We start from the raw sequence: 112,525 nt of genomic DNA on the forward strand, positions 1-112,525 counted from the left end.
TGTCGGAGCCACCGCTGCGGCGCCGCCGGCGGCGCCGTGGCTTCGGCGCCGCGGCGTCAACCGGCGAGTCTGCGGTGGTTCCTTCGCCGGTCTCGCCGGTTGACGCCGCGGGCTCGCCGGCGGTGACCACCTCGCCGCCGCGGCGGCGTCGCCGCCGGCGGGGGGTGCGCTCCGCGGTGTCGCCCCCGTCGCCCTGCTCGCTGGTGGCGCTGGCGCCAGAACCGGTGTCGCCGCCGCGCCCCCGGCGGCGGTCCCGGCCCGTGCCACGGCGGGGCCCGCGGCCATCGCCGCGGCGGGACCGTCCGCCGAGGTCCTCCTCGACCTCGGCGGAGAGCCCGGCCCGGGTTCGCGCGCCGGTGGGCAGCGTGCCGGTGACCTCCGGGGAGATGTCCAGCTCGGCGTAGAGGTGCGGGGAGGTGTGGTACGTCTCCGGCGGCTCGGGCATCTCCAGGCCGAGGGTCTTGTCGATGATTCGCCAGCGGGGCATGTCATCCCAGTCGACGAAGGTCACCGCGACGCCGCTCGCCCCCGCCCGGCCGGTCCGGCCGATCCGGTGGGTGTATGTGTCCTGGTCCTCCGGGCAGTCGTAGTTGAGGACGTGGGTGACGCCGCTGACATCAATGCCCCGGGCGGCCACGTCGGTAGCGACCAGAGTGTCGATCTTGCCGGTGCGGAAGGCCCGCAGCGCCCGCTCCCGGGCGCCCTGGCCGAGGTCGCCGTGGACGGCGGCTACGGCGAAGCCGCGGAAGTCCAGATCCGCTGCGACCCGGTCGGCCGCTCGCTTGGTGCGGGTGAAAATCATGGTCAGCCCGCGCCCCTTGGCCTGGAGGATCCGCGCCACAATCTCGATCTTGTTGAGTGAGTGGGTGCGGTAGGCGAGCTGCTGGGTCTGTGGCGACGGGCCGGTCTCGGCGGTGTGCCCGGCGTGGATCGTCATCGGCCGGCGCAGGAAGCGCCGGGACAGCGCGACGATCGGGTCCGGCATCGTGGCCGAGAAGAGCATCGTCTGCCGTTCTTCCGGCAGCATCGCCAGGATCTTCTCGACATCGTCGAGGAAGCCCAGGTCGAGCATCCGGTCGGCCTCGTCCAGGACGAGCGCCCGGACCCGATCCAGCTGCAGCTGCTTCTGCTTGGCCAGGTCGAGCAGTCGGCCGGGGGTGCCGACGAGGATCTCCACACCCGTGCGGAGCGCCTCGATCTGCGGCTCATAGGCCACTCCGCCGTAGATCGGCAGTACCCGGACACCGCGGGTGCTACCCGCGGCGTGGAGGTCCTTGGCGACCTGGATGCCCAGCTCGCGGGTGGGTACGACGACCAGCGCCTGTGGGGTGCCGTCGCCGCCCTCGGCGGGAGCGAAGACCCGCTCCAGCAGCGGCACGCCGAAGCCGAGCGTCTTGCCGGTGCCGGTCGGGGCCTGGCCGATCAGGTCAACGCCGCGCAGCGCGATCGGCAGCGCGTACTCCTGGATGGCGAAGGCCCGGGTGATTCCGGCGGCGCTCAGCGCGTCAACGGTCTCTTTACGGGCGCCCAACTCGGCGAAGGTGGGCGCTTCCGGGCTTACTGATGCGGTGGCGGCGAGTTCGGTGCCATCCATGAGGTTGTGGGTGAGTTCGCTCATTTCGATTGGGGGTGCCCTCTCGTGGGTGCGCCCCGTTGAGTCCTCGAGGCGCGGACGGTGTGGCGCGGGCCACACGGTCGGGTGGCGAATCGCCGAGCCGGACCGGGCCGCACGCGCGCCGCGGGCCGGCTGCGACCAGATCGAAACGGGAACTAATCGATCGTTGGACGAGATCGATTGTTGGACCAGATCGAGATCGAACGTCGGTCGGTGCCCACGGCAACTGTTCTATTCTACCTGAACCTTCCCGGCGCCGCGCAGATTCCGGCAGGTAGTGCCGGGGGAGCCGGCGTCTCGCGCCTGCTCGAGGCGGTGCAACCGCAGGCTACCGGGGCAGGGGTGACACAGGTGGTTCCGCTCACCGGCTGAGCTTTTGGGTGGGAGTGGCCCGTCAGGGGGTGGACACGACTCGGCGAGGCGGCACCAACCGCCTACCTCACCCCGCGGGCGGACCGAGGGACCTTCCCCGGGGTTGACTCGCCGCTGTCCCGCGCACGGAGCGCGGAGGCATCGGCGTCGCTCGCGGCCGGCCGGGGCGCACGCCACGGCAAGTGCCGCAGCACCTGCCGTGGCGGAACGCTGGTCAGCGGACGGTGAATCCGACCGCCCGGGAGGACGCCTCGGCGATTTCGACGTAGGCGACCTTGTCGACCGGGACGATGACCCGCCGCCCCTTCTCGTCGGTGAGGGAGAGGGTGCCGCCGTCGCCGGCGATGGCGTCGGTCACGATCCGCTCGATCTCGGCCGGCGACTGTGCGCTCTCCAGAACCAGCTCGCGCGGCGCGTACTGCACGCCGATCTTGACCTCCACTGTGCCTCCTCCGCTGGGGGCGAGAATGCCGCCTTGCGAAGGCTATCCGATCACCGGGGCGGCGGTCAGGCTGACTCACCCTGCAGCGGGAAGCTCGCGATGCCTCGCCAGGAGAGCGCGGCGACCAACGCCTCCGCCTCCTCCTTCGCCACCTGCCGCCCTCTGGCCAGCCAGAACTGTGCCGCCGTCTCGGCCGCCCCAACCAGGCCGGACGCGAGCAACTCCGCGTGTGCCCGGCTCACGCCCGTGTCGGAGATGATCGTGTCGGTGATCGCCGCGATGCAGCCCTGCTCCACCCGCTCGACCCGCTGCCGTACCGCGGGGTCGTTGCGCAGGTCGGACTCGAAGACCAGACGGAACGCCTCACTCTCATGGTCAACGAAGTCGAAGTACGCGCGGACGGAGGCGCTTACCCGCTCCTTGTTGTCGAGGGTGCCGCGCATCGCTTCCTGCACCTTCGCCACGAGCGTGTCGCAGTGGGTGTCAAGTAGCGCCAGGTAGAGCTCCATCTTGCCGGGGAAGTGCTGGTACAGCACTGGCTTGGACACCCCTGCGCGTTCGGCGATGTCATCCATCGCGGCCGCGTGGTAGCCCTGTGCGACGAACACCTCCTGCGCCGCGGCGAGTAGCTGTCTGCGGCGGGCGGACCGGGGCAGGCGGGTGGGCCGGCCGGCGGTCTGGGTGCCGTTCCCCACAGCGTTCATGGGAGCCTCCGAGTTCTTCATACGAGCTGGCATATCACCCGAACCGGTCAAGGATCACCGCCTGTCCCGGAATTGGCCCGCCGCCGTAACTTATCGCCACTGTCACCACACGGTAGCCTCAGCGGGGGCGACCAAGGAGCGCGCGGTGAGTGATGCAGGGCAACCCGGTGCCGCCACCCCGGGAGAGCACGGTGACGAGACCGGCCCAGAGCCGGCTCACTCCCGATCCGATCGTCAATGGATGCCCCCCACCGGAGGCTGGGCGCCGGAATCAACCACACCGTGGCGCCGAGCTGACTCGTCCGCTGGTTGGGCCGACTCCTCTCCACGTCACGGCGACTTACCCGCTCCACCGCCCGGCGTGACCGAGAACGGTCTTCGGCCCCACCTCAATGGATACCGGACAAATGGTCATGCATTTCCCGCGCCGGGGGTACCGGCGCGGCGGCCAGGTCCGGTGAGTGCCCCGCCGAGCCGTTCGGGCCCGCCGGCCCAGGAGGCCGACGGAGACCGGCCGACCGCCTCCGTGCCCGCCGTTGAGCAACCGCCGGGGGCGTCCAAGGCCGTCCGGGACGACCAGCCGGAACCGCCGGCCGAGCCTGGCCCTCGGCCGGTGGTTGACCAGCCCACGCCGGCACCAGAGGAGTGGTCTGGCCCGAGCTGGGGGGCCGAGTGGGCGCCCGGGCAGGCCGGCGCCGAATCGCTGCCAGCCAGTCGCCGGGCTCGGGTGGAGCCGGATGGCTGGGACGGATCGGAGCCGTCTGGTCACCGGGCTCGGGCCGAGCCGGATGGCTGGGACGAACCGGAGCCGCCTGGTCGCCGGGCTCGGGTGGAGCCGGATGGCGGAGACGGACCGGAGCCGCCGGGTCACCGGGCCCGGGTGGAGCCGGACGGCTGGGACGAACCGGAGCCGGCCGGCCGGCGGTTCCGGGGCGGGACTCCACGGGATGCAGCGGGGGAGCGGCGGGAGACCTCCGGCCGCCGGTTCCGTCCAGACCCCGACGAGACCGAGGCGGGCGAGGGGGGCCAGCCGAGCGTCGAGCGTCCCGCCTGGGCGGTCGAGCCGCAGCGGGCCTACGAGCCGGTCCGGGCCGAGCCGGCCTCGACGTTTCCCACCGAGCCGGGCCGTCGCTCGGGCATCCGGCCGGAGCGCCAGCCCGCCAGCGAGTCGGACCACCAGCCGCCGGACGCACCCGCGGCCTGGGCGCCGGCGCAGCCGGCCGCTTCGGCGGAGGCGGGCCCGCCGTTGACCGCGTCCGCTCGCGGTGGCCTTGGCGATTGGGACCGCACCCCGGCCGAGCCCATTCCGACGAGTACACCCCCCTACTCGGCCCGTCGGTCTGTCCCCGAACCGGCAGTGCCAGCGCCCTTGGCCGACGCCGACCGACAGCCGGAGTCGATGTCCGCGATGTTGCCCCAGCGTGTCCCCGCCGAACCGGATGTGCCCGTGGTGCCAGAGCCGTCAGCTGCGGAGGTACGCGCCAAGACCCCGGAACTTGCCCGTATCGCCACCCACCTCCGCCAGGCCGACGAGTCCGCTCCGCCGCGCGAGCGTCCGGAGGGCTTCGACGTGGACGCGATTCTCGGTGCGGTTCGTGGGGTGACGGGTGTCCGCGACGCGGCGTTGCGCCGTACCCAGTCCGGCGCACACAGCCTCCGGCTGGACCTCGCCGACGGTGCCGACCCGGCCGAGGTGAGTCGGCACGTCGCCCGGCTCCTCCAGGAACGGTTGGGGCTCGCCGCGGCCCCGCAGCACATTTCCGAGGGGCTCGCCGATGTGATGTCGCCCGCCCACCGGCAGTCGGCTGGGCCGGTGGCACCGGCCGGACGGCCTCCAACTGGCCTACCGTCGCGTACCGAGCGCCAGGACGCGGCCCGGTCGGAGCCGCCGCGTCGCCGGCGGCACTCCGGCGGACCGCATCGGGTCCGATCCGCCACCGTGGACGGGCCGGCCGCGGCGGTTGGCGGGGCCGCCGATGGCCCGGCGACAGCCGAGACGTCGTACGGCGGGGGGCAGGTCGGCATGACCGAGCTGGCCCCGTCCCGCCCGCTTGACACCGGGGGCCGGCCCGGACCTCGGGTGGTGCTCGACCACGTGCAGGTGAGCACCTTCGGGCTCGACGCGACCGTCGAGGTCCGCCTGCTCGCCGCCGGGTCACCCGCTGCCGGCTATGCGACCGGGCCGGCGGTGGACGGCTACATGCTGCGGCTCAGCGCAGCGGCCGCCGCCGCCGCGGTGGATCAGCTGTTGCGTGCGCCGGGGCCGCAGCCGGACCGAGGGCGCTGCTTCGTCGAGCACGCCACGCTTGTGCCACTGGGCACCTGCGAGGTCGCGACGGTCGTGGTGTTGCTGGTCTGCGACGGTTGGGTCGAGCAGCTTGCCGGCTCCGCGCTGGTCGCCGGCGACCCCCGCCAAGCAGTCGTCCGGGCCACTCTGGCTGCGGTGAATCGCCGTCTCGAGGCGTTGCTCGCCGACACCGGGGACGCCGGATAGCGCATTCGCTCCGGGGGCCGGTCCCGGCCGGCGGGCTATTCCCGTTCCCGCAGTTCGGGCGACGTGTCCCCGCTCATGGTCGTCGGTCGGCCCGACGAGCGACAATGGCGCGGTTCGCCACTGCCGACCCACGGGGAGTTCACCGTGTCGCTGCCCCCGCTCGTCGAGCCCGCCGCCGAGCTGACCGTTGACGAGATCCGTCGCTACTCCCGCCACCTGATCATCCCGGACATCGGGGTTGAGGGGCAGAAGCGATTGAAAAACGCCCGGGTGCTCTGCGTCGGTGCCGGTGGCCTCGGTTCTCCGGCGTTGATGTACCTCGCCGCCGCCGGGGTGGGTACGCTCGGCATCGTCGACTTCGACACCGTTGACGAGTCCAACCTCCAACGTCAGATCATCCACGGCGTCTCCGATGTCGGCCGGGCCAAGGCCGAGTCCGCCTCCGCCAGCATCCGTGAGATCAACCCGCTGGTCGAGGTGAAGATCCACAACACCGCGTTGGACCGGGACAACGTTCGGGAAATCTTCGGCCAGTACGACCTGATCGTGGACGGGACCGACAACTTCGCCACCCGGTACCTGGTCAACGACGCGGCGGTGCTGCTCGGCAAGCCGTACGTGTGGGGGTCTATCTACCGGTTCGACGGGCAGGCGTCGGTGTTCTGGGCCGAGCACGGCCCCTGCTACCGCTGCCTCTACCCGGAGCCGCCCCCGCCCGGGATGGTGCCCTCCTGCGCGGAGGGCGGCGTGCTCGGTGTGCTCTGCGCGTCGATCGGCTCGATTCAGGTGAACGAGGCGATCAAGCTCCTCGCGGGTGTCGGTGAGCCGCTGGTCGGCCGACTCATGGTCTACGACGCCCTGGAGATGAGCTACCGCAAGATCAAGGTGCGGAAGGACCCGAACTGCGCGCTCTGCGGCGAGAACCCGACGGTCACCGACCTGCTGGCCGACTACGAGGACTTCTGCGGTGCGGTGTCGGCCGAGGCCCAGGAGGCCGCGGCGGACGCGACGATCACCGCGGGCGAGCTGAAGGCGTGGCAGGACGCCGGCAAGGAGATCTTCCTGGTTGACGTGCGGGAGCCGGCCGAGTTCGAGATCGTCCGGATTCCGGGCTCCACGCTGATCCCCAAGGGGGAGCTCATCTCCGGGCAGGCGCTGGCCAAGCTCCCGCAGGACCGACAGATCGTGCTGCACTGCAAGTCCGGCGTCCGGTCCGCGGAGGCGCTCGCCGCGCTGAAGTCCGCTGGTTTCCGGGACGCGGTGCACCTCCAGGGGGGTGTCCTCTCCTGGATCAAGCAGGTCGATCCGTCGCTGCCCGCGTACTGATCGGACCGAAGGTGGCCTCCGTCGGAACGCCCGGTGCTCGACGTTGCGGCGAGCGCCGGGCGGCGGAGGGTGGGGCGGCCGGTGGCTGATTCCCTGGAGCGGCCTCATATCTGCCCAGGTAGCGTGACCGCCGTGGTGGATATCGAGGCCGCGATCGGCTACGTGGTAGCGCGGGGAGACGTGGTGGAGCGTGCCCGGCTTGCCCGAATACGCACCGGTGCGCCGCCGGCCGAGGAGGTGTTTGAAGTCGCCGAGGCCGGGCAGCTGCCGGCGGGCGGCTGGCCGGCCTACGTCGAGGGGGAGACCGCCTCCGTTGACGCGACCTGTTTCCGCCTCGGCGAGCTCGACGACCTCGGTGCCCTCGGCCGGCCGGCGGCCCGGCGGGCGTTGGACTGGCTCGCCGCGCGCCAGCTACCGGAGGGGGGCTGGGAAGAGGACGCCGCGCTGGCCGACACCGCCCCCGAGTGGGCCCGACCGGGGGACCCGGAGGCGGGTTTCTACCTGACGGCGAGCGCGGCGTTCTGGCTCAGCGTCGCCGGCCTGGACGCTCGGGCGGCCGGACCGTTGGACGCCCGGGTCGGCGGGGCATACGCGGGCGTCGTGCACGGCGCCGCGCTCTCCCTCGCGGCCCGCCTGAACCCGGACGGGACCTGGCCGTCGTTCCTCGCCGCCGGGTGGCTGAGTGCGGCGGTGCTGTTCCGGCAGGAGATGTACCAGGAGTCCGCCCGGATCCAGGTGGCGCTCGCCGAGCGGATCGGCGACATGGCCCCGACCAACGTCGCCTGGCTGGCCGCGACGTTGCGCCGGGTCGGCGTGGACCCGCAGGACTGGGTCCTGGTGCGCGCCCGCCGTCGGCTCGCTGAGACCCAGCGCAGCGATGGCGGCTGGGAGAGTGCGGACGGGCACCAGTTCGACGTCCACGCGACGCTGACCGCGATCCGCGCCTGCCGTTGACCGCCCAGCTCGGGCGCCGCCGGTGCTGCCCCGCCCAGCTCGGGCGCCGCCGGTGCTGCCCGGCCCGGATGTCGCCCCCGGGACACCGGCCTCGGGCCGGCGACGGTCAGCGCAGCTGACCGTCGCCGGTGACCACGTACTTCGTGCTGGTCAGCTCCGGCAACCCCATCGGCCCCCGGGCGTGCAGCTTCTGGGTGGAGATGCCGATCTCGGCACCGAAGCCGAACTCCCCGCCGTCGGTGAACCGGGTGGAGGCGTTCACCATCACCGCCGCCGCGTCAACCCGGGCCACGAACTCGCGGGCGGCCGACTGGGAGTCGGTCACGATCGCCTCGGTGTGGCCGGTCCCGTACCGCTGGATGTGGGCGACCGCCCCGTCCAGCGAGTCGACGACGGCGACCGAGATCTCCGCCGCCAGGTACTCGGTGGCGTAGTCCTCGTCGGTGGCCGGCAGTACGGCGGTGGAGTGCCGAGCGACCCGCGGGCAGCCGTGTACGGTCACCCCGGCCGCGGCGAACGCGGCCAGCGCCGGGGGCAGAAAGGCGTCCGCGACCGCCGTGTGCACCAGCAGCGACTCGGCCGTGTTGCAGGTGGAGAGGCGCTGGGTCTTCGCGTTCAGGGTGATCGCTACGGCCTTTGCCACGTCCGCGGCAGCATCAACGTAGACGTGACAGTTGCCCACCCCGGTCTCGATCACCGGGACGGTTGACTCCTCGACAACCGTGCGGATCAGCTCCGCACCGCCGCGCGGGATCAGGACGTCAACCAGACCGCGGGCGCGCATCAGCTCCTTGACCGAGTCGCGGGTCGTGGCGTCAAGGAGCTGTACCGAGTCCGCTGGCAGGCCGGTGTCGGCGACCGCGTCCCGCAGTACCGAGACCAGCGCGGCGTTCGACCGGGCGGCGGAGGAGGAGCCCCGCAGCAGCACCGCGTTGCCGGACTTCAGGCAGATGCCGGCCGCGTCAACGGTGACGTTCGGCCGCGCCTCGTAAACGATCCCCACCACCCCGAACGGCACCCGAAGCTGCCGCAGCTGCAGGCCATTGGGGAGGGTCGAACCTCGGACCACCTCGCCGACCGGGTCGGGGAGCGCGGCCATCTGGCGGAGCGCGTCGGCGATGCCGGCCACCCGCGCCGGGTCGAGGGCGAGCCGGTCCAAGCTGGCCGTGCTCAGCCCACCGGCCTCGCCGGCGGTGAGGTCCGCGCTGTTGGCGGCCAGGATCTCGGTGGTCCGCGCCACCAGCGCGTCAGCCATCGCGTGCAGCGCGGCATCCTTGCCAGCCCGCGTGGCGACGGCCAACTCGGCCGCCGCTGTCCGGGCTCGTCGTGCCTGCTCGCCGACGCTCATCTGCACTCCTTGGGATCTGGGGGGTAGGACTCGTGCCGGGCCGGCGTCGGCCGGAGCCCGGCCTCACAACAGCACCAGGTCGTCGCAGTGGACGACCTCCCGTTCGTAGCCGGGACCGAGGGCCGTGGCGAGCTCAGTGGTGGAGCGTCCGAGTAGGCCGGGCAACTCCACCGCGTCGTAGTTGACCAGCCCGCGGGCCACCGGCACCCCATCACCGTCAACCAGGTCAACCGGATCGCCGGCGGTGAAGGCGCCCCGCACCGCGGTGATCCCCGCGGGTAGCAGCGACTTGCGTCGGTTGACGACGGCCGCGACCGCGCCCGGGTCCAGCTGCAGCCGACCACGCGGTGTGGTGGCGTGCGCCAGCCAGAACAGCCGGGCAGCCGGCCGGCGTTGACTGGGGTGGAAGAGCGTGCCGACCGGCTTGCCGTCCAGCGCCGTGGCCGCCTGGGCGGCGGAGGTCAGAACTACCGGGATGCCGAAGCCGGTGGCGATCCGGGCTGCCTCCACCTTGGTCACCATGCCTCCGGTGCCGACCCCGGCCCGGCCGGCACCGCCGATCGACACCCCGGACAGGTCCCGCTCGTCCTGGACCTCGGCGATCCGGGTCGATCCGGGGCGGGCCGGATCCCCGGTCCAGAGCGCGTCCACATCCGAGAGCAGCAGCAGCAGATCGGCGTCGACCAGGGCAGCCACGAGGGCAGCGAGCCGATCGTTGTCGCCGAACCGGATCTCCTCGGTGGCGACTGTGTCGTTCTCGTTGACGATCGGCACCGCGCCCAGGTCGAGGAGCTTGCGCAGGGTCCGGTACGCGTTGCGGTAGTGCGCTCGCCGGGTCAGGTCATCCACGGTGAGCAGGACCTGACCGACGGTGCGCCGGTGCCGGGCGAAGGCGGCGGCGTACCGCCGGATCAGCAGCCCCTGGCCGACGCTGGCGGCGGCCTGCTGGGTGGCCAGGTCCCGGGGGCGGCGGGTTAGCCCCAACGGAGCCAGCCCCGCGGCGATCGCGCCGGAGGAGACCAGCACGACCTCCCGGCCGTCGGCGGCGAGCGCGCCGAGGGTGTCCACGAGCGCGTCCACCCGCCCGTCGTCCAGGCCGCCGGCGGCCGTGGTCAACGAGGAAGAACCGATCTTGACGACCACCCGCCGGGCCGCCGTCACCTTGTCGCGCACCCGCCCATTCTGCGATGTCGGTCCGTCAACGCCCGGCCCGGTTCCCATATCGTGGCGCGTCGTGGAACCCGAGGAGTACGTCGAGGCGGTGCTGGAACTGGTCGAGCGCATCCCGCCCGGCCGGGCGATGTCGTACGGGGCGGTGGCCGACGCGCTCGCCGAACGTTCCGGGCGGGCGTCGCCCCGGCTGGTCGGGTCGATTCTGGCGCGCCACGGTGGCGGTGTGCCCTGGCATCGCGTGGTGAACTCGGCCGGACGGCTTCCGCCCGGGCATGAGCTCTCGGCCCGGGCCCGGCTGCTCGCCGAGGGGACACCGCTGCGCGGCGACCGGGTTGACCTGCGGTCGGCGGGCTGGTCGCCGGAGTGGGGGATGTGACCGTCGCCATACTTGTGAGTAATATTCGGCGCCATGGACGCGCCGCCGGTTGGAACCGGTCCACCTGCTGCTGGCTCCACCGCCCGCCCGGCGTCGGCCGGCGACCCCGCCGGTCTGCCCGGAGGTGCGGCGCTGCCCCGCCGGGTGCACCTCGGCTACGCCACCGGTTCGCTGGCCACCGGGGCCTTCGGCACCGTGCCCGGGCTGCTGCTACTGCCCTACCTGACCGACACGCTGGGTGTGACGGCGGGAATCGCCGCCCTGCTCGTACTGCTGCCGAAGGCGTGGGACGTGCTGGTCAACCCGGTCGCCGGCCGGATCTCTGACCGCACCCGCTCCCGGTGGGGAGCCCGCCGCCCGTACCTCCTCGGCGCCGGGATCGCGCTCGCCGTCTGCTTCGCCGCGATCTTCGCAGCGCCGTTCGGCGCCGGGGCGGCGGCCGGCGGCTACGTGGCGTTGGCCTTCCTGGCCACCGCGACCGCGTTCGCCTTCTTCCAGGTTCCGTACGTGGCGATGCCGGCCGAGCTGACCACCGGCTACACCGAGCGCACCCGGTTGATGACCTGGCGGATCGCGGTGCTGGCGCTGGCCATCCTGGTCTCCGGCGCGGTGGCCCCACTGGTGCGGGACGCGGGCGGCGGCGGTATCACCGGGCACCGCTGGATGGGGCTCTTCGTCGCCGCCCTGATCCTGCTGGGCGCGGTCGGGGCGTTCGTCGGCACCCGGTCCGCGCCGGTCGGCATCGTGCACGAGAGCGAGCCGTCGCTGCGGGTCCAACTCCGGACCGCCGTCCGTAACCGGCCGTTCCGGGTGCTCCTGGCCTGCTTCGTGATCCAGTCCGCCGGGGTGGCGACGATCCTGGCCGGGGTTAACTACTTCGCCACCCAGATCCTGCGCAACCCGGAGAGCGGGCCCACCGTCCTGTTCGCCTGCTTCGTCGGGCCGGCGCTGTTGGTCATGCCGCTGTGGAGCCGGGTCGGGCAGCGGTTCGGCAAGCGCACCGGTCTGGTCACGGCCGCGCTCCTCTTCGCCGCCGGCGCGCTGGCTCTGGTCGGCGCCGAGGTGCTCCCCGCCGTCGGCATCTACCTGCTGGTCGCGCTGGTCGGCGTCGGGTACGCCGGCCAGCAGGTCTTCGCCCTCGCCATGTTGCCCGACTGCATCGCCTACGACGAGGCCCGCACCGGCCGGCGCCAGGCGGGCGTCTTCACCGGGGTGTGGACGGCCGGCGAGACCTTCGGGTTGGCGCTGGGGCCGGGCATCTTCGGGCTGGTGCTCCAGCTCTCCGGCTACCTCTCGTCGGACACCGGGGCCGCCGCGACCCAGCCGGATTCTGCCCGGCTCGGCATCCTCCTCGGCTTCACCGTCCTCCCCGCCATCCTGGTCGGTGCCGCCACTTTGCTGCTGCGCCCCTACTCCCTCACCCCCGCTGATCTCGACGCCGTCGCGGAGGAGCTACCTTCTCGCGAATCCGGACCTTCGGTGGCGACCACGGTCGCCGACCCCCACGGAAAGGGCACCACTGAATGATCGACGAAGCGGGGCTGCCCGCCCACGGACTGCCGGCGGAGCACGTTCTGGCCGGAATCCGGGCACTGCGCAGCGGGGACCGGCCCACCCACGGCGGGCGGCTGTTCGCGTACGTCTACGACCCGGCGGTTCCCGGGCTGGATGAGCTGACCGCGGCCGCGCACGCGGAGAGCGCCCACGTCAACGGGCTCGACCCGACCGCCTTCCCGTCCCTGCTCGCGATGGAGAACGCTCTGGTCGGTGCCGCCGCCCAGCTACTCGGGGGCGGGCCCGGCACCGCTGCGCCGGACGTCGTGGGCTCGGTCACCGGCGGGGGCACCGAATCGCTGATCCTGGCGGTGAAGGCGGCCCGGGACGCCCACCCCGAGATCACCGAACCGCGGATCGTGATGCCGGTGACCGCCCACGCCGCGTTCGCCAAAGCCGGCCACTACCTGCGGGTGGCCGTGGACATGGTGCCGGTGTCGGCAGAGACCCTGCGCCCCGACCCGGCCGCCATCGCCGCCGCGATCCGCCCCGAAACCGTACTGGTCGTCGCCTCCGCCCCGGGATACGCGCACGGGGTCATCGACCCGGTCACCGAGATCGCGGCGGTCGCCGCCGACGCCGGGGTGCGCTGCCACGTGGACGCCTGCTTCGGTGGCTGGGCCCTGCCCTGGCTCCGCCGCCTCGGCGAGTCGGTACCGGCGTTCGACTTCGCCGTACCCGGGGTCACCTCGATCTCGGTCGACCTGCACAAGTACGCGTACGCCCCGAAGGGTGTGTCGATCCTGCTGCACCGGGACCCGGAGCTGCGCAAGCCGCAGTACTTCGTGCACGCCGACTGGCCCGGCTACACGATGATCAACCCGGTGATCGCCTCCACCCGCTCCGGAGGGCCGATCGCCGCCGCCTACGCGACCCTGCGTCACCTGGGTGAGGACGGCTACCTACGGCTGGCGGCGGCGACCCGGGACGCGGTGCGGGAGCTGGCTGATGTCGTCCGAGCCACGGGCGGGCTGCGGCTCGTGGCCGAGCCCGAGTCGACCGTGATCTGCTTCACCGCGACAGATCCGGAGCTGGACCTCTTCGTGCTGGTGGACGAGCTGGCCGCGCGGGGTTGGCACACCCAACCGCAGCTCGCCTACGCCGGCCTGCCGCGCACCGTGCACCTGACGGTGACCGCGTCGGTAGCGCCGGCGGTGGCGAAGTTCGGCGTTGACCTGGCTGACGCCATCGTGGCCACCCAGTCGGCCGGGCCGGTCACGCTCCCCGCGGAACTGCTCGCCCTCGCCCGCTCACTGACCCCGGAAGGGCTGACCTCGGACCTGGTCGCCGGCCTGGCCGCCGGGCTCGGTCTCGGCCTGGGCGATACGGCGGGCGCCGAGTCGGCCGAGCCGGTGCCGGACCGGATGGCCGTGGTGAACACCCTGCTCGAAGCGGTGCCGGCGGCGCTACAGGAGCGCCTGCTCATGGAGTTCGTCGGCCTGCTGCAACGACCCACCTGGTCCCACGACTGACGGCGGGGACGCCCCGAGCGCCGGCACCCGGCGGCTGCCGGCGCAACCGGGTCCGGTTGCGCCGGGCGCCGCCGCGGGCGCTGTGGTTGACTGTCGTACCGGGAACGGATGAGGGAGGCTGCGAGGTGCAGGTGCCGGCTGTGCTGGGCGAGCCGATCCGATTCGTGCTGAACTGGGGCCGGCGCTACTCGCTCTGGGTCTTCAACTTCGGCCTCGCCTGCTGCGCCATCGAGTTCATCGCCACCAGCATGAGCCGGCACGACTTCATGCGCCTCGGGGTGATCCCGTTCGCGCACGGCCCCCGGCAGGCCGATCTCATGGTGGTGTCGGGCACGGTCACCGACAAGATGGCCCCCGCCATCAAGCGGCTCTACGACCAGATGCCCGAGCCGAAGTACGTGATCTCCTTCGGCGCCTGCTCGAACTGCGGCGGGCCGTACTGGGACTCGTACTCGGTGACCAAGGGCGTCGACCAGCTCATCCCGGTCGACGTGTACGTTCCGGGCTGCCCGCCCCGGCCGGAGGCGCTGCTGCACGGCATCCTGCGGCTGCAGGAGAAGATCGCCGCCGAGGAGGCCGGCGTCGGCGGGGTCTCCCGCCCGGACGCCCTGGCCGCACCGGCCGACGCCCCCGCCCCCCGCTCCGCCGAGTCGCTGACCGCCCCGCCGGTCCGCCCGCCCGACCCGTCCTGACCCCGTCCCGACCCGTCCTGACCCGTCCTGGCCCGTTCCCTGCTGAGCCCGTTCGCTGCCTGGGGCGTCCCCAGCTCAGGCGGTGAGGTCCAGGACCACCTTGATTTTCCCTTCGCTGACCTCGTACGCGGCCCTGAAGTCGGACATCGGTATCCGGTGGGTGATCAGGGAGTCCAGCCACGAGCGGTCGGCCTGGGCCAGCGCCGCCGCGGCCTGTTTCCAGTGCCGGCGGTTGGCGTTGACCGACCCGATGACCACGGTGTTCTCCAACACGAGCGTCCGGTTCAGCGCCCCGGCGTCGAAGTCGATGGTCCGACCACCGCTGGACACGCCGGTCAGGCAGACGATGCCGGTCGGACCGACCTTGCACATCGAGTCCAGCACCACCGTCGGGTTGCCGGTGCACTCGACCAGCACATCCGGCTGGAGGTCCACCTCGTTGACCGACGCGGTGTGGTAGTTGGCACCGATCGCTCGGACCAGGTCTGGCTTCGGCCCCGTCGTGTTTCGATCCAGTACGTGCACGGTCAGTCCACGTTGGGTGGCGAACAGCGCGGCGAGCAGGCCGATCGGCCCGGCTCCGGTGACCAGGACGTTCCGTGGGTCCCAGCGGGCGCGGTGGCCGACCCGCTCGATCTGCTCCCACGCCTTGGCGACCACGCTGGCTGGTTCCAGCAGCACCCCCACCCGGGCGAGGGCGGCATCGAGCGGCACGGCGAACCGCGGCTGCACCCGCCACCGGTCCCGCGCGAAGCCGGGCAGCCCTTTGATGCCGTGCTCGGTGTACAGCCCATTGCGGCACATGTCCCACTCGTCCACGGCGCAGTTCCGGCAGGGCACCGGGTCGGGATGCCGTACGACCGCGGCCACCAGGTCGCCGCGGCGCAGGGTGCCGGTCGGGTCCGCCAGCACCCGGCCCAGCGACTCGTGCCCGATAACCAGCCGCTCCTGGTCGGGGGGCGCCTCGCCGTACTGGCCGGCGATGATCTCCTGATCGGTGCCGCAGATCCCCACCGCCAGCGCCTCGACCAGGATCGCGCCCTCCGCGGCGGCCGGCTCGGGCCACTCCTCGACCAGGCGGAGCGAGCCGGGGACCTGGGGAGAGACCGTCACCGCGCGCATGATCCTCATCTTCGCCGAGGGCGGCGGGCGCTGGCGCCGAATGCCACCGCGGACCCCCGGTCGAGCCCCACCGGCCGGCGGCGCCCCGGTCGAGCCCATCGGCCGCCCGCCCGCGGTCGAGATTGGCCCCCGCTGGGCAACGCACACCGACCCCAGCGGGTCATAGGATCGGCGGCATGACTCTGGACGAGGTAGGCCAGCGGATGGCCGCGTTGCTCGCCCCGGTCGAGGTCACCACCTCGGTCTCCGGTGGTCAGGCCTACGCCCGCGCCACCGTTGACGTACCCGCGGAGAGCTGGACCGACGCGCTGCGCGCGGCCCGGGATGACGCTGAGCTGGCGTGTGACTTCTTCGACTGGCTCTCCGCGGTGGACGAGTTGGCCGCCGGGTTCGACGTGGTGGTGCACCTCTGGTCCAGTACGCGTCGGCACGGGCTGCTGCTGCGCACCCGGGTGCCCCGCGCGGCGCCACGGGTCGCCTCGGTGGTCGACATCTTTCCGGGTGCGGCCTGGCACGAGCGCGAGACACACGAGATGTTCGGCATCGACTTCGTCAACCACGTCGGCCTCAAGCCACTGCTGCTGCCCCCGGAGTTCGAGGGGCATCCGCTGCGTAAGGAGTTCGTCCTCGCCTCCCGGGTGGCCAAGCCCTGGCCGGGGGCGAAGGAGCCGGGCGAGGCCAAGGCCGGTGGTGGCCGCCGGCCGATGCGCCCACCGGGCGTGCCGGCGCCGGGGGAGTGGGGCCCGGCGCCGACTTCCCCCGAGGGTGGGGGGACGGCCTGATGCCGCTCTGGGTGGAGCTGCTGCTCCGGGTCGGCGCGGTGCTGGTCGCCTTCCTCACCCTGCCGCTGCTGGTCGGCCAGGCCGAGCACAAGATCATGGCGCACATGCAGGGCCGGCTGGGCCCGATGTACGCCGGCGCCTTCCACGGCTGGGCGCAGCTGATCGCGGACGGCGTGAAGTTCGTCCAGAAGGAAGAGATCACCCCGGACGGGGCGGACCGCCCGGTGTTCCGGCTCGCCCCGGTGGTGGCCCTGGTGCCCTACCTGCTGGTGCTGCTGGTGATCCCACTCGGGCCCGGTGACCTGGTCGGGCAACCGCTGGACATTGGGCTCTTCTTCGTGCTCGCCGTGGTCGGGGTCGGCGTGGTCGCCGTGCTGATGTCGGCGTGGGCCTCCGCCAACAAGTACAGCCTCCTCGGCGGTCTGCGGGCCGCGGCCCAGCTGCTCGGCTACGAGTTGCCGTTCGTGCTCGCCGCCGCGTCGGTGGCGATGGCGGCCGGCACGCTGAGCCTGCCAGGCATCGTCGAGGCGTGGCAGCCCTGGTGGCTGATCTGGCAGGCCCCCGCGATGATTGTCTTCTTCGTGGCGGGGCTCGCCGAGATCCGGCGACCGCCGTTCGACATGCCGATCGCCGACTCGGAGCTGGTGTTCGGCTACCTGACCGAGTACACCGGCCTGCGCTTCGCGTTCTTCCTGCTCGCCGAGTACGTGGGGGTCGTGGTGATCGCCGCGCTCACCACCGTGCTGTTCCTCGGCGGTTGGCAGGGGCCGTTCGCCGACGCGCAGCTCGGCTGGCTCTGGACGCTGCTCAAGGTCGCCGCGGTCAGCTTCGTGATCATCTGGTTCCGGGTCAGCTACCCACGTCTGCGTGCCGATCAGCTCCAGCGACTCTGTTGGCTGGTGCTGGTCCCCGTCTCGCTGGCCCAGCTCGTCCTGACCGTCTCCGTCCGCATCGCCCTGTAGCGCATGCTGTCCCTTAGCGTTGCGGAGTGATGCCTCGCAAGCTCGGCTACCTGTACGGCATCGGCGCGTACGTGCTCTGGGGCTTCTCCCCGCTCTACATGAGACTGCTACGGCCGGCGGGCCCCCTGGAAGTCCTGGCCCACCGGATCGTCTGGTCCGTGGTCTTCGTCGCGCTGGTGCTGGCGGTGATGCGCAACCACCGTTTCCTGCGCGCGCTGCTGCGCAGACCGCGGGCCCTGGCCGCGCTCGGCATCGCCGCCACGCTGGTCGCCCTCAACTGGGGCACCTACATCTACGGGGTCAACTCCGAGCGGGTGGTAGAGACCTCCCTCGGATACTTCGTCAACCCGCTGGTGGTGGTGCTGCTCGGAGTGTTCGTACTGCGGGAGCGGCTGCGCCCCGCGCAGTGGGCGGCACTGGGCGTGGGTGGGGCGGCGGTCGTGGTGCTGACCGTCGACTACGGCCGCCCGCCGTACCTGGCGCTGGTCCTCTCGTTCACTTTCGCCGGGTACGGGCTGGTCAAGAAGCGCCTCGGCCTACCCGCCGCCGAGGGGCTCTTCGTGGAGTCGGCGGTCCTCGCCCTACCCGCGCTCGTATACCTGGCGTGGCTGGGTGGCACCGGCGGGGCCGCGTTCGGGGCGGTGTCGGCGGGACACACCGCCCTGTTGGTCTCGGCCGGAGCGGCAACCGCGATTCCCCTGCTGATGTTTGCTGGTGCGGCCAACCGGCTGCCGTTCACCAGTCTCGGGATGCTTCAGTACCTCGCCCCGATTCTCCAACTCGGCTGCGGCGTCATCATCTTCCGCGAGCCCATGCCCCCCGCTCGCCTGGCGGGCTTCGCCCTGGTCTGGCTCGCGCTCGCCGTCTTCACCGTCGATGCCGTCCGCGCCGCCCGCCGCCTCCCCCCGCACCCTGCGGAAGGAGTTTTGCCCGCGGTTCAATCCGGGACGGGTACTTCACCGTCCCTGCGTCGCTAGCCCTATCGACGGTCACCATTGGAGCGGCTCCCGTCGGTAGAACAACTGCCCGGTGGGACCGCTGTCTGGCAGCGTCGCCAGCCAAGCGAAGGTGTCGGCAGCCTCGTCCGGAGTCTGCTCTGCCTTCCCGTAGGCCATTCGGGTGGCGACCTTTCCTGGTGAGGCGGCGTTCACCAGGATGTTCGCCGCATGGAGCTCCGCGGCCAGGATGCAGGTCAAGGCGTTCAGTGCGGTTTTGGAGATTCGGTAGGCCACGCTGCCAGAACTCATCTGCCCGAAGGTGCTCATATGGGTAGTGACGTTTACGATGCGGCCATACCCGAGTTTGCGCATTTCGGGTATGGCGGCTGTGCAGCAACGCCAGGCTCCCATCAGGTTGGCATCAATGGTTGCGCGAACCTTCTCCATGTCTGCCGCACTTGCTTGCTGGCCTCGGTCAATGGCTACCGCGGCATTGTTTACCAGCACGTCCAGCCGACCATAAGTGATTCCAGTATCTGCCATCACGCGGACGACGCTCGCCGGGTCGGTCACGTCGAGTTGGTGCGACGAAACCGACAGCCCTTCCTCGCGAAGCTTCGCCGCAGCCTGTTCGGCAGCCTGTTCACTTCGGGCCGTCAGCACCGCATGTAGGCCTTGCGCGGCCAGTCGCCGCGCGATCGCGTAGCCGAGTCCTCGGTTGGCTCCCGTAACGACCGCTACGCGCTTCCCAACGTTGTTCATCCGACTATGTGATCAAACCGTGGAGCTGATCGTCCAGAACGGTGTGCTCGGGAATGGAGGCGGGCGTCGTGCTTCACAGTGTGCTGGGGTGCGGCTACGGTCGGAAGGGTTTGGTGGTGTTGTGCGAGGGCCTTTGGGTGGGGCTGGGGTTGCGGGTGGCGCGGTATTGGAGTCGATCAACCGGTTCGTGGAGGGCGGTTGGAGATGGCGACTGGAGAGATGACCGCTGCGGCGTTTTTGGTGGCGGAGTTGCGGCGGGCGCGGGTTCGGCGGGGCTGGAGTCAGGAGGAGTTGGCCAAGGCCATCAACTATTCGCCGTCGATGGTCAGTGCGGTGGAGTTGGGGCAGGCGCCGCCGACCAGCAAGTATCTCGAGCAGTTCGACAAGGCGCTGGACACCGGCGGCCTTTACTCGCATGTTGGCGAATCTGGTCAGTCTGGATCGTGCCCAACCCTGGCTAGGCGGCGGCGAGATCGTTTCGCAGGCGAGGGTGCTGCGGTGGTTCGAACCGCTCTACGTTCCCGGTCTGCTCCAGACCGAGGCGTACGCGCGTGCCGTGTTCGAGGCGGGCGGTCTGCTTGAGGCGGCGGAGGTGGAGGCGCGGCTCAACGAGTGGATGGAAGGCCAGCGCATCCTCTACGACGAGGAGCACAGGAAGTCGATCAAGCGTCGGATCTCGGGCGGCTGCAACGGGTCTGGGAAGCTAGCCTTGGCGAGGCGTTGCCTCCGCAGAAGTCGATCGAACTGGTGAGGGAAGTGACGGAGTCATGGACTTGACGGGTGCTACCTGGCGGAAGAGCAGTCGGAGTGCTCAGACCAACGACTGTGTTGAGGTGGCGACGAACCTGGCCGGTGTGGTGGGGGTGCGGGACAGTAAGGATCCGGCGGGGCCGGCGCTGGCGGTTGATCCGGGTTCCTGGCGGTCCTTCCTGGCGTCGCTGCAACGCTAGGGCCCCCGACCGGATCCGCGGGTGAACCGATTCTGGGCGGATCAAGGATCGCTGCTGGGAGGTTTACCCAATGACCACGCGCGCGACCGTGCCGGACGGTAGGGCCTACGAGGCTCTGATATTTGACTGGGATGGCACCCTTGTGGATTCCAGTAAGGTCTGTTTTGCGGCCCTGGTGCGTGCGATGGCAGATGTGGGAGTGAAGCTAGATCCGGATTGGTATTGGCCGCGGCAGGCGATTGCGTCGCCGGACCTGCTGCTCGTGTGGGAGCAGGAGTTTGGTCATCTGCCGGAACCGATTGACGAAATTATCGGCAGGTGCCGCAGGTACGTGCGGGCTGCCGCCCCTAACCTCAAGGTGATCGACGAAGTGGCCCTGGTCGCGCGCGCCGCACGGCAGCGCGGCCAGCGGCTCGGCATCGGCTCGAACTCGTCCGGAAACGTCGTGGCTGCCGGGCTCGCAGCGACAGGCCTTGCAGCCCTGTTTGATGTCGTCGTCACCTGGAGTGATGTGCCGCGGGGCAGGGGCAAACCCGAGCCAGATATCTTCTTGCTGGCTGCCCAGCGGCTCGATGCTGAGCCGGCCGACTGCTTAGTCTATGAGGACACGCAGGCGGGTGTCGCGGCGGCCAAATCGGCAGGCATGACGGCGTTCAACGTGCAGACCGGCGTCCTGAGTGGGCCTACCGGAATGACGCCCCTGTCACGATAAGCCGCAGCGCGATCGTCTCGGGATCACCGCCACCACTGGTGGCGTCCAGTACCCGTGGCTCGATCACCCGGCTCGGCACCAGGGCGGAGGTGGCCGTGGCGGTGTCTTCCGCTGGCCATTGCCCGGCCTGAGCTGGCGAGCCCGGTTCGCTCTCGCCACCGGCCTCATCTGCTGCGTCCAAACGCCCTGGCATGCCCGTGGTCCGTCAGCGCAGGGGGGTGTGTGCGGGGTCGACCCGTTCGGCCGGAGGGGGCGGCGGTGGGGCGGTGCCGTCGCCGAAGGGGCGACCACCCAGCTCCCCCCGACCGTGCGGTGTCAGCCAGTTCGCCAGATCCGGGCCGAGCGGGACGATCGCGGTCGGGTTGAGGTCCCCGTGCACCGCGTAGTAGTGCCGTTTGATGTGATCGAAGTCGATGGTGTCGCCGAACCCGGGGGTCTGGAACAGGTCCCGGGCATACGCCCAGAGCACCGGCATCTCGGTCAACTTGCTGCGGTTGCACTTGAAGTGGCCGTGGTAGACCGGGTCGAAGCGGACCAGCGTGGTGAACAGCCGTACGTCCGCCTCGGTGATCGTCTCCCCGACCAGGTAGCGGCGTTCGGCGAGCCGGTCGCTCAGCCAGTCCAGCCGGTCGAACAGCCGCTGGTACGCCCGGTCGTACGCCGACTGGCTGCCGGCAAAGCCACACCGGTAGACCCCGTTGTTGACATCGGCGAAGACCACCGCGTTCACCTCGTCGATCTCGTCCCGGAGCCGCTGCGGATAGAGCTCCGGTGCCCCGTCGCGGTGGTACGCGGTCCACTCGGTTGACAGGTCGAGACTCATCTGCGCGAAGTCGTTGGTCACCACCTGCCCGGTCGGTACGTCGACGATCGCCGGTACCGTGATCCCGCGGTCGTAGCCGGGGAAGCGCGCGAAGTAGGCGTCCGCCAGCCGTTCGATGTCGAGCACCGGATCCCGGCCACCGGGGTCGAGGTCGAAGCTCCAGCTTCGCCGGTCGTGGGTCGGGCCGGCGATCGCCATCGAGAGGACGTCCTCCAGCCCGAGTAGCCGTCGGACGATGACCAGCCGGTTCGCCCACGGGCAGGCGCGACTCACCGCCAGCCGGTACCGCCCCGGCTCCACCGGCCAGCCGTCCCCGCCGTCGGCGGTGATCCGGGTGGCGATGTAGCGCTGATCCCGGGTGAACTCGCCGCCCGGCTCGACGTACCGTCCGCCGGTGCGGCGCAGCGCCGCCTCGCCGCTGCCCGCCGTCGCGCCCTCGGTCACGCCGCCCCCTCTGGTCGTCGCGATGCGCCCACCACCCATCCGCGATGCGCCCACCACCCATCATCGCCGGATCAGTCGGCGCGCGAAGCGTCGCGCCGTAACCCGGCCGCGCCTCGCCCGACCGATGGGTCACCCGCCGGCGGAGGCCGACAGCCGCAGCTGGCCCGGCCGACGGTCGCCGCCCGCACCGGCCGCCCGCCGTAGCCCGCACCCGGGTGGTGGTCGCGCCCGCCGGGGGGCACAGGGCAGGATGGTCGGCATGACCGACCCCAGCGAGCGCAGCGACCCGGCCGACGGTGAGCGCGGCCTGCCCGGCGTGGGCCTGGTCAAGGGGCTCGCGGTCACGCTGAAGACGATGACCCGCCGCTCGGCCACCCAGCAGTACCCGGATGTCGCCCCGGCGTTGCCGCCGCGATCGCGCGGCGTGATCGCGCTGGTCGAGGAGAACTGCACGGTCTGCATGCTCTGCGCCCGCGAGTGTCCGGACTGGTGCATCTACATCGACTCGCACAAGGAGGAGGTGGTGGTACCCGGGGCGGCTCGTGCCCGGCAGCGCAACGTGCTGGACCGGTTCGACATCGACTTCTCGCTCTGCATGTACTGCGGGATCTGCATCGAGGTCTGCCCGTTCGACGCGCTCTACTGGTCCCCGGAGTTCGAGTACGCCGAGTACGACATCAAGGACCTCCTGCACGACAAGGACCACCTCGGCGAGTGGATGGGCACCGTCCCGCCGCCGCCCGCGCACGACCCGAACGGCGAGCCGGCCAAGGAGGAGACCGCCGCCGCGCGGAAAGCCGCGGTCCCGGCCAACCCCGCCGAGCGTCCGACGGCCGCCGCGCCCCGCTCCACCGAACGCCCGACGGCCGCCGCGCCCCGCTCCACCGAACGCCCGGCGGCCGCCCCGCCCCGTGCCGCGGATCGCCCCCCGCCCCGACCCGGGGCCCGACCAGCCGGGGACACCGCAACCGGGGAAGGCCCGACCCCGTGACCGGCACCGACGCGCTGCTGCTCGCCCTGGGCGCGCTGGCGGTCGGCTCCGGCGCCCTGGCGGTGGCCACCCGACACCTGGTCCGGGCCGGCCTCTACCTGGTGCTCTGCCTCGCCGCCGTGGCTGGGATGTACCTGGTCCTCACCGCCGAGCTGGTCGCCTGGGTGCAGGTGCTGATCTATGTGGGGGCGGTGGTGGTGCTGCTGCTCTTCGCGGTGATGCTCACCCGTGCCCCGATCGGCGCCTCCACCGACCTGGACCGACCGGGTTGGCCGGCCGCCCTGATCGGCGGCGGCACCGGGCTCGGGCTGGCCGCGCTGCTGGTGGACGCGTACCGGTGGTCGTCGGTGCCGCTACCCACGGCCGGTAGCGCCGAACGGATCGGGGAGCAGATCTTCGGCAGTTGGGTGCTGCCCTTCGAGGTGCTCTCGGTGCTGCTGCTCGCTGCCCTGGTGGGGGCGATCATCCTGTCCCGACCGGACATCGGACGGTCACCGGTGGACCCGGCCGGCGGCAGCGGGGCGGACGAGGTCGCCACCGAAACCGCCACCGAGGGCAGGCGGTCCCGGTGAGGCCGGTCATCCCCTACGTCACCGCCGCCCTGCTGTTCGGGCTCGGCACCTACGGGGTGCTGCGCCGGCGCAACGCCATTTTGGTGCTGATCGCGGTCGAGCTGATGCTGAACGCGGTGAACCTGATCCTGGTCACCGCCGACACCACGGTTCGATCCCAGCTGCCGCACGGCGGCCAGGTCTTCGCGCTGTTCGTGATCGTGCTGGCCGCCGCCGAGGTGGGTGTCGGGCTGGCCATCGTGCTGCAGCTCTACCGGATGCGCGCCAGCGTGGCCGTGGACGAGGTGCCGCTGGCCGAGCCCCCGTCGCCGAACGCCCCGGCCGAGGCCCCGTCGCCGAATGCTCTGGCCGGGCCGTCGGCGTCCCCGCCCAACAAGGCCGCCCCGCCCACCACGGCGGCCACCCCTGGGGAGGCAGACCGGTGAGCACGCCCGTCCTGCTCGGCACGCTGCTGCCGGCCGTACCCCTGGTGGCCGGCCTGCTCGGGCTCCTGCTGCCGCCGGCGTCCCCGGAAGCCGGTGCGGCCCGGCGGCGGGCCCGCCGGGCGGCGATCACCCTCGGGACGACCGGCGCGGCCCTGTCGCTACTCCTCGCCGTCGCCCTGCTGGCCACCCTCGACGCGCCGGCCGAGGCCACCCGGACCTGGGTCGACTTCGGCGGGCTGACGGTCACCCTCGGCGTCCGGCTGGACTCGACGGTGGCGCTGGTGGCGGTCGCCGTCGCCGCGGTGGCCCTCGCCGTGCAGGTCTACTCGATCGGCTACCTCCGGAACGGCCCGCACGACGAGGTCGACGTCGACCACCGCTACCCGCCGTACGCGGCCCAGATCAGCCTCTTCACCGCCGCGATGCTGCTGGTGGTGGTCGCCGGCGACCTCATTCTGCTGCTGGTCGGCTGGGAGGTGATGGGCCTCTGCTCGTACCTTCTGATCGCCCATGAGCGACGGCTGCCCGCGGCGCCCGGCGCCGCGATGAAGGCCTTCCTGGTCACCCGGGTGGGCGACGTCGGCTTCCTGCTCGGGATCGCGCTGCTCGGCGTCTCCGCGGGCAGCTTCCGGATCGCCGACGTGCTCAGCCACGACCACGCCACCGGCCTGCTCACCGCCGCCTGCCTGCTGTTGCTCGCCGGGGTGGCCGGCAAGAGCGCCCAGTTCCCGCTGCACACCTGGCTGCCCGACGCGATGGCCGGCCCCACCCCGATCTCCGCGCTGATCCACGCGGCGACCATGGTGGCCGCCGGGGTCTACGTCGTCGCCCGGCTCTTCCCCCTCTTCGGGCAGGTGCCGGTCGCCCTGGCGGTGCTCGGCGTGCTGGCCTCGATCACCCTGCTGCTCGGCGCGTTCGCCGCCCTCGCCCAGGACGACCTCAAGCGGGTCCTCGCCTGGTCAACGGTCTCCCAGCTGGGCTACCTGACCGGTGCGCTGGCCGTGGGTGCACCCGCGGCGGCCCTGTTCCACCTACTCACCCACGCCGCCTTCAAGGCGCTGCTCTTCCTCGCCGCGGGGGCGGTGATCCACGCCGCGGGTACCGCGCTGATGTCCCAGCTCGGTGGCCTGCGCCGGACGATGCCGGTGACCTTCTGGTCCATGCTGGTCGGCCTCGGCGCGCTGGCCGGGCTGCCGCCGCTTTCCGGCTTCTTCAGCAAGGACTCCGTGCTGTACGCCGCCGAGGAAGCCGCCCGGCACGGCGGCCCCGCGCCGGCCTGGGTGGGCTGGTCGGTGTGGCTGGCCGGGCTGGTCGGGGTCGCCCTCACCGCCGGGTACGCCACCCGGCTGCTGCTACGTACCTTCTTCGGCGCACCCCGCAGCCCGCTGCCTCAGCCGCACGACCCGCCCGCGGTGCTGCGCTGGCCGGTGCTGCTGCTGACCGTCCCGGCGGCGCTGCTCGGTCTGGCCGGATTCTCCGGAACCTTCGCCCGGTGGCTCGAACCGTACGGGTCGGCCACCCGGGAGCGCACCGCGGAGTTGCTGCCCGCCGATCCGCTGGTGCACGTCGGCCCGACCGTGCTGCTGCCGCTCGTCCTGCTGGCGCTCGGGGCGGGGCTCGCCTGGGCCCGCTGGCGGCGAGATCCGGGCGGTGACCCGGCCGTGCTGCTGGGTCCGCTGCGACCGCTGTCGGCCCGCGCGTTCTGGCTCGACGACCTCCAGCACACCCTGGTGGTACGCCCGATCGCGCGGCTCGCCGCTGGCGCACGTACCGCCGACGAGGTGGTGGTGGATGGCGCGGTCACCGGCAGCGGTCGGGTGGCCTGGTGGCTTGGGGGCGGGCTGGCGGCGTGGCACCGCGCCACGCTGCCCCGGGCCGCCGCCGGTGTGTTGGCCGGCGCGCTGCTGATCGGGCTGGCGGCCGTGTTGATCGGAGGCGACGCATGAGCGGGGTCGTGGGGCAGGTCCTGCTGGTGGCGGTGCTGGCGGTGCCGGCGGCCGGCGCGGCGGTCGTCGCCGCGCTCCGGCACGACCGGGCCGCCCGCCTGGTCGGTACGGTGGCCGCCGGGCTGACCCTGCTCGCCGCGCTACCGCTGGTCGCGGGCGGCGACGACGCCGGCGGGGCGGGTACCGACCCGAGCCCCGCGGTCCGCCCCTGGCATCAGGTGGACCTGCCCTGGGTGCCCGGCCTGGATCTCCGCTTCCACCTCGGGGTGGATGGCATCTCCTGGCCGCTGGTCGTGCTGACCGCGCTGCTGACCCTGCTCTGCTGCGGCTACACCCTGTGGAAGGTCCCCTGCGGGGGGAGCGGGCGGGCCCTGGTGGCGTTGCTGCTGGTGGTCGAGGTGGGCATCCTCGGCACCTTCCTCGCCCTCGACCTGGTGCTCTTCTTCGTCTTCTTCGAGGTCGTCCTCCTGCCGATGTACGCGATCATCGTTGGCTGGGGTGGGCCCGACCGGCGCCGGGCGGCCCGCAAGTTCGCCCTCTACACCCTCTTCGGCTCAGTGCTGCTGCTGGTGGGCGTCCTGGTGGTGGTAACCGCCGCCGGCACCGCGGACATTGTGGCGCTGACCGGCGGCACCGGGCTCTCCCGCGGGCCGCAGCTCGCCGCGTTCACCCTGCTGGCGCTCGCCTTCGCGGTGAAGAGCCCGCTGTGGCCACTGCACTCCTGGCTGCCCGACGCGCACACCCAGGCGCCCACCGTCGGCAGTGTGATCCTCGCCGGGGTGCTGCTCAAGATGGGCACCTACGGGCTGATCCGGGTCGCGGTCGGCGTCGCCCCGGAAGGCGCCGAATGGGCCGCGCCGGTACTCGGCGTGCTCGCGGTCGCGGCGATCCTGGTCGGCTCCCTGGTCTGCCTGGCACAGACCGAGCTGAAACGGCTGATCGCGTACTCCAGCGTGGGGCACATGGGCTTCGTGCTCCTCGGTGTCGCCACGCTCACCGGTACCGGCCTGCGGGCGGCCCTGATCGGCAACATCGCGCACGGGATCATCACCGGCCTGCTGTTCTTCCTCGCCGGCGCCATCAAGGACCGGGCGCACACCGGCGACCTGGCTGATCTCTCCGGGTTGCGGGATACCGCACCCCGGCTGGCCGGGCTCCTCGGCTTCGCCGCCGTCGCCTCGCTGGGCCTGCCCGGCCTGGCCGGCTTCTGGGGAGAGGCCTTCGCCGTGGTCGCCGCGGTCCGCGTCGGTGGTCCCCTCTGGCTGACCCTCGCCGTCCTCGCGGCGCTCGGCGGTGCGCTCACCGCCGCGTACCTCCTGCGGCTGCTCCGCCAGGTCACCCACGGCCAGGCCAGCCCGGTGGTGGCGCAGGTCGGGCCGGGTGTGGCGAGGGCGGAACTGTTGACCTGGGCGCCGCTGGTGTTGCTCACGCTCGCCGTGGGGTTGGCCCCGATCCTGGTCCTGGGCGTGGCCCAGGCGCCGGTGGACGCCCTGCTGTCGGGGCGCCCGTGAGCTGGCTGGAGGTACGGGCATGAGCATGGTGCAGACCGTCGACAACATCGCGCTGCTGCCGGCGTACCTGGCCGCCGGGACGGCGGTGCTGGTGCTCCTCGCCGACCTGCTGGTGGCCCGGGCGCGGGTCACCGTCTCCGCCGCCGCGCTCGGTGCGCTCGCCACCGCCGCCAGCGCGATCTTCGTCGGCGGAGGCGGCGAACGCCGTACCTTCTGCGTCGGCGCCGACTGCTCATATGTCTTCGGTGGCCGGGCCGCCCTGGTCGCCGTACTCGTCGCGCTGCTCACCCTGGGGGTGCTGGGGCTCTCCGGGCCGCTGCTGCGGGCCGGGGCGACACCGGTGGGCGAGTACTGCTTCCTGCTCGCCGCGTCAATGACCGGTGGGGTGGCGCTCGGTGCGGCCGGTGACCTGATCACCCTGATCGTGGCGCTGGAGACCCTAACCCTGCCGCTGTACGTCCTGGTGGGCCTGCGCCGGGGCAGCCTGGCCAGCATCGAGGCGGCGGTGACCTTCTTCGTGGTCAGCGTGGTCGCCACGACGCTGAGCCTGCTCGGGGCGGCCCTGCTCTACGCGTCCACCGGCGCGCTGCACCTCGGCCGGCTCGGGGTGCTCTTCGCCGAGCAGCCGGAGCTGCTCGACATCCCGCTGACCACCGTCGCCGTGGCGCTGGTCGTGGTGGGGCTGACAGTCAAGGTGGCGGCGGTGCCCTTCCACGCCTGGGCGCCCACCACCTACGACGGCGCGCCGCTGCCGGTGGCCGCGTACCTCTCCACAGTCTCGAAGCTCGGCGGGGTGGTCGCCCTGCTCGCGGTGGTGCAGTACGCCCTGCCGGCCCGGACCACCGGCCCGGTGCTCGCGCTGCTCGCGGTGTTGACCATGACCGTCGGTAACTTGGTGGCGCTGCGCCAGCGCCGCACCGTACGGCTGCTCGCCTGGTCCTCGGTGGCCCAGGCGGGCTACATTCTCGCGCCGCTCGGCGCGCTGGCCCTCGCCGCTGGCCGCACCGCCGACGCCCGCGCCGCCGCGTACGCGGCAGCGGTGGCGTACACGGTCTTCTTCGTGGTCCTGGAGCTGGCGGCGTTCGCGGCCGTGGTCGCGCTGCGGCCGGCGGGAGCGGACGGCGGCACCCTCGACGAGTTGCGGGGCGCGGCCCGGCGCCGGCCGTGGGCGGCGGTGGGGCTGGCGCTGGCACTGGTCGGGCTCGCCGGTCTGCCGCCCGGTCTCGCCGGGCTCTTCGCGAAGGTCACCGTGGTCCGGTCACTGCTTGACGGAGGTGCCGGCTGGCTGGCCCTGGTGGTGGCGGTTAACGCGGTGCTCGGCCTGGCCTACTACCTGCGGGTCGTCGCCGTGCTCTGGTCCACCGACCGGCCGGCAGCGGTGCCGACCGACCCGGCGGCGGTGTTGGTCCGGGCCAAGCCGGTCGCGGCGGTCCTGGCGGCGGCGACGGTCGTGGCGCTGGTGGTCGGCTTCGCCCCGCAACTCGTGCTCGACCTCGCCGCCCGCTGACCCAGCGGTCCTACACCCCTCGTTACCAGGCATTTCACAGCCATATGACGGATGGTTGACGGGTACCGGTGGTGTTGAACCGGTCAGCGGACCAACGCGGTCCGCGCACCGAAGGAGTGACCGTGCACCATAACCGTCTGAAGACCGCCGCGCTGCTCGGCCTGCTCACCGCCCTGATTCTGGCGGTGGGCTACTGGTTCGGCGGCAGTGGCGGACTGGTCATCGCCGTCCTCATCTCGCTGGGGATGAACGGCGTCAGCTACTTCTACTCCGACAAGCTCGCGCTGCGCGCGATGAAGGCGCAACCGGTCAGTGAGGCGCAATTCCCCGAGCTCTACCAGATGGTGCGGGAACTGGCCAGCGAGGCCCGGCAACCGATGCCCCGGCTCTACGTGAGCCCGACCAGACAGCCCAACGCGTTCGCAACCGGTCGAAACCCGCAGAACGCGGCCGTCTGTGTCACCCAGGGCATCGTCGAGATCCTCGACTACCGCGAGCTGCGTGGAGTCATCGGGCACGAGCTGTCGCACGTCTACAACCGGGACATTCTCATCTCCAGCGTGGCCGCCGGCCTGGCCGGCATCATCACCGCCCTGGCCAACCTGGCGTTCTTCATCCGACTCGGGGGTGACGACGAGGAGGGGCGCAACCCGCTGGTGCTGCTGTTGACCATCATCCTGGGGCCGATCGCGGCCACGCTGATCCAGCTTGCGATCGGCCGGAGCCGCGAATTCCAGGCGGACGCCTCTGGCGCCCAGCTCACCCGAGACCCGTTGGCGCTGGCCAGCGCCCTTCGGAAGATCCACAAGGGCACCCAGGCGCGACCGCTGCCGCCGCAGGGGCAGCTCACCAGTGCCGCCCACCTGATGATCGACAACCCGTTCAAGGGCGGCGGCATGGCAGCGCTCTTCTCCACCCACCCCCGGATGGAGGAGCGAGTCGCCCGGCTGGAGCAGATGGCCGGTAGCGCCGGCCCGATCCAGTACCGCTGACCGTTGGGTTCAGGCACCCTCCTCCCGGGTCGGTGCCTGAACCCCGTCATCGGTGGGTACCACGACCTCCGTGTTCGTCTTCTTCTCCAACCGACTCGGCTGCCTCGGCTCGGTGCTAATCAGCGCGATCCTCACGGTGATCCTGCTGCTCATCTTCGCCCGGTGAGCGCGACGGCAGCCGGCGGCGGGACCGGCTGATGGCGGTCGCGGTGGCCAGGACCGAGGCCACCAGCGCCGCGGCCAGCGTCGGCGCCCAGAGCGGCGCGACCCGCAGTACCGCCGCGCCGAGCACCGCGCCGCCGAGAAGCCCCAGTAACCGGGACATGCCGGCCGCACCCGCTGCGAACCGGTGCGGGTCGAAGACCACCCCGCGCACGATGGAGGTGAGCGATCCGGTGAGGTAGGTCGTGGTGGCGTGTGGTATCCCGGAGCTGATCGTCACCACGCTCTGTATCCCGCTGGCCGTCGCGGCGGCGAAGAGCAGGGTCAGAGAAGCGGCGAGTCCGGGGCGCCCCCCGGTAGCCCACCAGCCCCCCGCCACGCCCACCAGCAGCAGCACCTGAACCACCATGACCAGATGCGTACGGGAACGCCAGCCCAGCTTGGCGTGGCGTAGCGGCAGGGTGCCGCCGGCCACGCCGATCGCGTATCCGCCGACCGCTGCCAACCCGCCGCTGAGCAGGCGGGAGTCCGCGGCGACAATATGGTGGCCGAGCTGGACCAGGTTGCCGGTGATCACGCTGGCGAAGAACCCGCCGAGCTGGGTCACACAGAAAACGTCGAGGCAGCCGGAGGCGGTGGCGAGCACGACGAGCAGCCGGGCAACCGCCCGGTGGGACAGGTCCGGGCGGACGAACTCCGCATCCTGCGCCCCCACCCCCCGCATCCGGCTGCCTTTCCGGCCCATCGCTCCTCGCCGGCCGTCGTCCTGTCCGGCCGTCGTCCTGTCCGGCCGTCGTCCTGTCCGGCCGTCGTCCTGCCCGGCTGTCGCCCGGTCCGGCCCTCGCCGGGATCGCTTCTTCCCGCACCGCCGACTTTCATGCTCCAGGCCGGCACCGAAGACCCGACGTGGTGCTGCCGGCGACCCACTTTGACCTCACGTCAGCTTCAACTGTTCTGATCTTGCAATGAATCTGGACGGACTGCGGGTTGCTATTACCGGTGCCGGACGCGACTCCGGACGCCTCCTGGCGACCGCCTTCGCGGCGCATGGTGCGCAGGTGTTTGTCTCCGCCCGCGACGCGGCGGCAGCGCGGCGCACCACGGAAATGATCCGGCAGCGTGGGCGGGGGAGCGGCGAGGCCTTCAGCTGCGACCTGACCAGCCCCGACTCGGTACGCGGGTTCGCGGCGGCGCTGGCCGACCGAACCGACTACCTCGACATCCTGGTCAACAACGGTGCAGGCTACCTGCCCGGTGCGGACCTCGGCGACGCTGAGGACGATCACATCATCGCCACGATCGGCGGCGCCGCGACCGGCACGGTCCTGCTCACCAAACACCTGCTGGCGCTGCTGCGAGGCTCAACGCGGCCGGACATCGTCAACATGGTCTCCGCCTGCGGCGAGGTCGGCCACCACCGTTCGGAGGCCCATCCCGCCTTCTACGCCGCCAAGCACGCCCAGGCCGGCTTCGCCGAGATCATGTCCCATCGGCTGCGGGCCGAAGGAATTCGCGTCATCTCCCTCTTCCCGCCGGACTTCGTGCAACACGGTCCACGAGCGGCATCCGACAACCTGACCGCACGATCTGTTGTGGACTGCGTGCTCTTCGCGGTCAGCCAGCCGCGGGACTGCTTCATCCGCGAGTTCCGCTTCGAGCAGGTCGTAGGCCCGGAGCACTGACGGTAGCGGGCCTAACAGGCGGTCGGGCCGTCATCAGGCCCGTCCGACGGTGACCCGAGCACCTGGCCCACCTCTCGACGAAGTCGCCAAGAACGCCGGGGAGGCGGTAACCCCGGCGCATGACATGGAAACAGAAGAGGTATGGAAGACGACCGGGCAAGATTCGTGGAGTTGTTCCAGCGGCATTACGGCGCGGTCATGCGGTACGCGGCACGCCGCGTGGGACAGGACCGGGCGTCCGACGTTGTCAACGAAGCGTTTCTCGTCGCCTGGCGGCGGTTGGCCGATGTCCCGGCCCCGGACCCACTGCCGTGGCTCTACGCGACGACGCGTCACGTGATCGGCAACGAGATCCGAGGTCGAAGCCGGCAGGCGAGGTTGGTTGCCCGGATCGGCGACGGCGACGAGCTGGTGGTGGCCGATCACGCCGACATGGTGGTCGACCAGGTGCGAGTGCGCCGGGCGCTCGCCGAACTCTCCGAGCAGGACCAGGAGGCACTGCGGTTGGCCGCCTGGGAGGGCCTCGACGCCGGCGCGGCCGCCACGGTCATGGGGTGTAGCCGCGCTGCGTACAAGGTGCGTTTGTATCGCGCCCGGAGGCGACTGGCGGCCGCTTTGACCCCGGTGAACAGCAGAAACGCGGCGGACGCCGCGTTAACCCCGTTGGCAAACGAAGGATGATCACAATGATGCGCGATCGATCGTTGCGCGCCGCAGATCCCGCCGCCGATTGGCGCGCTGATCCAGCGTCAACCCAGGCCCAGACGATGCTGGCCGGCATCCTCGCTACACCGCGCGACGTTCCCAACGAGCTGTCCGGCCGATCGCCGGCGGGGCAGCGCCGCACCAGCGGGCAGGCGTGGCGTCGGCGGATGGCGTTCGGCGGCGCGGCCGTGGCGGTAGCCCTTGCCATGTCAACCCTGTGGAACGGCGAACAAAACGGTCCCGCTCCGGCGTACGCGGTCACCACAAACCTCGACGGGTCCGTGGAACTCCTCGTGCAGTGGGAAGAACTAGACGACGTGGCCGGGCTCGCGGCCACACTCCGCGAGGCTGGCGTACCCACGGAGGTCACTTCCAGCAAGCCTGAGCGCTACTGTGCCACTCCCGCCGACCGAGACCGGGCGAGCGAGGCTCTGAACAAGATGAACTCGAAAGGGGAGCCAGCCTCCCTTGACGGGTACGTCATGGCGCCGAGGCTGTTCCCCGAAGACAGCACCCTGGCCATCTCGACCTTCTTCGACAAATCGAACCACATGGTCTGGACGATGTTTTACCTCGCCCCAACTGGTTCGACCTCCTGCGCGTTAAGCGGCCTGCTGGGTAAGGGGGAGTACACGGGACCCGAGCCCAGACCCACCCGTATCACGGCTCCCGACCTTTCCGAGTAAGCGCCTGGACCTGGCAAAGCCCCGGAGGCTGACGAGGCCAAGGGCTTGGGCGGGCGGGGGGGCAAAAGGTCCCAGGGATATCGCGTGTCGGCGCGCTATCTCAGGCGACCAACCAGGCGGTCGGTAACGTGATCAACGGGCGCCGGCCTGGCGGCCAGGCCGGCGCACCTCCTCACCGGTAGTTGGTGAACTGGAGTGCCACGCCGAAATCCTCGCCCTTCAGCATGGCGATGATGGCCTGCAGGTCGTCCTTCTTCTTGCCGGTCACGCGGAGTTGGTCACCCTGGATCTGCGCCTGGACACCCTTCGGGCCCTCGTCGCGGATCTTCTTACTGATGGCCTTGGCCTTCTCCGTCTCGATGCCCTGGATCACCTTGCAGTCGACCTTGAATTCCTTACCCGACCCGCGCGGATCCCCGGCGTCCAGCGACTTCAGCGAGATGTTCCGCTTGACCAGCTTCTCCTTGAAGACATCGAGCGCGGCTCGGACCCGCTCCTCGGTCTCCGCCCGAAGGCTGATCGCCTCCTCGCCGGACCAGGAGATTTCGGCGCCGGTGCCCCGGAAGTCGAACCGCGTCGAGAGCTCTCGCTCCGTCTGGCGGAGGGCGTTGTCAACCTCCTGACGGTCGACCTTGCTCACGATGTCGAACGACGGGTTGGCTGCCATGCTGATACTCCTGGTGTCCTGGCGGTCTGTCCTGTTACGTGCACTACGGGCCAGCCGTGCGCCCCCTGACGGTACCCGGTTGCGGTCACGTCGGGGCGAGCCGCTATCCTTGCTCTCGCCGCCGCGTCGCGACGCGGCGGGTGCCCTGGCGGGTTGCCCGAGCGGCCAATGGGAGCGGACTGTAAATCCGTCGCGAAAGCTTCGAAGGTTCGAATCCTTCACCCGCCACCAGGTGCAGAAATGGGCCCCTGACCAGCTCAAACGCCGGTCAGGGGCCTTCTTCGTGAGTCTCATTCAGTCCCACTCTTGCCCGCTCAATCTCGCTGGCTGTGTCGTATACGTGTCGCGGAGATCATCGGTGACGGGAGCTGCCAGGCGGGTTCCGTCAAGCGGCTTCGTCGACCGATGGTGCGGTGGGTTCGTCCGCGGCCGGCGGGGTTGCGTCAGCAGCCGGCGGCAGGCCGAGTGCCGCCTCTATGCGACGGCGGGCGGCTTCCTCCTGGCCGTAGACGCACTTTGCGTAGACCCGCATGAGGACGTGCACGCTGTGCCCGGCCCACTCGGCGACCTGGGTAGCCGGCACCCCCCCCGCATTGAGCCAGAGCGACACGGCTGCCGGGGTCGCGGTGATCGGCTACGCGAACCGGCCGTCAAAGGTCGACGCGTTCCGGCTTGCCGGTGCGGTAGTCACCAGCATGGGTGAGGTGGCCAGTGTGCTGGTCGATCTAACCGATCAATGATGTTGAGTCGCGTATGCGCCTACGCCTTGCGCCAGATCCGATACCGGCGCACGAGGTGCCACGGTGAGTCGAGCCAGTCGTACACATCACCGCGAATCTGGTCGAGATCTTCCGCTATCCGTCGGTCGATTAGCACGTGTCCGACCTCCGGGTCACCTGAATCTTCTACGGCTGCCCAGTACGCTTCAGCTGCCAACTCCAGACGTCTCACCAAACGCCTCGGGACTCCTGCCATCCGAAGCTCAACCCAGAGACGGCCCAGATACTCCTGAAGCTCAAGCCAACCGTCCGGCCGGCGTCGATTCCAAACGTGGCGTTTCATGCTGGCTAGCAGATGTGCCGCGTCGCGCCGCCGTACTGGTCGCTGACCAAGTCTCGACAACGCCGCGCCGGCAACCAGAGTGACCACGGGCAGCAGTCGGTCCCAGACGTCGATGCTAGTCACGCTCAGACCGTAGCGGGCTGTGGCGACATCAGTCCTGTGGCGCATTTGTGTCGCCGTGCCCCGCCTATCAGCGTTCGTACTGGTCAAAGGCTTGGGCGTGGCGCAATGTAAATCCGTCGCGAAAGCTTCGAAGGTTCGAATCCTTCACCCGCCACCAGGTGCAGAAACGGGCCCCTGGCCAGCGTAAACGTCGGTCAGGGGCCTTCGTGAATCTCATTCAGTCTCACTCGGCGCCACTAGATCTCGCTATCTGTCCCCCATACGTCCCCCTCCTCGATCCGCTTCATCGCTGCCGCCTCCTCGCCGAAGATCCAACTCGCGTAGATCTCCAGCAGAACCTGATGCTGTGCCCCGCACACCGGGGCTACCAGCGCCGGGGAGATCCCACGGGAGAGCCAGCCGGACCTGCACGCGGCCCAGAGGTCGTCCGGTCAACGGCCCAGGGTGAGGAGGCCCCGTACCGGTGTCGAGCAGCCTGGCCCCCGAACCGTGTGGAACTAGACCAACCGTCGTTCGTTGACGGCCGCAGCGCGGACGTGGCCCGTACCAGTACAGCCGGCGTGGAACTGCTCGAGCGTTGCCACGATCAACGGCTGGACGAGCTATGGCTTGATCATGACCTCGGCGAGGATGACGCAGTGACCAGCGACCGGCCCCGCCCAAGGCTTCGGAAGCCGTCCGCCCCGCGGCAAGGTGCGGATGGGTCACCTGGTGGCTGTCATCGCGGCTTGCAGGTACGTGCGGGTGTCGTCGTCGAACGCGACGAGTCGTACCCGTTGGACGGTCGTTGGCGTTGATCTGATCGTTGCTACCGCGATTCGGGCGGCCTGCTCGGGAGGGAAGCCGTAGACGCCGGTCGCGATCGCTGGGAAGGCAACTGTCCGGGCGCCGAGTTCGTCAGCGACCCGCAGACTTCTGCGGTAGCAGGAGGCTAGGACGTCGGCCTCGTCGCAGCCACCGCCTTCCCAGATCGGCCCGACAGTGTGGATGACGTGCCGAACCGGCGGGTCGAGGTCAAACGCCGGAGTCGCCATCGCGTCACCCGGCTTACAGGGGCCGACCGCGCCCCCGGCCCGTGCCAGCCGGGGTCCGGCCGCGCGGTGGATGGCGCCATCGACACCACCACCGCCGAGTAGCGACTCGTTTGCGGCGGTGACGATGGCGTCAACCCGTTCCCGCGTGATGTCACCTACAACGATCTCAATCACTGTCACACCAGAATCCTGGCACAGCTGGCGACAGTAGGTCGGCCCGCCGGCTCCATTGTCGTGGGCGCCGCCGAGCTCTGAGTTTCGTGGAGATAGCCATATCGATGGTGGCGAGTTGGCATCACCTCCACGTACGGTAGCAAGAGGCGCAGTGGCCGCATGCGACTGTGTCGATTTCGTCATGGACCGGAAGGGTGCCAATCATGGGGAAGACGCATGAGAGAATTTCTGGTCGACTCCGGGAGTTTATCGAGGCGCAGCCGATTTTCTTCACCGCGACGGCACCGCTGTCCGGGACCGGAACTGTCAACCTGTCGCCGAAGGGACTTACTGGATCGTTCGCCGTCCTTGACGACTTGACGGTGGCCTACCTGGACTTCGCGGGAAGTAACGCGGAGACGATCGCGCATCTGCGCGAGAACGGGCGTATTACCCTGATGTGGTGTGCGTTTCAGGGGCCGCCCAACATTGTGCGTATCCATGGGCGTGGTGAACCCGTCTTCCGGGATGACCCGCGTTGGCGTGATGTTGTTTCCAATTTTCCCCACATCGATACCTCGCTGCACGGCCTACGCGCGATCATTGTCGTGCACGCCGACCTAATCCGCGATACCTGCGGCTATGCTGTGCCTTTAATGAGCTACGAAGTTGATCGGGATCTGCACGCCAAGCGCTTCTCCAGGGAGGATGATGCGTCGCTTGGGCAGTATTTCGAAAAGAAGGAGTTCGTCGAGACCAGCATTGACGGGCTTCCCGGTCTGCCGTTGCCGTTGCCGCCCATGCCAGCAGAGAATTCGCGTTCGGGTGAGGTGTAGTCGTGGTGGCCCGGGTAATGATTCGACTGGTTGGCATTTTTTTGCGATAAAGAGTGTTGATGTGGTTGGTTTTGCCCAATTTGTGTATGCCGGTTTCGGGGTGCGGTCCGAGGGTGGGTTGTCTGTGCCTGCTGTCGAGCTGCCCCGTCGATGAGCCCACAGGAAAGGTCGGGTTTCAGCGGGTTCGGGGAGTGCGTCGCAGGGCTGTGCGGCGGTGGACGCGCGTTTGCGGCCCGGGTGGCAGGTGGGCCTTTGGTCGCCTGCGGCGCCGTACATCTGTGGATTGTCGCCGACGCTGGTCTCGCTGTTGGGGCAGCTCGACAGCTTCGGGAGGTCCTGTTGCCCCGGTGTCCACGCTCTCCCCCCATGGCGTTTGTCCACAGCCTTATCCACAAGCTTTCACGGGTCGGTTGAAGCCTGCGCCCGCGCTCGGGAGCATCGTTTCGTGTCTTTCCATCCCGAGGCTCGCCCCGACCTCAGCCCCGCGGCTCGCCCCGACCTCAGCCCTGCGGCGCGGCTCGACCTCGGCGCCACGCTGCGTGCCCTGCGCCATTGGGCCGATCTGAGTCAACGCGAGCTGGCGGAGCGTTCGGGCGTACCAAAGAGCACAGTGGCGCGAATGGAGTCGCAGTCCGGGGCGGACCCCCGGATGCGGACGGTCGAGCGGCTGTTCCGCGCCGTCGGCGTGGAGCTCGTCGCCCGCCTACCTGGAAGCTCTGAGCGCCTCGGCGATGACCCGGGCGGAGCGGCGCGCGACGAGAGCGGACGTCGCTTCCCTGCCCACCTGGACGTGCGTCCGGTCCGCACCCTTGCGGACTGGCCGGGGGCGTGGTGGGCGTACTGGTACTCACTGCCGCCGGAGCGCTGGCCACTCCGGGTGCCGGAGTACACCTACGACCTGGACCGCCGGCGCCGGGATGATCGGCGGCTGCGTCAGTGGCTTTCCCGATGCCCTGCGGGTGCATCGGCTACGAGACGGGCTACCGGAGAGTTCGTGGCTGCTGGTCGCCGAGTTGCCGGACGGGCGTCGAGTGGGCGAGTTGCGGGCGCACGAGCAGAGCGACGACCTCCTCCTCGGGTACGACCTGGGTGATCGGCGATCGATCGTCCTGGACGGTGTCGTCGTCGCGCCAGGGCTACGCCGGATGGGGGTCGGCCGCCGGTTGATCGCATTACTCCGCGCCGAGATGAGCCGAGCCGGCCTGCGGAGCGTGCACGCGGTCGCGCGCGGCGACGGCGTCGGATTCCTCCTCGCGTGCGGCTATCAACAGCAGCGCGACGGATTGCTGCTGGCGCTGCGGTTCGACCTCCCCGACCGGCAATCGCCGGCCCCGCCAGCTTCGACCGCGCCCTCAGCCGGGCAAGGCCATGGCGGCCTCGGTGAGGGCGGCGAGAGCCTCGCGGAGGCGCCAGGCGTCGCGGTCGCGCGGCCCGACCGGATTGGAGATGGTTCGTAACTCGACGAAGGGTAGGCCGGCTTGCGCGGCGGCGACGGCCACCCCGTACCCCTCCATGGCCTCGGCCACCGCGTCGGGGTGCCGGCCGAGGAGCGCCTCGGTACCGGCGACCGTTCCGGTGACCGTGCTGACCGTCAGTACCGGACCGACCGCGGCGGCTGGAAGCGCGGCCCGGAGGGTGGCGACCAGGTTCGGGTCCGCGGTGATGGTGGGGCCGGCGCCCAGCAACTCGGCCGGCATCCCGAGCTGGTCCACGGGGATGAAGCCCGTCGGGGAGTCGGCGCCCAGGTCGGCCGCGACCGCACTGGTGCCGACGACCGTGCCGCCGACCTCGATCCGGTCCGGGAAGCCACCTGCCACGCCCGCGCTGACGACCAGGCGGTACGGGTGGCCAGCGGCCTCCGCCAGGGCCAGCAGCCGGGCGGTGCCGGCCCCGGCCACCGCCGGACCGACTCCGACCGGCGCTACCGTGACCGCCGGTCCCCGCCCCGCGCGGACCGCCTCGGCCTCGGCGGGAACCGCGGTGACGACCAGGACACCGGTCACGGGATCGACCCGGGGCGGGTCTCATCATCGGCGCCGCCCGGCCCGCCCACCGCCGACGACGGGCGGTAGAGGTGGAAACCCGGTGGTGCCGGGTCAACGCCGCCCCCGGTGCCCGGTCTCGGGGCGGGCGAGGTGGGGGTCGGGTCGTCGGTGGCGGGCTCGACCAGGGTCGGCTCGTCCTCGGCGACTTCGTCGTCCGCCAACGGCCGACCAGCCAGCCGCTCCGCCCGCAGCCGGCCCGCAACCAGGATGCCGCGGGCCGTGGCGAGCGTCGCGACCCCGGCGGAGACGGCGATGCCGAGCCGGCCGTCGAAGGGGACGAGACCCAGCCCGCCGCCGGCGACGAAGGCGAGCATGAGTGCCGTCTCCGAGTGGGCGAACGAGCTGGCACGCAGCCGTTCGGGGATGCGCTCCTGGATCGAGGCGTCCACCGCGAGCTTGGCGATGCCGCTGGTCAATGCGGTGACCAGGCAGAGTAGGGCGACCATCAGCAGCGAGAACTTGAGCGTGGCGAGGACGGCCACCCCAGCGATGATCACCATGCCGCTGGATTGCAGCGCCGCCGGGCGATGGATCCGCAGCCGGGTGCCGATCGCGGTGGCCAGGAAGCTGCCGATCGCCAGCGCCCCGCCGACCAGCCCGAGGGCGGCCTCGTCGCCCAGGTCGCGGCCGAAGACAACGGTGGTCAGGTCGCCGGCCTTGATCGCGAAGGCCAGGAAGAGCAGCAGGAAGCCGTAGACCGCGCGCAGCGTGGCGGCGCCGATCAGGGTGGCGATCACCAGCCGGCCATGTGGGCCTCCCCGGCCGAGGGGACGGTCGCCGGAGCTTCGGCGGAGCGCCCGCAGCGGGCGCGGTACCCGCTCGGGCGGCTCCGAGTCCGCCTTCGGTGGTAGTCGCAGGGCGATGACCATCCCGACCAGGAAGATCACCGAGGCGACCCGCAGCGGCCACTGCGGACCGAACCAGAAGGCGGCCAGACCGATCGGTGCGAGTAGGGCACCAGCTATCGTGCCGTACACGCTGGCTCTGGCCCCGACCTGGGAGAGCCCGAGCCCCTCCGGGAGGAGCCGGGGTACGGCGGCGGAGCGGGCCACCCCGTACGCGCGGGAGAGCGCCAACACTCCGAAGGCCGCCGGGTACAGGCCGAAGCCGTGGATGTAGTCAGAGATCAGCCAGGCCAGGAACGCCCGCCCGAGCATGCTGGTGGCCAGTGCGTAGCGCCGGCCGTGCCGAAAGTGATCAAGCAGCGGACCGACCACCGGGGCGAGTAGGGCGAACGGGATCATGGTTACCAGCAGGTAGAGCGCGACCTTGCTGCGCGCCTCCCCGAGCGGCACGTTGAAGAAGATCGTCCCAGCCAGGCCGATCGCGATCAGGGTGTCCCCGGCGCAGGAGAGTGCGTGCAGGTCGAAGAGGCGGACCATGCCGGTCTCCCGGCCGGCGCCCCGGGCGCGGGCCCGCCCCACCGACTGGGTCATCCAGCGGCCGCCGCTGACCGAACCGCGCAGCAGCAGGCGGACGGCCTTGACGGCGGTGCCGACAGTCCACCCGAGGAAGGAGCGCTCGGAGCGGAGGGAGGACGGCATGTGCACCAGTCTCACCCATCGGCCCGGGGTGCGCGCCACCACTGCCACGTTTGGTTCGGGGAGTCCCTGTCAGGTGGTCCCACGCATGGGGAACAATGGTCGGGTGACCAGGTCCGCCTCCGCTCGTGCCCCCCGTCTCGACCAGGTCTGTGCTGCCGCCGTCGAGGTGGCTCGCGACGCCATCACCGAGGTTGACCCGGCGGATGTCGGCGATCATCTCCAAACTCTTGCCGAAGGTGATCGTCTCGTCACGCACTACTTCGAGTGCCGGCTCGCCGGTTATCGCGGCTGGCGGTGGGCGGTCACCGTCACCCGGGTGCCTCGCAGTCGTACGGTCACCGTGTGTGAGACCGTGTTGCTGCCCGGCCCGGATGCGTTGCTCGCCCCGGGCTGGCTGCCCTGGCAGGAGCGACTGCAGCCCGGTGACCTCGGCCCGGGTGACCTGCTGCCCAGCCCGCCCGACGACGACCGGCTCCAGCCCGGCTACCTGCTCTCCGACGACCCGGCGGTCGAGGAGGTCGCCTGGGAGCTGGGTCTCGGCCGGGTGCGGGTGATGTCCCGGGAGGGGCGTGGCGAAGCCGCCCAACGGTGGTACGACGGCGACCACGGGCCAACCGCGCCGATCGCCACCGCCGCTCCGGTGGCTGCCCGCTGCGGGACCTGTGGCTTCTATCTGCCGCTCGCCGGCGCGCTGTGTCAGTCCTTCGGCGCCTGCGGCAACCTCTTCGCTCCGGATGACGGCCGCGTGGTCAGCGCCGACCACGGCTGCGGTGCGCACTCGGAGATTCTGGCCGAGACCCCGGAGACCCCGGTCGAGGCGTTACCGACTGTCTACGACGACAGCGCGGTGGAGGCCGTATCGGTGCGCGAGGCCGACGCGTCTGCCGGAGCCGCCGAGGTGGCGGAGTCGAATGGCCAGCCGTGAGGTGATCGCCGGCGTGGGTCAGTGACCGGCGCGGCGGCGACGTCGGTGCGAGTCGTGCCGCATCATCACGGCGAGACCGGGCAGACCCCACAGGAACCCAGCCAGGCAGGTCCAGAGCCAGCCTTCACGGCCGGTTTCCACCAGCTGGTCGCGAAAGAACAGCAGCACGATTCCGGCGATCGCCCAGCCGACCATCCCGGCGAGGGCGAACGGCGCCATCGGCGGGTCGAGCGGTTCCGGCCGCGGTGGCGGCTGCTTCAGCACGGAGTAAGCGTACGGGATCAGTTCCCCCGGCAGGCCGACCGTCTGCGACGATGCGGCCGACGAGACAAGAGAGCACCTGCGAGGACCCGATGGCAGTAGCCCCGCCCGACGATGCCACGCCGCCCGCGACACCGCGGAACGGTTTCGACCGTTACTTCGAGATCTCCGCCCGCGGTTCGACGCTGGGCCGGGAGGTGCGTGGTGGGTTCGCGACCTTCTTCACGATGGCCTACATCGTGGTGCTCAACCCGCTGATCCTCGGCTCCGCCGTTGACGGCGCCGGGGAGCGGCTGCCGATCCCGGCGCTCGCCGCGGCGACCGCGTTGGTCGCCGGCCTGGCGACGATCCTGATGGGCGTGGTGGGCCGGTTCCCGCTGGCGGTCGCCGCCGGTCTCGGCGTCAACGCGCTGGTCGCGTACGAGATCGCCCCGGAGATGACCTGGGCGGACGCGATGGGTCTGGTGGTGATCGAGGGTGTGATCATCGCGGTGCTGGTGTTGACCGGTTTGCGTACCGCGGTGTTCCGCTCGGTGCCCACCCAGATGAAGGCGGCGATCGGGGTCGGCATCGGGCTGTTCCTGACCATCATCGGTCTGGTTGACGCGGGCTTCGTCCGGCGGCTCCCGGACGCGGCGAACACCACCGTCCCGGTCGGCCTGGGCATCGGCGGCAAGCTGGTCAGCTGGCCGATGTTGGTCTTCGTGGTGGGTCTGCTGCTGACTCTGGTGCTGGTGGTACGCCGGGTCAAGGGCGCGATCCTGATCGGCATCCTCGCCTCGACCGGGTTGGCGCTCGTCATCGAGGCGCTGGGCAACATCGGCCCGTCGGTGGTCAACGGGGTGTCGAATCCCCAGGGCTGGTCGCTGACCGTGCCCGAGTTGCCGAGCCGAATCCTGGATGTGCCGGATCTGTCGCTGCTTGGCCAGTTCAACGTGCTCGATTCGTGGAGCCGGGCCGGCTGGCTGGTCGTGCTGATGTTCATCTTCACGCTGATCATCACTGACTTCTTCGACACGATGGGCACGATGGTGGCGGTCGGCCAGGAGGGTGGGATGCTCGACGAGCAGGGCACCCCGCCCCGGGCGAAGGAGATCCTGCTGGTCGACTCGATCGCCGCGGCCGGCGGCGGTGTCGCGAGCGTGTCCAGTAACACGGCGTACATCGAGAGCGCGGCCGGTGTCGCGGAGGGTGCCCGGACGGGCGCGGCCAACCTGGTCACCGGGGCGCTCTTCCTGCTGGCGATGTTCCTCACGCCGCTGGTGCTGGTGGTGCCCTTCGAGGCCGCGTCAACCGCGCTCGTGGTGGTCGGGTTCCTGATGATGACCGCGGTGCGGACCATCGACTGGACCGACTTCGAGATCGCGATCCCGGCGTTCCTCACGATCGTGTTGATGCCGTTCACGTACTCGATCTCCAACGGCATCGGCGCCGGTGTGATCGTGTACGTGTTGATGAAGGTCGCTCGGGGTAAGACGCGCGAGGTCCACCCGCTGCTGTACGGCGTGGCGGCGCTCTTCGTGCTGTACTTCCTGCGCGGACCGATCGAGTCGGTACTGCTGTGACGCGGGGCGCGGGGTCGGGCAGCGGACCGGCCCCGCGCCCTCGCGTGGTACTCCGCGTGAGCCTGGTCATATCGCATGTCGTTAGCTAGGCTTATTAGTTAGGCTAACTACAGTGACGGAGCAGACGGTGACGGCGAAGAGCGTGCCACCGGTGCAGCTGGCGGTCCAGCTGCGGGATGCGATTACCCGACTCAACCGGCGGGTCCGCCAGGCCAGACCGGTTGGTGACCTGACGGTCACCCAGCTCTCCGCGCTCACCAGCCTCCGGCTGGCGGGCGCGCTGACGCCCCGGGAACTCGCCGACGTCGAACGGGTTCAGCCGCCGACGATGACCAAGATCGTCGCGAAGCTGGAGGAGCGCGGCCTCGTGCAGCGCACCCCCCACCCGACCGACGGCCGGCAGGTGATCCTCGCCGCGACGGAGGGGGGCGGAGCGGTGCTGGACCAGTTCGAGCGCGTTCGGGACCAATGGCTGGCCCACCGGTTGGCCGAACTGAGTGCGGAGGAACGGGAGACGCTGCGCCAGGCAGCAGAGATTCTGCAACAGCTCACCCGTAACTGAACCTCTCGCCTCGCCTCGCCTGCGCCGTCACGGCGAAGACGCGTACGCGAGGGAGGCGCACCAAGAGTGCAGAAGAAGCTGAGCACGATATTCCAGTCCCTACAGGTCCGCAATTACCGGCTATTCGCCTCCGGGCAGCTGATCAAGCTGATCGGCGTCTGGATGATGTTCATCGCCCAGGACTGGCTCGTCCTTGAGCTCAGCGACAACTCCGCCACCGCGCTCGGTATCGTCACCGCCCTCCAGTTCGCTCCCGTTCTGCTGCTCACGCTGATCTCCGGGCGCCTCGCCGACCGGTACGACAAGCGCGTCCTGCTCTTTGCCGCCAACCTGTTCTGGACGGTCCTCGCCCTGGCCATGAGCTTGTTGGTGATCACCGGCCGGGTGCAGCTCTGGCACGTCTTCACCTTCGCCGCCCTCCTCGGCGTCGCCAACGCGGTGGAAACCCCGGTCCGGCAGGCCTTCGTCTCCGAACTGGTCGGCACCCCGCTGTTGCCGAACGCTCTCTCCCTCAACGCGGCCACCTTCAACTCCGCGCGAATCGTCGGACCCGCCCTCGCCGGCCTGGCCATCGCCGCCGTTGACGTGGGGCCGGTCTTCCTGGTCACCGCGCTCAGCTCAATCGCGCCGCTGGTGAACGTGATCCGGATTCGCCCGGCCGAGCTGCATCGCGAGGCGCTACCGCCGCGCGAGGAGCGGGCCTCGGCCCGGGTGGTGGACGGGCTGCGCTACGTCTGGGGCCGGCCGGACCTGCTGCTGCCGATGGTCCTGATCTCGGTCATCGCCACCTCACTCTTCAACTTCCAGCTGACCCTCGCCGCGTTGGCCAAGACCGTCTTCGACACCGGAGCCGCCTCGTTCGGTCTGTTCAGCAGCGCCCTTGCGGTGGGCGCACTGGCTGGGGCCCTGGCCGGCACCGGGCGCCGCAGTCGCCCCTCGGTGTGGCTGGTGCTCTCCGCGGCTATCGTCTGCGCCACCTTCGGCACCCTGGTCGGGCTGGCGCCCACGTACTGGCTGGTGGTGGCGCTGCTCCTGCCGACCGGTTTCTCCACGGTCTTCTTCGCCCAGGCCTGCAACCAGCGCATCCAACTGGGCACCGACGCCGCCTTCCGAGGCCGGGTCATGGCGCTGTGGGTGCTGGTTTTCCTGGGTACCAACCCGGTGGGCGCGCCGGTTATCGGTTGGCTCGCCGAGACGTACGGCGCCGGGGCCAGCATTTGGATGGGCGGGCTGGTCTCCCTCACCGCTGCTCTGCTCGCCCTGGCCTGGCAGCTGCGTCGCTCGGGAGCCCGACTGCGGTTCCGGGTGCTGCCGATGCCCCGCTTCTACCTCACCGAACGGGTGTGAGACCCCGAACCCCGATACGGACAAAACGGCTTATTGTGGCAAATCGGTGGCAGGGTGATCACAGCCGGCCTAGCGTCGGGGCGTGGAGGCGGGACGTGCGCTACTGGTGACCCTGATGGTCGCTGCCGTGGTGTGCCTACCCATGGTGATCGCCCTGTTCATCTGCGCCGACGAACTCGTTGACCGATTCGCCTGTCGATGGGCGCGGTGGCGGAGCCGACGGCGGGAACGGCGGATAGTCGCCCGCCTGGACCGCGCGGTCGAGGCGGACGCGCTCACCCGGAACTTTGACCTGAGCCGGTTGGACCGGCCGGATCGGCAGCCGCTGGAGCAGCTCGCCACGGAGCTACACCAGCTTCGGGGTCATCGGGTCGGCGGCTCCGGGCGGGCCACGGTCTGGGACGAAGCGGCACTCGCCAGCTACGACAGTCGGCTTCGGCTGGCCTGTGCGGCCCTCGGAATCCCGCAGCACCTGGACGAGCTGACCGGGGCGGACCGGGAAATTGAACGGGTACGGGTCGAGGGGTTGCTGCACCGGGCCGGTCTCATCCTGCCCGGTGCCCGGCCAGAGCACCGTCAGCGCCGCCGTTGAGTGGTAGCTGGGGAAGCGACCGGCAGCCGGGTTGAGACTCTTCGTCGCCGTATACCCACCACCGGTGGCGGTGGCGCATCTCCGCGCGCGGATCACGGAGCTGCGGGTCGGCAGGGCCGCCGCCGCCGGCCTCCGGGTCCGCCTCGCCGACCCGGCCCAGACGCACGTCACGCTCGCCTTCCTGGCCACGGTGGCAGCGGACCGGCTGGAGGCCGTGGAGCACTCGCTCGACCAGGCGGCGCGGTGGTCCCGCGACTCGTGGCCGGCCCCGCCGCGGCTTCGCCTGGCCGGCGGTGGGAGGTTCGGGCAGGGCCGCTCCACGGTCATGTGGGTGGACCTGCGGGGTGAGGTGGCGGAGCTGCACCTGCTGGGCCGACTCGTCCGGTCCCGGCTGCGGGCCAACGACCTGCGCCACGACGAGAAGCCGTTGCGCCCGCACCTGACCGTGGCCCGGCCCGGCGACCGACTGACACCGGCCGAGGTTGCGGCCGATATCGCCGCGTTACAGGACTACGAGGGCCCCCAGTGGCCGGCGCGGGAACTGGTGCTGACGCGAAGCCAACCGGGGACGCCCCGCAGCTATGACCGCCTGGCCGTCTGGCAGCTGTGAGTCAGGAGGACTCGCGGGCTGCCGGGGCACTGCCGAAGAGCACGTCGTCCCAGCTCGGTAGCCGCTTGCGCGGTTTGCTGCTGCTCTCGTTCGACTCGGTGCTGTTCGCCGTCGTGGCACCCGTGCGGCGCGGCCGGAGCACGGCCAGCGAGGGAACGGCCGGCACCTCCTTCGGTGCGTCCGAGTCGTCGTCGAAGGCCGACCCCGGGCCGCCGCCAAGCAGCGCCGCGGCGCCGCCAGCGACAGTCCGTGGCCGCGGTGTCTCCGGGCTGGCCGGGTTTCGGGGCTCGAGGCCACGGCCGGACGCGCCGCCGAGTGGGCGGTCCAGGGAGGCGAGCAGGGCGTCCCGACCGGCGCGGATCGGATCGCGGCTGGGCCGGGTGGGCTCGACCGGACCCGGCAGGCCGTGCCCACCGCGGCCGGGCTCGGCCCGCGCCGGGCCGGGCAGCCCGTGGCCACCGCGTTCGGACGTCGGTTCCTGCCCGAGGATCGGCATGGGACGCTCGGCGCAGAGGTACTGCGCCATGTCGTCGTGCGGTGTCACCGACTGCCGGGACTTCTCCAGCTCCCACACCGCCTGGGCGGTGGCCTTGCCGGAGGGCCAGGTGGCGACGATCCGCCACGCTCCGTCGTCGCGACGCCACGCATCCCACGAGATCTTCTCAGTGTCGATGCCGTGCTGGGACAGTCGACCGTTGACCACCTCGGCGAGCGGGGTCGGTTTCTCGGCCCCCCGCAGGCGGGTGCGGCGGGCATGCTGGGCGAGCATGGCCCGTTCCTGGAGGACCGGGCCGGCGTAGCGCAGCACCCGGTCCACGGGGACGCCAGCGATTCGGGCGACATCCTCGGCGGACTCGCCGGCCCGGATCCGGGCCTGGATGTCCCGTGGGGCGAGGGACGGGGTCGGGTCGGTGCCCGGTGTCGAGGCCACCGCCAGGGGCGCGGCCCCGGGCTCGGTGTGCAGGGCGGTGGAGACGCGCTCGTCAATGGGGAGCGCGAGAAGTCGTCCGACCTCGTCGGTGAGGACCAGTGCCTGGCCGTCCTCGGAGAGGGCGACAAAGCGTACTGGGCGCATGGTCTGCCTCCGTCCCGCTTCGCTGGCCCCACGCCACAGGCGAGCCACCCGGGCGTTCGCACCACCGTACGCCCATCTGCCCGCAGGTGGGGGAACCGACACCCCGTGATTCCCGAGTGAGCTGCGACAATGATCACGGTGGGTGGCTGCCGCGGCGCGGAAGGCCACCCACCGTGACGGGAGGTCAGAGCTGTTCGACCACGTGGTCGATGGATGCCGTCAAAGCCTCCACATCGGCTGGTTCAATCGCCGGGAAGAGGGCGATTCGCAGCTGGTTGCGGCCGAGCTTACGGTACGGCTCGGTGTCCACGATTCCGTTCGCGCGCAGCGCCTTCGCGACGGCGGTGGCGTCCACCTCGTCCACGAAGTCGACGGTGGCGACCACGTTGGAGCGCAGCGCCGGATCGGTGACGAACGGCGTGGCGAACGGGGAGCGCTCCGCCCAGCCGTAGATGATGCCGGCGCTCTCCGCGGTGCGCTTGGCTGCCCAGGTCAGGCCCCCCTGCGCGTTCATCCAGTCGGTCTGCTCCGCGGCGAGGAGGATGGTGGCCAGGGCTGGAGTGTTGTACGTCTGCTCCAGCCGCGAGTTGTCGATCGCCGTGCCCAGGTCGAGGAAGGCCGGGATGTAGCGGCCGGCGGCCTTGATCTCGGCCGCGCGCGCCAACGCCGCCGGGGACATCAGGGCGAGCCACAGGCCGCCGTCGGAACCGAAGCACTTCTGCGGGGCGAAGTAGTAGACGTCGGTCTCGCCGACGTTGATCTCCAAACCGCCGGCGCCGGAGGTGCCGTCAACCAGCATCAGCGCGCCCTCGTCCGTGCCGGGCACCCGGCGGATCGGGACCGCGACACCGGTGGAGGTCTCGTTGTGCGGGGTGGCGTAGGCGTCCACGCCGGCCTCCGCCACCAGGCTCGGGGCGCTACCGGCCGGCGACTGGCGAATGGTCGGCTCACCGAGGAACGGTGCGTCCCGCACCGACTTGGCGAACTTAGCGCCGAACTCGCCGAAGCTGGCGAACTGAGCCCGGTCCCGGATCAGCCCGAACGCGGCGACCTCCCAGAAGGCGGTGGTGCCGCCGTTGCCGATGATGACCTCGTACCCCTCGGGCAGGGTGAAGAACTCGGCGATCCCCCGGCGAAGTCGGGCGACCTGGTCGCGGACCGTGCTCTTGCGGTGCGAGGTGCCGAGGTAGCCGCTCGCCGCCGCCGCGAGTGCGGAGACCGCCGCCGGACGAACCTTGGACGGGCCGCAGCCGAACCGCCCGTCCGCGGGTTTGATGTCGTCGGGAATTCGGATGGTCGATGTGTCAGCCACGGTCTTGGAATCCTTCCGCGTGGGCGAGGGAGGGGCCGGGGAGGTGCCGGGCGACCGACGGCGCGCGATGTGCGGCGCGCACGGCCGATCCTCCGACCGGCGGCGCTGCCAGTCCTCATCCTTGCACCCATCGCCGCCTGAATGACCGCCGGTCTCACCGGTGGGGCTGAGGCGTACGCCACAGCCCCACCGGTGAGACCGGCTCGGCCCGGGCGACGGTCAGACGCCGTGCGGGACCTGGTCCCAGCCCTCGACCTCGTGCGGCCGGCGGGGGCCGGGCCCGACGTAGCGGGCGGAGGGGCGGACGAGTCGCTGGAGCTTCTTCTGCTCCAGAATGTGGGCGCTCCAGCCGCCCATCCGGGCGCAGGTGAACATCGAGGTGAACATGTGGGCGGGCACCTCGGCGAAGTCCAGTACGACCGCGGACCAGAACTCGACGTTGGTGGCGAGAACCCGGTCCGGCTTGCGACTGTGCAGCTCTGCCAGGGCGGCCTTCTCCAGGGCCTCGGCGACCTCGAAGCGGGGGGCTCCCAACTCCTTGGCGGTGCGGCGGAGCACCCGGGCGCGCGGATCCTCGGCCCGGTAGACCCGATGACCGAAGCCCATCAGCCGTTCACCGCGGTCGAGCACGCCCCGGACGTACCCCTCGGCGTCACCACTGCGCTCCACCGCCTCGAGCATGTTCAGCACCCGGGAGGGCGCACCGCCGTGCAGCGGCCCGGAGAGCGCACCGATGCCGGAGGAGATGCAGGCCGCCGCGTCGGCGCCGGTGGAGGCGACGATGCGGGCGGTGAAGGTGGAGGCGTTCAGACCGTGCTCGGCGGCCGAGATGAAGTACGCGTCCACCGCCTTGACGTGCCGCGGGTCCGGCTCGCCCCGCCAGCGTTTCATGAAGCGTTCGACGATGGTGGAGGCCTTGTCGATCTCCTTCTGCGGTACGGCCGGCAGGCCCAGGCCCCGCGCGGATTGGGCGACGAAGGAGAGCGCGGTCACCGATACCCGGGCCAGATCCTCGCGGGCCTGCTCGTCGGAGATGTCGAGCAGCTGGTGTAGACCCCAGTACGGGGCGAGCATCGCCACTGCGGACTGCACGTCCACCCGGATGTCACCGGAGTGCACCGGGACCGGGAACGGTTCGGCGGGCGGTAGACCCGGGCCGAACCGTCCGTCCACCAAGAGGGCCCAGACGTTGCCGAACGAGACCTGACCGATGAGATTCTCGATGTCCACGCCGCGATAGCGCAGCGAGCCACCCTCCCGGTCGGGTTCGGCGATCTCGGTCTCGAAGGCTATGACGCCCTCGAGTCCCGGTTTGAAGTCGGCCATGTCGTCTCCTGGATCTGGCTCGGTGCGCCCCGGGACGGGCCCTCGTTGGGCCCAGCACCTTAGGCGACCCTCAGGTATGTGTTCGTGACATCTTGCCTGCTGACTACGGGACTTTCGACCCGTGACGGCTGTGCCTCACGCGACATCCCCGGCCGGAGCGGCCGTCGGGGGATCGGTGACACTGGGGTGTACGGGCAGGCTGCCAGCGCCACGATGGGTCTGCCCGCCATCTGGGAGGGGAGTGGATGTGACGGGCGACACAGTCCCGCCGGCGAGCCTGCGTAACGAGTACGCCGGGGACCTGGGCCTGACCGAGACGAACCTGGCCAGTGACTGGTACACCCAGTTCGACCGCTGGTTCACCGAGGCGGTGGCCGCCGGTCTGCCCGAGCCGAACGCGATGGTGCTCGGCACCGCCGACGCGGCTGGTCGGCCGAGCGCCCGTACGGTGCTGCTGAAGGGGTATGGGCCGGACGGCTTCGTCCTGTTCACCAACTACGGGTCGCGCAAGGGCACCGAGCTGGCCGCCAGCCCGTACGCGAGCCTGCTCTTCCCCTGGTTTGTGCTGGAGCGCCAGGTGGTGGTGACCGGTCGGGTGGAGCGGCTCGACCGGGCCGAGACCGAGGCGTACTTCGCCAGCCGGCCGCGTGGCTCCCAGCTCGGGGCGTGGGCGAGTGAGCAGTCGCGGGTGCTCCCGGACCGGGCCGCGCTGGACGCCGCCTACCGGGCCGCGGCGGAGCGCTTTGTCGATGGCGTGCCGATCCCGGCGCCGCCGCACTGGGGCGGCTTTCGGGTCCGCCCCGACCAGGTGGAGTTCTGGCAGGGCCAGGCGAGTCGGCTGCACGACCGGCTGCGGTTCCGTGCCACCGACGGGGACGGCTGGGTCGTCGAGCGGCTGGCGCCGTGACCGCGGTGCGGGCGGCCCGGCGGCGAACTAGCCGGTGGGCGATCGACCTGCGTCCGCTGGCGGTGCCGGCGTTCCGCCGGATGTGGCTCGGCAACGCGATGGCGATGTTCGGCTTCCAACTCACCTCGGTCGCCGTCCCGGTGGAGATGTACGCCCTGACCGGGCAGTCCTACTGGGTCGGCCTGCTCGGCCTCGCCGGCTTTGTGCCCCTGCTGCTCTTCGGGCTCTGGGGCGGCGCGGTGGCCGACGCCCGGGACCGGCGCCGGGTGCTGCTCGCCGGTTCGGCGTTGCTTTGGGTCACGATGCTCGGTCTGCTGGCACAGGCCTCGCTCGGCGTGGGCAGTCCGGTGCTGCTGCTGGGGCTGGTTGCCGTCCACTCGGCCGGCTTCGCGATCAGCGCACCGGCGCGAACCGCGGCCCTGCCCCGGCTGCTGCCACCGGGGCTGGTCCCGGCGGCGGCCACCCTGAACTACACCACCTTCACCGCGGCCTCGGTGGTCGGCCCGCTCGCGGCTGGTCTGATCTTCGCGGTCGCGGGCACCGAGGGTGGACTGCCGATCGCGTACGCGGCGGACGCGCTCCTGTTCACCGGGTTGGTGGTGGCCGCGCTGCGGCTGCCGGCGATGCCGCCGGAGCCGCTCGGCGACGGCGAGGTGCGGCGCGGTGGGCTGGCGGGGATCAGGGACGGACTCCGGTACCTGACCACCACACCGGTGCTGCTGCTGTCGTTCGCCATCGACCTGGTAGCGATGGTGCTGGCGCTGCCGCGGGCGTTGTTTCCGGAGATCGCCGAGGAGCGGTTCGGTGGTGGGGCGGCGGTCGGCTGGCTCTTCAGCGCCATCGCGATCGGCGCCATGCTGGCCGGCCTCACCTCCGGCTGGATCAGCCGGCTGCACCGGCAGGGGCTTGGGCTGGTCGTGGTGGTGGTCGGCTGGGGTCTGGCGGTTGCGGCGGCGGGGTTGGCCCAGCAGCTCTGGCTGATGGTCCTGCTGCTCGCGGTGGCCGGTGCGGCCGACCTGGTGAGCGCGGTGCTGCGCCAGTCGATGCTGCTGGTCTACGCGCCGGACCGGATGCGGGGCCGGCTTCAGGGGGTGAACACGGTGGTCGTCGCCGGCGGGCCGCGCCTCGGTGACCTGCGGGCCGGCGCGATGGCGGGCGGTTTCGGCAGCGGTGTCGCCTGGGTCGGCGGTGGGCTGCTCTCGGCCGTACTCGCGCTCGGGCTGGCGGTGGCCTTCCCGGCCCTGATCCGCTACCGGGCCGCGGCTTTGGCCAGCGAGCAGCGGGTCTGACCGGTGCTGTCGGCAGCGAGCAGCGGTTCTACCGGCTAGGGTCCGGGGATGGACTTCCCCGGGCAGTGGGCCCCCTCGGGGGCACAGTGGAGCATCGCGGCTGCCGGCCACGAGGCGGTGATCGTCGAGGTTGGTGGCGGAATCCGGACCTACCGCTCCGACGGGGTCGAGCACCTGGACGGGTACACCGCAGCCGAGCTGTGCCCGGACTCCGCCGGCCAGGTGCTCGCCCCCTGGCCGAATCGGCTCCGGGACGGTAGCTACCACTTCGAGGGCCGCGATCTCCAGCTGGCGATCAGCGATCCGGAACACGAGGCGGCCTTCCACGGGCTGGTCAACTGGGTGCCCTGGCAGTTGCTGGAGCGGTCGGCCGATGCGGTGACGCTCGGCTATGAGTTGGCCGCCACCCCCGGCTACCCCTGGTCGCTGCGGCTGCGGAGTCGGTGGGCTGTCGGCCCGGACGGGCTGCGTGCTGAGCATGCGGTGACCAACAGCGGTAACGAACCGGCGCCCTTCGGCTTCGCGGCGCACCCGTACCTGCGGGTGCCGGGCGACTCGGTGGACGATGTGGTGCTGCGAGTGCCGGCGCGGAGCCGGTTGCAGGTGGACGGGCGGCTGCTACCGATTGCCCAGTCCTCGGTCGTCGGCACCGAGTACGACTGGACCGTGCCGCGTCGGATCGGCCGGGCGGTGCTGGACGACACCTTCGGTGACCTGGTCCGGGACGACGACGGTGGTTCGGCGGTCGAGCTGGCCGCCCCGGATGGCGGGTCCCGGATCCGGGTCTGGGCGGACCGGCGGTTTGGCTGGTGGCAGGTCTTCACCGGGGACACCCGCTCCGGGTCGCGGCGTCGCCGTTCGGTGGCGCTGGAGCCGATGACCTGCCCACCGGATGCGTTCCGCTCCGGCCGGGATCTGATTACGTTGCGGCCGGGCGACACCTGGCAGGGCGCCTGGGGCATCCGGCCGGCGTAGTCGAGGAGGTGCGATGGAGTTCGTTGAGGTGGTCCGGCGTCGTCGGATGGTCCGGAACTACGATCCGGATCGGCCGGTTCCACCGGAGGTGGTGGACCGCCTGTTGGCGCACGCGATCCGGGCGCCGTCGGCGGGCTTTTCCCAGGGGTGGGGGTTCCTGGTGCTGGAGGCCGCCGAGGATCGGGATCGGTTCTGGGCGGCGACGACGCCGGGCACGGGCGGCCGGGAACGCTGGCTGGCCGGAATGCGCCGGGCCCCATTGATCATCGTGCCGCACGCCAACCGTTCGGCGTACCTGGACCGGTACGCCGAGCCGGACAAGGGGTGGGCGGATCGGTCAACGGAGCGCTGGTCGATGCCCTACTGGTACATCGATACCGGCTTCGCCGCGTTGTTGATGCTGCTTACCGCCGTTGACGAGGGGCTGGGCGGTTGCTTCTTCGGTATTCCGCCGCAGCGGCTGGCGGACTATCGGGCGGCTTTTGGAGTGCCGCCGGAGTATGAGCCGGTTGGCGCGGTCACCATCGGCTACCGTGCGGTGGATCAACGATCGCCATCGCTTCGCCGCGGGCGCCGCCCGGTGGATGAGGTGGTCCGACGTGGTAGGTGGAGTTAGTCCTGAAAGAAGCGGTTTGTCTGTTTGATAAAGCGATCTGTCAGGGCGAAACTGGCATAAAGCAGTAGAACATGGCGTGACTTGGCCGGTTACGCTGACACGGTCATTGGCGCCGCCGCTGGCGGCGTCGCACGCAGCGGTGCCGGGTCGGGCGCGGCCGGTCGCGGGGAGGGGAGCTTACCGTCGTGATCTTCAGAGCGGTCCGGGATGGGCGTCCATACCCCGAGCACAGCCTGACGCTCAAGCAGTGGGCCGAGATCCCGCCGCGTCCGCTGCGACTGGATCAGTTGATCACCACGAAGCGCGAGTTGGCGCTGGACAAACTCCTCGCCGAGGATTCGACCTTCTACGGCGACCTGTTTCCGCACGTGGTGCAGTGGAACGGCGGGCTCTACCTGGAGGACGGGCTACATCGGGCGCTGCGCGCCGCGCTGCAGCAGCGCAACCAGATCCATGCCCGGGTATTCGCCTTTCCCGCGGCGGTCGACTGAGTAGCACGGGGTGAATCTTCGTTAAGGTGTCCCCATGAGCCCTCTCGATCTGCTGGATGTCGATTCGTCGCTGAGCGCCGAGGAGCGGCAGATTCGCACCGTCGTCCGCCGGTTGGTGGACGAGCAGGTGCGGCCCCATGTCGCCGGCTGGTATGAGGAGGGCCGCGTGCCCGCCCGGGAGCTGGCCCGGGAGTTCGGCAAGCTGGGCCTGCTCGGCATGCACCTGACCGGGTACGGCTGTGCCGGCTCCTCGGCCGTCGCCTACGGCCTGGCGTGCCTGGAGCTGGAGGCGGGTGACTCGGGTATCCGCTCCCTGGTCTCGGTGCAGGGGGCGCTGGCGATGTACGCCATCTGGCGCTACGGCAGCGCGGAGCAGAAGCAGCGTTGGCTGCCCGCGATGGCTGCCGGGGAGACGATCGGCTGTTTCGCGCTGACCGAGCCGGACCACGGTTCCGACCCGGCGTCCATGACCACTCGGGCCCGCCGCGACGGCGACGACTGGGTGCTACACGGCACCAAGATGTGGATCACCAATGCGGTGATCGCGGACGTCGCGGTGATCTGGGCCCGTACCGACGAGGGGATCCGCGGCTTCGCCGTACCGACCAGGACGCCCGGAGTGACGGTGCGCGAGATACGGCGCAAAATGTCGCTGCGGGCGTCGGTGACCGGGGAGATCTCCCTTGATGAGGTGCGGCTGCCGGCAACGGCCCGACTGCCCGAGGCCGCCGGGCTGAAGGCGCCGCTGGGCTGCCTCACCGAGGCGCGGCTGGGGATCGTCTGGGGAGCGCTCGGCGCGGCCCGGGACTGCCTGGAGACAGCGCTGGCGTACGCGAGCAGCCGCACCCAGTTTGGTCGCCCCCTCGCCGCGTTCCAGCTAACCCAGGCGAAGCTCGCCGACATGGCGGTGGAGTGGAGCAAGGGCTACCTGCTGGCGTTGCAGCTCGGTCGGCTCGCGGACGCCGACCGGCTCCGCCCCGACCAGGTCAGCGTGGGCAAGCTCAACAACGTTCGGGAGGCGCTGGCGATCGCCCGGCAGTGCCGCACGATTCTGGGGGCCAACGGCGTCTCCGGTGAGTACCCGGTGCTGCGGCACGCCAACAACCTGGAGAGCGTGCTCACCTACGAGGGCACCTCGGAGATTCACCAGCTCGTCATCGGGCAGCGGCTGACAGGCATGTCCGCTTTCGCCTGACCGCTCCCGATGTGTGCTGTCCGCTTTCGCCTGACCGCTCCCGGTGCGTGCTGCGGCATCGGGTGGGTTTCAGGGTCGGGGCGGGTAGGCTGGCCGGCTGGCCCGACAGTTTCCGGGCACCCGGGAAGGCCTGCCGTGATGGCGGTCACCTCGGGCCGGTGACCCGCGTGGTGGGTAGGACGGCGAGGAAGTGCAGTCATGATCAGCATTTTCGATCTCTTCAGTGTCGGTATCGGGCCGTCCAGCTCGCACACCGTCGGGCCGATGCGGGCCGCCCGGACGTTCGTCGCTGGACTCAAGGCAGATGGGCTGCTCAGCGAGACGGTACGGGTTCGCGCCGAGCTGTTCGGCTCGTTGGGAGCGACCGGTCGCGGCCACGGCAGTGATCGGGCGGTCCTGCTCGGGCTCGCCGGTGCGGAGCCGGAGACGGTCGACACCGACGCCGTCGAGGGTTGGATCGACCGGATCCGTGCCGAGCAGCGGATCTCGCTGCTCGCCGCACACGAGATTGACTTCGACTCGGCTCGGGACCTCGTGCTGCACCGCCGCCGGTCGTTGCCGTACCACCCGAACGGGATGACCTTCGCCGCCTACGACTCGGCTGGTGCCGAGCTTCGGGCCCGTACCTATTACTCGGTCGGGGGTGGTTTTGTCTTGGACGAGGCGGCGGCGGGGGCGGACCGGATCAGCTCGGACACCACCCCGGTGCGCTACCCCTTCTCGACCGGTGCGCAGCTGCTGACCGTGACCCGGGAGACCGGGCTGTCGATCAGCGAGGTGATGCTCGCCAACGAGCTGTCCTGGCGCAGCGAGCGGGAGGTGCGCACCGGCCTGCTGGAGATCTGGCGGGTGATGCGGGAGTGCGTGGCGCGGGGCTGTGAACGCGACGGTGTTCTCCCCGGCCGGTTGCGGGTCCGGCGACGGGCCGCCGAGCTGTACCGCGGCCTGATGCTGGACGCGGACCCGATGCGGTCGACGGCGGGCCGGGGGGCGGTGGATCCGCTGCGCGCGATGGACTGGGTGACCCTCTTCGCCCTCGCGGTCAACGAGGAGAACGCCGGCGGTGGCCGGGTGGTGACCGCACCGACCAACGGTGCGGCCGGCATCATTCCGGCGGTCCTGCACTACTACGACCGGTTCGGGCCGGGCGCCACCGCGGATGGTGTGGTGCGGTTTCTGCTCGCGGCCGGCGCCATCGGTGTGCTCTTCAAGGAGAACGCCTCCATCTCCGGCGCCGAGGTGGGTTGCCAGGGCGAGGTGGGTTCGGCCTGCTCGATGGCGGCGGCCGGGCTGGCCGAGGCGCTGGGGGGCAGCCCGGAGCAGGTGGAGAACGCCGCCGAGATCGGCATGGAACACAACCTGGGGCTGACCTGTGATCCGGTCGGCGGCCTCGTGCAGATCCCCTGCATCGAACGGAACGCGGTGGCTAGCATCAAGGCGATCACGGCTGCCCGGCTCGCGTTGCGGGGCGACGGCGTGCACCACGTCTCGCTCGACAAGGTCATCAAGACGATGCGGGAGACCGGAGCGGACATGAAGGTCAAATACAAGGAAACGGCACGGGGCGGCCTCGCCGTCAACGTGATCGAGTGCTAAGTGCCACCGGCCCGCCGGCGGGGGGTGTGGCGCGGACCGGGCAGGAGGCGACGCGGTGGCCGCTGGCGTCGGGACGCTCTGGTCGAATCGCGGCGCGCTGCGCATCCTCGTCCGGCGGGACCTCGCGGTCAAGTACCAGCAGTCCGTGTTGGGCTATCTCTGGTCCCTGATCGAACCGTTGGGCTTCGGCGCCATCTACTGGTTCGTCTTCGGTGTGCTGTACGAGCGGGACACCGATCGGTATCTGGGTGAGGCGGCAGACTCGTACCCGCTGTTCCTGTTCACCGGAATCTTCGCCTGGATGTGGGCCAGCTCCGCGCTGGGCGAGGCGACCAACGCGCTGACCGGCCAGGCCAGGTTGATCACCACGATGAACCTTCCCCGCCAGTTCTTCCCGATCGGGCGGGTCGCCGGGCGGGTCGCCGAGTACCTGGCCGGCCTGCCCCTCCTGGTGGCGGCCGCGGCGGCGTACGCGGTGGCGGGGCGGATCCACCCGGGCTGGTCGGTGCTCGCCCTCCCGCTGGCCATCAGCCTCCAGGGCGTTCTGCTGGTCGGCCTGGCGCTGCTGCTCTCCGCGGCCAACGTGCTGATGCGCGATGTCGAGCGGGTCATGCGGTTGGTCGTCCGGGTGCTCTTCTACGCCACGCCGATCATCTACCCCTTCGGCCTGGTTCGGGACTCGCGCCTGCCCGACTGGCTCAAGGCCGGGTACGAGCTGAACCCCCTGGTCGGGATCTTTCAACTACACCATGCGGTCTGGTACCCCGACGAGTTCCCCGACGCCCGGCTACTCGGCACCACGATCGCCGGCTGTCTGCTGGTACTCGTTGTCGGTTGGTGGACGTTCCACCGCCTCGAACCGGCGGTCCTCAAGGAGCTGTGAGATGGCCGATCCGATCATTGAAGCGGCGGGGCTCGGCATCCGGTTCGTCCGGAACCGCCGCCGGCAACTGCGGCTGCGGGACCTCGCCCTGCACCGGGGGCGTCGCGGCGGTCGCGCCGACGGGCGGTTCTGGCCGCTACGGGATCTCTCCTTCTCGATCGCGGCCGGCGAGACGGTCGGCGTGATCGGCCGCAACGGCACCGGCAAGAGCACCCTGCTGCGGCTCGTCGCCGGCGTGCTGATCCCCGACGAGGGTTGGATCACCGTGCGCGGCGCGGTCGCCCCGCTGCTGGAGCTCTCCGCCGGCTTCTCCGCCGACCTGACCGGCCGGGAGAACCTTTACCTGGTGGGCGGCCTACACGGTCTCTCGCCGAGCTACCTGCGTCGCCGAGTGGACGAGATCGTGTCGTTCGCGGGCAGGCAGGTGGAGCAGGCCCTCGACACGTCGGTGCGGCACTATTCGTCCGGCATGAAGGTCCGGCTCGGATTTGCGATCATCTCGCACCTGCCGCACCCCGTCCTGCTGATGGACGAGGTTACGGCGGTTGGGGACGCCGAATTCCGCCAGCGGTGCTATGCGACGATCGATCGTCTGCTCGGAGAGGGGCGCACTCTGGTGCTGGTATCACATAACGAACAGGACCTGACCCGGTTCTGCCGGCGCGGCTTCTACCTCGACGCCGGTCGAATGATGGTGGACGGGACGATGGCCGAGGCGCTGGCCGCGTACCACGGGGCGGTGGCCCGGTGACGCTCGCGCTCGTGTTGACCGCCGACGGATCAGCGGACCTCGCCGACCGCCTGGCTGGACAGTGTCGCCACGCGGGGATCGACGAGGTGCGGCTGGTCAGTGACCTCGCCGCCTTGGCTGACCTGGCGGAGTCGGCCACCGGTCCGGTCCTCGTCACCGGCGCTGATCTGGTCGCGCACACGGCCGTCCTGCGGCACCTGGTCACCAGCCCGGCTGAGCCGACGGTGGCGCTGGTACTCGCGGGTCCGCCGGTGCCCGGTCGGACGGTGGTTCGCGAGGATCGGGGACAGGTGGTCGCCGCTGGCCCCCCGGCGGCACTGGACGGCGAGGCCACCGGTGTCTTCGGCGGTGCGCTACGGGTCGATCCGGCCAACCTGCCGGTCCTGGTCGCCGCCGCGCGTGCGCTCGCCGCTGAGGTCGTACCGGTGGGAGCCGCCGCGGCCCATGGTGTCGTGGACGACGAGCCCGCCGTGGACCGGCTCTTCGCTGACCTGGTGGCCCGCGACGCGGTGACCTTCGCCCACCGGGTACGGCTACTCGTCGCGCGTCGGATCGCGGCCGCCGACGACCGGGCCGCGGCCGAGGCGGCCGTCGCCGCCGTTGACCCGGACCGGGCCGAGTTGCGGCTGTCGGTGAAGGAGCGAGATGACTTCTTCACCACTTTCTTCGTCAGTACCTGGTCGCCGTACGTGACGAAGGCGGCGGCCCAGCTCCGGCTCAGCCCCACCACGGTCACGATGATCTCGGTGGCGTTCGCGGTGGTGGCCGCGCTGCTGTTCGGCGCCGGGGGGCGGCCCGCCTTGGTCGCTGGCGCGGTGCTGCTCTACCTGGGTTTCGTGCTGGACTGCGTGGATGGGCAGCTCGCCCGCTACACCCGTACGTTCAGCGCCTGGGGCGGGTGGCTCGACACCATGGCCGACCGGGCCAAGGAGTTCATCGTCTACGCCGGGCTTGGCTACGGCGCCACCCAGGCCGGATTCCGCCACGGGTGGGCCCTGGCGATCGCCGCGATGGCCGTGCAGACCGTCCGCCACATGAGTGACACCTGGTATGGCGCGATGCACGACGAGGCAGCCCGCCGGCCGCGGGTGACCCCGGGGGGTGGGTTCGGTGACCGGCTCAGTGCCGCCTCGAACCGGGTGCAGGCCGATGTCGGTTCGGTGACCTACTGGCTGAAGCGGACGGTGGTCTTCCCAATCGGTGAGCGTTGGGCGTTGATCGCCCTGGCGGCAGCCTTGTTCGACCAGCGGGTCGCCCTGTTCGCGGTGCTGACCGGGATGGTGCTGGCGCTCGGTTACACCGCGGCACTGCGGCTGCTGCGGGCCCGCTCGATGCGGGTCGGAGTGTTGAACACGGTGGACACCTCCCTGCATCGGGACGACGGCCCATTGGCCCGCGCCCTGCCGACGCCGCGCTGGCCGGGCCCGCTGGGGCTGGCGGTGTCGGCGGTGCTGGTGCCGGCGGTGCTGCTCGGGCTCGCACTCCTCGGCTCGGATTCCCTCCCGCGGTGGACGGCGTTGGTCGGGCTCGGTGGGCTGCTGCTGGCTGCCGCGGGGGCGCGGGCCGGTCACGGCGGGGCGCTGGACTGGCTGGTGCCGGCGGCGCTACGCGCGGCGGAATATCTCTTCGCGATCGCGGTCGGCGTGCTCGGGGGTGTCCCCGCCTGGTTGGTCTTTGGGTACGTCTTCGTGCTGACCCTGCACCACTACGACCTGACCGCGCGGCTGGAGAAGCGGAAGCTGGCCCCGCCGCTGCACGAAGCCACGCTGGGCTGGGAAGGGCGGTCAGCGGTGCTGACGCTCTCCGCGATTACCGGAATTGCTGCTATTGGCATGGCTACACTCGGTATATACCTTTTAGTGGTCTTCGTGGGGAGCGTGGCCCTCGCCTGGGTGATTCGGCCTGCCCGCGCCGTAGGGGCGGCGGGATCGACAGGTGCTGTTGGCGGTCGCCCACCGGGTTAGGGGGGCCGGGTGACACTGATCAGCTTCGTGATCCCGGCCTACCGGGTGCAGGGCTATCTGCGCGAATGCCTGGACTCGATCCTCGGGCAGCCGGTGGCCGGGATCGAGGTGATCGGTGTCGATGACTGCTCGCCGGACAGCAGCGGCGAGATCCTGGCCGAGTACGCGGCCCGTGACCAACGGGTACGGACGATCACGCTGCCGGCGAATCGGGGACTCGGCCCAGCCCGCAACGTCGGCCTGGATCAGGCCGGCGGGGAGTACGTGTGGTTCGTTGACGGCGACGACTGGTTGGCGCCGGAGTGCCTCGTTGAGGTCGTCGAGCGGCTGCGCGCCACCACACCGGATGTCCTCGTCGTTGACCACGTCCGGGCCTGGTGGCACGGGGGCGCCACCCAGAGCGGGATGCGCGAGGTCTTTCCGTCTTCGCCCGGGGCGGCGACGTTCCGGCTACGTGAGCGACCGGAGACGATCCGCCTGCTGCACACCGCGTGGAACAAGGTGCTGCGCCGCGCGTTCCTGCTCGAGCACGGGCTGCGCTTCGCCCCCGGCTGGTACGAAGATGTCTCGTTCACCTACCCGGTGCTCCTCCGCGCCCAGCGGATCGGGGTGCTAGATCGGGTCTGCGTGAACTATCGGCAGCGCCGGGCCGGCGCCATCACCCGGACCCGGGGGGACCGGCACTTCGAGGTCTTCGCGCAGTGGCACCGGGTGTTCGCGCTCCTGGACGAGGTGGGAGCGGACGAGGACGACCTCCGCCCGGCCCTCTTCGAGCGGATGATCTGGCACTACCTGACCGTGCTCGGCACCGGGGAGCGGATCCCGGCGGACCTGCGGCCCGCCTTCTTCGTTCGGATCGCCGCCGACCATGCCCGCTGGCTTCCGGCGCAGGGCGAGCCGGCCCAGCCCGGGGTCGAAGGGCTGAAGCACCGCCTGGTCGCCAACGGCCGGTGGCGGACGTACAACGTACTGCGCGGTGCCGCTCGGGTACGGGGTATCGCTGCCCACGCGACCCGACGGGCCCGGCGTGGGGCGGTGCCGCTCCTCCGGCGGGTTCGCGATGTCGGATTGCGCGAGTACTACCGGGCCGAGTTACTGCGGCCGGTCGACCCGCGGCTGGCGGTGTACGCCGCCTACTGGTACCGCGGCTACGCCTGCAATCCGGCGGCGATCTACGAGGCGGCCCGGCGACTCGCCCCGCACGTGCGGGGGGTGTGGATCGTGCGGCGGGACCGGGTGGATTCGCTGCCGGCCGGCGTGGACTACGTGGTCGCCGGCACCCCCGCAGGCTACCGGGCGTTGGCGCAGGCCCGCTGGCTGGTCAACAACGTCAATTTTCCCAACTTCGTCCGGAAGCGACCCGGCACCGTGCATGTGCAGACCCATCACGGCACGCCGATCAAGGTGATGGGCCTGGACCAGCAGTGCTACCCGGTCGGGGCCCTGATGGACTTCGCGGGGCTGCTGCACCGGGTGGACCGGTGGGACTACAGCATCACCTCGAACAGCTTCTCCACCCAGATGTGGGAGCGGGCCTACCCGGCCGCGTACACCACGCTAGAGGTGGGGTATCCGCGCAACGATCGGCTGGCCACCGCCACCACCGAGGAGGTGCTGCGGATCCGGGCCGAGCTGGGCCTGGGGGTCGGCGAGCAGGTGGTTCTCTACCTACCGACGCACCGGGAGCACCTGCCGGGGTACCGGCCGCCGTTCGACCCGGGCCGGTTCCTCGCCGCGTTGGGGCCCGCTGGTCGGTTGCTGATGCGCAGTCACTACTTCGACGACCGCGCCTCCCCGACTCCGGACGCGGCCTACCCGGACCGATTGCGCGACGTGAGCGGCTATCCCCGGGTGGAGGACCTCTATCTCGCCGCCGACGTGCTGGTCACCGACTACTCGTCGGCAATGTTCGACTACGCCGTCCTAGACCGGCCGATCGTCGTGTACGCACCGGACTGGGCGGCGTACCGGTTGACCCGTGGCGTCTACCTGGATGTAATCGCCGAGCCGCCGGGGGCGGTGGCGACGGACTTCGCCGGTCTGCTTGACCTCTTCCGCTCCGGTGCGCTGCGTGATCCGTCGGCGGAGGCGGCGCGGCGTCGGTTCCGGGACCGGTTCTGCCGGCTCGATGACGGCCACGCCGCCGACCGGGTGGTCCGGCGGATCTTCGGTGTGGCTGACGCCGAAGCCGATCCGGCCAGCTAGCGCTCCGCCACAAGGCGGTGCGGTGCGGCGGCGAAGATTGAACGTTCATCCGATGTGCAGGTCGGGTGGGGCTCGTCACAGTCGTTCAGGTCCGAGTTGGTCAGGTGGGGAGGAACGGGTGGCCACCGTCGCGCTCAAGGATGTGACCAAGGTCTTCCGGACCGGTGCCCGCGCCGTTGATCGCGTGAACCTTGACGTCAACGACGGTGAGTTCATGGTGCTGCTCGGTCCCTCCGGCTGTGGCAAGTCGACCGTGCTGCGCATGGTCGCCGGCCTGGAGGAGCCGACCTCCGGTGCGGTCTTCCTCAACGGCGAGTTCGCCAACGATCTGCCGCCCCGCGATCGGTCGGTGGCGATGGTCTTTCAGGACTTCGCCCTCTATCCGCACCTGAGCGTCGGCGACAACATCGCCTTTCCGTTGCGTCTGGCTGGCCTGGCGGCGGAGCGGCGCGGCGAACGGGTCGCCGGTGTCGCGGCTGCGTTGGGGATCGCCGATATTCTCGACCGCCGGCCCGACCGGCTCTCCGGTGGCCAGCGGCAGCGGGTCGCCATGGGGCGGGCGATCGTGCGTCGGCCGGAGCTTTTCCTGATGGACGAGCCCTTATCCAATCTCGACAGCGGGCTCCGCTCCGAGCTGCGTGCGGAGATTTCTGGACTTACCCGGGAGCTGGGGGTCACCACCCTCTATGTGACCCACGACCAGACCGAGGCGCTGACCATGGCCGACCGGGTGGCGATCATGCGCAAAGGGGTCCTGCAGGACGTCGGCACCCCGACTCAGGTCTACGGCCGCCCGGCCACCCTCTACGTCGCCACGTTTCTCGGCGCCCCGCGGATGAACCTGCTGGAGGCCGCGGTCCACGTGCACCTGGACCAATACGTAGCGCTCAACCTCGGAGAACAGGCGCTGCACCTCCCGTGGGACGACATGCGCACCCGGGCGGTGGGTCACTATCACGGCGAGCGGATCGTGGTCGGCGTCCGGGCCGAGGCGCTGACCCCGACCGCCCCGAACACGCCGGGCCCGGTGTTGCACGGGCAGCTCCGTCACCTGGAGCATCACGGGCACGAATCGCTCGCCTTTCTCGACATCGGCGCTACCGCCGTCGTCGTGGACGAGGCGACGGTGCCGGCGGACGGGGGCGTGGTCGGGCAACGAGGCCTGCGTCAGTTCGGCCGGGTGATGCGGCGGATCACCGGGCGGTTCGGTACGGCGGACGAGGAGCAGCAGGCCGGGACGAGCCGTACGCCAGCCAGCGTTCTTTCCGATCCGGGTCGGCACCACCGCCGGCCGGCGGAGTTGGCGGTGCGGCTGGCACCCTATCCCGCGGTATCCCCGGGGCAGAAGCTGGCGATCCAGGTCCGGATGGACGCGCTGCACTTTTTCGACGAGCACGGTGACCGGATCGATGTCGGCTGGCGCTGATGCGGGAGTCCCGCGTGTGGTCGGGCGCTGAGCGTCGCCTTGTCGCCCTGGTTACCGATCGGTAACATGTCCGGGTATGAGCATCGATGCGAGCCAGGTGGCCGCCAGCATGCTGGCGGCCGTGCCCTTCGCCCGTACGCTGGGCTTCGAATTCGTCGAGGTGGCCCCCGAGGCCGACGGCGGGATCCGGGCGGTGGTCCGGCTGCCCGATACGCCGGCTACCCACAACCATGTCGGTGGGCCGCACGCCGGCGCCATGTTCACCCTCGGCGAGACGGCCTCCGGTGCGGTCGTGGTCGCCGCGTTCGCGCCGGTGCTCGACCGGGCGACGCCGCTCGCCGTCAGCGCGGAGATCGCTTACCGGAAGCTCGCCATGGGGCCGGTGCGGGCGACCGCGCGGCTTGATCGGCCGGTCGCCGACGTGGTCGCGGAGCTGGAGGCCGGAGAGCGACCCGAGTTTCGGGTTGGCGTGGAGATCGCCACCGAGGAGGGCAAACCCACCGGGGAGATGGCCATCGTCTGGACGCTTCGCCCGCACTGATCGGCGCGTTGACCGCCGAAACGGTTTGCGCCACGACCAGGCTGGATAGATTCGAACGATGCTGGGTCTGCCTGCGCACGTGACCGCCTGCCTGTTCGACCTGGACGGGGTTCTCACCCAGACCGCTCGCGTCCACAACGCCGCGTGGCGGGTGACGTTCGACGAGTTCCTGCGTCGTCGCGCCGCAGCCAACAACGAGCCCTTCACCCCCTTCGACCCAGATGAGGACTACCGGCGATACGTTGACGGCCGGCCCCGCTATGACGGGGTCCGCCGCTTTCTCTCCTCACGCGACATCGTGCTTCCCGAGGGAACACCGGACGACCCGCCCGAGGCCGAGACGGTCCACGGCCTCGGCAACTGCAAGAACGTCCGGCTGCTCCAGGAGTTGCGCACGCACGGGGTGGACGCCTACCCCGGCTCGGTGCGGTACCTCCGGGCGGTGACCGACGCCGGGCTGCGCCGAGCGGTGGTCACCGCCAGCGCCAACGGCTGCGAGGTGGTCGCCGCCGCCGGGCTGGAGGAGTTGCTGGAGGTGCGGGTTGACGGTCTCGTCGCCCGCGCCGAGAAGTTACGCGGCAAACCAGAACCGGACACCTTCCTGGCCGGGGCCGAGCGGCTCGGGGTAGCTCCGGGCAACGCGGCCGTCTTCGAGGACGCCCTCGCCGGAGTCGCCGCCGGTCGAGCGGGGGACTTCGGGTACGTGGTGGGCGTGGACCGGGTCGGGCAGGCCGATGCCCTCTTGGCGCACGGCGCGGACATCGTTGTGCGGGACCTCGCGGAGCTGATCGAGAATCGGGAGCCGGGGGCATGATCCGAGAACGTGCATACCCGGTCGAGCCGTGGCATGTCCGAGAAACCAGGCTGGACATGGACGTGTTGGCTCAGTCCGAGTCGGTGTTCGCCCTCTCCAACGGGCACATCGGTCTGCGCGGCAACCTTGACGAAGGCGAGCCGTACGGCTTGCCGGGAACGTACCTGAACTCCTTTTACGAGCTACGCCCCCTGCCGCACGCGGAGGCCGGCTTCGGCTTCCCCGAGTCCGGACAGACCCTCGTCAACGTGACCAACGGGAAGATTATCCGGCTGCTGGTTGACGATGAGCCGCTCGACGTGCGCTATGGCGAACTCCTCGCCCACGAGCGGGTGCTCGACCTGCGCGACGGCACGCTGCACCGGACCGTGCACTGGCGCTCCCCGGCCGGGCGGGAGGTCTGCGTCCGCAGCACCCGGCTGGTCTCGTTCCGTCAGCGCTCCGCCGCCGCGATCAACTACGAGGTCGAGGTCGTGGATGGTAAACCGCTGCGGCTGATCGTCCAGTCGGAGTTGGTGGCCAACGAAACCCTCCCGGCCCAGAGCAAGGATCCCCGGGTGGCGGCGGTGCTGGAGTCGCCACTGTATGCCGAGGAGGAGCTGACCACCCATGACGGTGGCCTGCTGATCCACCGCACGAAGGTCTCCGGCCTGCGCCTCGCCGCCGCGATGGAGCACGAGGTGCAGACCACCGCGCGGACCAACATCGAGTCCGAGGGGTACGAGGACTGGGTGCGGACCACCATCGCCTGCGTGCTCAAGCCCGGCGAGACGCTGCGGGTCGTGAAACACCTGTCGTACGGGTGGTCCAGCCGGCGGTCGCTGCCGGCACTGCGGGACCAGGTCGGCGCCGCGCTGGCCGCCGCCCAACTGGACGGGTGGGACGGGTTGCTGCGGGAACAGCGGGAGTACCTAAAGGAGTTCTGGGACTCCGCCGACGTGCTGGTGGAGGGCGACCCCGAGGTGCAGCAGGCGGTACGCTTCGGGCTCTTTCACGTGCTCCAGGCGGGCACCCGGGCCGAGCGCCGGCCGATCTCGGCGAAGGGTCTCACCGGCCCGGGGTACGACGGCCACGCATTCTGGGACACCGAGATGTTTGTGCTGCCGGTGCTCACCTACACCCATCCCACCGCGGTGCGCGATGCCCTGCACTGGCGGCATCACACCATGCCGATCGCGCGGGAACGGGCCCGTGTGCTCAACCTGAAGGGCGCGGCCTTTCCCTGGCGCACCATTGAGGGACCAGAATCCTCCGGCTACTGGCCCGCCGGTACCGCCGGCTTTCACATCGCCGCCGGCATCGCCGACGCGGTACGTCGCTACGTGCAGGCCACCCAGGACACCGACCTGGAGCGGGAGATCGGCCTGGAGTTGCTGGTGGAGACCGCGCGGCTGTGGCGGTCGCTGGGCCACCACGACCGGCACGGGCAGTTCCACATCGACGGGGTGACCGGCCCGGACGAGTACACCGCCATCAAGAACGACAACGTCTACACCAATCTGATGGCGCAACGGAACCTGACCACCGCCGCGGAGACGGCGATGCGGTACCGGGAGGAAGCCGGGCATCTGGGTGTAACCGACGAGGAGACGGCGGCGTGGCGGGACGCCGCCGCCTCCATGCATATCCCCTATGACCAGGAGATCGACGTACACGAGCAGGTTGAGGGCTTCACCCGGTTCCAGGAGTGGGACTTCGTCCACACCCCACCGGAGAAGTATCCGTTGCTGCTGCACTATCCGTACTTCGATCTGTACCGCAGGCAGGTGATCAAGCAGGCCGATCTGGTGCTGGCGATGCACTGGCGGGGGGATGCGTTCACCCCGGAGGAGAAGCTGCGCAACTTCCTCTACTACGAGCGCCGCACCGTCCGCGACTCGTCGTTGTCGGCCTGTACCCAGTCCGTCCTCGCAGCTGAGGTGGGGTATCCGGAGCTAGCCCACACCTACCTGCGGGAGGCCGCGTTGATGGACCTGCACGACCTGAACGAGAACACCCGCGACGGCGTCCACATCGCCTCCCTGGCTGGTGCGTGGATCGCCCTGGTCGCCGGGTTCGGTGGGTTACGTGAGCACGACGGAACGCTCTGCTTCACGCCCCGGCTCTCCAGCCGACTGGGCCGGCTGGAATTTTCCCTGCACTGGCGCCAAGTCCAACTTCGGGTGGACATCCAGCCGCACCAGACCACCTACGCGTTGCAGCACAGCGACCCGAAGGAGACGCTGGAGTTACTGCACCACGGCGAGCGAGTTGAGGTCACCGGCGCCGAACCGGCGACCCGGCCGACCCCACCGGTGAGTGAGCCGAGCCAGACCCCGGAGCAGCCGCCCGGCCGCGACCCGCTGATCCGACTCCCGGAGCGGGAGCCGTAGGGTCGGGGCCCGCCCCGGCCGGGCCGGACCGGGCCTCGACCGAGGTCAACACCTCACAGCTGTCTGCCCTGGGAGGGGCGGCCGGCGGCGTCCCGCGGCGCCATCGCTCGGGGATCATCGGCGGTACGCGCCTGCGCCGCCTCGTCCGCCCAGTCCCGGTTACGGTTCGCGTCGCGCTTTCGTCGTTCCCGCTCAGCGGCCTGCTGCCGGGACTCCTGCTGCTGTGCCATGGCGACCCTCACGATCCATCGGGGCGCTGCCTGCGCCGGTACGGTCTGCCTCACCTGGCCGGGTACCCGAAGCCCACCCGGGCGAAACGGGACCGGACAGGCCCCGAGGAGTAGGCATGGCGGGCGAGCGGGCGGGAAGGACCGGGGCGTGGACGCACGGAGTGAGGTGCCGGTTCCGGCGGGCGACGTCCAGCTCACGGCTGATCTTCGGGTGCCGCCGGAGCCGGCCGGAGTGGTGCTTTTCGCGCACGGCAGCGGCAGCTCGCGGCGGAGTCCCCGCAATGTCGCGGTGGCGCAGGTCCTCAACCGCAGCGCGCTCGGCACCGTCCTGGTGGACCTGCTCACCCCGGATGAGGAAGTGGCCGACGCGCGCACCGCGCAGCTGCGGTTCGATATCGGCCGGTTGGCCGGCAGGCTGTCCGCGATCGTCGACTGGCTGGCCACCGGAGAGCCGGTGGGCGCGGTGCCGATCGGGCTCTTCGGGGCCAGCACCGGGGCCGCCGCCGCCCTGGTGGCCGCCGCCGACCGCCCGGACGAGGTCGGCGCGGTGGTCTCCCGAGGCGGCCGGCCGGACCTTGCCGGCCCGGCGCTGGGCCGGGTGCGAACGCCGACCCTACTGGTGGTGGGCGGCCTCGACGACCAGGTGCTCACCCTGAATGAGCAGGCTCGGGCGGCGTTGCCGGAGCCAGTGGAGCTGACGGTGGTCCCCGGCGCCGGGCACCTGTTCGAGGAACCCGGTGCGCTGGAACAGGTGGCTCGAGCGGCGGCGACCTGGTTCACCGATCACCTTGGGTGATCCGCCGGTGCACGCTGTCCCGGCGCGGTCGGTGTTTGTGCCCCGGGCGCTGGGGAATGCCCTGGGTGCAACACCCGACCCTAGGAGGGATCACATGAAGAAATTCATGGACCAGGCCAGGGAGTATGTCGAGAAGCAGGACGAGCAGGTCGACCAGGGCATAGAGAAGGCCGGTGACATGGTCAACGAGCGCACCGGCGGCCGGTACAAGGAGCACGTCGATCGTGGCGTGGAGATGATGCGGTCCCGGACCGGTGAGGGCGACCAGAACCGCTGACGCATCCGAGCTTCGGCGCGGGATGCGCCGAACGGGCCGGTCTCCCCTGCAGGGGAGACCGGCCCGACGGCGGTCAGGACGAGTAGCCGCGTTCGGCGATCCAGTTGGCGACCTTCGGCACGGTCATCCAGTATTCGCGCTTCGGTGCGGCCGGATCGGCGACCCGGAGGAGGTCGTCCTCGGCGCGGTAACCGACCAGCGTCAGGTAGTGGCCCCCCTCGTACGAGTGCGGGGTGCCGTCGGTGTCGACCGTGGTCCCCCGGACGTTGGCCACCACCGCGCGTCCCTGCGCCAGAGCGCGCCGGGTGTCTTCGCGTAGCTGGTGGACCTCATCCGGTTTGGCTGTCGTGTCCGGTATCTCGGTGGTTCGGTATGCGTCACCGGTCAGCTCGTTGAGGACGCGGGTGATGTCCCGGGCCGAGTCCGTGCCGGCCTGGGTGGTGCCGAGCCGTTGGGCGACCTCAGTCTGCGGAAGCGGCCTGCCCAGCGCGGAGAGAGCCATCCGGGTCGCCGCCGGCCCGCAGTAGTAGAAGTTGGGCTGCGCCTGATAATCGACGGTGACCAGCAGTCCGGCGGCGGAGCGGCCGTCGGTGGCGGTGATCGTGCTCATGGTCGGGCTCCTTCGGGGGTCTGACGTCCGGAGGGGGACGGCAAGCACCGCGCGGCGCTCGGCACGGATGGCGGGCCCGGGCCGCGACGGTCGGTCGATGCCAGGGCTACCGGAGCTTCAACAGGCCAGAGGCGGTGGGCATTCCTCGGCGCATCCGGCGCGCAGCCAACATATGAAGCGCAGATCACGCATGCCTTGACGTGCTTTCTGCTTCATGTGAGCGTGGAGAAGGCCCGGGGTCGGCGTACGCCGGGCCGTCACGTTGGGGCCTCCACAGGGATGAGGTAAGGGCATGAATCCCCCCGAAACGCCCGTTGTGCAGTCGGGCGTAGATCAGCTGTCCGTCGGTGGGTCTGGCGATGTGCGGAGTCAGCCGGTCGGCCCCCGAGCGGCGGTCGCCGAGCTACACGCCGGCAACCGGCGGTTCGCCGCCGGAGCTCCGGACCGCCCGCACCAGGATGTCGGCCGCCGGGTCGCGCTGGCGGAGGGGCAGCAGCCCTTCGCGGTGATCCTCGGTTGTTCCGATTCGCGGCTCGCGGTTGAGCTCATCTTCGACCGGGGTCTGGGCGACCTGTTCGTGGTACGCACGGCTGGCCACTCTGTCGGGCCGGAGGTGCTCGGCAGCATCGAGTACGCCGTCACCGCGTTGAGTGCGCCGCTGGTGGTGGTACTCGGGCACGACTCCTGCGGCGCGGTGCAGGCGGCCAGGTCAGTGGAGGCCACCGGCGTACCGGCACCCGGGCATCTTCGTGCGGTGGTGGAGGCGGTGCTGCCGAGCATCCGTCGGGCCGAGGCCGCCGGGGTCAGCGACCTGGACCAGATAATTGATCAACATGTCCGGCAGACCGTTTCCGTGCTGTTGGACCGCTCGACGGCGGTCGCTGCCGCTGTGGCCGCCGGCACCTGCGCGGTCGTGGGGATGTCGTACCAGCTCACGACCGGCGCGGTCCGGACCGTTACCGAGGTTGGGCTCCCGGCCTCGGGCACACCCTGAAGGTCGGCGACGCCGGGACGGAGCCGCCCGCTCCCGCCTGAGCCGCGTCGTTGACGGGGGCGACCGGGCTGGCCCCGAGAACGACAGCGGGGCCGGCGCCGCGAAAGCGCGGCGCCGGCCCCGGTTCGTCGGCGGCTACAGCAACGACACGTGGACGTGGTCGGTGTGGTTCGATGGGCCGCTGTACGACTTCCAGCCGGTGGCCGGGAACCAGATCTGCCGGTTCCAGATCACGTAGTAGATGCCGAGCTGGTCGGCGTTACGGACCAGGAACGCAGTCAGGTTGTTGCCGTAGATGCGCATGTCGTTGTTGTACCAGGAGCGGAAACCGCTGTCCTGGAGCGACCAGTCGCAGGCCCGGCCCTTGGGGTGCTCGTACGGCCCACCGGAGCGGTAGCATCCGACGAATCGGTCAAAGCCGGCTCTTTTGACCTCGTTGTACATGTGCAGCGTCCGCGCGGTGATGCAGCCACCGGTGGTCGGATCATCCTCGGTGCACCCAAGCGACTGCCAGCTGCCGTCCGAGTTGCGCCCCGGGGCGACCCGGGCGACCGGCGACTCGGCGTCGACCAGGCCGCCGGTAAGGCCGTTGCCGCCGACCAGGCGGAGGGCCTTCTCCGCTTCGAGCTTTCCGCGTTCGAGGTCGCTCTCCAGCTTCTGTTGCTTGCGTACCTCTTCGTCAATCCCCACCTTCGCCTGCTCGGCACGGGTCTTGATCGTGTTGACCGCCTTGATGCGCTGATCGTTGACGCGGTTTACCTCATCCAGGGCGGTAGCCCGGGCGATGAAGGAGTCGGGGGTGTCTGCTTCCAGCAACGCCGATATCGCGCCGACCCGTCCCGTCCGGTATGACTGGGTCGCGATCTCCGCCACCTGGGGGCCGAGCTCGTCCAGCTCGGCCTGTGCCTTCTTGATCTCCTTCTCGAGGGCGACCTGACGCTTCTCGGACTCCGCCAGCTGCGCCTTGGCCTGCACGTACTCGCGGTTGCGGACCTCGATGAGATCGCCGAGTAGCTCCGGCTCCTCGTCGTGCCCCGAGGGCTGCGGTGGGGAGGTGGGGGTGGCGGACACCGGGACCGGCCCGGCGAGCACGGCCAACGCGGTGAGCACAGCCGCCACGGGCGTCAACCAGCGGCGAGGGGGTGCCGTCACAATGATCCCTTCCGTTGACCGCCGGCTGGGCGAGCTGATGGGTTGGGGCGGTAAGTGCTCCCTGAACGGGCAGCTGGCGTACGGCTGCCCGTTTCCCCGGCTCGCCTCGCGGCGATTGGGCGGTGGTCCCGCAGGTGCCGGTGCGCGCCTTCGGCGGTGACCGGCAGCGAGGTTACCTGACGCTCATCCGGTCGAGCTACGCCCCAAACTCGACCAATCGCCCGAAATCGCCGATACGTTGGGTGATAAGTGCCCTGATTGCCCGCCCAGCGGGTCCGGTTCGTTACGCTGAGTGCTCTTACCATGGGTCTTCCGTGTTCTGGCCCCCGTCGCTCCGTCGATCGGCGGCGGAGGTGACCGGGCCGGAGCGGGGAGTGCTGAGCGCTTCCAGTACCTCGACGCGGGCGCGCGGTCGCGGTGGTGGTGCGGCAGCGGTGCTCTCGCCCGACTTGCCGCCAGCGGTGCGACCGGCGGCGGTCACGATGGCGGCGAGCCCGGTGGTGAGGGGGACCGCGGCGATCAATCCCAGCGTGGCAACCGCGCTGCGGACGATCTCCTGGGCGAGGAATTCGCTGGTCAGGATCTGGCTCACCGGGCGCGAGTCGGCGGTCAGCAGGAGCAGCACCGGCAGTGAGGCTCCGGCGTACGCCAGCACGATGGTGTTCACCGTGGAGGCGATGTGGGCCCGCCCGACCCGGGTGGCGGAGCGGTAGAGCTGGCGGCGGGACAGCCCCGGGTTGGCCGTTGCCAGCTCGGTCACCGTGGCGGCCTGGGTCACGGTGACATCGTCCAGTACCCCGAGCGAGCCGATGATGATTCCGGCCAGTAGCAGACCGTGCAGGTCGACGTTGGTCTGGAACATCGACAGCGTGATCGCCTCCTCGCTGCCGTACCCGGTCAGCCGGGTGGCGGCGGTGGCGAGTGTGCCGAGGAGGCCGGTGAGGATCAGGCTGCCCAGGGTGCCGAGAACCGCCACCGAGGTCTGCGCGGTCACGCCGTGGGTGAGGTACAGGACCACGAACATGATCAGTGCGGCGCCGACCACCGCGACCAGTAGCGGCGACTGGCCGGCGCTGATCCCCGGCAGGACGAACGTCAGGAGGACGGCGAAGCTCGCCGCCAGGCCGGCGAGGGCGGCGAGGCCGCGCCAGCGGCCGAAGGCCACGATCGCGGCGGCGAAGAGCGCCACCAGCCACAGCAGGGGCTTGCCTCGCTGGTGCTCCGCGATGGTGTACATGCTCGTGGTCGGGTCGGTGGGGTCGGTCAGTTTGACCAGGATGATCTCGTCGTCCACGGCGACATCGGGGGCGCCCGGTCCAGCGGGGATCGGCGTGCCGACCTGACGCCCGGCGTCCGGCCCCTGCTCGACCCGGACGGTCACCTCGCCGCAGGGGCCGTCATCGGTGGTCAGCCCGGGATCGGAGGACGCCGGGGTGGGGGGACAGGGCTCGGTGACCACCTTCGTCACGGTGCCGTGGTAGCGGGGTGGCTCGGTGCCCGGCTCGGCCGTGCGGGTGTCGCGCGGCCAGAGGGCCACCGCGGTAGCCAGGGTGGCGAGGAGCAGGGGGACCACCGTCGCCACGAGGATCCGTCGCACCCGGGGTGGGGTGGACGGAGCGGGTCGGGTGTGGTCGGCGCCCATTTGTTCTCCCAACGACTACCGGGCGAGGAACGGGACGGTCAGCCGCGTTTCATCAGTCGGCCGACGGCCGCCATCATCTCGGTCGCCATCTCGTCGGCTCGTCCCTCGGCCGCCCCCTCGTGCAGGCAGTGCCGGGCGTGCCCGTCGAGCAACCCGAGCGCCACCTTGTCCAGTGCGGCCTGGATCGCGGAGATCTGGGTGAGGACGTCGATGCAGTATCGATCCTCCTCGACCATCTTCTCGATTCCCCGGACCTGCCCCTCGACCCGGCGCAGCCGGGTGAGTAGCTGGTCCTTGCTGGCGGTGTAACCGCGGACCGGGGCGGGGTCGGGTCTGGTCATGCGGATCAGGATAGCGTACCCCTCCGGGGTATGTTAAAGTCGCAGGCAGTTACCCCCCGGGGGTATTGCCTCGGGGGGTTGGACTGGCAACAGGGGAGGTTCCCATGGTCACCACCACATACCAGGTGCAGGGCATGACCTGCGGGCACTGCGTAGCCGCGGTCAGCGCCGAGGTGGGTGAGCTGCCGGGGGTGGAGCAGGTTGAGGTCGACCTGGCGGCTGGCCGGTTGACCGTCACCAGCCAGCACCCGATGAAGGTCGAGACCGTACGCGCCGCGGTTGACGAGGCCGGCTACGACCTCGTCAACGCCTGACCGGCCGAGACCGAGCCCCGCATGAAAACGGCGACGAAGCTCACCGCCTTCTTGCTCGGTCTCGCGGCGGTGTTCGGCGTGGCGTACGGGGTCGGTCAGGTGACCGGCCCCGGCACCCCAACCCCCGCCGTCGAGACCCATCACGACGACCCCGAGCACGCAAACCCCGAGCATGACGACCCCGGCGCCGGGTCCCGCCCCGACCGGTAGGGAGCGCGATGACCACCACGAGCAGCCCGAAGCCGCGGGCCGCCAACCAGATTGAGTTGTCGATCGGCGGAATGACCTGCGCCTCCTGCGCCGCCCGCATCGAGAAGAAGCTGAACCGGATGCCCGGCGTGGCCGCCACGGTGAACTACGCCACCGAGAAGGCTCGGGTCGGGTACGCCGACGGGGTGACCCCCGATGATCTGATCGCCACGGTCGAGAAGACCGGCTACACCGCCGTCGTACCGCCGCCACCGGCAGCCGCAGCGGCGCCCGCCGCCGAGCCGGCTGACGAGCTGCGCGGGCTTGCTACCCGGCTCTGGGTCTCGGCCGTGCTCACCGTGCCGGTGATCCTGCTGGCGATGGTGCCGCCCTGGCAGTTCACCTACTGGCAGTGGCTGTCGTTGACGCTGGCCGCCCCGGTGGTGGTCTGGGGTGGCCTGCCGTTCCACCGGGCCGCCTGGGTCAACCTCCGGCACGCCGCGGCGACCATGGACACGTTGGTGTCGCTGGGCACCCTCGCCGCGTTCGGTTGGTCGCTCTGGGCGCTCTTCCTCGGTACGGCTGGCGTTCCCGGCCTGACCCACCCCTTCAGCTTCGCCATCGTCTCTGGCGGTGGTGCGGGCCACATCTACCTGGAGGCGGCGGCCGGCGTCACCACCTTCATCCTCGCCGGCCGCTACTTCGAGGCGCGCGCGAAGCGCACCGCCGGCGCCGCCCTGCGCACCCTGCTGGAGCTGGGTGCGAAGGACGTGGCGGTGCTGCGCGGTGACACGGAGACCCGCATCCCGATCGACCAGCTTGTGGTGGGGGACCGGTTCGTGGTGCGCCCGGGTGAGAAGATCGCCACCGACGGGGTGGTGGTGGCGGGAAGCTCGGCGGTCGATGCCAGCATGCTCACCGGTGAGTCCGTGCCGGTCGAGGTCAAGTCCGGCGACGCCGTGGTGGGCGCCACCGTCAACGCGGGTGGACGGCTGGTCGTGAAGGCCACCCGAGTCGGCAGCGACACGCAGCTCGCCCAGATGGCCCGACTGGTGGAGGCCGCGCAGTCCGGCAAGGCGGCCGTGCAGCGTCTCGCCGACCGGATCTCCGGGGTCTTCGTTCCCATCGTGATCGCCCTCGCCGCCGCCACCCTGGGCTGGTGGCTGGGGAGTGGCGCCGGCCCGACCGCCGCCTTCACCGCCACGGTAGCTGTGTTGATCATTGCCTGCCCCTGTGCCCTGGGCCTGGCTACCCCCACCGCGCTGTTGGTCGGCACCGGCCGGGGCGCGCAGCTCGGCATCCTGATCAAGGGGCCGGAGGTGCTGGAGTCCACCCGGACGGTGGACACGGTCGTGCTGGACAAGACCGGGACCGTCACCGCCGGTCGGATGACCCTGGTGGACGTGGTCGCGGCGAGCGGTGTGGAGCGGGCCGAACTGCTCCGGCTCGCCGGCGCCCTGGAAGCCGCCTCGGAGCATCCGATCGCCCAGGCGGTCGCAGCGGGCGCGGCCGAGGCGGGGCCCCTGCCGCCGGTAACCGACTTCGCCAACCTCGAAGGACTGGGCGTCGAGGGCGCGGTGGCGGGTCACCGCGTGCTGGTCGGCCGGCTCCGACTGCTGCGGGAGCGGGGACTGGACGTACCGGAGGAGCTGGTGACCGCCGGTGCCACGGCGCAGGCCAGCGGTGCGACGGTGGTGCTGGTGGCCTGGGATGGGCGGGCCCGCGGGCTGCTCGCGGTCGCCGACGTGGTCCGGCCGACCAGCGCGCTCGCGCTCCGACAACTGCGGGAGCTGGGCCTGAATCCGGTGCTGCTGACCGGCGACAACGAGACCGTCGCCCGGGCGGTCGCGGCCGAGGTCGGGATCGACGAGGTGGTCGCGGAGGTGCTGCCCGCCGAGAAGGTAGCGGTGGTCCAGCGGCTCCAGCAGGAGGGCCGGGTGGTGGCGATGGTCGGGGACGGGGTCAACGACGCCGCGGCGCTGGCTCAGGCCGACCTCGGGCTGGCGATGGGTACCGGTACGGATGTGGCGATCGAGGCGTCCGACCTGACTCTGGTCCGGGGCGACCTGACCGCCGCCGCCGATGCCATCCGGTTGTCCCGGCGGACCCTAACGATCATCAAGGGCAACCTGTTCTGGGCGTTCGCCTACAACGTGGCGGCGCTCCCCCTCGCCGCGGCCGGTCTGCTCAACCCAATGATCGCCGGAGCCGCGATGGCCTTCTCCTCGGTCTTCGTGGTCGTCAACAGTCTCCGGCTGCGGGGTTTCCGCCCACTGACTCAGCTCTCGGCCGGACACCGGTCGTTCGGCCGCCCCCGGTAACGAGGAGTTTCCAAGCCCGCCCGGCCCGTGCGTTTTGCGCAGCTGCCGGGCGGGTACGCATCCTGCCGGGACTGCTGGGTCGCTGAGCCGTCGTCGCCGGGCCCGCCCCCGCCGTGGGGGGGGTGGGACGTGTCCCACCGTCGAGTCCACTCGTTGCCAGGACAACGCCGTACGGCGGCGTTGCCAGCAACTGGGGAGGTCGCGGTGCGAAACGGGGGTGAGTCGGGGTGTCGAGGTGCGTGGTGATCGCGCGGCGTGCCGCCGCGTTGGCGGCACTGGTCGTGCTGGTACTGGCCGGTCACGGCGAGCAGCGCAACGCGGGCAGCCCAGCCACTCCACCTCCGCCGGTCCCGACGAGCCGCTGACCCGCACCGGGTATTCGGGCCAGATCCACCGGACGTTACACCGCCGCCCAGCGCGGAGGTTCCTCGTCCGAGGTCCCGGCGTTGGTCAGGTCGCTAGGATGATGGTCATCGCCGCGTAGCTGGTCAGCAACAGGATGCCCTCGAAGCCGAGCCGCCCCCAGCCGTACGCCTGCCGCACCAGAAGGCCGCCCAGCAGGATCGCGGTCATGAACAGCGCGCTGGTGGTCACGAAGAGTTGGGCGTCGCCCGCGGCGTGGTAGATCGAGCCACCGCGGTAGGCCACGTCGCCGACCACCAGGTTGAGGGCGTCCAGACTGTTGCCGCCGAGGACGGCGGCGATGGCCAGGGTCGGGGCGCCTCGGCGGACCGCCGCGACGGCGGTAACCGTCTCCGGGAGCGCGTTCACCGCGCCCATCAGGATCGCCCCGACGAAGCCCGCGCTCAAGCCGGTGCCCAGCACCAGGCTCTCGGCGGACCGGGCGATCGCCCATCCTCCCATCGCGACCAGCAGGCCCACCGCCGCGAAGCGCACCCAGAGCCGGCTGGAGCTGGTCCGGTCGAGGCTGCCGTGCTCGTGGGTGATGTCCGGCAGGGTCTCGGTGGTGGCGACGGCTCGCCACAGTGGACTCGCTCCGGAGCGGCGGACCAGGTGTAGGCCGCCGAGGTAGGCGGCGACCATGGCGACCGAGGCGGGGTGCAGGCCGGCCACGGTGACGTCCGGTGCGTAGCGGCCGAGCAGGGCCAGCGAGAGCAGCACGATGAGCAGGACCCCGAAGAGTACGTTCGACAGCGACGCCGAGGCGTGCTCCAGGTTGGCCCGGCGGTGGAAGGCGTCGGCCACGGCGACCGCGGTGGTCTGGGCGGCGATCCCGCCGACCGCGTTGCTGTAGCCGAGCTGCGGCTGCTCCGCGGCCGCGGTGACGGCGGTCATCACGATGCCGGACAGCGATGTCGCTAGCCCGATGAAGACCGCGCCGAAGAACGCCTCACCCCAGCCGGTTCGGTCGGCGAGCGTGTCGCCGAGGGCGACCAGGCGGATGCTGCCCAGCACCGTGAGGATCCCCGCCACCCCGAAGACGGCGATGCTCGGCCCGGTGGGCCACGGCAGGCTGGTCAGTACGTCCGGCACCGGCCGGGGATTCCCCGATCTGCCCGATCGAATCCCGCGGTGGCCGATGTCCGGATCGCAAACCCCGATGGCGGGCTGGCCGGAACGGGTTGGTGCATTTCGCCGCTACCGGAACAGCCAAATGCCTATGGTTCTTACGTCTTTGCCGTAAGGAGGCAGCTATGAGCATCTTCCATGGAACTGTCGGTTTCTACCGACACTTCCGGCCGGACATACCGACGGAGGTGGCCGATGTCCTGGACGCTGCGGTCCCCGCCGGTTCGCCACGACGGCTGCTCGACATCGGCACCGGCACCGGCCTCGTGGTGGAGGCGCTACGGGACCGGTTCGACGACATCATCGGCATCGACCCGGACGCCGAGATGCTCACCGCGGCCGAGAACGCACTCCGCCCGCGGCTACCCGCCGAGGCCCAGCTGCGCTTCCAGGAATCCACCGCGGAGGAGTACACCCCGCCAGCCGGGTGGCAGGCCGACCTGGTGACGATCTGCCGGACGTTCCACTGGCTCGATCAGGCGCGGGTCCTGAACCAACTGGACGCACAGATCAGCCGGGACGGTGCCGTCGCCATCTTCGCCGACAAGAGCTTCTGGGTCGCCGACAACGAGTGGGAACTGGCGGTCCGGGCGGTCATCCAAGAATTTCTCGGCGAACAACGGCGGGCGGGTGGTGGCACGTTCCACGGGCAGCGCCGCCCAGACCTGCAGGCCCTACGCGACTCGCCGTTCAACCGGGTCGAGGAGACCGTCGTACCGGTGCACCGGACCTGGACGGCCAACAGCATCCTCGGCTACCTGCACTCCACCACGTTCGCCGAACCGGAACTCTTCGGCGACCGGCTCCACGAGTTCGACGAGGCGGTCCGCGCCGTCCTGGCCCGGTACAGCGACACCGACACCTTCGTCGAGGAGAACGAGTTCCTCATCCACCTGGGCCGGCGGCCGAGCGCGAGCCGGTAACCGGCCGGACCAGGTGGCCTCGGCTTTTTTGGGTGGCTGCACGCGGTTCACCGGATGAACACCCGGGGCCGGCAGGATAGCGCCGACAAACCTTGTCGGCGTGAGGAGTTCTGCTGTGCCACCACGTTCACCCGACCCCCAGGGTGGAACCGCCACCGTGCCGAGGCGGCGGGCCAACTGCGGGCGCCGCGGCCTGCGCACCACCGCGATCACCGCGGTCCTGGCCGTTGCGTCCACCGGTGTGGTCGCCGCGCCGGCGACGGCCACCCCGGTCGAGGGCGCATCGGTTGACTACACCTCGCTCGTCAACCCGTTCGTGTCGACCGCCGGTGACTACGGCAACGACCTGCCCGGGGCGCAGGCGCCGAACGGGTTGGCGAAGGTCAGCCCGCTGACCATGCCGGAGCGCAACCACGCGGGCTACGACCACGACCAGAGCCACATCGCCGGCTTCACCCAGACGAACCTCGACGGGGTCGGCGGCTCCGGCGGCGGTGGCGACATCCTCGTCGTGCCGACCCAGGTCGAGTACAGCTCCCGGCCATCGAGCGAATCCTATGCACATCCGTTCACGCACGAGGCCGAGACGGCCGCACCCGGGTACTACCAGGTGCGTCTCGGCGAGATCACGGGCGCGGACGGCGCCGTGGAGAATGGCCCGGGCGAGATCAACGCTGAGGTGACCGCGACGACGCGTACCGCGCTGCACCGCTACGCCTTCCCCGCCGGAGCCACCCCGGAACTCGTCGTCGACCTGCACCACAACTTCACGAACCGGACCGGCTCGTCGGTGGACGTCACGCAGCTCGACGACGGTCGGGTCGCGCTCACCGGTGAGGTTCGGGGCAGCTTCTACGGCGCCTCCTACGCCCTGCATTACCACGCCGAGACCGAGCAGCCGGTCACCTCGGTCACCACGTGGGCAGCGGACGAGTTCGGCGACGCGGTGTCCCGGCAGGGCGTCGACACCGGCGCCATCCTCGCCTTCGCGCCCGAGGACGCGGACGAGATCGGCCTGCGTATCACGCTGTCGCCGATCAGCGTGGAGCAGGCGCGGATCGACCAGGTCGCCGAGGTCGGCGGCCGGACCTTCGACGAGGTACGCGCGCGCACGAAGGCGGTCTGGAACGAGCGTCTCGGCCGGGTCGACATCTCGGCCTCGGCGTCAGCCGACCCGGACGGCACCCTGCGTCGCCTCTTCTACACCCACCTCTACCGCATGTTCGCGCTCCCGGTGAACGCGACCAGCACCTCGGGCACCTACCGGGGCGTGGACGGCGTGGTGCACCAGGTGGACGACTTCACCTACTACGACGGCTGGGCGTCCTGGGACGACTTCCGCAAGTACTCCGTCCTGACGTACCTCGACCCCGAGCTGTACCGCGACATGATCCAGTCGCTCATCTACCTCTTCGCCGACGTGGCGAGCACCGGCAAGAGCATCGGCGGGCTCACCCACTCGGTGCCGACCGTACGGTGGGAACGCTCGGCGGTCATCGTCGCCGACGCCATCTCAAAGGGCTTCACCGGCTTCGAACGGCTCGACCAGGCGTACCCGGCGTTGCAGGAGTACGTCGGCTTCTCCGACGGCGACCAACTGGGCCAGGGGCACCCGGGAGACCGCCCCGGCGACTCGGTGCAGCGCGGCTACGACCAGTGGGCGCTGGCGATCATCGCCGACGCGCTCGGTCACGGTGCCGAGGCGACGCAGCTCCGCGAAGCGGCCGCGCTGCCGATGGCGAACCTGTACAAGCCGGGTGCGTGGACGGCGGCGGACGGCACCCAGGTCGGGCTGCTCACTCCGCGCGCGGAGGAGGGCGACTGGATCGAGGCCGACTACGAGCGGCTCGGCGCGGCGAACCTCTACCAGGGCACGCTCTGGCAGTACAACTGGTACCCGGTCTACGACCTGGCCGGCGTCGTCGCCGCGATGGGTGGGCCGGCGGCGGGGCAACGCGGGGCCGTGCACTTCCTCGGCGAGGACGACCCGGACAACGGCCTCGGCATGCTGCACTCGAACGCGAACGAGGTCGACCTGCAGGCGCCCTATCTCTTCAACTACGTGGGGCTGCCGAGCCTGACCCAGAAATGGGTGCGCACGATCTACACCAAGGAGAGCTGGAACCGCTACCTCGCCTCCAGCAGCACCGACGACTACCCCAGTAGCGACGGTGAGTTCCGCCCACCGATCAAGACCAAGGTCTACCAGCTTGACCCGCGTGGCTTCCTGCCCACCATGGACAATGACGCCGGCACGATGTCGACGATGTTCGTCGCCGCGGCCATCGGCCTCTTCCCGGTGACCTCGGGCTCGTCCCAGTACCAGCTCGGCTCGCCGTTCTTCGACCGCACGACCATCTCGTACGCGGACGGGCGCACCTTCACCGTCGCCGCGGACGGCGTCTCCGCCGACAACTACTACATTCAGTCCGCCGCGTTGAACGGGTCGAGCTTCGGCAACACCTGGCTCGACTACCACACCCTCGTCCAGGGCGGCGCCCTCGACGTACGGATGGGGGCCACCCCCTCCGACTGGGGTGCCGACAGCGAGCCGGCGTACTCGATGAGCACCGCGGGTGACGACGACGGCGGCGCGCCGAGCGACTACACCGTGCGCGCGTCGGCCACGACGATCGCCGCTCGCGCCGATGGTGCCCTGGATGGCTCGATCAAGCTCGGGCTGGAGGGGGGTGCCCGCTTCGCCGGCCGTCCCGGCACGGACTACCTCGAGACGGGCGCGGCCTCGATCCACGGGCTGCCGGCCGACGTCTCGGCGAAGGTTGAGGTCGTCAACGCGAAGACAGTCCGAGTGGCGCTGACCGGCTCGACCACGACCAGTGCCCGGTTCTACCTCACCTTTACCGACGCCGCCTTCGCCCGCGGCGTCTCCGCCGCCCAGGTCACCGGCGACGGGCTGTCCGCGCGCACCCCGCTGGCGATCTCGGTGGCCGCGGCGGAGCGCCAGCAGCTGCAGGAGCTCGTTGCCGAGGCCGTCCTGGTCCGCCAGGGAAACTACTCCTACGCCTCCTACCGGGTGTTCGACGCCGCGGTGCAGTGGGCCCAGGCGGCGCTCGCCGACACCTCCGCCAGCACGGCGACGCTGCGCAGCGCCGCCGAGTCGCTGACCGGCATGACCGCCGCGCTGGCCATCGACGAGGGCGGCCAGCGCGTCCTGGAAGGGGAGCAGTCCGACGAGTGGTCGGGCGGCGACCTGAAGAACGAGACGAACTCCGGCAGCGGCAACCTCGGTGGGGTGCGGGACGGCTCGTGGATCCAGTACCGGAACCTCGCCTTCGACGTCGCACCGCCGACGCTGGCGATCCGCTACGCGAGCAAGTACTCGCCCGACGGCGCCCCAAGCTCCCTGGAGGTGCGCGCGGGCACGCAGGACGGCCCGGTCGTGGGCGAGGCGCTGCTGCCCGGCACCGGCAGCTGGGGCAACTGGGTCACCACCCAGGCGGAGATCACCGACCCCGCGGCGCTCGTGCAGGCCCGCGACGTGACCTTCGTCTTCCACGCCCCGGACGGGCAGGACTGGGTGTCGAACTTCGACTGGTTCCAGTTCGGTCCGCAGCCCGACGACCCGGGGGACGGGCCGGTGGACACCACGGCGCTCGACGCCGCCATCACCGAGGCGGAGGAGTACGTCGACAGCGAGGACCGGTACGGGAGCATCGACTTCGGGGTGTTCCGCCAGGAGCTGGAGAAGGCCCGCGCGGTCGCCGGCTCCGGAACCGCCACCCAGGCCGAGGTGGACGCCCAGGCCCGGGCGCTACGGCTGGCGTACGAGCAGCTGGTTCCGCGGGCCCGGCTGGCGCTCGAGAACACTGTCGCGCAGGCGGACTCGCTCGATGAGGACCGGTACACCAAGAAAACCTGGAAGGCGCTGACCCACGCCCTCGACAAGGCCAAGGCCACCCTGGCCGACGCGGCGGCGAGCGACGCGAAGCTGACCAGGGCCGAAGTGGCGCTGGCGCAGGCGCTGGCCGGGCTGAAGGTGAAGCCAGCCTAGGCCCGGGGCCGTCCCTGCCCACCCAGCTCGTCGGCGAGGTGGGCAGGGACGGCGGCCGGGTCCACTGCCCCCCGCGCCGCCGTCGAAGCCCGGACCAGGTAGACGACGTCCGGTGCGCCGGCGTCGGTCGGTGTCTCCAGCAGTTCCAGGTCACCGAAGCGCTCCCGGAGGCGTCGCTCGAAGGCCTCGTCCCGGCTCGCGCTCCAGATCGCCAGGACACCCCCCGGCCGGAGTCGGTCGGCCACCAGGTCGAGCCCGCGCTGGGCGTACAACTCGGCGTTGGCCTCGAAGACCAGCCAGTTCGGGCCGTTGTCGGTGTCCAGGCAGATAGCGTCGTACTGGTCGTCGGTGTCGGCCAGCCAGGCGAGGATGTCCGCCTCGATGATCCGTACCCGGGGGTCGGTCTGCGCGGCGCCGGTGAGGTGGCGTAGGTGGTGGGCGTGCCAGCCGATCACGGTGGCCTCGATCTCGACCACGTCAACGGCGGCGAGCCGCGCGTGCTCGATCGCGCGCAGCAGCGAGAACCCGACGCCGAGCCCGCCGATGAGCAGCCGGGGCGCCGATGCCGTGCACCTGCTCATCGCCGCGTCAACCAGCAGCCGCTCGGACCGGCCGTCCGCGGTGTCCATCAGGAAGACGCCGTTGCTGATGACCTCGTAGCGGCCGTCCGCCTCGCGGAGCACCAGCTCACCCCGGCTGGTCGTCACCCGGTCCAGGGTGATCGGTGGCTGCCGGAAATCGTTCACGATAGGTACCCCCGCGGGACGTGAAAGACGGGACGGGTCAGGCGGGCCAACGCGTCGCATCACTATAGGCGCCGGTCAGCGAACCGTGCCGGGGAGTTCTGCGTCCTAACCTTTCATGGTGGACGCAGACGATGGGGAGCTGCTGCGCCTCGTCGGTACGGGGGACCGCGGGGCGTTCGAGCTGCTGTACGCGCGGAACGCACCCTGGCTGTTGCTCCGGCTCCGGCGCCGGTGCCGAGACCCGGAGCTGGCGCGAGAGCTGCTGCAGGAGACGTTCCTGACGGTGTGGCGGGCCGCGGCCAGCTACCGGGGGGACGGGACCGCGGTGGGCTGGCTGTGGTCGATCGCCAGCGGCAGACTGATCGATGCCCGGCGGCGGGCATCGGTTCGTCCGCAGCTCGTGCACGCGCCGGGGGAGGACACCCTCACCTGGTCGCCGTCGGCCGAGGACGAGGCCCTGACCGACGCGTACGACGCCGGGTTGGAACGGGCGCTGCATCAGCTCCCGCCGGAGTTGTCGGCGGTGCTGCAGGCGACGGTGCTGGACGGCCGGACCGTGCGGGAGGCGGCGACGTTACTGGGGCTGCCGGAAGGCACCGTGAAGTCCCGGGCGATGCGCGCCCGGCAGCAGCTACGGGCGGCCCTGTCATGACCGGTGAGCATGTGAGTGCGCAGGTGCTGGCGGCGTACGCCGAGGAGCGGCTGACCGACGGTGACGCCGAGTCGGTGGAGGCGCATCTCGACAGCTGCGACGCCTGCCGGGCGAGCCTTCCGCCGAGCGAGGAGGTGCAGCGGGTGGTCGCGAACGTCGCGCTGGCCTTGGACGACCGGTTGTCGACGCCGGGGCGGGTACCACCCGCGACCGGGTGGCGACGGGTGCGGGTGTTGGTGAGTGCCGCACCGGCCGTGCGGGCCGCGTGGCTGCTCTCCGTGCTCGTCACCGGGCTGCTGACTCTGGGGTTGGCGGTCAGCCCGCGGACGCTGCCACCGTGGGTGCTGCTGCTGGTCGCCCCGGCGCTGCCGGTGGTCGGTACGGCCCTGTCGTACGGGCCGCGTACCGACCCGCTGCACGAGGTGGTGGCGGGGACACCGCAGGGGGGCCTGCGAATCGTGCTGTGGCGCACGCTGGCGGTGCTGACCGTGGCCATGCCGGCGGTGGTGCTGGCCGCGGTGGTGACCGGGATCAGCACTCCCCTGCTGTGGATGCTGCCGGGCGCCGCGTTGACCGCCGGCACGCTGGCGCTCGGCTCGCTGATCGAGCCGACGTATGCCGCGGCGGTGGTGGCGGGGGCGTGGGCGGTGGTGGTGCTGGCGCCGCCGGTTGGTGGGTTGGTCGTCGTGGCCGCGAGTGCCCCCGCGTGGCTGGCCGTCACCGGGGTGGCAGTTGTCGTGCTGTACGCGCGGCGGGAACGAGTGGGGAGACAGGCGGGATGACGACAGTCAGCGTGGCCGGTCTGCAGGTCAGCTACGGAAAGCGGGTCGTCCTCGACGATCTGGCCATCGAGCTGGGCGTGGGCGTGCACGGGCTGCTCGGCCCGAACGGTGCCGGCAAGACGACCCTGATGCGGGTGCTGGCCACAGTGCTGCGCCCGGATCGGGGGGAGGTCCGGCTGCTGGGGCGCCGCATTGACGACCGGGTGGGGCTGCGCCAGGCCCGTCGCCGGTTGGGCTACCTGCCCCAGGCGTTCGGCTTCTACCCGCGCTTCACGGTCCGGGAGTTCGTCGAGTACTTCGCCTGGCTGCGGGAGATGCCGGCGGCGCGGATACCGCTCGCGGTGGACCGGGCCATCGAGCGGGTCGGTCTGCTCGACCGGGCGGACGACCGGATGAAGCACCTCTCCGGCGGAATGCTGCGGCGCGCCGGCATCGCCCAGGCCATCGTGAACGACCCGCGGGTGCTGTTGTTGGATGAGCCGACGGCCGGGCTGGACCCGGAGCAGCGGGTGGAGTTCCGAACGCTGTTGCGGGAGTTGGGCTGCGACGCCGTGGTGCTGGTCAGCACGCACCTGGTGGAGGATGTCGCGGCGGCGTGCGCCCGGGTCAGCCTGGTCGATGATGGGCGACTGGTCTTCGCCGGCCGCCCGGAGGAGCTGATCGCGGCCGGCGGGGACGGCGACAGCGGTGACTCCCCGATCGAGCGGGGCTACACGGCGGTGTTGCGCGGCGCGCGGCAGGTGTCGCGGTGAGGCGGGCGCTGTGGGTGGAGCTACGCCGCGGCACCGCACCCTTCGCGGCGCTGGCGATGTTCGGGGCCGGGGTGTGGGTGCTGGCGGTGCACCCGGACGATTGGGCCGGCCGTTGGGCCGGCCTCGCCGACTACCTGCGGGTGTCACTGCTGGTTCTCTGCCCCCTCATGGTCAGCGCCGGGGCGTGGCAGGCCGGCCGGGAGCGGCGACGCGACATCGGCGAGCTGATCGCCGCCACCCCACGCCCGGGCTGGCATTCGCTGGTGGCGGCCTGGCTCGCCGTGACCCTGGCCGGGATCGCCGGCCTGGTGGTCGCGTTCGGCGGGGCGGCGGTGCTGGTCGCGCGGGTCGCGACCTACGGCGGTGGGGACTGGTGGCAGCGGGCGTCCGTCGGGGTCCTCGCCCTGGCCGCCGCCAGCGCGGGTGGTGTCCTCGTCGGCCGGTGGGTCCGGCTGCGGGTGGTGGCGCCGATCGCCGGCCTGGCCACCTACGTGGGCCTGGGAATCCTGACCTACTGGAACGCGCCCCCCGCGCGGCTCTCCCCGGCCGACCCTCCCGGGTCCGCCTACTCGCTGGTGCCGGAGTGGGGCACCGGGTTGCAGGTCACCTGGCTGGTGGCACTGACCGCCCTGCTGCTCGCCGTCGCCGTACGCCGATGGCGCGTGGCGCTGCTGGCCGGTGCGGTCGCCATCGCCGCCGCGGTCCCGATCAGCACCGCGCCCAGCTGGTATCGCGCGCCGGCCGACCCGGCCGCGGTGGAGCTGGTCTGCACGAGCAGCGGCCCACAAGTCTGCCTGACCCGGGTCAACGCCTTTCTGCTCGACGAGGTCGCGGCGGTGGCGCAGCCGATCCTGGCCCGGCTCGACGGGATACCCGGAGCGCCCCGGCGGGCAGTTGATCAGGCCGTCCGGCCGCCAGGTGCTTCCGTCGCGGAGGATTCCGACACGGTCTGGCTCGGCCTGGACTTCCAGGCCACCGTCTTCGGCGGCCTGGTCAACATCGACTATTTGCGTGCGGCCTTTCGCCAGATGGCCGGAATCGAGTGTGCGTACTCGTTGGAGATTGACGGATTCGATCAGCGGATTCACCAGGCCGACAACATGGCCACCGACTGGCTGCTCGACGGGACGGGGTTCGGGGTAGGGGGAGCGTCGGCCGGGCTTCGCGAGCTGCCGCCGTCGGCGCAGCGCGCCTGGTTCGCCGACTACCTCGACGCCGCCGGTCGCTGCGACCTCCCGGCCCTGGTCCGCCTGGCGGAGCAGCCGTGACCGGTCGGCTGCTCCGGCTGCATCTGCGCGCGCGAGGAGCGTCGGCCTTCGTGGCTGGGGTCAGCGTCATCACGCTGCTGGCCTGGGCCGGTGGAACCTGGCTCGCCGGCCGGTCCTTCTTGGACGGGCCGGCCGCCCGCCTCCCCGTGGTCGTGCTCGCCCCGCTGCTGGCCGCGGTGCTGCTCGGGTCGACCCTGGCCGGGGCCGACGAGGAGCTCGAACGTGGCACTCCGCTGCGCTGGCCGGCCTGGCGGGCCGGGCATGTTCTTCTCGCCGTTTTCGCCGTGGCCGCGGCGCTCGTCCTGACGGGGCTGCGCGTTCCCGAGACGTTCGGTGCCCATGCGCTGGCCCGCAACACGTTCGGCTGGATCGGCCTGGTCGCTGGTGCCACGGCGCTGCTGGGCGCGCGGCTGGCGTGGTTGCCGGCCTTCGGCTACGGGTGTGCGGTCTACTTCGCCCGGCCCCGGGACACCGGTGTGTTCGTGGCGCTGTGGGCCTGGCCGGTGCAGCCCTCCGCCGCTGCCGCCTCGTGGTGGGCCGCCAGTGGAGTGCTCGCGCTCGGCCTCACCGGCTACGCGTACCGTGGTTCTGCCGTCAGTCGCCGCCCTCGCCCCAGCCAGTAACTGTCTGAAGTGGATCGGTCACAAACGTTCACAACGTACATATTGGTCGGTAGGGTGTCCTGAATGCGTCGCTTTGGGATGCTCCTGCGGTAGGTCCGTTGGGGCTCCCGGTGGTAGAAGACGGAGGACGGATCGTGACGGTTCCGCAGGAGGCTGGCGTACCAGTCGCCCGCATGACGTTCGAGGAGTTCCAGGCGCTCGGCCCCGGCGGCCTCTTCAAGGCCGACGTGCCGACGGTGATCTCACTGCCGGAAAGCGTGCGCGGGCTCGGGCGCGAGGGGGTGGCGGCCCGGCTGGCCGACATGACCGTCACCCTGTTCACCGAACCGGGCGACAAGCACCATCCCGGGCGCTGGGAGACCCGGGACATCACCCTGCGGGACTTCTTCGCCGACGAGCGCCACCTGACCGAGTCCGACACCTGGCACCGGGTGGTGTCGAACATCCGGAACAGCCCGGCCGACGTCAACGCCGTGATCGGCTTCGACGCCGAGGGGTTCTTCGGCTACGGCAGCTCGTTGTATGCGGCCAACCTCTGGATCAGCCACCGCGGTGTCTTTACCAAGAACCACTTCGACGAGTTCGAGAACTTCAACATCGCGCTGGAGGGCCGCAAGCGGTTCATCATCGCGCCGCCCGGGTCCCGCGACTACTACCCCCGGTCGGTGCTGCGCGGCTTCGGGGACAAGTCCCACGTGTTCGACCTCGACAACGTCGACCTGGGGCGCTTTCCGAAGGTGGCGCCGAAGCTCGCCCAGCGCCGCGACTTCGTCCTCGAACCCGGCCACATGCTCTACCTGCCGCTCGGCTGGTGGCACCAGGCCGAATCCCTCGACCCCATCAACATCAATGTCAACTTCTGGTTGAAGTCGAAGAAGATTCTGCGCCGGCCACATGTGCTGGGTGTCGCCCTCTACACGTACGCCTACCGGCGATTCAAGGGCGTCTACAGCTACCAGCCAACCGAGGTGAACTCGTGAGCGACCGCAAGACCATCACCCCCACGCACCGCTACCGCAACAACGACAAGCTCATCGGCATCGGCAACGCCTTCTGGAACATGTCCGAGGCGAACGGGGTCGCCGGCATCGTCGGTGACCTCGCCGACGGGATGTTCACCATGGCCGACGGCCACCAGTTCGTGAACTTCACCGTCTGCTCCTATCTGGACCTCGACACCCACCCGAAGGTCATCGACGGCGCGGTCGCGGCGCTCCGCCGGTTCAACGTGCTGGACCACTGCATTCCCCGCACCCGGGTGCAGACGCCGGTGCTGCTGGAGCTGGAGGAGTCCCTCGGTGAACTCTTCGGCGCGATGGTGATCAGCGCGGTCTCCACCGCCGCGGCGAGCACCGGCCTGCTGCCGCTGATCGCCTCCGGTCACCTCGGTAACGGCACCCGGCCGCTGATGGTCTTCGACAAGAACGCCCACGTGTCGCTGGCCAACGCCAAGCCGAGCTGCGCCGACGAGTCCGAGGTGGTCACCTGCAAGCACCACGACCTCGACTACCTCGAAGACATGTGCCGCACCTACGAGCGGGTCTGCTACGTGGTGGACGGTGCCGACAGCCTCGGCGGCTATGCCCCGGTCAAGGAGCTCGCCGACCTGCAGGACAAGTACAACATGCTGGTCTTCTACGACGACTCGCACTCGCTGTCGGCGTACGGGCAGCGGGGCATCGGCTACGTGCGGACCCATGCGCCCCTCCTCGACGAGCGCACCATCACCGTCGCCACGCTGAGCAAGGGCTTCGGCGCGGGCGGTACGGCGGTCCTGCTCGACGGCTACCCGCACGAGACGCGTCGGCTCGTCGAACGCTTCGCCGGCCCGCTGGGCTACTCGCAGAAGATGAACGCCGCCGCCGTCGGCGCCGCGCTCGCCTCCGCGGAGATTCACCGCACCGAGGAGCTGGACCAGCTCCAGGGGCGGCTCCGCGCCAACATCGCGTTGTTCGACTCGCTGCTCGACACCGAGCAGTCCGGCGAGTCGTACCCGATCCGGTTGGTGCCGATGAGCGACGACACGGTCGTTGACGCCGCCCAGCAGGTCTTCGCCGCCGGCTTCTACACCTCGCCGGTGTTTTTCCCGATCGTCGCCCGGGGGACCGCCGGGCTGCGGGTGATGCTGCGCGCCGGCCAACCCGAGGAGCAGATCCGCCGGCTCTGCGCGGTCCTGGTGCAGGCCGGGGCGCGTCCGGCCGCCCCGCTCGACGGGCCGGTCCTCCGGTGAGCGCCGCCGTGCGCGCCATCCCGCGCAGCATCCTCTACACCCCGGCGCTGTCCCTGGACCGGGTCGTGAATGCCTGGTCGTACGACGCGGACGTGCACCTGATCGACTTGGAGGACTCCGTCCCGCCGGCGGAGAAACCGGCCGCGCGGGTGGTCTGCCGGGACGCGTTGGACAAGGCCCCCCAGCCGGCCAACGTCGCCGTCCGCATCAACGAACTGGGCAGCGTCGAGGCCGTGCACGACCTGCTGCTGCTCGCGGAGAGCCCGGTGCGGCCCGGCATCGTCGTGATGACCATGGTCACCTCCGCGGCCGAGGTCACCCTGCTGCGGCGGATCCTGGCCTCGGCCGGCGCCCAGCCGGAGATCTATGTGACGGTGGAGACCGTCGAGGCGGTCACCGGGATCGACGCCATCGCCGAGGCGGCGGATGGGCTGGTGCTGGGCTCGGCCGACCTGGCCGCCACGCTCAACGTCGAGATCACCTGGGCGGCGATGCTCGCCGCCCGGCAGGCCATGGCGATGGCCTGCGCGCGGCACGGCACGGCCTGCGTCGACACCGCCAACTTCCGGCTCTCCGAGCCGGCCGTGCTGGCGGAGGAGACCGTGCGGGTGCGGGCTCTCGGCTTTCACGGCAAGGCGACGGTGCACCCCAGCGAACTGGCCACCATCAACCAGGCCCTGCGTCCCCAGGACAACGACCTGCGGCTGGCCCGTCGGGTGGTCTCGGCGGTCGGCAGCGCCAACGGCGGCATCGCCGTACTGGACGGCAGCATGGTGGGCCCACCGTTCGCCCGGATGGCCCACGCCACCGTGGCGCGCCAGGACGCCTGGGAAGCCCGATTCGGTGGTGCCGGATGACCGAGACGGCGATGGTCACCGCCGCCGACATGGCGGGCGCACGTCGGATGACCCAGGTGATCGACGTACTCGGCGAGATGTTCGTGGACCTCGCCACCGGCCGGACCCGCTCCCCGGCCCGGACGGTGGTGGAGCACGGCGAGCAGCGGGTGCTGCTGGTCAGTCCGGCGGTCTGGGAACGGCGTGGGGTCGGCAGCGTCAAGGTCACCACCCTGACCCCGGACAACCCGGGGCGGGGGCTGCCGCTGATCCACGGAGTCGTCGCCCTCACCGACCTGGAGACCGGGCGGATCACCGCGCTGCTGGACGGCGCCGAGCTGACCGCCGTACGGACCGGGGCGGTGGCGGCCCTGGCCACCCGCTTCTGCACCGCGGCGACCGCCGACGACCTCGCCGTGGTCGGTGCCGGAGTGCAGGCCCGCGCCCTCATCCGGGCGGTGGCGGCGGTACGTCCGATCAAGACCCTGCGGATCTTCTCGCGCACCCGGGCCGGTGCGGAGAAGCTCGCCGAGGAGGTGCGGGCGACGACGTCGATCCGGGTGACGGTCTGCGACAGCGCGCAGACCGCCGTCGCGGACGCGCCGATCATCTGCACGGCCACCTCCACCAGCGACAGCACGCCGGTGGTGGCGGCGGACTGGGTGGCGCGCGGGGCACACCTGAACGTGGTCGGCGGCACCCACCCGGACGCGATCGAAGTGGACCCGGCCCTGCTGGGAGACGCGGTGATCGTGGTCGAGGAACAGGCCGCCGCGGTGGACGGTGCGGGCGAGGTTCGGGCCGCCCTCGCCGCTGGTCTGCTCGTCGTCGACGAACTGCGGGAACTGGGTCGCCTGATCGGCGGCGAGGTCGAGTTCGGTGGCCGAAACTCGGTGCTACGCACGGTCGGGATGGCCCTTGAGGACACTGCCGCGGCGGTCGCGCTCCACGAAGCGGTGGCGCTGCGTGACGCGGTGGGGGAGTCGGATGCGCGGGGTTGAACCGGTCGCCACGACGGGACACCCGTGGTTCGGCGATCAACGGCTGGCGCCGGCCGCGCCGGCGGAGCTGCTCCGGCACCGGCTGCGCCGCGTGCTGCAGGACACCGGCTGGCCGTACCAGCCGGTGCTGCCGGCCGCGCCGATCACCATCCCTCGGGCCTCGTACGCGGAGCTGTTCCGGGTGGCCGGTGTCCTGCTGGGGCTGCTGCGCCGGACCGCACTGGAGACCGCGCCCACCGCTCGGGAGCGGCTGGCGGTCTACCGGATGCCGGCCAGCGAGGACCAGCTCTGGCAGCGCGACCCCCTCCTTGACGAGCGGTACGCGGACTGGGTGGCCCGGCCGGACGCGGTAGTCGGCCCGGACGGGCTGCGCTTCGTGGAGTTCAACGTCAGTGGCGCGCTCGCCGGTGCGGTGGAGACGCAGAGCCGCCTGGACGTGTGGCGTGGGCTCTACGCCGACGCCGACGGCCGCCTGCCGTACCACTCGCCGGACCCGTTCGCCGTGCGCGCCGAGATGTTTCGCTCGCTCAGCGCGGAGCTGGGGGTGGCGCCCCGGGTGGCCCTCGTCGGCAGTGCCCAGGTCCCGGGGGTTACCAGTTACTACTTCGAGGTTGAGGCCGAGTATCACCGTAGCCAGGGGCTTAACACCCGGTTCTTCGAGCCGAAGGAGCTGCACGAGGCGTGGGACTGCCCGCCGGAGCTGCGTTACCCGATCGGGCTGCGCAACTTCACCATCCCGGACTGGATTGACGCCGGCGTCCCCACGGCCGAGGTGCAGGAGGCCGTGGACCACGGCACCCTGCTGGTGGGTACCCAGACCGCCACCTTCCTGCACAGCAAACTGACCATGGGCCTGCTCTCGGAGGGGCGGCCCTGGCTGACCACGGCCGAGCGGGCTCTGGTCAACCGGTACCTGCCCTGGACCCGGGTGCTCTCCGAGCGACGGACCGAATGCGCGGGCGAGCAGGTTGACCTGCTGCCGTACGTGTTGCGCAACCGCGAGCGGCTGGTGCTCAAGGAGGCGTTGGGGGACTGCGGCAAGCAGGTGGTGATCGGACCAGCGGTGACTGCCGCGGAGTGGGAGGCCGCGGTGGCAGCCGGGGCCGACGGCACCAGCATCGTGCAGGAGTTCGTGCCGCCCCAGACCTGCCGGGTGGCACTGCTGGCAGATGGCACCGACGAACCCCACGACGCCGATGTCGCCCCGGTGCTGGGGCCGCTGCTGTTCGGCGGTCGGCCGGCCGGGCTGTGGTGCCGCTACCGCACCGATGGCGCGGCCGGAATCGTCAACGCCCGGGGATCGGCCACCGGGGCGGACAACGCCATGGTGGCGCTCTGACGGTTTGGGCGGCCCCTGACCCTATCCACCCGAAACGTCGGAGACAGCAGATGACGCTACGCCGAGTCAATGACCACGAGTACGTCGAAGAGCACGGTGGGGACTACGAGGACTTCGAACCCGGGATGGTGATCCGGCACTGGCCGGGGCGCACCCTCTCCGAAGCCGACAACACCTGGTTGACGCTGTTGACGATGAACCAGCATCCGCTGCACTTCGATCAGCACTACGCCGCCGGTGCCGAGTACGGCCGGGTACTGGTCAACAGCGGCATCACCCTCTGCCTGATCGGCGGGATGACCGTGCAGGCGCTCTCGGCGCGCGCCGTGGCCAATCTGGGCTGGGACAAGGTGCGGCTCAAGGAGCCCGTCTTCGTCGGGGACACCCTCTACGCGACGAGCCGGATCCTGCAGAAGCGGCTGTCGCGGTCGCGTCCCGGCAACGGGATCGTGACGGTGGAGACAACGGGTACGAAAGCGACCGGAGAGCCGGTGATCGTTTTTGAGCGGTCCTTCCTGGTCCGCTGCCGGGAGGCCGAGTGAGTCCGCTGCCGCGCGGCCGGCTGAGTCCGCTGCCGCGCGGCGGCCGAATTCGGTGTCGGGAGGCCGGCACCGCCGACGGGCACGGCACCTGGAAAGGTGCCATAGCCCATCGACCACTTACCACGTGCGGCAAACCGTGGGTCGGCGCCGATGACCCGATCTGGCAGGATGTGTCGGCATGACGAGCGAGAAGCAGGCGAAGGCCAGCCACCGCGGCATTCCCAGCAGCAACGAGTTCCGTGAATTCATCGGCTCCGGATGGGCCAACCCCGACCGCGAGCCCACCCCCCGCGCCGCCGTGGCCGACCACGCCGCCCGGCGCCGGAGCGCGCTGTCGCAGCAGTTCCCCGGCGAGCGGCTCGTCATCCCCGCCGGCGGTCTGAAGGTGCGCAGCAACGACACCGACTACCCGTTCCGGCCGCACACCGCCTTCGCCCACCTCTCCGGCCTCGGCGCGCACACCGACCCGGACAGCGTCCTGGTGCTCGACCCGAAGCCGGGCGGTGGCCACCACGCCATCCTCTACTTCCGGCCGCTGGCCCCGCGAGACAGCGAGGAGTTCTACGCCGACTCCCGTCGTGGCGAGTTCTGGGTGGGTCCGCGCCCGAGCATCGCCGACCGGGAGTCGGAGCTGGGCATCGCCGCGCGGCACATCGACTCGCTCGCCGACGACCTCGCCAAGGACGCCGCCGCCGCCCGGCTGCGGGTGGTCCGGGACGTCGACTCCCGCCTCACCGAGCTGGTGGAGAACGTCCGTACCCAGGCCGGCGCGACCGGTTCGGAGCAGGAGCGGGAGGAGGCGGACGTGGAGTTCGCCCGGCACCTCTCCACGATGCGCCTGATCAAGGACGAGTGGGAGGTGGGCGAGATGCGTAAGGCCGTCGCCGCCACCCACAAGGGCTTCGACGCGATGATCGCCTCGCTGCCCGAGGCGGTCCGCAAGGGCCGCGGCGAGCGTTGGGTCGAGGGCGTCTTCGGCCTCTACTCCCGGCACGAGGGCAACGGCGTCGGCTACGAGTCGATCTGCGCCTCCGGCGACCACGCCAACACGATCCACTGGACGAAGAACACCGGCGAGGTTCGTGAAGGCGACCTGATCCTGATCGACTGTGGGATCGAGATCGACTCGCTCTTCACCGCCGACATCACCCGTACCCTGCCGGTCACCGGTCGCTTCACCGACGTGCAGCGCCGGATCTACGACGCCGTCTACGAGGCGCAGCAGGCCGGGCTGGCCGCGGTGAAGCCGGGCAACAAGTTCAGCGACATCCACGCCGCGGCCAACGCGGTGATCGCCCGGATCCTGCACGAGTGGGGGCTGCTGCCCGAGGGGGTCACCCTGGAGCAGACCCTGGACCGGGAGAAGGGCGGCTGGCACCGCCGCTGGATGGTCCACGGCACCTCGCACCACCTGGGCTTGGACGTGCACGACTGCCAGCTGATGCTGCGCGAGAAGTACATGGACAGCGAGTTGCAGCCGGGCATGATCCTCACCGTCGAGCCGGGCCTCTACTTCAAGTCCGACGACCTGCGGGTGCCGGCGGAGTTCCGCGGCAACGGCGTCCGGATCGAGGACGATGTGCTGGTGACCGAGGACGGCTGCGAGAACCTCTCCGCGGCGATGCCGCGGACCTCCCACGAGGTGGAGGAGTGGATGGCGCGGGTCTGGGCGAACGCCTGACCCACCCACCCCCGTACGACGATGTGGCCCGCGACCGGCGTACCGGTCGCGGGCCACGCTCAGTTGCTCCGCGGACGCAGCTGGCGCCAGGACACGACGGCGCTCGCGGCTGTCGCCAGGGCCAGGGCGCCGAGGACCGCCCCGGCCACCACCGCACCACTGAGCTGCACGGACACGCGGGTCGTGGTCTCGGCGCCGAGACCCGAGGCGACGCCGGCCAGCGCCGGCACGGTGGCGAGCAGACCCAGCACCGAACCGATGATCACCAGTAGTCCGGTCTCGCCGATCGCGACCCCGAGCAGCTGTCGCCGGGTGCCGCCGGCCGACCTCAGCACGGCGAGGCCGCGACGCCGCCCCACCGCCGCCAGAGCCATGCTGTTGGCCACCGCCAGCCCGCTGTAGCCGACCGCGACCACCGTGAGCATGCTCGCCAGGCTGTCGGTCAGCTCGGCGTCGGTGTGGTAGTCCTGCAGCGCGAACTCTTCGGCGTCGTGTAGCCGAGCGCCCGCGCCCAGTCGGGCCGGCGCCTGGTCGGCGGCGAGGAAGATGTTGTCGGTCAGGGCCGTCGGATCGTGCTCCCGGACCGTCTCCCGGGAGAGCACGAACGCGCCGCGGGTCGGGTCCGGGGGCAGCACCTCGGCGACCCGCAACGGGGCGCTACGTCCATCGGCGAAGCGTACGGTGACCGTCGAGCCGGCCCGCACGTTCAGGAGTTCCGCCATCGCGGTGTCCAGGACCGCCTCGCCCGGCCGGGACCAGCGCGGGTCCCGCGACCCGACCCCGTCCAGCACGGTGTCGCCGCCGTCCGGCCGGGTCACGAAGAGGCGGGTCGGCAGCGGCGCCCGACCGGCCGGGTGCGCCCGGACCACCGCATCGCTCAGCCCGGGCGCGTTGCCGGGGTCAATGAGTACCTGCCCCGCCAGCTGCCGGGTGACCTCGGCGGGGTACGCCATCCGCATCGTCTCGACCAGACCACTGATCAAAACGGCGAAGCCCACCGCGACGATGACCGGGGCGGCGATGGAGGCGGCGCGGCGGGGCGAGTTGAGTAGCTCGGCCCGGACGAGCAGCGCGCCCGCGCCGCGGGACCGGCGGGCGAATGCTGCCGTCACCAGGCGTACCAGCGGCCCGATCACGACCGGCGCCAGCAACGCCGCGGCGGCGATGAGGCACATCGACGTCGTGAGGGCCAGGGTGACCCGTCGGTCCGCGTCGCCGACCGCGGTCAGGACGGCCAGCACCAGACCCAGACCGAGGATCGCCAGCCCGGTGGCCCCCCGGCCACGGCCCAACCGGCGCCGCTCCGTCGCGGCGTCGCGCAACGCCTCGATGGGCGCTATCCGGGCCGCCGAGCGGCTGGCCACCCCGGCGCCGAGCACGGCGATCCCGGTGCCGACCGCGCCGGCCGCCAGCAACGGCCACGCCGAGATGACTATCTGGGCGCCGGGCGGGGTGACGTCGAGCCGATCGAGCGACGCCAGCAGGGCGGGCGCGGCGAGGACACCAGCCAGGCAACCGACCACCGAGCCGAGTAGACCGAGCAGGACCGCCTCGCCGAGTACCAGGCGACGGAGCTGGCGCCGGTCGGCGCCGATCAGCCGGAGAAGCCCGATCTCGCGGCGGCGCTGCGCGGTGGCCAACGCCAGGGTGGCGGTAACCACGAAGATCGTGGTGAAGAGCGCCATGATCGTGATCGCGCCGATCAGCTGGGTGCCGAGGAACCGCCGGTGCGTGTGGTGCCCGGGCTCCACCACCCCACGGGCGGTACCGGTCAGCGCGGCGCCGCCGTCGCCGACGAGACTGCCGGCCCGGTCGGCGATCTCCGAGCTGGCGGAACCCGGCGCCACCAGCAGCCCGATCGTGGTCACCCCGGTGTCCCGCCGGGCCGCCTCGGCGTCGGTGAAGTAGAAGCCGGGCCCGGGTACCGTCCCGCTCACCGTGTAGGTGTGTATCCCGTCCGCGTGGCCGATCGGGAGCGTGGCCCCGACGGCCACCCCGAGAACGGAGCTCACCACCACCTCGTGGTCGGAGCGCGGAGCCCGGCCGGCGGTCAGCTCGTACGGCGCCAGCCGGGTGCTGGACCAGCCGTGCCCGGCCTCCACCGCGGCCTCGTCGGGCACCGGCTCGTCGTCAACGAAGGCCTGCGCATAGAAGCTGCGATCGATGATCGCGGCCTCGACGCCGTCGATCCCCTCGAGCTTCCGGACCAGGTCACCGGCTTCGTGCTCGCTCCACGGGACGCGGTCCCGGAGCGTGCCGGTCGGCTCCGCCGCCTGCTTCGCCACCACCAGAACCGGGGCGTTCGCCACCCGCGGCAGAGGTCTCGGCCGGCTCGAGTCGTAGAGCAGGAGGGCTGCGGCGATCAGGCCGACCCCCACCACGACGGCGAGGAAACTGGCGAGAAAGGAACGCCAGTGTTCGCGGAGATTGGCAGCGGCCAGCATCATGCCCCCAGCCGCGCCATCTCGGCGGCGATCCGGCCGGGCTGCGACCCGTCCGCCGGATCGAGCTCCATCCGCTCGGCGATCCGACCATCCTGGAGGAAGACCACCCGGTCGGCGTACGACGCGGCGACCGGATCGTGGGTGACCATGACGGTGGTCTGTGCCCGCTGGTCAACCAGGCGGCGCAGCAGCGACAGCACCTCCCGTGATGCCTCGGTGTCGAGCGCGCCGGTCGGCTCGTCGGCGAAGAGCACATCCGGGCGGGTGATCAGCGCGCGCGCCAACGCGACCCGCTGCTGCTGACCACCGGAGAGCTCGCTCGGCCGGTGCCCGGCGCGCTCGCCCAGGCCGACCGCGGTCAGCGTCCCGGTCACCTCCGCCCGGTCGGGGCGGCGGCCGGCGAAGCGCAGTGGTAGCTCCACGTTCTGCGCCGCGGTCAGGGACGCGACCAGGTTGAAGGCTTGGAAGACGAAGCCGATCCGTTGCCGCCGCAGGGCCGTACGCTGGCGCTCGTCCATCCCGCCGATCTCCTCGCCCGCGACGAAGACCCGTCCCGAGCTGGCCTCGTCCAGACCCGCAGCGCACTGCAGGAGAGTGGACTTGCCGGAGCCGGAGGGGCCCATGATCGCGGTGAAGCTGCCCCGCGGAAAGCTGAGCGAGACCCGCTCCAGCGCCGGAACCTCCGCGCGGCCCCGGTGATACACCTTGCGTACGCGGTCGAGCTCCACCGCCGGTGGGGAGGAAGGTCGAGTAGCAGTCATGCCGTCGATTCGACCGCGTCCAGACTCCACGCGCACTGATCCAGAAGATAGTCCTCAAGGTAGAGTCCGCCCTACTGTGCCAAGCTCCGTTCTGACCTACCGTGGCGCGGTGCGAAGTGATGGTGAGCGGCGAAGCCGGACCGCGTGGCAGGCGCTGGCCCGGCAGCCGCTGGGCTTCCTCACCTCGGCCTGGCCCTGGCGAGCGCTGCTCTACCTGACCTCAGGTCTGCTCGTCGGCGCCGTGACGATGTGCCTCTTCGTGGTGGCGGTCAGCGTCGGCCTCCTCACCGTCGTCGTGGTTGTCGGGGCCGCACTGCTGCTGGCCGCCGCGTTGATGGGGCTGCCCTTCGCCCGCCTGGAACGCTGGCGGCTGCAGCTGGTCGACCTGGATGGACTCCCAAACCCGCACCGACCACCGGCGGGGCAGGGGCCGCGCGCCTGGCTACGTACCCGGCTGAACGAGCCGGCGACCTGGCGGGAACTGGCCCTGCTGGTGATCTCACTGACCGCGCTCTACTGGGTCGACGCCGCCGTACTCGGCCTAGCCTTCGTGGTACCGGCGCTCTGCGTCGGTGCGCCGATCGACGACCCGGCCGCCTGGCCCTGGGCCGTGCTGGGCGGGCTGTTGTTCCTCGCGGCCCCCTACTCCCTGACCGCCTGGGCGGGCGCCCGCGCGGCACTGTGCCGGATCGTCCTCGCGCCCCGGGAAGCCGAAGTCGACCCGCACCTGAAGGAGGTCAGCGAGTCGCGGGCGCGGCTACTCGACGCGTTCGAGACCGAACGGGCGCGCATCGAGCGCGACCTGCACGACGGGGCCCAGCAGCGGCTCGTCGCGCTGAGCGTGACCCTCGGCCTGATCCGCCTGGACCTGCCCGAGACCTCCCCACTGCACCGGCAGCTCGCCGCCGCGCAGGAGCAGGTCGGGCTGGCCCTGGCCGACCTGCGGCACCTGGTCCGAGGCCTGAATCCGCAGGTCCTCACCGACAACGGGCTGGTGGCCGCGATCGAGGACGAGGCCAGCCGGTTTCCGGTTCCGGTCTCGCTCGACCTGCGGCTCACCGGCCGGCTACCGCAGCCGGTCGAGACCGCCGCCTACTACGCTCTCGCCGAGACACTGGCCAATGTGGCCAAGCACAGCCAGGCCACCCAGGTTGAGCTGGTCGGGCGGCACCACGCCGACATCCTGTCCCTGGCAGTCCGGGACAATGGTGTGGGCGGCGCGGAGGTCTCCGGTGGGACCGGGCTGACCGGGCTGGCGGACCGGCTCGCCGTGCTGGACGGGCGGATGCGGGTCTCCAGCCCGCCGGGCGGCCCAACTCTCGTACTGATGGAGATCCCATGCCGCTTCGAGTGACCCTCGCCGAGGACTCCGCCCTGCTCCGGGAGGGGCTGGTGAGCATCCTTGGCCGGTTCGGGCACGACATCGTTGACGCGGTGGCCGACGCCGACTCGTTGACCGAGGCCGTCCAGGCCCGGCGCCCAGACCTCATCATCACCGACGTTCGGATGCCGCCGGGTAACGCCAACGACGGGCTGCGAGCCGCCGTACGGCTGCGCCACCGCCTCCCCCGCCTGCCGGTCCTGGTCCTCAGCCAGTACGTGGACCAGTCGTACGCGGCGCAGCTGCTGGACTCCGACGACGGCGCGGGCGTCGGTTACCTCCTGAAGGACCGGGTCGGCGCGGTGGCGGAGTTCAACAGCGCGGTGGAGCAGGTCGCCGCCGGGGAAACGGTGATCGACCCCGAAGTGGTCCGTCAGCTGATGCGCCGCCGCTCCGACCCGAGGCGCCGGCTGACCGCCCGTGAGCTCGAGGTGCTCGCGCTGATGGCACAGGGCCGCTCCAATGACATGATCGGCCGGCAGCTACACGTCACGGACGCAGCGGTCAACAAGCACATCGGCAACATCTTCTGCAAACTTGACCTGCCGGTCGCCACCGACGGCCACCGGCGGGTGCTCGCGGTGCTGGCCTACCTGCGCAGCTGAAACGCCGGGGCACCAAGGTGGATGGCCGGACGGTCAGGCACCGCCGCGGGCCACCGAACCGATCAACTGGCGCTCGGTGTGGGTCATACTCAGCATGACCCACTGCACCTTGCCCCTGGTGATCAGGCCAACCATCTCCGGGTGCAGCTGGGTGAACCAGCTCTGCACGCTCACCAGCCCCAGCGCGCTCGCCGCCGTCGCCGCCTCCGCCGCCGTCAGCCGCTGGAGTAGCACGATGTCGCTGCGTACCAGGGCGGTGGAGTCCCAGCCGGCCAGGTCGTCGCGGACCACCAGGGTGGCCCGCCACGGCGCGCTCAGCCCCGGGTCGGGGCCGGTGACCGGGCCGGTGTCGACCACGACGAGCTGTGGTTCGGTCGGGTTGGCCGCGGCCGGGGGCGGGATACCCGGCGGCAGGAACGAGGCGATTTCCCGACCGATGACGCAGCGCCGCAGGAAGGCATCCCACTCCCGCTCGCGTCCGGTCTGGATGAAGAGCCGGGCGCCGAGCGCGATGGCGCGGAAGGCGATCAGCTGGGCGCTGCGGACGCCGCCGGTCAGCATCAGCCGGGTCGGTTCGGCGCGGAACAGGCGCAGCCCCACCGGCTCCTGCTGCCGGTTGCGACCGACGACCAGGCCACCGCCGCCAGCGACCAGGCGCAGGCCGCCAACGGATGCGGCGTCGGTGCGGTGCAACCCCATCCGACTGTCCGGGAAAGCGACACTCTTCACCGCAGGAAACCTCCGAGCGGGAGCGTGGCGGCCACCCCGTGGGCGTGCTCGCCGTCGAGTCGTTGCAGCCGACCGCCGTGGCGGCGGATCGCCTCGTGCAGGGCCTGGTCGGCGGCGGCCAGACCGTCCGGCCCGCTGCCCAACAGCCGGAAGGCCGCCTCCATGGCGAGGTCGTCGCCGTCCGCCCGGCTGGCGGCGATCGACACCACGCCCCCGGCGGCGGGAAGTCCCCGCAGCAGCGCGTCGATCTCCCATTGCCCGCTGGGCCAGTCCAGCAGCCGGTGGCAGCTCTGCCGGGCGCCCGTGGTCGACCAGGCCCGCCAGGACTCGCGGGCGAGTGGTTGCTCGCCGGCGCCGCCCGGCGCTACGCGGGTCAGGTGGGTGAGGGTGGTGACGGCGGCGAGCACCTCGTCCCGGTTGAGCATCCGCGCCGCCACCCGCTCCTGCCGCAGCAGCCGTCGGGTCCGCCGAATCACCCCGGTCAGCGTCGGGAGTAGGTCGCGGTCGGTGTGGAAGTCGGGAGTCCGCGCTGCCTGGAGCACCACCCACGCCTGCCGGCTGGCCGGCACGTCCCCATTGGTCAGTTCCCGGTACGCCCGGTCCACCGCCGCCGCGCCGGGGCGGGCACGTGGTGTCGGGGTCACCTGGATGAGCAGCTGCACCACCACCGGCGGTGCCTTCGCGTCTGCCGGTGGCAGGAGCGCAGCGGGGGAGGGCAGGGCCTGCGGAGCGCTCATCAGCAGGGCACCCTCGGTGGGGTCGACATCGAAGACGACGCTCAGCCCGGCCGGGTGGGTCAGCAACACCGCCGGCTGGTCGTCGATCTCGACGCTCTCCAGCTCCACGCCGCGCCCCAGCTGGGCCAGGAGCTGCCGGGCCGGGTCCGGGTCGCCCGCGGTCAGCTGCCGGTGTCGCCTCCGGAAACCCCACCAGACCGAGACCCACTGGTGCAGCCAGCGGCCACGGAACCGGATCGCTGTCGGGGCGAGCGCCAACACCGCCACGACGGCGATCACGGCGGTCAGCGTCGTACTGTGCTGCGTGGCGGCGAGTACCGCCGCCACCCCGGACTGCCATGCGACCAGCTGGAAAACGGTGATCCCACCGATCCGAAGCGGAGGCCGGTACGGCCGCACCCGCCGGGCTGCCGGGGCGTCGGCCGCGGGCGGTGCGACGGTGGCGGTGGCGGACGAGGCGGGGGCTGCCGGCGTCGGCGACGCGGCCGTCGTGGCTGCGGCCGACTGTGCCGCCGCATTGGCCTGTGCCGCCGGGTTGGCCTGTGCCGCTGGGTTGGCCTGTGCTGCCGGGTTGGCCTGTGCTGCCGGGTTGGCCTGTGTCGCTGGGTTGGCCTGTGCTGCCGGCCTGGGTGGTGTTGCCCCTGTTCCCCGGGCGCCGTAGACGGTGCTGGTCGCCGCCCGGCCCTGCGCACGCTGCGCGGCCCAGGCATGACCGGGCCCACTGTCCGCCTGGCTCATTGGCCGGGCGGGCGCCGGCGCACCGGCCTGCTGCCCCGCCGCACCCCGTTGCTCGGGTGGCGGCTGCTGGGCCGGCTGGGCGGCTGCATCCGGGTGGTGCTGCCAACCCGGTTCACCTGGCCGTGCCGCACCCGGATGAGTCACCTCACGTCCTCCTCAGCTGGGCCGCTACCACTCAGTTACCGATCGCGACGCGGATGTCGGCCACCGTCACCGTACGCAGCTCGTCCAGGTTGGGGCGCTGACCAGCCTGGCGCAGCCGCTGCGCCTGGGCCTTGCGTACGCGTTCGAAGAGCTTGCGGGCCTCGCGGGCGTTGCCGAAGTTCTGGTCTCGTTCGATGGTGGCGAAATGCGCCTGGACCAGCTCGGTGGCACCCTCGGCGAGCAGGTACTCGTCGCCGTCGGCGATCCGCTCCACGATGACTGCCAGCTGCTCCGGGCTGTAGTTGCCGAACTCGATGGTCTTGGCGAAGCGGGAGGCGAGACCCGGGTTTGCGTCGAGAAACTGGCGCATCTCCCCGGTGTAGCCGGCGGCGATGACGGCCACCTGGTCGCGGTGATCCTCCATCAGCTTAACCAGCGTGTCGATGGCTTCCTGGCCGAAGTCGCCGCCGCTGCCGAAGGAGCGGGAAAGGGTGTAGGCCTCATCGATGAAGAGCACCCCGCCCCGGGCTGCCTCGAACGCCGCGGCAGTCTTCTCCGCCGTGTGGCCCAGGTACTGGCCGACGAGGTCCCGCCGGGACACCTCCCGGAAGGCCCCGCCCGGTAGCGCGCCGAGCGCCGCCAGCAGCTCGCCGTAGATGCGCGCCACTGTGGTCTTACCGGTGCCCGGCGTGCCCGCAAAAATGAGGTGGTGGCTGATCGTGCCGACCGGTAGCCCGGCACTGCGCCGCCACTCGTTCACCTGAATCTCGTCGATCAGCGCGTGCACCTGCTCCTTCACCGCCTCCAGGCCGACCATGGCCGCCAGCTCAGCCAGGAGCTGCTCGGTGCGTTCGGTGTCCTGCGCCTGCCCGGCCTGCGCCGCCTCCGCCCCGAAAGTGGTGCGCCGGCTGGCGGAGGCCTCCACGATGGTGGGCGTGGCGTCGGCTGCGATCTCGATCGCCGGTAGCGCGGTGTTCTCGGTGGTGCACTCCTCCACTGTGCCCTTGCAGCCGCGGGCGAAAGAGACAGCTGGCCCTCGGGTGTCCCGAATTCGACAGCGTCGCAGCACCGGAGCGCACTGGTGCACCACGGCGATGCCGGCGTGACCGGTCTGGGAGATGTCGCAGGCCTCGATGGTCGGACGACCATACTGGTAGACGTAGATGCCGCGGTTGCCGCAGCGGGTGATCGTGCTGGCGCGGATCGTCGGCGCTGCCCCGATCCGGACGATGATGCCGTCCTCGCTCAGGTCGCTGAACTCGCACCCCTCCACGGTGCCGTCGGAGTCGTCAACGACGAGGCCGTAGCGGGCACCATTGACCCGGCAGCGGGTCACGCTGAACTCCGACCCGCGGGACACCGAGATCGCCGGGCCGAAACCGGCGCTCAGCTCGCAGTTGGTCAGCACAAGTTTCGCCCGCTCGACCGCAACGCCCGGCGCGTCTCCGGCCTTGAGGACCAGATCCCGCAGCTCCAGGCGACCCGAGTTGGCCGAGACCGTGGGGTACTCCCCGGAGGACGCGTCGACGGTCACGGTGCCGGCGCCCTGCGCGGCGACGATGGTGACGGCATAGTCGTTGACGAACAACGCCTCGTGGTAGGTGCCCGGGCTGACGGAGATGACGGCGTCGGTGTCCACCGCCGCGAGCGCGTCACCGATGGATGGATACGCGCCGGGCTGATCCGGGGAGACGAGAAGGGTACGCGTCATGGCTCCGGGCTTCGTGCATCGGCGAAAGGGGTTACGCCGAACGATATCCCAGGCGCTCGACCTGGCGGGGCCCCGTGGCGATGGGCAGGAGGTGCCTCTCGCTCGGTAGCGGGTGTTGGTGCAGCGAGACCGGAGTACTGCCCCTGCGACGAGTGGCGAGTGCTCAGGAATGGCAGGGCCACGCCGCGATCGGGTTGGCCGCTAGGCTCGGTGCCGCACCAAGACGCCTCGGTGCCGCACCAAGAAGCAAGGAGCGGGAGGAACGATGGCCACACTTCGGATGTTGCCGCTCACCGCGGGCGCTCTGCTGCTCAACGGGACCATCCACACGCATACCTCGGTCCGTGGTGACCTTGAGCCCAATCTGCACCCGATGATCCGGTGGTTCCTGGACGAGCTGCCGAGCAGTCAGCGGGAACGCTTCGCCGGCTCCTGCGCCGAGGCCGTGCTCCTCTCCGACCGGCTCTACGAGGCCGAGGCCGAAGGTGGGGGGTCGATCAGCCCGACCCAGGCCCGGTCCCTGCTGTGGGGGGCGAACATATGGGTTACCCGGATCCGGGAGGAGGGCGACCCCCGCGACGACGAGCAACAGCCCCCCTGCCGGTCGTGCGCGGCCCTGCTTGACTGGTTCGGAGTGGAGGGGCTGGCATGAACGACCGCTTCCCACCCCTGGTCGCCGAGGCGCTGCGGGCCGCCGGCTGGGATCCGGGCCGCCGGGATGACGACCGGGCTCAGCAGTGGGCGCTGCGGCTGGCCGCCGACGCCATGCCGGACGGCCGGCAGCACACCATCGTCCGGTCCGCGGTTGAGGCGTACGCCGAGTTCGGTGGCCTGTTGGTTCGCCCGCAGGGCGACGGAGAACAGATCGCGCCCAGCACCTTCCACCTGGATCCGTTTCTGGCCGGCCGCTCGGTGGGCAGCCTCGCCGAGCTTGCCGCAGCCATCGGGGCGCCGCTCACCCCGCTCGGCGAGGAGGGCGACGGCACCGGCATCCTGGCGGTTGACGAACCCGGGCGGGTGTTCGTGCTGGACCACTGCGGCGACTGGTTCCTCGGCGCGGACCTCGACGAGGCGATCACCACGCTGGTGCTGGGTCGACAGCCCCACCGGGTACGTGCGGACGGCACGTGGTAACCGACTGGCGGCCGGCGACGTCGCTGGAGGAGCGGCTGCTGGCCGCCGTCGAGGCCGGAGAGCGGGAGACGTTCCTGGTGGCGCTGGCTGCTGGCCCACTACTGCTGCCGGTGTCACCGGAGGCGACCGCCGGCGCCGCACCGATGGCGTGGCCGACGGGCCGCTACGACGGGGATACCCACGTCATCGCGTTCACCTCCCCCGAGGCGATCGCCGCCGGCCTGCCCGGCCAGTCGGTGAACTATCGCGCCCTCAGCCTCCAGGACCTGGCCACCGACTGGCCGGACGACAGCTGGCTGCTCGCGGTCGACGCCGGTTTGCCGATCGGGGTGCACATCACCGCCGACGAACTGCGGGTAACCGCGGGGCCCGCCGTGGAGGCGGAGCGGGAGCTGCGCCACGCGATCGACCAGCGTAATCCGGACACCCTGACGGCGGCGCTGCTCCGCATGGAACTGCTGCTACCGATCCGGCCGGGCGGGTCCGAGTCGCGGGACCTGTCCGACCCCGAGTTTCCGTGGTGGTGCCTCCCGGACGAACAGGGGCAACTCGGCCTGCCGGTCTTCACCAGCGAGGCACGGCTGCGCCAGGCGCTCGGCGACCATGACGTGATCACCGTCAGCAGTCTCCGGCTGGCCGAGCAGTGGCCGGACCCGTCGTGGCAGCTCCTGTTGAACCCGGGCACGCCGCTGGTGGCGACCCTACCCGGCGCGGCCCTGCGGACCCTGCACGACTGGCTCGGGCAGCTTCGGCAGGTGGTCACCGATGCGACCGAGGAGGAGCGTCAGCGGCGGGAGCCGACCGTCGCGACTCCGGCAGGACCGGGTGTGCCGGCACCGCGGAACGCGCCGGACGCGGAGGACGCTGTTGCTGAGCCCGACCCGGATCTGCCAGTCCGCCTGCAGCTGGTGATTCCACACCGGTACTTGTCTTCCTATCTGGAAGACGGCTACCAGCGGGCCGCCGGTCTGGTGCATGCCTGGGCGGGGCCGGGCCGGGAAACCCCGGCCCGGCTCTACCGCCGGCTCGGTCTGCTGGGCGAGGGTTCGCCGTTCGTGGCGTCCGACGAGTGGGTGGCTGTGCTGCGGTGGGATCCGGATGAGGCGACGCCCGAAGCGTGGGGGCGAGGCCAGCCGCGGATGGAGTCGCTGGTCGTCCCGGACGGAACGGGTCTGCACTGCCTGCACCGGGATGGCCGCGACGAGTTGTTGGCGTGTTTCGACGCGGCTTCCGGGCGTTGGCTTCCGGCTGGTTCCTGATCCGGGGGTGTGGCTAGTCGGGGCGGCGCCAGTGGGCGTCGTCCGTGGGCTGGGTTGGTGGTGTGGTGGCGGGCGCCTGGGGTGCGGCTGCGGTCTCCATCGCCGGTGTTTCGGCCTGTCGCCGCCGCCGGCGTCGGTATCGCAGCAGAAGCAGCACCGGCGTCGTGATCAGCCCGAGGGCGACGAGAACGATCACGATCGTGAGCGTAATTCGGAGGGGCAAGCTCATTGGTTCTGGGTTGTATGCCCGGGCGCGGGCGAGGGTTGGGTTGATTTCGGGTTCTCGGGGGGCTTCGGTACGGGTGGCGCGGCCGTCTGGTTCGCCCGTCAGGGCCGCGCGTAGGTCGAGCTGGCCCCAGCCGTAGTCGAGGTCCTTGCCGGGTTTGCCGGCGTCACGGGTGGTCTCGACCATTCGTTTGAACAGGTCCAGTGAGCCGAGGTTTGGGTATTTCGATTTCACCAGGGCGACGGCGCCGGAGACGAGGGCGGTGGCGCCGCTGTTTCCGGTGAGCGTTGCGTATCCTCCGCCGGGCACTGCTTGGTAGAGGTCTTCGGCGGGTGCGGCGAGGTGGATCTCCCCGGCTGGGAGTGAGCCTTCGCGGCTGGGTTCGCCGTCGCGGTCGGTGCCGGCGACCGCGAGCGTGGCATCGTGCATGGCCGGGTTGCCGATAACCGCGTTCTGCCGGTTACCGATGCCGGCGACGACGATCACGTCGTTCTGGTAGGCCCGCTCGACCGCCTGGTCAAGTGCGCTGTGGTGCGGGCTGCTCAGGGAGACGTTGATGACGTCCGCGCCCTGGTCGACCGCCCAATTGATTGCGTCCCCGATTACGCGGGCATTGATGAACGGCACATTTCCGTTCCTTTGCCCCATGGTCGCCACGGTGACGGGCAGGATTTTGGCTTTGGGTGCGATGCCGAGGACTCCGTCGCGGCCGTCGGGGCCGTGTCCGTGGCCGGCGATGAGGGAGGCCACCGCGGTGCCGTGCCCGGTGCGGTCCTCGTGTCCCTTGGACTCGTCGTCGTAGACATCTTCGCCGGGTAGCACGTTGTCTTTCAGGTCTGGGTGGCTGGCGTCTACGCCGGTGTCGATGACCGCGACGGTAATTCCCTCACCCTGGGTTATTTTGTGTAGCTCGGTTAGCTCGAGGGCGTCGAGGTGCCAGGCGTCTTTCCGGTCAGCAGCGGATGCCGGCAGGACTGACAGGCCGAGGGCCACTACGGCACCGAGTGCCGCGGCGGCGATCGTGGTTACCGGGCGGGGGGCGAGGCGCATTCGCGGTTACCTCCTCTGTGGCCGTAGCGCGGCCGGTTTGGTGGTTGTCACATGGTATGGGCCGGTCACCCGTGGTGGGGGTGACCGACCCGTTGCGGACTAGCTCTGGCCGAGAGTTCTTCCGTGGTGGCGTGGCCGCTGCTCGGTCGGCGTGTCGATGGTGCCGGCCGGGGGTGGGTCCGTGGTCCAGAGCTCGTTGTCGCCTTGGCTCGGGTCCCCGGCTGACCAGGAGACGGCGCCGTGTCTCCAGTTTTGCGTCTCTTCCCCGGCTTGTCGTGCCCCGGTGCGGCGGGTGGGGGTGCCCCGGCGGCCGCCCAGTGATGGTGCGGGTCCGGTGCTGGGCGCTGGTCGGGGGCCGCCGGCTGCCTTCCGGCCGGTGAGGGGGCCGCCGCCCCGGGGTCCGCTGCCGGTTGACGGGTTGGGGCGGTTGGTGGCCGGCGGGATGGGCTGTCCGACGCTTGGCGGGCTGGTGCGTGGGCTGGCGCCGTGCTTGCCGTTGAGGGTGGGCGACGGTGGTGTCGGCTTGGCGGATTTTGTGCGGGGCTGTCCGGGGTGGGGGCTGTGCGGCCCTGGGGTGCCGGTGTTGCCGGGCAGGGTGGGGCGGGACCCTGCGGGGCCCCGATGGGTCGGGTTGGGGGTGCCGGTGCTGGGGGGCGTGGGCTGTTGGGGCGCGGGGCCGCGGGCACCGGGGTTGTTGGCTCCCGGCAGCGTGGGGTGGGGAGTGCTGGGTCGATTGGTGGTGGTCGGCATGGTCGGTCGAGGGTTCGCCGGGCCGCTCACGCCCGGTATTACCGGTGGGGGGGCAGGTGTAGGCGGGGTGGGGGCCGGTGCTGTGGCCGGCGGGGGCCCGAGCGTCGGAGGCGGCGCGGTCACGGTGCCGCCGGCGAGCCCGACGCCGTCGGACAGCTCGGGTGGGGAGGGTTGTGTCACGTCGAGGTGGTCGGGCAGCTCCGGCTGGTCACCGGGCATGGTCGGTGCGGGCGCCTGCAGCCCGGTCGGTGCGTTCGGCCGAGCGGGCAGCGAGGGTTGCTCGGGGTGCGGTGCGGGCGCCTGCAGCCCGGTCGGTGCGTTCGGCCGAGCGGGCAGCGGGATCTGGTCAGCGCTAATCGTGGCTGCATCTATCGGCCCTTTGTACCGGCCGCCGCGATAGATGTTCGTGTAGGAAACGTCCATGAACAGCTCGGCCAGCGGCTTGGCGATGTTCTTCGCACGCTCATGGAAGTCCCGCTGCACCTCCTCGAAGGACTTACCGTTGTTCCAGAGGTCCGGGATTCCTCCCCATGCCCACTGTATTCCCTCGTCGGCCTTTCGCTTTTGGTGTTGGTGCTCCTGCTCGTCTTGGTATGCCACCCAGAGTGCGCGCATGTCTTCTTGGGTCTGTTCGATTTTGCTGGCGACCTGCTCCAAGCCGCTGGCGTGCCGGTCGGCAACCTCCCGCCACTCGTCCAACGAGTGGAGCGCAGCACCCACCTTGGTCATAAAGTGGTGACCCGCGGGCGACTGCCACTTCGCCGCCAGCCCGTCGGCGTGCCGTTTCAGACTCTCCCGAGTGGTCTGCAACAGGACGCTGGTGCGGCGCCAAGCCTCAGCCAGAGCGACGGTGCGCTCGTCGCTCTCGTGGCGGACGTATTCCCACATCTGCTCGATGTCGAGCTTGTCCCAGGGGGTGGGCGAGTAGGATACTCCTGGGTCCTCAGCGTAGTCGTCATTATCTCCGGCGAAGAACCCATGGGCCGTCGTGGGGGTTGGCTCATACCCGTAGTACTGGTCTCTCATCCCCGCTCCTCAACACTCCCGTCCCCGCCGTCAGCTCTGTAGGTCGATGTCTGCCGGGGCCACCTCGTCGCCGTGCATCCCCTCATCGTCGCCCTGGATCTGGTAGGTAGCAGAACCCTCACCGATCGTCTCTGGCTGGTGCAGCGTCGAAAGCCCCTCAACGCCGCCACCGCCCACGCTGACGGCGAAATCTTCTTCGAAGCGGGCACGGTGCTCGCTCGAAATTGTGTTGGCCGAGTCTCCCTGTCCCTCGTTGTCCTGCTGCCAGGCAGCGCTGAGAGTGTTCTGGCCGCCAATACCCGCGAATGCGCCCAGGACGTCGTCGTTGGTTGCCTCGGCGAGAGCGTCTTCGGTGAGGTAGCCAGCGGAGATCGTTTTGGCCGCTACGCTGAGCGACATCAGGCCCTTCGTTACCTCGTCGAGCAATTTCATCATCGCGTTAACACTTGCGGTGTGGGTGCCTTGAAAGTACTTGCCCTCGTTCATCCCGCCCGTGCCGAACGGTGCCCTTACCTGGAGCATTGGCGCCACGCCATGCTGATAGCTGGGAGTAAAGTTGGCGTTTAGTTCATCCATGATGGCAGCCGCGAAGTCGTCGAGCTGCTGGATGTCGACGTCGATGTTCTCCCCGGCGAGCCAGTCGTCGCCCATGTGTCTCCCCCGATCGCTCACCCATCAGCGGCGCACGCGACCAATCAGGAAACTGACCTTATGTGGCTTGTGTCCTAATTGGGTAACCATGCAGCGGCAGGCTGAGTATCCACTCTGGTAGAGCATAGCGTCATCGCGCAACCCCGTCGGGTGCTCATGCCTGCGACGGAAGATTCACCAGCTGCACCAATCGGGTGCCCTCCCGCCGGGTGACCAGCCAGCCCCGACCCGGTGGCAGTGGCCCGGGGCGGACGGTGCCGAGCAGCACCCCCTCGTCCCGGTTGCCGGACATCACGATGCCCGGGGTGCTGATCTCCCGCAGTCGCATCAGTACCGGCTCGTAGAGGGCCCGGCTCGCGCCGCCGGTGCGGCGGGCGATGATCAGGTGCAAACCGATGTCCCGGGCCTGCGGCAGGAACTCCAGCAGCGGCATCAGTGGGTTGCTGCCCGCCCCCGCCACCAGGTCATAGTCGTCAACCAGGAGGTAGAGATCAGGCCCCTTCCACCAGCTGCGCGCCCGCAACTCGTCGGGCTTGACGTCGTTGGGGGGCAGCCGGTCCCGCATCACGGCGGCGACCTCGGCGACGATGTTCTCGGTGAGCTGCGCCGATGATCCGTACCCGACCAGGTGATCGGTGGTGATGTCGCCGAGCATGCTACGGCGGTAGTCGACGAGGATCAGTCGTGCCTCGTTCGGCTCGTTGCGGTCGACGATCGACTGGGCCAGTGCCCGTAGGAAGGTGCTCTTGCCGGACTCCCCGTCGCCGAAGAGCAGGAAGTGCGGGTCGGCGGCGAGATCCAGGTGTACCGGCTGGAGGTCCACCTCGGCGATGCCGATCGGCACGCCGGGCCGTCCGGTGGAGGGCAGGCTGCCGTACGGGACCACCGGCGGGAGTAGGCGGATCGGCGGTGCTCCCGGCCCCTCCCAGGCGGCGGCGAGGTCGTTGATCAGCTTTCGGGACCCCTCGGGCAGGCTCTCCTGCTCCTGAGCGCCGTCGGCGCGGGGCAGCGCGGCGAGGAAGTGCTGACCGTCGGGGTTGATTCCCCGGCCGGGTGACTTCTCCGGTACGTTGATCGCCGCGCGTCGATCCAACATGGAGTCACCCGCGTCCGCCAGCCAGAGCTCCAGCCGGGTG

Annotated in this window: 105 protein-coding genes, 1 tRNA gene and 6 pseudogenes (2 of these 112 only partly in view); 77 read left to right on the plus strand and 35 right to left on the minus strand. The window is 70.9% G+C overall.

Translation table 11 applies throughout. The features are described 5' to 3' along the window. Window positions 1-1,618, minus strand: partial view of a DEAD/DEAH box helicase gene (locus tag SALPAC4_RS0112060; RefSeq protein ID WP_019870541.1) — the 5' portion only. Its footprint begins 86 nt before the window's first position; the window shows 1,618 of its 1,704 coding nt (coding positions 1-1,618); it begins with the start codon at window positions 1,616-1,618; its stop codon lies off the left edge, out of view. A gap of 180 nt (window positions 1,619-1,798) precedes the next feature. Between SALPAC4_RS0112060 and SALPAC4_RS0112065 the strand changes: the two genes are divergently transcribed. Further along, window positions 1,799-1,987, plus strand: a complete 189-nt coding sequence (locus tag SALPAC4_RS0112065; protein WP_223874739.1) for a hypothetical protein — start codon at window positions 1,799-1,801, stop codon at window positions 1,985-1,987. Between the two features lie 214 nt (window positions 1,988-2,201). Here SALPAC4_RS0112065 and SALPAC4_RS0112070 read toward each other — a convergent pair whose 3' ends face one another. Then, the gene (locus tag SALPAC4_RS0112070) at window positions 2,202-2,429 is read right to left on the minus strand and encodes a DUF3107 domain-containing protein (RefSeq protein WP_018218186.1); all 228 of its coding nucleotides are present in this window, start codon (window positions 2,427-2,429) and stop codon (window positions 2,202-2,204) included. Between the two features lie 65 nt (window positions 2,430-2,494). Beyond that, on the minus strand, window positions 2,495-3,154 hold the full coding sequence (locus SALPAC4_RS0112075) for a TetR/AcrR family transcriptional regulator (RefSeq protein WP_018731604.1): 660 nt from the start codon (window positions 3,152-3,154) through the stop codon (window positions 2,495-2,497). 436 nt (window positions 3,155-3,590) lie between these two features. On the opposite strand from SALPAC4_RS0112075, the gene SALPAC4_RS0112080 reads away from it, so the two are divergent. The 3 genes from SALPAC4_RS0112080 to SALPAC4_RS0112090 all read left to right on the plus strand — a co-directional run bounded on the left by SALPAC4_RS0112080 (window position 3,591) and on the right by SALPAC4_RS0112090 (window position 7,907). Next, window positions 3,591-5,627 carry a hypothetical protein gene (locus SALPAC4_RS0112080; RefSeq protein ID WP_019870543.1) on the plus strand — a complete coding sequence of 679 codons (2,037 nt, stop codon included), beginning with the start codon at window positions 3,591-3,593 and terminating at the stop codon, window positions 5,625-5,627. Between the two features lie 75 nt (window positions 5,628-5,702). Continuing rightward, window positions 5,703-6,953, plus strand: coding sequence for an adenylyltransferase/sulfurtransferase MoeZ (moeZ, locus tag SALPAC4_RS0112085; RefSeq protein WP_027644580.1), 1,251 nt, complete (start codon window positions 5,703-5,705; stop codon window positions 6,951-6,953). A 123-nt stretch (window positions 6,954-7,076) separates the two neighbouring features. Then, window positions 7,077-7,907: a prenyltransferase/squalene oxidase repeat-containing protein gene (locus SALPAC4_RS0112090; RefSeq protein ID WP_019870545.1), complete on the plus strand. Its 831-nt coding sequence runs from the start codon at window positions 7,077-7,079 to the stop codon at window positions 7,905-7,907. 106 nt (window positions 7,908-8,013) lie between these two features. On the opposite strand, the gene SALPAC4_RS0112095 is transcribed toward SALPAC4_RS0112090, so the two are convergent. Beyond that, window positions 8,014-9,255, minus strand: coding sequence for a glutamate-5-semialdehyde dehydrogenase (locus tag SALPAC4_RS0112095; RefSeq protein WP_027644579.1), 1,242 nt, complete (start codon window positions 9,253-9,255; stop codon window positions 8,014-8,016). Window positions 9,256-9,318: 63 nt separating this feature from the next. Then, complete coding sequence (gene proB, locus SALPAC4_RS0112100; protein ID WP_050564980.1) at window positions 9,319-10,476, minus strand: glutamate 5-kinase; 1,158 nt, start codon at window positions 10,474-10,476, stop codon at window positions 9,319-9,321. 13 nt (window positions 10,477-10,489) lie between these two features. Here proB and SALPAC4_RS0112105 point away from each other — a divergent pair, with 13 nt between their 5' ends. From SALPAC4_RS0112105 to SALPAC4_RS0112120, 4 genes are all read left to right on the plus strand, one after another. Next, window positions 10,490-10,804 (plus strand): MGMT family protein, encoded by a 315-nt coding sequence (locus SALPAC4_RS0112105; RefSeq protein ID WP_019870548.1) that lies wholly within the window; start codon window positions 10,490-10,492, stop codon window positions 10,802-10,804. A gap of 33 nt (window positions 10,805-10,837) precedes the next feature. Next, complete coding sequence (locus SALPAC4_RS0112110) at window positions 10,838-12,331, plus strand: MFS transporter (protein WP_019870549.1); 1,494 nt, start codon at window positions 10,838-10,840, stop codon at window positions 12,329-12,331. Beyond that, a complete protein-coding gene (locus SALPAC4_RS0112115; RefSeq protein ID WP_019870550.1) occupies window positions 12,328-13,830 on the plus strand; it encodes a pyridoxal phosphate-dependent decarboxylase family protein in 1,503 nt (500 codons plus the stop codon). Before SALPAC4_RS0112110 ends, SALPAC4_RS0112115 begins: the two co-directional genes overlap by 4 nt. A gap of 125 nt (window positions 13,831-13,955) precedes the next feature. Next, a complete protein-coding gene (locus SALPAC4_RS0112120) occupies window positions 13,956-14,522 on the plus strand; it encodes an NADH-quinone oxidoreductase subunit B (RefSeq protein WP_019870551.1) in 567 nt (188 codons plus the stop codon). A 75-nt stretch (window positions 14,523-14,597) separates the two neighbouring features. On the opposite strand, the gene SALPAC4_RS0112125 is transcribed toward SALPAC4_RS0112120, so the two are convergent. After that, complete coding sequence (locus tag SALPAC4_RS0112125; protein ID WP_027644578.1) at window positions 14,598-15,644, minus strand: glucose 1-dehydrogenase; 1,047 nt, start codon at window positions 15,642-15,644, stop codon at window positions 14,598-14,600. A gap of 176 nt (window positions 15,645-15,820) precedes the next feature. Here SALPAC4_RS0112125 and SALPAC4_RS0112130 point away from each other — a divergent pair, with 176 nt between their 5' ends. Genes SALPAC4_RS0112130 through rarD form a run of 3 tightly spaced genes read left to right on the plus strand, consistent with a single transcriptional unit; the run spans window position 15,821 to window position 18,365 of the window. Next, window positions 15,821-16,426, plus strand: a complete 606-nt coding sequence (locus tag SALPAC4_RS0112130; protein ID WP_019870553.1) for an NADH-quinone oxidoreductase subunit C — start codon at window positions 15,821-15,823, stop codon at window positions 16,424-16,426. Beyond that, the gene (locus SALPAC4_RS0112135; protein WP_027644577.1) at window positions 16,426-17,388 is read left to right on the plus strand and encodes a complex I subunit 1/NuoH family protein; all 963 of its coding nucleotides are present in this window, start codon (window positions 16,426-16,428) and stop codon (window positions 17,386-17,388) included. Before SALPAC4_RS0112130 ends, SALPAC4_RS0112135 begins: the two co-directional genes overlap by 1 nt. Before the next feature lie 29 nt (window positions 17,389-17,417). After that, on the plus strand, window positions 17,418-18,365 hold the full coding sequence (gene rarD / locus SALPAC4_RS0112140) for an EamA family transporter RarD (RefSeq protein ID WP_019870555.1): 948 nt from the start codon (window positions 17,418-17,420) through the stop codon (window positions 18,363-18,365). Window positions 18,366-18,377: 12 nt separating this feature from the next. Here rarD and SALPAC4_RS0112145 read toward each other — a convergent pair whose 3' ends face one another. Next, a complete protein-coding gene (locus tag SALPAC4_RS0112145; protein WP_027644575.1) occupies window positions 18,378-19,088 on the minus strand; it encodes an SDR family NAD(P)-dependent oxidoreductase in 711 nt (236 codons plus the stop codon). A gap of 204 nt (window positions 19,089-19,292) precedes the next feature. Between SALPAC4_RS0112145 and SALPAC4_RS28970 the strand changes: the two are divergent. The 3 genes and pseudogenes from SALPAC4_RS28970 to SALPAC4_RS0112160 all read left to right on the plus strand — a co-directional run bounded on the left by SALPAC4_RS28970 (window position 19,293) and on the right by SALPAC4_RS0112160 (window position 20,750). Beyond that, a pseudogene (locus SALPAC4_RS28970) lies at window positions 19,293-19,865 on the plus strand (Scr1 family TA system antitoxin-like transcriptional regulator). Further along, window positions 19,856-20,038 (plus strand): DUF397 domain-containing protein, encoded by a 183-nt coding sequence (locus SALPAC4_RS0112155; RefSeq protein WP_019870557.1) that lies wholly within the window; start codon window positions 19,856-19,858, stop codon window positions 20,036-20,038. The pseudogene SALPAC4_RS28970 and the gene SALPAC4_RS0112155 overlap by 10 nt, the downstream one beginning before the upstream one ends. Before the next feature lie 70 nt (window positions 20,039-20,108). Beyond that, window positions 20,109-20,750, plus strand: coding sequence for an HAD family hydrolase (locus SALPAC4_RS0112160; RefSeq protein WP_019870558.1), 642 nt, complete (start codon window positions 20,109-20,111; stop codon window positions 20,748-20,750). Window positions 20,751-20,955: 205 nt separating this feature from the next. On the opposite strand, the gene SALPAC4_RS0112165 is transcribed toward SALPAC4_RS0112160, so the two are convergent. Next, on the minus strand, window positions 20,956-22,017 hold the full coding sequence (locus tag SALPAC4_RS0112165; RefSeq protein ID WP_019870559.1) for a glutathione S-transferase family protein: 1,062 nt from the start codon (window positions 22,015-22,017) through the stop codon (window positions 20,956-20,958). Window positions 22,018-22,276: 259 nt separating this feature from the next. Between SALPAC4_RS0112165 and SALPAC4_RS0112170 the strand changes: the two genes are divergently transcribed. The 7 genes from SALPAC4_RS0112170 (at window position 22,277) to htpX (ending at window position 29,961) form a co-directional block, all read left to right on the plus strand. Beyond that, on the plus strand, window positions 22,277-23,008 hold the full coding sequence (locus tag SALPAC4_RS0112170) for a NuoI/complex I 23 kDa subunit family protein (RefSeq protein WP_019870560.1): 732 nt from the start codon (window positions 22,277-22,279) through the stop codon (window positions 23,006-23,008). Then, complete coding sequence (locus SALPAC4_RS0112175; RefSeq protein ID WP_019870561.1) at window positions 23,005-23,580, plus strand: NADH-quinone oxidoreductase subunit J family protein; 576 nt, start codon at window positions 23,005-23,007, stop codon at window positions 23,578-23,580. Before SALPAC4_RS0112170 ends, SALPAC4_RS0112175 begins: the two co-directional genes overlap by 4 nt. Then, complete coding sequence (nuoK, locus tag SALPAC4_RS0112180) at window positions 23,577-24,005, plus strand: NADH-quinone oxidoreductase subunit NuoK (protein ID WP_019870562.1); 429 nt, start codon at window positions 23,577-23,579, stop codon at window positions 24,003-24,005. Before SALPAC4_RS0112175 ends, nuoK begins: the two co-directional genes overlap by 4 nt. After that, window positions 24,002-25,951: an NADH-quinone oxidoreductase subunit 5 family protein gene (locus SALPAC4_RS0112185; protein WP_019870563.1), complete on the plus strand. Its 1,950-nt coding sequence runs from the start codon at window positions 24,002-24,004 to the stop codon at window positions 25,949-25,951. The genes nuoK and SALPAC4_RS0112185 overlap by 4 nt, the downstream gene beginning before the upstream one ends. After that, the gene (locus SALPAC4_RS0112190) at window positions 25,948-27,462 is read left to right on the plus strand and encodes a complex I subunit 4 family protein (RefSeq protein WP_019870564.1); all 1,515 of its coding nucleotides are present in this window, start codon (window positions 25,948-25,950) and stop codon (window positions 27,460-27,462) included. Before SALPAC4_RS0112185 ends, SALPAC4_RS0112190 begins: the two co-directional genes overlap by 4 nt. A gap of 19 nt (window positions 27,463-27,481) precedes the next feature. Next, on the plus strand, window positions 27,482-28,969 hold the full coding sequence (locus SALPAC4_RS0112195) for an NADH-quinone oxidoreductase subunit N (RefSeq protein ID WP_019870565.1): 1,488 nt from the start codon (window positions 27,482-27,484) through the stop codon (window positions 28,967-28,969). A 122-nt stretch (window positions 28,970-29,091) separates the two neighbouring features. Further along, on the plus strand, window positions 29,092-29,961 hold the full coding sequence (htpX, locus tag SALPAC4_RS0112200; RefSeq protein ID WP_027644572.1) for a zinc metalloprotease HtpX: 870 nt from the start codon (window positions 29,092-29,094) through the stop codon (window positions 29,959-29,961). 115 nt (window positions 29,962-30,076) lie between these two features. On the opposite strand, the gene SALPAC4_RS0112210 is transcribed toward htpX, so the two are convergent. Further along, the gene (locus tag SALPAC4_RS0112210; protein WP_019870567.1) at window positions 30,077-30,847 is read right to left on the minus strand and encodes a YoaK family protein; all 771 of its coding nucleotides are present in this window, start codon (window positions 30,845-30,847) and stop codon (window positions 30,077-30,079) included. 241 nt (window positions 30,848-31,088) lie between these two features. On the opposite strand from SALPAC4_RS0112210, the gene SALPAC4_RS0112215 reads away from it, so the two are divergent. The 3 genes from SALPAC4_RS0112215 (at window position 31,089) to SALPAC4_RS0112225 (ending at window position 33,196) form a co-directional block, all read left to right on the plus strand. Further along, window positions 31,089-31,805, plus strand: coding sequence for an SDR family oxidoreductase (locus SALPAC4_RS0112215; RefSeq protein WP_019870568.1), 717 nt, complete (start codon window positions 31,089-31,091; stop codon window positions 31,803-31,805). 141 nt (window positions 31,806-31,946) lie between these two features. Beyond that, window positions 31,947-32,486: an RNA polymerase sigma factor gene (locus SALPAC4_RS0112220; protein WP_027644571.1), complete on the plus strand. Its 540-nt coding sequence runs from the start codon at window positions 31,947-31,949 to the stop codon at window positions 32,484-32,486. Window positions 32,487-32,491: 5 nt separating this feature from the next. After that, a complete protein-coding gene (locus SALPAC4_RS0112225; protein ID WP_223874743.1) occupies window positions 32,492-33,196 on the plus strand; it encodes a hypothetical protein in 705 nt (234 codons plus the stop codon). Window positions 33,197-33,368: 172 nt separating this feature from the next. On the opposite strand, the gene SALPAC4_RS0112230 is transcribed toward SALPAC4_RS0112225, so the two are convergent. Continuing rightward, entirely contained in the window at window positions 33,369-33,863 is a 495-nt protein-coding gene (locus tag SALPAC4_RS0112230; protein ID WP_018743261.1) for a YajQ family cyclic di-GMP-binding protein, read from the minus strand. Between the two features lie 147 nt (window positions 33,864-34,010). Here SALPAC4_RS0112230 and SALPAC4_RS0112235 point away from each other — a divergent pair. Further along, window positions 34,011-34,094, plus strand: a tRNA-Tyr gene (locus SALPAC4_RS0112235). A 63-nt stretch (window positions 34,095-34,157) separates the two neighbouring features. Here the strand turns inward: SALPAC4_RS0112235 and SALPAC4_RS0112240 are convergent. Continuing rightward, window positions 34,158-34,482: pseudogene (locus SALPAC4_RS0112240) on the minus strand (hypothetical protein); the annotation flags it as partial. Between SALPAC4_RS0112240 and SALPAC4_RS27745 the strand changes: the two are divergent. Beyond that, window positions 34,475-34,603 (plus strand): annotated as a pseudogene (locus SALPAC4_RS27745) (haloacid dehalogenase); the annotation flags it as partial. The pseudogenes SALPAC4_RS0112240 and SALPAC4_RS27745 overlap by 8 nt on opposite strands. A gap of 681 nt (window positions 34,604-35,284) precedes the next feature. On the opposite strand, the gene SALPAC4_RS28815 reads toward SALPAC4_RS27745, so the two are convergent. Next, window positions 35,285-35,407, minus strand: a complete 123-nt coding sequence (locus SALPAC4_RS28815; RefSeq protein WP_019870573.1) for a hypothetical protein — start codon at window positions 35,405-35,407, stop codon at window positions 35,285-35,287. A gap of 132 nt (window positions 35,408-35,539) precedes the next feature. Here SALPAC4_RS28815 and SALPAC4_RS29215 point away from each other — a divergent pair. Then, window positions 35,540-35,689 (plus strand): annotated as a pseudogene (locus SALPAC4_RS29215) (cyclic-phosphate processing receiver domain-containing protein); the annotation flags it as partial. A gap of 63 nt (window positions 35,690-35,752) precedes the next feature. On the opposite strand, the gene SALPAC4_RS0112260 reads toward SALPAC4_RS29215, so the two are convergent. Beyond that, window positions 35,753-36,262, minus strand: coding sequence for an O-acetyl-ADP-ribose deacetylase (locus SALPAC4_RS0112260; protein WP_019870574.1), 510 nt, complete (start codon window positions 36,260-36,262; stop codon window positions 35,753-35,755). Window positions 36,263-36,459: 197 nt separating this feature from the next. Between SALPAC4_RS0112260 and SALPAC4_RS0112265 the strand changes: the two genes are divergently transcribed. The 3 genes and pseudogenes from SALPAC4_RS0112265 to SALPAC4_RS28485 all read left to right on the plus strand — a co-directional run bounded on the left by SALPAC4_RS0112265 (window position 36,460) and on the right by SALPAC4_RS28485 (window position 38,528). After that, window positions 36,460-37,071, plus strand: coding sequence for a pyridoxamine 5'-phosphate oxidase family protein (locus SALPAC4_RS0112265; RefSeq protein WP_019870575.1), 612 nt, complete (start codon window positions 36,460-36,462; stop codon window positions 37,069-37,071). 445 nt (window positions 37,072-37,516) lie between these two features. Further along, a pseudogene (locus SALPAC4_RS28480) lies at window positions 37,517-37,705 on the plus strand (helix-turn-helix domain-containing protein); the annotation flags it as partial. A 283-nt stretch (window positions 37,706-37,988) separates the two neighbouring features. After that, window positions 37,989-38,528 (plus strand): GNAT family N-acetyltransferase, encoded by a 540-nt coding sequence (locus SALPAC4_RS28485; RefSeq protein WP_223874745.1) that lies wholly within the window; start codon window positions 37,989-37,991, stop codon window positions 38,526-38,528. Here SALPAC4_RS28485 and SALPAC4_RS0112275 read toward each other — a convergent pair. Together SALPAC4_RS0112275 and SALPAC4_RS0112280 are read right to left on the minus strand one after the other, a co-directional pair. Beyond that, window positions 38,424-39,074, minus strand: coding sequence for a futalosine hydrolase (locus tag SALPAC4_RS0112275; protein WP_019870577.1), 651 nt, complete (start codon window positions 39,072-39,074; stop codon window positions 38,424-38,426). The two genes, SALPAC4_RS28485 and SALPAC4_RS0112275, sit on opposite strands and share 105 nt — an antisense overlap. Further along, a complete protein-coding gene (locus tag SALPAC4_RS0112280; protein ID WP_019870578.1) occupies window positions 39,071-40,660 on the minus strand; it encodes an MFS transporter in 1,590 nt (529 codons plus the stop codon). The genes SALPAC4_RS0112275 and SALPAC4_RS0112280 overlap by 4 nt, the downstream gene beginning before the upstream one ends. Window positions 40,661-40,745: 85 nt before the next feature. Between SALPAC4_RS0112280 and SALPAC4_RS0112285 the strand changes: the two genes are divergently transcribed. Continuing rightward, window positions 40,746-41,585, plus strand: a complete 840-nt coding sequence (locus tag SALPAC4_RS0112285) for a DUF3027 domain-containing protein (protein ID WP_019870579.1) — start codon at window positions 40,746-40,748, stop codon at window positions 41,583-41,585. A gap of 18 nt (window positions 41,586-41,603) precedes the next feature. On the opposite strand, the gene SALPAC4_RS0112290 is transcribed toward SALPAC4_RS0112285, so the two are convergent. After that, the gene (locus SALPAC4_RS0112290; protein WP_019870580.1) at window positions 41,604-41,849 is read right to left on the minus strand and encodes a DUF2530 domain-containing protein; all 246 of its coding nucleotides are present in this window, start codon (window positions 41,847-41,849) and stop codon (window positions 41,604-41,606) included. A 50-nt stretch (window positions 41,850-41,899) separates the two neighbouring features. Here SALPAC4_RS0112290 and SALPAC4_RS0112295 point away from each other — a divergent pair, with 50 nt between their 5' ends. The 5 genes from SALPAC4_RS0112295 (at window position 41,900) to thpR (ending at window position 46,522) form a co-directional block, all read left to right on the plus strand. Continuing rightward, window positions 41,900-43,411, plus strand: a complete 1,512-nt coding sequence (locus SALPAC4_RS0112295) for an NCS2 family permease (protein WP_033664091.1) — start codon at window positions 41,900-41,902, stop codon at window positions 43,409-43,411. A gap of 112 nt (window positions 43,412-43,523) precedes the next feature. Continuing rightward, window positions 43,524-43,973 carry a MarR family winged helix-turn-helix transcriptional regulator gene (locus tag SALPAC4_RS0112300; protein ID WP_019870582.1) on the plus strand — a complete coding sequence of 150 codons (450 nt, stop codon included), beginning with the start codon at window positions 43,524-43,526 and terminating at the stop codon, window positions 43,971-43,973. A gap of 66 nt (window positions 43,974-44,039) precedes the next feature. Further along, complete coding sequence (locus SALPAC4_RS0112305) at window positions 44,040-45,320, plus strand: MFS transporter (RefSeq protein ID WP_019870583.1); 1,281 nt, start codon at window positions 44,040-44,042, stop codon at window positions 45,318-45,320. Between the two features lie 82 nt (window positions 45,321-45,402). Next, window positions 45,403-45,912: a hypothetical protein gene (locus SALPAC4_RS0112310; RefSeq protein ID WP_019870584.1), complete on the plus strand. Its 510-nt coding sequence runs from the start codon at window positions 45,403-45,405 to the stop codon at window positions 45,910-45,912. Window positions 45,913-45,943: 31 nt separating this feature from the next. After that, on the plus strand, window positions 45,944-46,522 hold the full coding sequence (thpR, locus tag SALPAC4_RS0112315) for an RNA 2',3'-cyclic phosphodiesterase (protein WP_027644569.1): 579 nt from the start codon (window positions 45,944-45,946) through the stop codon (window positions 46,520-46,522). Between the two features lies 1 nt (window position 46,523). Here thpR and sepH read toward each other — a convergent pair whose 3' ends face one another. From sepH to SALPAC4_RS0112330, 3 genes are all read right to left on the minus strand, one after another. After that, complete coding sequence (gene sepH, locus SALPAC4_RS0112320; RefSeq protein ID WP_019870586.1) at window positions 46,524-47,597, minus strand: septation protein SepH; 1,074 nt, start codon at window positions 47,595-47,597, stop codon at window positions 46,524-46,526. Between the two features lie 184 nt (window positions 47,598-47,781). Beyond that, window positions 47,782-48,909, minus strand: coding sequence for a phosphoserine transaminase (gene serC, locus SALPAC4_RS0112325; protein ID WP_019870587.1), 1,128 nt, complete (start codon window positions 48,907-48,909; stop codon window positions 47,782-47,784). 219 nt (window positions 48,910-49,128) lie between these two features. Next, entirely contained in the window at window positions 49,129-50,235 is a 1,107-nt protein-coding gene (locus tag SALPAC4_RS0112330) for a citrate synthase 2 (protein WP_019870588.1), read from the minus strand. A 241-nt stretch (window positions 50,236-50,476) separates the two neighbouring features. Here SALPAC4_RS0112330 and pdxH point away from each other — a divergent pair, with 241 nt between their 5' ends. The 15 genes and pseudogenes from pdxH to SALPAC4_RS0112405 all read left to right on the plus strand — a co-directional run bounded on the left by pdxH (window position 50,477) and on the right by SALPAC4_RS0112405 (window position 68,260). Beyond that, on the plus strand, window positions 50,477-51,142 hold the full coding sequence (gene pdxH / locus SALPAC4_RS0112335) for a pyridoxamine 5'-phosphate oxidase (RefSeq protein WP_019870589.1): 666 nt from the start codon (window positions 50,477-50,479) through the stop codon (window positions 51,140-51,142). Continuing rightward, the gene (locus SALPAC4_RS0112340; protein ID WP_019870590.1) at window positions 51,139-52,431 is read left to right on the plus strand and encodes an MFS transporter; all 1,293 of its coding nucleotides are present in this window, start codon (window positions 51,139-51,141) and stop codon (window positions 52,429-52,431) included. The genes pdxH and SALPAC4_RS0112340 overlap by 4 nt, the downstream gene beginning before the upstream one ends. Before the next feature lie 48 nt (window positions 52,432-52,479). Further along, on the plus strand, window positions 52,480-53,406 hold the full coding sequence (locus tag SALPAC4_RS0112345) for an aldose 1-epimerase family protein (protein WP_019870591.1): 927 nt from the start codon (window positions 52,480-52,482) through the stop codon (window positions 53,404-53,406). A gap of 13 nt (window positions 53,407-53,419) precedes the next feature. Beyond that, window positions 53,420-54,022 carry a nitroreductase family protein gene (locus SALPAC4_RS0112350; protein WP_018731555.1) on the plus strand — a complete coding sequence of 201 codons (603 nt, stop codon included), beginning with the start codon at window positions 53,420-53,422 and terminating at the stop codon, window positions 54,020-54,022. A gap of 185 nt (window positions 54,023-54,207) precedes the next feature. After that, entirely contained in the window at window positions 54,208-54,513 is a 306-nt protein-coding gene (locus SALPAC4_RS0112355; RefSeq protein ID WP_011904347.1) for a type II toxin-antitoxin system VapB family antitoxin, read from the plus strand. A gap of 34 nt (window positions 54,514-54,547) precedes the next feature. Further along, a complete protein-coding gene (locus SALPAC4_RS0112360; protein ID WP_019870592.1) occupies window positions 54,548-55,708 on the plus strand; it encodes an acyl-CoA dehydrogenase family protein in 1,161 nt (386 codons plus the stop codon). 198 nt (window positions 55,709-55,906) lie between these two features. After that, entirely contained in the window at window positions 55,907-57,304 is a 1,398-nt protein-coding gene (locus SALPAC4_RS0112365) for an L-serine ammonia-lyase (protein WP_019870593.1), read from the plus strand. A 55-nt stretch (window positions 57,305-57,359) separates the two neighbouring features. After that, window positions 57,360-58,187, plus strand: a complete 828-nt coding sequence (locus tag SALPAC4_RS0112370) for an ABC transporter permease (RefSeq protein WP_019870594.1) — start codon at window positions 57,360-57,362, stop codon at window positions 58,185-58,187. A gap of 145 nt (window positions 58,188-58,332) precedes the next feature. Continuing rightward, window positions 58,333-58,938: pseudogene (locus SALPAC4_RS0112375) on the plus strand (ABC transporter ATP-binding protein); the annotation flags it as partial. Further along, entirely contained in the window at window positions 58,935-60,902 is a 1,968-nt protein-coding gene (locus tag SALPAC4_RS0112380) for a DUF5941 domain-containing protein (protein ID WP_019870596.1), read from the plus strand. The pseudogene SALPAC4_RS0112375 and the gene SALPAC4_RS0112380, both read left to right, overlap by 4 nt. Before the next feature lie 9 nt (window positions 60,903-60,911). Continuing rightward, window positions 60,912-63,107 (plus strand): bifunctional glycosyltransferase/CDP-glycerol:glycerophosphate glycerophosphotransferase, encoded by a 2,196-nt coding sequence (locus SALPAC4_RS0112385; protein WP_019870597.1) that lies wholly within the window; start codon window positions 60,912-60,914, stop codon window positions 63,105-63,107. A gap of 118 nt (window positions 63,108-63,225) precedes the next feature. Further along, window positions 63,226-64,533, plus strand: coding sequence for an ABC transporter ATP-binding protein (locus SALPAC4_RS0112390; protein ID WP_019870598.1), 1,308 nt, complete (start codon window positions 63,226-63,228; stop codon window positions 64,531-64,533). Between the two features lie 76 nt (window positions 64,534-64,609). Then, window positions 64,610-65,074, plus strand: a complete 465-nt coding sequence (locus tag SALPAC4_RS0112395; RefSeq protein ID WP_019870599.1) for a DUF4442 domain-containing protein — start codon at window positions 64,610-64,612, stop codon at window positions 65,072-65,074. Window positions 65,075-65,132: 58 nt separating this feature from the next. After that, a complete protein-coding gene (locus tag SALPAC4_RS0112400; protein ID WP_027644568.1) occupies window positions 65,133-65,888 on the plus strand; it encodes an HAD family hydrolase in 756 nt (251 codons plus the stop codon). After that, window positions 65,885-68,260: a glycoside hydrolase family 65 protein gene (locus SALPAC4_RS0112405; protein WP_019870601.1), complete on the plus strand. Its 2,376-nt coding sequence runs from the start codon at window positions 65,885-65,887 to the stop codon at window positions 68,258-68,260. Before SALPAC4_RS0112400 ends, SALPAC4_RS0112405 begins: the two co-directional genes overlap by 4 nt. A gap of 53 nt (window positions 68,261-68,313) precedes the next feature. On the opposite strand, the gene SALPAC4_RS27950 is transcribed toward SALPAC4_RS0112405, so the two are convergent. Next, window positions 68,314-68,490 carry a hypothetical protein gene (locus tag SALPAC4_RS27950; RefSeq protein ID WP_018731544.1) on the minus strand — a complete coding sequence of 59 codons (177 nt, stop codon included), beginning with the start codon at window positions 68,488-68,490 and terminating at the stop codon, window positions 68,314-68,316. 148 nt (window positions 68,491-68,638) lie between these two features. On the opposite strand from SALPAC4_RS27950, the gene SALPAC4_RS0112415 reads away from it, so the two are divergent. Beyond that, on the plus strand, window positions 68,639-69,286 hold the full coding sequence (locus SALPAC4_RS0112415; RefSeq protein ID WP_019870602.1) for a dienelactone hydrolase family protein: 648 nt from the start codon (window positions 68,639-68,641) through the stop codon (window positions 69,284-69,286). A gap of 94 nt (window positions 69,287-69,380) precedes the next feature. After that, window positions 69,381-69,563, plus strand: a complete 183-nt coding sequence (locus tag SALPAC4_RS0112420; protein WP_018814242.1) for an antitoxin — start codon at window positions 69,381-69,383, stop codon at window positions 69,561-69,563. 73 nt (window positions 69,564-69,636) lie between these two features. On the opposite strand, the gene SALPAC4_RS0112425 is transcribed toward SALPAC4_RS0112420, so the two are convergent. Beyond that, a complete protein-coding gene (locus SALPAC4_RS0112425; protein ID WP_019870603.1) occupies window positions 69,637-70,173 on the minus strand; it encodes a C39 family peptidase in 537 nt (178 codons plus the stop codon). Window positions 70,174-70,465: 292 nt separating this feature from the next. Here SALPAC4_RS0112425 and SALPAC4_RS0112430 point away from each other — a divergent pair, with 292 nt between their 5' ends. After that, a complete protein-coding gene (locus SALPAC4_RS0112430; protein ID WP_027644567.1) occupies window positions 70,466-71,167 on the plus strand; it encodes a carbonic anhydrase in 702 nt (233 codons plus the stop codon). A gap of 135 nt (window positions 71,168-71,302) precedes the next feature. Here SALPAC4_RS0112430 and SALPAC4_RS0112435 read toward each other — a convergent pair whose 3' ends face one another. The 3 genes from SALPAC4_RS0112435 to SALPAC4_RS0112445 all read right to left on the minus strand — a co-directional run bounded on the left by SALPAC4_RS0112435 (window position 71,303) and on the right by SALPAC4_RS0112445 (window position 74,302). Continuing rightward, window positions 71,303-72,319, minus strand: coding sequence for a coiled-coil domain-containing protein (locus SALPAC4_RS0112435; protein WP_027644566.1), 1,017 nt, complete (start codon window positions 72,317-72,319; stop codon window positions 71,303-71,305). A gap of 298 nt (window positions 72,320-72,617) precedes the next feature. Then, complete coding sequence (locus tag SALPAC4_RS0112440) at window positions 72,618-73,961, minus strand: YibE/F family protein (protein WP_019870606.1); 1,344 nt, start codon at window positions 73,959-73,961, stop codon at window positions 72,618-72,620. Window positions 73,962-73,999: 38 nt separating this feature from the next. Beyond that, window positions 74,000-74,302, minus strand: coding sequence for a metal-sensitive transcriptional regulator (locus SALPAC4_RS0112445; RefSeq protein WP_018254491.1), 303 nt, complete (start codon window positions 74,300-74,302; stop codon window positions 74,000-74,002). A gap of 104 nt (window positions 74,303-74,406) precedes the next feature. Here SALPAC4_RS0112445 and SALPAC4_RS0112450 point away from each other — a divergent pair, with 104 nt between their 5' ends. From SALPAC4_RS0112450 to SALPAC4_RS28820, 4 genes are all read left to right on the plus strand, one after another. Next, the gene (locus SALPAC4_RS0112450) at window positions 74,407-74,616 is read left to right on the plus strand and encodes a heavy-metal-associated domain-containing protein (RefSeq protein ID WP_018731537.1); all 210 of its coding nucleotides are present in this window, start codon (window positions 74,407-74,409) and stop codon (window positions 74,614-74,616) included. 21 nt (window positions 74,617-74,637) lie between these two features. Then, window positions 74,638-74,826, plus strand: a complete 189-nt coding sequence (locus SALPAC4_RS0112455; protein ID WP_019870607.1) for a hypothetical protein — start codon at window positions 74,638-74,640, stop codon at window positions 74,824-74,826. A gap of 8 nt (window positions 74,827-74,834) precedes the next feature. Continuing rightward, window positions 74,835-77,126: a heavy metal translocating P-type ATPase gene (locus SALPAC4_RS0112460; RefSeq protein WP_019870608.1), complete on the plus strand. Its 2,292-nt coding sequence runs from the start codon at window positions 74,835-74,837 to the stop codon at window positions 77,124-77,126. 242 nt (window positions 77,127-77,368) lie between these two features. Continuing rightward, a complete protein-coding gene (locus SALPAC4_RS28820) occupies window positions 77,369-77,491 on the plus strand; it encodes a hypothetical protein (RefSeq protein ID WP_263404846.1) in 123 nt (40 codons plus the stop codon). Between the two features lie 85 nt (window positions 77,492-77,576). Here the strand turns inward: SALPAC4_RS28820 and SALPAC4_RS0112470 are convergent, their stop codons facing one another. Next, a complete protein-coding gene (locus SALPAC4_RS0112470) occupies window positions 77,577-78,620 on the minus strand; it encodes a sodium:calcium antiporter (RefSeq protein WP_019870609.1) in 1,044 nt (347 codons plus the stop codon). A gap of 161 nt (window positions 78,621-78,781) precedes the next feature. On the opposite strand from SALPAC4_RS0112470, the gene SALPAC4_RS0112475 reads away from it, so the two are divergent. Both SALPAC4_RS0112475 and SALPAC4_RS0112480 read left to right on the plus strand, forming a co-directional pair. Then, window positions 78,782-79,579 (plus strand): class I SAM-dependent methyltransferase, encoded by a 798-nt coding sequence (locus tag SALPAC4_RS0112475; protein ID WP_019870610.1) that lies wholly within the window; start codon window positions 78,782-78,784, stop codon window positions 79,577-79,579. A 115-nt stretch (window positions 79,580-79,694) separates the two neighbouring features. Beyond that, window positions 79,695-83,591: a glycoside hydrolase domain-containing protein gene (locus tag SALPAC4_RS0112480; RefSeq protein WP_019870611.1), complete on the plus strand. Its 3,897-nt coding sequence runs from the start codon at window positions 79,695-79,697 to the stop codon at window positions 83,589-83,591. Here the strand turns inward: SALPAC4_RS0112480 and SALPAC4_RS0112485 are convergent. Beyond that, window positions 83,588-84,337, minus strand: a complete 750-nt coding sequence (locus tag SALPAC4_RS0112485) for a spermine/spermidine synthase domain-containing protein (RefSeq protein ID WP_019870612.1) — start codon at window positions 84,335-84,337, stop codon at window positions 83,588-83,590. The genes SALPAC4_RS0112480 and SALPAC4_RS0112485 overlap by 4 nt on opposite strands. Before the next feature lie 115 nt (window positions 84,338-84,452). Between SALPAC4_RS0112485 and SALPAC4_RS0112490 the strand changes: the two genes are divergently transcribed. The 12 genes from SALPAC4_RS0112490 (at window position 84,453) to SALPAC4_RS0112545 (ending at window position 96,043) form a co-directional block, all read left to right on the plus strand. Then, a complete protein-coding gene (locus SALPAC4_RS0112490) occupies window positions 84,453-84,989 on the plus strand; it encodes an RNA polymerase sigma factor (protein WP_019870613.1) in 537 nt (178 codons plus the stop codon). Continuing rightward, window positions 84,986-85,771, plus strand: a complete 786-nt coding sequence (locus SALPAC4_RS0112495; RefSeq protein ID WP_019870614.1) for a zf-HC2 domain-containing protein — start codon at window positions 84,986-84,988, stop codon at window positions 85,769-85,771. Before SALPAC4_RS0112490 ends, SALPAC4_RS0112495 begins: the two co-directional genes overlap by 4 nt. Continuing rightward, the gene (locus SALPAC4_RS0112500; RefSeq protein ID WP_019870615.1) at window positions 85,768-86,523 is read left to right on the plus strand and encodes an ABC transporter ATP-binding protein; all 756 of its coding nucleotides are present in this window, start codon (window positions 85,768-85,770) and stop codon (window positions 86,521-86,523) included. Before SALPAC4_RS0112495 ends, SALPAC4_RS0112500 begins: the two co-directional genes overlap by 4 nt. Then, window positions 86,520-87,791, plus strand: a complete 1,272-nt coding sequence (locus tag SALPAC4_RS0112505) for a hypothetical protein (protein WP_019870616.1) — start codon at window positions 86,520-86,522, stop codon at window positions 87,789-87,791. Before SALPAC4_RS0112500 ends, SALPAC4_RS0112505 begins: the two co-directional genes overlap by 4 nt. Next, the gene (locus SALPAC4_RS0112510) at window positions 87,788-88,414 is read left to right on the plus strand and encodes a hypothetical protein (protein WP_019870617.1); all 627 of its coding nucleotides are present in this window, start codon (window positions 87,788-87,790) and stop codon (window positions 88,412-88,414) included. Before SALPAC4_RS0112505 ends, SALPAC4_RS0112510 begins: the two co-directional genes overlap by 4 nt. A 173-nt stretch (window positions 88,415-88,587) precedes the next feature. Continuing rightward, complete coding sequence (locus tag SALPAC4_RS0112515) at window positions 88,588-89,394, plus strand: cupin-like domain-containing protein (protein ID WP_018731524.1); 807 nt, start codon at window positions 88,588-88,590, stop codon at window positions 89,392-89,394. Further along, entirely contained in the window at window positions 89,391-90,644 is a 1,254-nt protein-coding gene (locus SALPAC4_RS0112520) for an 8-amino-7-oxononanoate synthase family protein (RefSeq protein ID WP_019870618.1), read from the plus strand. The genes SALPAC4_RS0112515 and SALPAC4_RS0112520 overlap by 4 nt, the downstream gene beginning before the upstream one ends. Next, window positions 90,641-91,501, plus strand: a complete 861-nt coding sequence (locus SALPAC4_RS0112525) for an HpcH/HpaI aldolase/citrate lyase family protein (RefSeq protein WP_019870619.1) — start codon at window positions 90,641-90,643, stop codon at window positions 91,499-91,501. The genes SALPAC4_RS0112520 and SALPAC4_RS0112525 overlap by 4 nt, the downstream gene beginning before the upstream one ends. After that, a complete protein-coding gene (locus tag SALPAC4_RS0112530; protein WP_019870620.1) occupies window positions 91,498-92,481 on the plus strand; it encodes an ornithine cyclodeaminase family protein in 984 nt (327 codons plus the stop codon). The genes SALPAC4_RS0112525 and SALPAC4_RS0112530 overlap by 4 nt, the downstream gene beginning before the upstream one ends. Continuing rightward, window positions 92,468-93,820, plus strand: coding sequence for a hypothetical protein (locus SALPAC4_RS0112535; protein ID WP_019870621.1), 1,353 nt, complete (start codon window positions 92,468-92,470; stop codon window positions 93,818-93,820). Before SALPAC4_RS0112530 ends, SALPAC4_RS0112535 begins: the two co-directional genes overlap by 14 nt. A 50-nt stretch (window positions 93,821-93,870) precedes the next feature. Continuing rightward, window positions 93,871-94,362 carry a MaoC family dehydratase gene (locus tag SALPAC4_RS0112540; RefSeq protein WP_019870622.1) on the plus strand — a complete coding sequence of 164 codons (492 nt, stop codon included), beginning with the start codon at window positions 93,871-93,873 and terminating at the stop codon, window positions 94,360-94,362. Window positions 94,363-94,540: 178 nt separating this feature from the next. Next, window positions 94,541-96,043 carry an aminopeptidase P family protein gene (locus SALPAC4_RS0112545; protein WP_019870623.1) on the plus strand — a complete coding sequence of 501 codons (1,503 nt, stop codon included), beginning with the start codon at window positions 94,541-94,543 and terminating at the stop codon, window positions 96,041-96,043. A 59-nt stretch (window positions 96,044-96,102) separates the two neighbouring features. Here the strand turns inward: SALPAC4_RS0112545 and SALPAC4_RS0112550 are convergent, their stop codons facing one another. Then, window positions 96,103-98,487, minus strand: coding sequence for an ABC transporter permease (locus SALPAC4_RS0112550; RefSeq protein ID WP_019870624.1), 2,385 nt, complete (start codon window positions 98,485-98,487; stop codon window positions 96,103-96,105). After that, window positions 98,487-99,215 carry an ABC transporter ATP-binding protein gene (locus tag SALPAC4_RS0112555; protein WP_019870625.1) on the minus strand — a complete coding sequence of 243 codons (729 nt, stop codon included), beginning with the start codon at window positions 99,213-99,215 and terminating at the stop codon, window positions 98,487-98,489. The genes SALPAC4_RS0112550 and SALPAC4_RS0112555 overlap by 1 nt, the downstream gene beginning before the upstream one ends. A gap of 142 nt (window positions 99,216-99,357) precedes the next feature. Here SALPAC4_RS0112555 and SALPAC4_RS0112560 point away from each other — a divergent pair, with 142 nt between their 5' ends. Together SALPAC4_RS0112560 and SALPAC4_RS0112565 are read left to right on the plus strand one after the other, a co-directional pair. After that, window positions 99,358-100,602, plus strand: coding sequence for a sensor histidine kinase (locus tag SALPAC4_RS0112560; protein ID WP_019870626.1), 1,245 nt, complete (start codon window positions 99,358-99,360; stop codon window positions 100,600-100,602). Beyond that, entirely contained in the window at window positions 100,599-101,234 is a 636-nt protein-coding gene (locus SALPAC4_RS0112565; RefSeq protein ID WP_019870627.1) for a response regulator transcription factor, read from the plus strand. Before SALPAC4_RS0112560 ends, SALPAC4_RS0112565 begins: the two co-directional genes overlap by 4 nt. Before the next feature lie 33 nt (window positions 101,235-101,267). Here the strand turns inward: SALPAC4_RS0112565 and SALPAC4_RS0112570 are convergent, their stop codons facing one another. The 3 genes from SALPAC4_RS0112570 to SALPAC4_RS0112580 are packed head-to-tail and all read right to left on the minus strand — an operon-like array spanning window position 101,268 to window position 105,293. After that, window positions 101,268-101,963, minus strand: coding sequence for a hypothetical protein (locus SALPAC4_RS0112570; protein ID WP_029126516.1), 696 nt, complete (start codon window positions 101,961-101,963; stop codon window positions 101,268-101,270). Then, a complete protein-coding gene (gene eccE, locus SALPAC4_RS0112575) occupies window positions 101,960-103,582 on the minus strand; it encodes a type VII secretion protein EccE (protein WP_162562134.1) in 1,623 nt (540 codons plus the stop codon). Before eccE ends, SALPAC4_RS0112570 begins: the two co-directional genes overlap by 4 nt. 31 nt (window positions 103,583-103,613) lie before the next feature. Continuing rightward, a complete protein-coding gene (locus tag SALPAC4_RS0112580; RefSeq protein ID WP_019870628.1) occupies window positions 103,614-105,293 on the minus strand; it encodes a right-handed parallel beta-helix repeat-containing protein in 1,680 nt (559 codons plus the stop codon). Window positions 105,294-105,558: 265 nt separating this feature from the next. Between SALPAC4_RS0112580 and SALPAC4_RS0112585 the strand changes: the two genes are divergently transcribed. From SALPAC4_RS0112585 to SALPAC4_RS0112595, 3 genes are read left to right on the plus strand one after another with little or no spacing between them, the layout of a single operon-like run. Then, entirely contained in the window at window positions 105,559-105,945 is a 387-nt protein-coding gene (locus tag SALPAC4_RS0112585; RefSeq protein WP_033664086.1) for a YwqJ-related putative deaminase, read from the plus strand. Beyond that, on the plus strand, window positions 105,942-106,427 hold the full coding sequence (locus tag SALPAC4_RS0112590) for an SUKH-3 domain-containing protein (protein WP_019870630.1): 486 nt from the start codon (window positions 105,942-105,944) through the stop codon (window positions 106,425-106,427). The genes SALPAC4_RS0112585 and SALPAC4_RS0112590 overlap by 4 nt, the downstream gene beginning before the upstream one ends. Next, complete coding sequence (locus tag SALPAC4_RS0112595) at window positions 106,421-107,686, plus strand: SseB family protein (protein ID WP_019870631.1); 1,266 nt, start codon at window positions 106,421-106,423, stop codon at window positions 107,684-107,686. Before SALPAC4_RS0112590 ends, SALPAC4_RS0112595 begins: the two co-directional genes overlap by 7 nt. 13 nt (window positions 107,687-107,699) lie before the next feature. Here SALPAC4_RS0112595 and mycP read toward each other — a convergent pair whose 3' ends face one another. From mycP to SALPAC4_RS0112615, 4 genes are all read right to left on the minus strand, one after another. Beyond that, window positions 107,700-108,962: a type VII secretion-associated serine protease mycosin gene (gene mycP / locus SALPAC4_RS0112600; protein WP_019870632.1), complete on the minus strand. Its 1,263-nt coding sequence runs from the start codon at window positions 108,960-108,962 to the stop codon at window positions 107,700-107,702. A gap of 99 nt (window positions 108,963-109,061) precedes the next feature. Continuing rightward, window positions 109,062-110,738 carry a WXG100 family type VII secretion target gene (locus SALPAC4_RS0112605; protein ID WP_027644563.1) on the minus strand — a complete coding sequence of 559 codons (1,677 nt, stop codon included), beginning with the start codon at window positions 110,736-110,738 and terminating at the stop codon, window positions 109,062-109,064. A gap of 30 nt (window positions 110,739-110,768) precedes the next feature. Beyond that, window positions 110,769-111,389 (minus strand): hypothetical protein, encoded by a 621-nt coding sequence (locus SALPAC4_RS0112610; protein ID WP_019870633.1) that lies wholly within the window; start codon window positions 111,387-111,389, stop codon window positions 110,769-110,771. A gap of 154 nt (window positions 111,390-111,543) precedes the next feature. Next, on the minus strand, window positions 111,544-112,525 hold the 3' end of the coding sequence (locus SALPAC4_RS0112615; RefSeq protein WP_019870634.1) for a type VII secretion protein EccC. The gene runs 2,981 nt beyond the window's last position; only the last 982 of its 3,963 coding nucleotides appear in the window; its start codon lies off the right edge, out of view — the gene reads right to left on this strand; the stop codon is at window positions 111,544-111,546.

Origin of the sequence: Salinispora oceanensis (genome assembly GCF_000383575.1) — a bacterium.
Classification (GTDB): domain Bacteria; phylum Actinomycetota; class Actinomycetes; order Mycobacteriales; family Micromonosporaceae; genus Micromonospora; species Micromonospora oceanensis.

Coding starts and splice junctions, on each gene's coding strand:
- SALPAC4_RS0112075 (WP_018731604.1), bottom strand. CDS start 3,154: ATGAAGAACTCGGAGGCTCCCATGAACGCTGTGGGGAACGGCACCCAG.
- moeZ (WP_027644580.1), top strand. CDS start 5,703: ATGGTCGTCGGTCGGCCCGACGAGCGACAATGGCGCGGTTCGCCACTG.
- SALPAC4_RS0112095 (WP_027644579.1), bottom strand. CDS start 9,255: ATGAGCGTCGGCGAGCAGGCACGACGAGCCCGGACAGCGGCGGCCGAG.
- proB (WP_050564980.1), bottom strand. CDS start 10,476: ATGGGAACCGGGCCGGGCGTTGACGGACCGACATCGCAGAATGGGCGG.
- SALPAC4_RS0112110 (WP_019870549.1), top strand. CDS start 10,838: ATGGACGCGCCGCCGGTTGGAACCGGTCCACCTGCTGCTGGCTCCACC.
- SALPAC4_RS0112115 (WP_019870550.1), top strand. CDS start 12,328: ATGATCGACGAAGCGGGGCTGCCCGCCCACGGACTGCCGGCGGAGCAC.
- SALPAC4_RS0112125 (WP_027644578.1), bottom strand. CDS start 15,644: ATGCGCGCGGTGACGGTCTCTCCCCAGGTCCCCGGCTCGCTCCGCCTG.
- SALPAC4_RS0112130 (WP_019870553.1), top strand. CDS start 15,821: ATGACTCTGGACGAGGTAGGCCAGCGGATGGCCGCGTTGCTCGCCCCG.
- SALPAC4_RS0112135 (WP_027644577.1), top strand. CDS start 16,426: ATGCCGCTCTGGGTGGAGCTGCTGCTCCGGGTCGGCGCGGTGCTGGTC.
- rarD (WP_019870555.1), top strand. CDS start 17,418: ATGCCTCGCAAGCTCGGCTACCTGTACGGCATCGGCGCGTACGTGCTC.
- SALPAC4_RS0112145 (WP_027644575.1), bottom strand. CDS start 19,088: ATGAACAACGTTGGGAAGCGCGTAGCGGTCGTTACGGGAGCCAACCGA.
- SALPAC4_RS0112155 (WP_019870557.1), top strand. CDS start 19,856: ATGGACTTGACGGGTGCTACCTGGCGGAAGAGCAGTCGGAGTGCTCAG.
- SALPAC4_RS0112160 (WP_019870558.1), top strand. CDS start 20,109: ATGACCACGCGCGCGACCGTGCCGGACGGTAGGGCCTACGAGGCTCTG.
- SALPAC4_RS0112170 (WP_019870560.1), top strand. CDS start 22,277: ATGACCGACCCCAGCGAGCGCAGCGACCCGGCCGACGGTGAGCGCGGC.
- SALPAC4_RS0112190 (WP_019870564.1), top strand. CDS start 25,948: ATGAGCGGGGTCGTGGGGCAGGTCCTGCTGGTGGCGGTGCTGGCGGTG.
- SALPAC4_RS0112195 (WP_019870565.1), top strand. CDS start 27,482: ATGAGCATGGTGCAGACCGTCGACAACATCGCGCTGCTGCCGGCGTAC.
- SALPAC4_RS0112210 (WP_019870567.1), bottom strand. CDS start 30,847: ATGCGGGGGGTGGGGGCGCAGGATGCGGAGTTCGTCCGCCCGGACCTG.
- SALPAC4_RS0112215 (WP_019870568.1), top strand. CDS start 31,089: ATGAATCTGGACGGACTGCGGGTTGCTATTACCGGTGCCGGACGCGAC.
- SALPAC4_RS0112220 (WP_027644571.1), top strand. CDS start 31,947: ATGGAAGACGACCGGGCAAGATTCGTGGAGTTGTTCCAGCGGCATTAC.
- SALPAC4_RS0112225 (WP_223874743.1), top strand. CDS start 32,492: ATGATGCGCGATCGATCGTTGCGCGCCGCAGATCCCGCCGCCGATTGG.
- SALPAC4_RS0112230 (WP_018743261.1), bottom strand. CDS start 33,863: ATGGCAGCCAACCCGTCGTTCGACATCGTGAGCAAGGTCGACCGTCAG.
- SALPAC4_RS0112265 (WP_019870575.1), top strand. CDS start 36,460: ATGGGGAAGACGCATGAGAGAATTTCTGGTCGACTCCGGGAGTTTATC.
- SALPAC4_RS28485 (WP_223874745.1), top strand. CDS start 37,989: ATGATCGGCGGCTGCGTCAGTGGCTTTCCCGATGCCCTGCGGGTGCAT.
- SALPAC4_RS0112280 (WP_019870578.1), bottom strand. CDS start 40,660: ATGCCGTCCTCCCTCCGCTCCGAGCGCTCCTTCCTCGGGTGGACTGTC.
- SALPAC4_RS0112285 (WP_019870579.1), top strand. CDS start 40,746: ATGGGGAACAATGGTCGGGTGACCAGGTCCGCCTCCGCTCGTGCCCCC.
- SALPAC4_RS0112295 (WP_033664091.1), top strand. CDS start 41,900: ATGCGGCCGACGAGACAAGAGAGCACCTGCGAGGACCCGATGGCAGTA.
- sepH (WP_019870586.1), bottom strand. CDS start 47,597: ATGCGCCCAGTACGCTTTGTCGCCCTCTCCGAGGACGGCCAGGCACTG.
- SALPAC4_RS0112330 (WP_019870588.1), bottom strand. CDS start 50,235: ATGGCCGACTTCAAACCGGGACTCGAGGGCGTCATAGCCTTCGAGACC.
- SALPAC4_RS0112345 (WP_019870591.1), top strand. CDS start 52,480: ATGGACTTCCCCGGGCAGTGGGCCCCCTCGGGGGCACAGTGGAGCATC.
- SALPAC4_RS0112350 (WP_018731555.1), top strand. CDS start 53,420: ATGGAGTTCGTTGAGGTGGTCCGGCGTCGTCGGATGGTCCGGAACTAC.
- SALPAC4_RS0112360 (WP_019870592.1), top strand. CDS start 54,548: ATGAGCCCTCTCGATCTGCTGGATGTCGATTCGTCGCTGAGCGCCGAG.
- SALPAC4_RS0112365 (WP_019870593.1), top strand. CDS start 55,907: ATGATCAGCATTTTCGATCTCTTCAGTGTCGGTATCGGGCCGTCCAGC.
- SALPAC4_RS0112395 (WP_019870599.1), top strand. CDS start 64,610: ATGAGCATCGATGCGAGCCAGGTGGCCGCCAGCATGCTGGCGGCCGTG.
- SALPAC4_RS0112400 (WP_027644568.1), top strand. CDS start 65,133: ATGCTGGGTCTGCCTGCGCACGTGACCGCCTGCCTGTTCGACCTGGAC.
- SALPAC4_RS0112405 (WP_019870601.1), top strand. CDS start 65,885: ATGATCCGAGAACGTGCATACCCGGTCGAGCCGTGGCATGTCCGAGAA.
- SALPAC4_RS27950 (WP_018731544.1), bottom strand. CDS start 68,490: ATGGCACAGCAGCAGGAGTCCCGGCAGCAGGCCGCTGAGCGGGAACGA.
- SALPAC4_RS0112420 (WP_018814242.1), top strand. CDS start 69,381: ATGAAGAAATTCATGGACCAGGCCAGGGAGTATGTCGAGAAGCAGGAC.
- SALPAC4_RS0112425 (WP_019870603.1), bottom strand. CDS start 70,173: ATGAGCACGATCACCGCCACCGACGGCCGCTCCGCCGCCGGACTGCTG.
- SALPAC4_RS0112430 (WP_027644567.1), top strand. CDS start 70,466: ATGAATCCCCCCGAAACGCCCGTTGTGCAGTCGGGCGTAGATCAGCTG.
- SALPAC4_RS0112440 (WP_019870606.1), bottom strand. CDS start 73,961: ATGGGCGCCGACCACACCCGACCCGCTCCGTCCACCCCACCCCGGGTG.
- SALPAC4_RS0112445 (WP_018254491.1), bottom strand. CDS start 74,302: ATGACCAGACCCGACCCCGCCCCGGTCCGCGGTTACACCGCCAGCAAG.
- SALPAC4_RS0112450 (WP_018731537.1), top strand. CDS start 74,407: ATGGTCACCACCACATACCAGGTGCAGGGCATGACCTGCGGGCACTGC.
- SALPAC4_RS0112455 (WP_019870607.1), top strand. CDS start 74,638: ATGAAAACGGCGACGAAGCTCACCGCCTTCTTGCTCGGTCTCGCGGCG.
- SALPAC4_RS0112460 (WP_019870608.1), top strand. CDS start 74,835: ATGACCACCACGAGCAGCCCGAAGCCGCGGGCCGCCAACCAGATTGAG.
- SALPAC4_RS0112475 (WP_019870610.1), top strand. CDS start 78,782: ATGAGCATCTTCCATGGAACTGTCGGTTTCTACCGACACTTCCGGCCG.
- SALPAC4_RS0112490 (WP_019870613.1), top strand. CDS start 84,453: ATGGTGGACGCAGACGATGGGGAGCTGCTGCGCCTCGTCGGTACGGGG.
- SALPAC4_RS0112495 (WP_019870614.1), top strand. CDS start 84,986: ATGACCGGTGAGCATGTGAGTGCGCAGGTGCTGGCGGCGTACGCCGAG.
- SALPAC4_RS0112500 (WP_019870615.1), top strand. CDS start 85,768: ATGACGACAGTCAGCGTGGCCGGTCTGCAGGTCAGCTACGGAAAGCGG.
- SALPAC4_RS0112515 (WP_018731524.1), top strand. CDS start 88,588: ATGACGTTCGAGGAGTTCCAGGCGCTCGGCCCCGGCGGCCTCTTCAAG.
- SALPAC4_RS0112530 (WP_019870620.1), top strand. CDS start 91,498: ATGACCGAGACGGCGATGGTCACCGCCGCCGACATGGCGGGCGCACGT.
- SALPAC4_RS0112535 (WP_019870621.1), top strand. CDS start 92,468: ATGCGCGGGGTTGAACCGGTCGCCACGACGGGACACCCGTGGTTCGGC.
- SALPAC4_RS0112540 (WP_019870622.1), top strand. CDS start 93,871: ATGACGCTACGCCGAGTCAATGACCACGAGTACGTCGAAGAGCACGGT.
- SALPAC4_RS0112545 (WP_019870623.1), top strand. CDS start 94,541: ATGACGAGCGAGAAGCAGGCGAAGGCCAGCCACCGCGGCATTCCCAGC.
- SALPAC4_RS0112550 (WP_019870624.1), bottom strand. CDS start 98,487: ATGCTGGCCGCTGCCAATCTCCGCGAACACTGGCGTTCCTTTCTCGCC.
- SALPAC4_RS0112580 (WP_019870628.1), bottom strand. CDS start 105,293: ATGACGCGTACCCTTCTCGTCTCCCCGGATCAGCCCGGCGCGTATCCA.
- SALPAC4_RS0112585 (WP_033664086.1), top strand. CDS start 105,559: ATGGCCACACTTCGGATGTTGCCGCTCACCGCGGGCGCTCTGCTGCTC.
- SALPAC4_RS0112590 (WP_019870630.1), top strand. CDS start 105,942: ATGAACGACCGCTTCCCACCCCTGGTCGCCGAGGCGCTGCGGGCCGCC.
- mycP (WP_019870632.1), bottom strand. CDS start 108,962: ATGCGCCTCGCCCCCCGCCCGGTAACCACGATCGCCGCCGCGGCACTC.
- SALPAC4_RS0112605 (WP_027644563.1), bottom strand. CDS start 110,738: ATGAGAGACCAGTACTACGGGTATGAGCCAACCCCCACGACGGCCCAT.
- SALPAC4_RS0112610 (WP_019870633.1), bottom strand. CDS start 111,389: ATGGGCGACGACTGGCTCGCCGGGGAGAACATCGACGTCGACATCCAG.